This is a genomic window from Streptomyces sp. G-G2 (genome assembly GCF_030063135.1).
Taxonomy (GTDB): Bacteria; Actinomycetota; Actinomycetes; order Streptomycetales; family Streptomycetaceae; genus Streptomyces.
In genome coordinates this window covers 114,107-203,213 of record NZ_JASISO010000008.1, presented here as the reverse complement: position 1 = coordinate 203,213, position 89,107 = coordinate 114,107, and the positions used below count along the sequence as shown (strand labels likewise).

85 protein-coding genes, 2 tRNA genes and 1 pseudogene (1 of these 88 only partly in view) are annotated in these 89,107 nt (G+C 71.9%); 67 read left to right on the top strand and 21 right to left on the bottom strand.

From position 1 onward, the window contains the following. Positions 1 to 154: 154 nt before the first annotated feature. Complete coding sequence (locus QMF80_RS09595; RefSeq protein ID WP_283451573.1) at positions 155 to 685, bottom strand: DsbA family protein; 531 nt, start codon at positions 683 to 685, stop codon at positions 155 to 157. Between the two features lie 166 nt (positions 686 to 851). Here QMF80_RS09595 and QMF80_RS09590 point away from each other — a divergent pair, with 166 nt between their 5' ends. Both QMF80_RS09590 and QMF80_RS09585 read left to right on the top strand, forming a co-directional pair. Then, the gene (locus tag QMF80_RS09590; RefSeq protein WP_283451571.1) at positions 852 to 1,313 is read left to right on the top strand and encodes a hypothetical protein; all 462 of its coding nucleotides are present in this window, start codon (positions 852 to 854) and stop codon (positions 1,311 to 1,313) included. A gap of 69 nt (positions 1,314 to 1,382) precedes the next feature. Continuing rightward, positions 1,383 to 1,691 carry a hypothetical protein gene (locus QMF80_RS09585; RefSeq protein ID WP_283451589.1) on the top strand — a complete coding sequence of 103 codons (309 nt, stop codon included), beginning with the start codon at positions 1,383 to 1,385 and terminating at the stop codon, positions 1,689 to 1,691. Here the strand turns inward: QMF80_RS09585 and QMF80_RS09580 are convergent. Together QMF80_RS09580 and QMF80_RS09575 are read right to left on the bottom strand one after the other, a co-directional pair. Further along, complete coding sequence (locus tag QMF80_RS09580; protein WP_283451569.1) at positions 1,632 to 2,264, bottom strand: CGNR zinc finger domain-containing protein; 633 nt, start codon at positions 2,262 to 2,264, stop codon at positions 1,632 to 1,634. The genes QMF80_RS09585 and QMF80_RS09580 overlap by 60 nt on opposite strands. 232 nt (positions 2,265 to 2,496) lie before the next feature. After that, positions 2,497 to 2,910 carry an SsgA family sporulation/cell division regulator gene (locus QMF80_RS09575; protein WP_030011909.1) on the bottom strand — a complete coding sequence of 138 codons (414 nt, stop codon included), beginning with the start codon at positions 2,908 to 2,910 and terminating at the stop codon, positions 2,497 to 2,499. A 177-nt stretch (positions 2,911 to 3,087) separates the two neighbouring features. On the opposite strand from QMF80_RS09575, the gene QMF80_RS09570 reads away from it, so the two are divergent. Then, positions 3,088 to 3,543 (top strand): TIGR02611 family protein, encoded by a 456-nt coding sequence (locus tag QMF80_RS09570; protein WP_283451536.1) that lies wholly within the window; start codon positions 3,088 to 3,090, stop codon positions 3,541 to 3,543. A gap of 59 nt (positions 3,544 to 3,602) precedes the next feature. After that, positions 3,603 to 3,674 (top strand) — tRNA-Val (locus QMF80_RS09565). 57 nt (positions 3,675 to 3,731) lie between these two features. Here the strand turns inward: QMF80_RS09565 and QMF80_RS09560 are convergent. Continuing rightward, the gene (locus QMF80_RS09560; RefSeq protein ID WP_283451534.1) at positions 3,732 to 6,152 is read right to left on the bottom strand and encodes an SCO7613 C-terminal domain-containing membrane protein; all 2,421 of its coding nucleotides are present in this window, start codon (positions 6,150 to 6,152) and stop codon (positions 3,732 to 3,734) included. A 111-nt stretch (positions 6,153 to 6,263) separates the two neighbouring features. Between QMF80_RS09560 and QMF80_RS09555 the strand changes: the two genes are divergently transcribed. Together QMF80_RS09555 and QMF80_RS09550 are read left to right on the top strand one after the other, a co-directional pair. Beyond that, positions 6,264 to 6,722, top strand: a complete 459-nt coding sequence (locus QMF80_RS09555; protein WP_283451532.1) for an SRPBCC family protein — start codon at positions 6,264 to 6,266, stop codon at positions 6,720 to 6,722. Positions 6,723 to 6,761: 39 nt separating this feature from the next. Continuing rightward, positions 6,762 to 6,833 (top strand) — tRNA-Val (locus QMF80_RS09550). A 135-nt stretch (positions 6,834 to 6,968) separates the two neighbouring features. Here QMF80_RS09550 and QMF80_RS09545 read toward each other — a convergent pair. Next, a complete protein-coding gene (locus tag QMF80_RS09545; protein ID WP_283451530.1) occupies positions 6,969 to 7,694 on the bottom strand; it encodes a 3'-5' exonuclease in 726 nt (241 codons plus the stop codon). A 236-nt stretch (positions 7,695 to 7,930) separates the two neighbouring features. Between QMF80_RS09545 and QMF80_RS09540 the strand changes: the two genes are divergently transcribed. Continuing rightward, entirely contained in the window at positions 7,931 to 8,515 is a 585-nt protein-coding gene (locus tag QMF80_RS09540; protein WP_283451529.1) for a DUF4365 domain-containing protein, read from the top strand. Beyond that, positions 8,515 to 9,765, top strand: coding sequence for a hypothetical protein (locus QMF80_RS09535; protein ID WP_283451527.1), 1,251 nt, complete (start codon positions 8,515 to 8,517; stop codon positions 9,763 to 9,765). The genes QMF80_RS09540 and QMF80_RS09535 overlap by 1 nt, the downstream gene beginning before the upstream one ends. 9 nt (positions 9,766 to 9,774) lie before the next feature. Here QMF80_RS09535 and QMF80_RS09530 read toward each other — a convergent pair whose 3' ends face one another. Beyond that, a complete protein-coding gene (locus QMF80_RS09530; protein WP_283451525.1) occupies positions 9,775 to 10,317 on the bottom strand; it encodes a GNAT family N-acetyltransferase in 543 nt (180 codons plus the stop codon). A gap of 127 nt (positions 10,318 to 10,444) precedes the next feature. On the opposite strand from QMF80_RS09530, the gene thrS reads away from it, so the two are divergent. Continuing rightward, positions 10,445 to 12,424, top strand: a complete 1,980-nt coding sequence (thrS, locus tag QMF80_RS09525) for a threonine--tRNA ligase (protein WP_283451523.1) — start codon at positions 10,445 to 10,447, stop codon at positions 12,422 to 12,424. Positions 12,425 to 12,507: 83 nt separating this feature from the next. Then, positions 12,508 to 13,068, top strand: coding sequence for an HIT family protein (locus QMF80_RS09520; protein WP_283451521.1), 561 nt, complete (start codon positions 12,508 to 12,510; stop codon positions 13,066 to 13,068). 110 nt (positions 13,069 to 13,178) lie between these two features. Here the strand turns inward: QMF80_RS09520 and QMF80_RS09515 are convergent, their stop codons facing one another. Both QMF80_RS09515 and QMF80_RS09510 read right to left on the bottom strand, forming a co-directional pair. Beyond that, a complete protein-coding gene (locus QMF80_RS09515; RefSeq protein ID WP_502962809.1) occupies positions 13,179 to 14,834 on the bottom strand; it encodes an AbeC-like domain-containing protein in 1,656 nt (551 codons plus the stop codon). A gap of 181 nt (positions 14,835 to 15,015) precedes the next feature. Further along, positions 15,016 to 17,313, bottom strand: a complete 2,298-nt coding sequence (locus QMF80_RS09510; protein WP_283451518.1) for an elongation factor G-like protein EF-G2 — start codon at positions 17,311 to 17,313, stop codon at positions 15,016 to 15,018. Between the two features lie 295 nt (positions 17,314 to 17,608). Between QMF80_RS09510 and pgsA the strand changes: the two genes are divergently transcribed. From pgsA to QMF80_RS09435, 15 genes are all read left to right on the top strand, one after another. After that, positions 17,609 to 18,352: a phosphatidylinositol phosphate synthase gene (pgsA, locus tag QMF80_RS09505; RefSeq protein ID WP_283451516.1), complete on the top strand. Its 744-nt coding sequence runs from the start codon at positions 17,609 to 17,611 to the stop codon at positions 18,350 to 18,352. Beyond that, complete coding sequence (locus QMF80_RS09500) at positions 18,352 to 19,359, top strand: phosphatidylinositol mannoside acyltransferase (protein WP_283451514.1); 1,008 nt, start codon at positions 18,352 to 18,354, stop codon at positions 19,357 to 19,359. The genes pgsA and QMF80_RS09500 overlap by 1 nt, the downstream gene beginning before the upstream one ends. Beyond that, the gene (locus QMF80_RS09495; protein ID WP_283451512.1) at positions 19,356 to 20,537 is read left to right on the top strand and encodes a glycosyltransferase family 4 protein; all 1,182 of its coding nucleotides are present in this window, start codon (positions 19,356 to 19,358) and stop codon (positions 20,535 to 20,537) included. Before QMF80_RS09500 ends, QMF80_RS09495 begins: the two co-directional genes overlap by 4 nt. Positions 20,538 to 20,712: 175 nt before the next feature. Further along, complete coding sequence (locus QMF80_RS09490) at positions 20,713 to 21,252, top strand: LemA family protein (RefSeq protein WP_283451511.1); 540 nt, start codon at positions 20,713 to 20,715, stop codon at positions 21,250 to 21,252. 128 nt (positions 21,253 to 21,380) lie between these two features. Further along, positions 21,381 to 22,292: a pyridoxal 5'-phosphate synthase lyase subunit PdxS gene (pdxS, locus tag QMF80_RS09485; RefSeq protein WP_283451509.1), complete on the top strand. Its 912-nt coding sequence runs from the start codon at positions 21,381 to 21,383 to the stop codon at positions 22,290 to 22,292. 12 nt (positions 22,293 to 22,304) lie between these two features. Then, entirely contained in the window at positions 22,305 to 22,898 is a 594-nt protein-coding gene (gene pdxT, locus QMF80_RS09480) for a pyridoxal 5'-phosphate synthase glutaminase subunit PdxT (protein ID WP_283451507.1), read from the top strand. Positions 22,899 to 22,983: 85 nt separating this feature from the next. Next, positions 22,984 to 23,736, top strand: a complete 753-nt coding sequence (locus QMF80_RS09475; protein ID WP_283451505.1) for a YebC/PmpR family DNA-binding transcriptional regulator — start codon at positions 22,984 to 22,986, stop codon at positions 23,734 to 23,736. A 135-nt stretch (positions 23,737 to 23,871) separates the two neighbouring features. Continuing rightward, a complete protein-coding gene (ruvC, locus tag QMF80_RS09470) occupies positions 23,872 to 24,405 on the top strand; it encodes a crossover junction endodeoxyribonuclease RuvC (protein WP_283451503.1) in 534 nt (177 codons plus the stop codon). Continuing rightward, positions 24,402 to 25,037, top strand: a complete 636-nt coding sequence (ruvA, locus tag QMF80_RS09465; protein WP_283451502.1) for a Holliday junction branch migration protein RuvA — start codon at positions 24,402 to 24,404, stop codon at positions 25,035 to 25,037. Before ruvC ends, ruvA begins: the two co-directional genes overlap by 4 nt. Before the next feature lie 76 nt (positions 25,038 to 25,113). Beyond that, positions 25,114 to 26,202 carry a Holliday junction branch migration DNA helicase RuvB gene (ruvB, locus tag QMF80_RS09460; protein ID WP_283451501.1) on the top strand — a complete coding sequence of 363 codons (1,089 nt, stop codon included), beginning with the start codon at positions 25,114 to 25,116 and terminating at the stop codon, positions 26,200 to 26,202. A gap of 163 nt (positions 26,203 to 26,365) precedes the next feature. Beyond that, a complete protein-coding gene (gene yajC, locus QMF80_RS09455; RefSeq protein ID WP_283451500.1) occupies positions 26,366 to 26,845 on the top strand; it encodes a preprotein translocase subunit YajC in 480 nt (159 codons plus the stop codon). Positions 26,846 to 26,998: 153 nt separating this feature from the next. Next, positions 26,999 to 28,828: a protein translocase subunit SecD gene (gene secD / locus QMF80_RS09450; RefSeq protein WP_283451498.1), complete on the top strand. Its 1,830-nt coding sequence runs from the start codon at positions 26,999 to 27,001 to the stop codon at positions 28,826 to 28,828. Positions 28,829 to 28,831: 3 nt separating this feature from the next. Further along, positions 28,832 to 29,899, top strand: a complete 1,068-nt coding sequence (gene secF, locus QMF80_RS09445; protein WP_283451496.1) for a protein translocase subunit SecF — start codon at positions 28,832 to 28,834, stop codon at positions 29,897 to 29,899. Beyond that, the gene (locus tag QMF80_RS09440) at positions 29,896 to 30,465 is read left to right on the top strand and encodes an adenine phosphoribosyltransferase (protein WP_283451494.1); all 570 of its coding nucleotides are present in this window, start codon (positions 29,896 to 29,898) and stop codon (positions 30,463 to 30,465) included. The genes secF and QMF80_RS09440 overlap by 4 nt, the downstream gene beginning before the upstream one ends. 551 nt (positions 30,466 to 31,016) lie before the next feature. Beyond that, entirely contained in the window at positions 31,017 to 33,497 is a 2,481-nt protein-coding gene (locus QMF80_RS09435; RefSeq protein WP_283451492.1) for a RelA/SpoT family protein, read from the top strand. A 118-nt stretch (positions 33,498 to 33,615) separates the two neighbouring features. On the opposite strand, the gene QMF80_RS09430 is transcribed toward QMF80_RS09435, so the two are convergent. Together QMF80_RS09430 and QMF80_RS09425 are read right to left on the bottom strand one after the other, a co-directional pair. Further along, positions 33,616 to 34,845 carry a DUF349 domain-containing protein gene (locus tag QMF80_RS09430; RefSeq protein ID WP_283451490.1) on the bottom strand — a complete coding sequence of 410 codons (1,230 nt, stop codon included), beginning with the start codon at positions 34,843 to 34,845 and terminating at the stop codon, positions 33,616 to 33,618. 169 nt (positions 34,846 to 35,014) lie between these two features. Continuing rightward, complete coding sequence (locus tag QMF80_RS09425) at positions 35,015 to 35,803, bottom strand: peptidylprolyl isomerase (RefSeq protein ID WP_283451488.1); 789 nt, start codon at positions 35,801 to 35,803, stop codon at positions 35,015 to 35,017. 140 nt (positions 35,804 to 35,943) lie between these two features. On the opposite strand from QMF80_RS09425, the gene QMF80_RS09420 reads away from it, so the two are divergent. The 5 genes from QMF80_RS09420 to QMF80_RS09400 all read left to right on the top strand — a co-directional run bounded on the left by QMF80_RS09420 (position 35,944) and on the right by QMF80_RS09400 (position 40,965). After that, entirely contained in the window at positions 35,944 to 36,651 is a 708-nt protein-coding gene (locus tag QMF80_RS09420; RefSeq protein ID WP_283451486.1) for an MBL fold metallo-hydrolase, read from the top strand. 8 nt (positions 36,652 to 36,659) lie between these two features. Next, complete coding sequence (hisS, locus tag QMF80_RS09415; RefSeq protein WP_283451485.1) at positions 36,660 to 37,922, top strand: histidine--tRNA ligase; 1,263 nt, start codon at positions 36,660 to 36,662, stop codon at positions 37,920 to 37,922. Positions 37,923 to 38,058: 136 nt separating this feature from the next. Continuing rightward, complete coding sequence (locus tag QMF80_RS09410) at positions 38,059 to 38,667, top strand: vitamin K epoxide reductase family protein (protein ID WP_283451484.1); 609 nt, start codon at positions 38,059 to 38,061, stop codon at positions 38,665 to 38,667. 32 nt (positions 38,668 to 38,699) lie between these two features. Continuing rightward, positions 38,700 to 40,049 carry a replication-associated recombination protein A gene (locus QMF80_RS09405; protein WP_283451483.1) on the top strand — a complete coding sequence of 450 codons (1,350 nt, stop codon included), beginning with the start codon at positions 38,700 to 38,702 and terminating at the stop codon, positions 40,047 to 40,049. Positions 40,050 to 40,245: 196 nt separating this feature from the next. Then, positions 40,246 to 40,965: an HNH endonuclease family protein gene (locus QMF80_RS09400; protein WP_283451482.1), complete on the top strand. Its 720-nt coding sequence runs from the start codon at positions 40,246 to 40,248 to the stop codon at positions 40,963 to 40,965. Here QMF80_RS09400 and QMF80_RS09395 read toward each other — a convergent pair. After that, positions 40,959 to 41,900, bottom strand: coding sequence for a DUF2470 domain-containing protein (locus QMF80_RS09395; protein WP_283451481.1), 942 nt, complete (start codon positions 41,898 to 41,900; stop codon positions 40,959 to 40,961). The two genes, QMF80_RS09400 and QMF80_RS09395, sit on opposite strands and share 7 nt — an antisense overlap. A gap of 55 nt (positions 41,901 to 41,955) precedes the next feature. Here QMF80_RS09395 and rpsD point away from each other — a divergent pair, with 55 nt between their 5' ends. Beyond that, positions 41,956 to 42,567, top strand: a complete 612-nt coding sequence (gene rpsD / locus QMF80_RS09390; protein WP_283451479.1) for a 30S ribosomal protein S4 — start codon at positions 41,956 to 41,958, stop codon at positions 42,565 to 42,567. A 22-nt stretch (positions 42,568 to 42,589) separates the two neighbouring features. Here the strand turns inward: rpsD and QMF80_RS09385 are convergent, their stop codons facing one another. Beyond that, positions 42,590 to 44,776, bottom strand: coding sequence for an ATP-binding protein (locus QMF80_RS09385; RefSeq protein WP_283451476.1), 2,187 nt, complete (start codon positions 44,774 to 44,776; stop codon positions 42,590 to 42,592). Positions 44,777 to 44,911: 135 nt separating this feature from the next. Between QMF80_RS09385 and QMF80_RS09380 the strand changes: the two genes are divergently transcribed. The 14 genes from QMF80_RS09380 (at position 44,912) to nusB (ending at position 58,134) form a co-directional block, all read left to right on the top strand. Then, entirely contained in the window at positions 44,912 to 45,361 is a 450-nt protein-coding gene (locus QMF80_RS09380) for a DUF948 domain-containing protein (RefSeq protein WP_283451474.1), read from the top strand. 7 nt (positions 45,362 to 45,368) lie between these two features. Next, positions 45,369 to 45,722: a DUF6167 family protein gene (locus QMF80_RS09375; RefSeq protein ID WP_283451473.1), complete on the top strand. Its 354-nt coding sequence runs from the start codon at positions 45,369 to 45,371 to the stop codon at positions 45,720 to 45,722. Beyond that, on the top strand, positions 45,722 to 48,406 hold the full coding sequence (gene alaS / locus QMF80_RS09370; protein ID WP_283451470.1) for an alanine--tRNA ligase: 2,685 nt from the start codon (positions 45,722 to 45,724) through the stop codon (positions 48,404 to 48,406). Before QMF80_RS09375 ends, alaS begins: the two co-directional genes overlap by 1 nt. Positions 48,407 to 48,408: 2 nt before the next feature. Further along, positions 48,409 to 48,879 (top strand): Holliday junction resolvase RuvX, encoded by a 471-nt coding sequence (ruvX, locus tag QMF80_RS09365; RefSeq protein ID WP_283451468.1) that lies wholly within the window; start codon positions 48,409 to 48,411, stop codon positions 48,877 to 48,879. Between the two features lie 130 nt (positions 48,880 to 49,009). After that, positions 49,010 to 50,734, top strand: a complete 1,725-nt coding sequence (mltG, locus tag QMF80_RS09360) for an endolytic transglycosylase MltG (RefSeq protein WP_283451466.1) — start codon at positions 49,010 to 49,012, stop codon at positions 50,732 to 50,734. A gap of 6 nt (positions 50,735 to 50,740) precedes the next feature. After that, positions 50,741 to 51,565, top strand: a complete 825-nt coding sequence (locus QMF80_RS09355) for a shikimate dehydrogenase (RefSeq protein WP_283451464.1) — start codon at positions 50,741 to 50,743, stop codon at positions 51,563 to 51,565. A 179-nt stretch (positions 51,566 to 51,744) separates the two neighbouring features. After that, the gene (gene aroC / locus QMF80_RS09350) at positions 51,745 to 52,929 is read left to right on the top strand and encodes a chorismate synthase (RefSeq protein WP_283451463.1); all 1,185 of its coding nucleotides are present in this window, start codon (positions 51,745 to 51,747) and stop codon (positions 52,927 to 52,929) included. After that, positions 52,926 to 53,444: a shikimate kinase gene (locus tag QMF80_RS09345; protein ID WP_283451460.1), complete on the top strand. Its 519-nt coding sequence runs from the start codon at positions 52,926 to 52,928 to the stop codon at positions 53,442 to 53,444. Before aroC ends, QMF80_RS09345 begins: the two co-directional genes overlap by 4 nt. After that, complete coding sequence (gene aroB, locus QMF80_RS09340; RefSeq protein ID WP_283451457.1) at positions 53,441 to 54,532, top strand: 3-dehydroquinate synthase; 1,092 nt, start codon at positions 53,441 to 53,443, stop codon at positions 54,530 to 54,532. The genes QMF80_RS09345 and aroB overlap by 4 nt, the downstream gene beginning before the upstream one ends. Continuing rightward, the gene (aroQ, locus tag QMF80_RS09335) at positions 54,529 to 54,972 is read left to right on the top strand and encodes a type II 3-dehydroquinate dehydratase (RefSeq protein ID WP_283451456.1); all 444 of its coding nucleotides are present in this window, start codon (positions 54,529 to 54,531) and stop codon (positions 54,970 to 54,972) included. The genes aroB and aroQ overlap by 4 nt, the downstream gene beginning before the upstream one ends. A 50-nt stretch (positions 54,973 to 55,022) precedes the next feature. Next, on the top strand, positions 55,023 to 55,850 hold the full coding sequence (locus QMF80_RS09330) for an AAA family ATPase (RefSeq protein ID WP_283451454.1): 828 nt from the start codon (positions 55,023 to 55,025) through the stop codon (positions 55,848 to 55,850). 107 nt (positions 55,851 to 55,957) lie between these two features. Beyond that, positions 55,958 to 57,070: an aminopeptidase P family protein gene (locus QMF80_RS09325; protein WP_283451452.1), complete on the top strand. Its 1,113-nt coding sequence runs from the start codon at positions 55,958 to 55,960 to the stop codon at positions 57,068 to 57,070. A gap of 51 nt (positions 57,071 to 57,121) precedes the next feature. Continuing rightward, positions 57,122 to 57,688, top strand: coding sequence for an elongation factor P (gene efp, locus QMF80_RS09320; RefSeq protein ID WP_283451450.1), 567 nt, complete (start codon positions 57,122 to 57,124; stop codon positions 57,686 to 57,688). A 2-nt stretch (positions 57,689 to 57,690) separates the two neighbouring features. Next, positions 57,691 to 58,134 carry a transcription antitermination factor NusB gene (gene nusB, locus QMF80_RS09315; RefSeq protein WP_283451448.1) on the top strand — a complete coding sequence of 148 codons (444 nt, stop codon included), beginning with the start codon at positions 57,691 to 57,693 and terminating at the stop codon, positions 58,132 to 58,134. 202 nt (positions 58,135 to 58,336) lie between these two features. Here nusB and bldD read toward each other — a convergent pair whose 3' ends face one another. Continuing rightward, on the bottom strand, positions 58,337 to 58,837 hold the full coding sequence (bldD, locus tag QMF80_RS09310; protein WP_283451446.1) for a transcriptional regulator BldD: 501 nt from the start codon (positions 58,835 to 58,837) through the stop codon (positions 58,337 to 58,339). A gap of 269 nt (positions 58,838 to 59,106) precedes the next feature. Between bldD and pyrR the strand changes: the two genes are divergently transcribed. From pyrR to QMF80_RS09240, 14 genes are all read left to right on the top strand, one after another. Beyond that, positions 59,107 to 59,709, top strand: a complete 603-nt coding sequence (pyrR, locus tag QMF80_RS09305; protein ID WP_283451444.1) for a bifunctional pyr operon transcriptional regulator/uracil phosphoribosyltransferase PyrR — start codon at positions 59,107 to 59,109, stop codon at positions 59,707 to 59,709. Positions 59,710 to 59,829: 120 nt separating this feature from the next. After that, positions 59,830 to 60,807, top strand: coding sequence for an aspartate carbamoyltransferase catalytic subunit (locus QMF80_RS09300; RefSeq protein WP_283451442.1), 978 nt, complete (start codon positions 59,830 to 59,832; stop codon positions 60,805 to 60,807). A 2-nt stretch (positions 60,808 to 60,809) separates the two neighbouring features. Next, positions 60,810 to 62,096: a dihydroorotase gene (locus QMF80_RS09295; RefSeq protein WP_283451441.1), complete on the top strand. Its 1,287-nt coding sequence runs from the start codon at positions 60,810 to 60,812 to the stop codon at positions 62,094 to 62,096. After that, a complete protein-coding gene (locus QMF80_RS09290; protein WP_283451439.1) occupies positions 62,093 to 62,683 on the top strand; it encodes a PH-like domain-containing protein in 591 nt (196 codons plus the stop codon). The genes QMF80_RS09295 and QMF80_RS09290 overlap by 4 nt, the downstream gene beginning before the upstream one ends. Next, a complete protein-coding gene (gene carA, locus QMF80_RS09285) occupies positions 62,680 to 63,837 on the top strand; it encodes a glutamine-hydrolyzing carbamoyl-phosphate synthase small subunit (RefSeq protein WP_283451437.1) in 1,158 nt (385 codons plus the stop codon). Before QMF80_RS09290 ends, carA begins: the two co-directional genes overlap by 4 nt. After that, complete coding sequence (carB, locus tag QMF80_RS09280; RefSeq protein ID WP_283451435.1) at positions 63,830 to 67,147, top strand: carbamoyl-phosphate synthase large subunit; 3,318 nt, start codon at positions 63,830 to 63,832, stop codon at positions 67,145 to 67,147. Before carA ends, carB begins: the two co-directional genes overlap by 8 nt. 85 nt (positions 67,148 to 67,232) lie before the next feature. Beyond that, complete coding sequence (locus tag QMF80_RS09275) at positions 67,233 to 68,342, top strand: quinone-dependent dihydroorotate dehydrogenase (RefSeq protein WP_283451433.1); 1,110 nt, start codon at positions 67,233 to 67,235, stop codon at positions 68,340 to 68,342. Positions 68,343 to 68,344: 2 nt separating this feature from the next. Further along, positions 68,345 to 69,181 (top strand): orotidine-5'-phosphate decarboxylase, encoded by an 837-nt coding sequence (pyrF, locus tag QMF80_RS09270; protein ID WP_502962807.1) that lies wholly within the window; start codon positions 68,345 to 68,347, stop codon positions 69,179 to 69,181. A 417-nt stretch (positions 69,182 to 69,598) separates the two neighbouring features. Next, on the top strand, positions 69,599 to 69,922 hold the full coding sequence (locus QMF80_RS09265; protein ID WP_283451429.1) for an integration host factor: 324 nt from the start codon (positions 69,599 to 69,601) through the stop codon (positions 69,920 to 69,922). Positions 69,923 to 69,983: 61 nt separating this feature from the next. Then, positions 69,984 to 70,547 (top strand): guanylate kinase, encoded by a 564-nt coding sequence (gene gmk, locus QMF80_RS09260; protein WP_283451427.1) that lies wholly within the window; start codon positions 69,984 to 69,986, stop codon positions 70,545 to 70,547. Positions 70,548 to 70,585: 38 nt separating this feature from the next. Continuing rightward, positions 70,586 to 70,858 (top strand): DNA-directed RNA polymerase subunit omega, encoded by a 273-nt coding sequence (gene rpoZ / locus QMF80_RS09255; protein WP_283451425.1) that lies wholly within the window; start codon positions 70,586 to 70,588, stop codon positions 70,856 to 70,858. 119 nt (positions 70,859 to 70,977) lie between these two features. Next, positions 70,978 to 72,204, top strand: a complete 1,227-nt coding sequence (gene coaBC, locus QMF80_RS09250) for a bifunctional phosphopantothenoylcysteine decarboxylase/phosphopantothenate--cysteine ligase CoaBC (protein WP_283451423.1) — start codon at positions 70,978 to 70,980, stop codon at positions 72,202 to 72,204. A 197-nt stretch (positions 72,205 to 72,401) separates the two neighbouring features. After that, a complete protein-coding gene (gene metK, locus QMF80_RS09245; protein ID WP_283451421.1) occupies positions 72,402 to 73,610 on the top strand; it encodes a methionine adenosyltransferase in 1,209 nt (402 codons plus the stop codon). A 131-nt stretch (positions 73,611 to 73,741) separates the two neighbouring features. Further along, positions 73,742 to 75,871 carry a primosomal protein N' gene (locus QMF80_RS09240; protein WP_283451419.1) on the top strand — a complete coding sequence of 710 codons (2,130 nt, stop codon included), beginning with the start codon at positions 73,742 to 73,744 and terminating at the stop codon, positions 75,869 to 75,871. Between the two features lie 266 nt (positions 75,872 to 76,137). Here the strand turns inward: QMF80_RS09240 and QMF80_RS09235 are convergent, their stop codons facing one another. After that, positions 76,138 to 76,683, bottom strand: a complete 546-nt coding sequence (locus QMF80_RS09235) for a hypothetical protein (protein ID WP_283451417.1) — start codon at positions 76,681 to 76,683, stop codon at positions 76,138 to 76,140. 273 nt (positions 76,684 to 76,956) lie between these two features. On the opposite strand from QMF80_RS09235, the gene fmt reads away from it, so the two are divergent. Next, positions 76,957 to 77,901 (top strand): methionyl-tRNA formyltransferase, encoded by a 945-nt coding sequence (gene fmt, locus QMF80_RS09230; RefSeq protein WP_283451416.1) that lies wholly within the window; start codon positions 76,957 to 76,959, stop codon positions 77,899 to 77,901. A 77-nt stretch (positions 77,902 to 77,978) separates the two neighbouring features. Then, on the top strand, positions 77,979 to 79,436 hold the full coding sequence (locus tag QMF80_RS09225) for an RsmB/NOP family class I SAM-dependent RNA methyltransferase (RefSeq protein WP_283451414.1): 1,458 nt from the start codon (positions 77,979 to 77,981) through the stop codon (positions 79,434 to 79,436). A gap of 85 nt (positions 79,437 to 79,521) precedes the next feature. Here QMF80_RS09225 and QMF80_RS09220 read toward each other — a convergent pair whose 3' ends face one another. Then, positions 79,522 to 80,142, bottom strand: a complete 621-nt coding sequence (locus QMF80_RS09220) for a PadR family transcriptional regulator (protein ID WP_283451411.1) — start codon at positions 80,140 to 80,142, stop codon at positions 79,522 to 79,524. A 99-nt stretch (positions 80,143 to 80,241) separates the two neighbouring features. Between QMF80_RS09220 and QMF80_RS09215 the strand changes: the two genes are divergently transcribed. Continuing rightward, positions 80,242 to 80,724, top strand: coding sequence for a hypothetical protein (locus QMF80_RS09215; RefSeq protein WP_283451410.1), 483 nt, complete (start codon positions 80,242 to 80,244; stop codon positions 80,722 to 80,724). Beyond that, positions 80,721 to 81,929, top strand: a complete 1,209-nt coding sequence (locus QMF80_RS09210; protein ID WP_283451408.1) for an FAD-dependent oxidoreductase — start codon at positions 80,721 to 80,723, stop codon at positions 81,927 to 81,929. The genes QMF80_RS09215 and QMF80_RS09210 overlap by 4 nt, the downstream gene beginning before the upstream one ends. 43 nt (positions 81,930 to 81,972) lie before the next feature. Here the strand turns inward: QMF80_RS09210 and QMF80_RS09205 are convergent. Together QMF80_RS09205 and QMF80_RS09200 are read right to left on the bottom strand one after the other, a co-directional pair. After that, positions 81,973 to 82,948 (bottom strand): annotated as a pseudogene (locus QMF80_RS09205) (alpha/beta hydrolase). A 324-nt stretch (positions 82,949 to 83,272) separates the two neighbouring features. Beyond that, on the bottom strand, positions 83,273 to 84,067 hold the full coding sequence (locus tag QMF80_RS09200) for an alpha/beta fold hydrolase (protein ID WP_283451406.1): 795 nt from the start codon (positions 84,065 to 84,067) through the stop codon (positions 83,273 to 83,275). A gap of 316 nt (positions 84,068 to 84,383) precedes the next feature. Here QMF80_RS09200 and rpe point away from each other — a divergent pair, with 316 nt between their 5' ends. The 4 genes from rpe (at position 84,384) to QMF80_RS09180 (ending at position 87,188) form a co-directional block, all read left to right on the top strand. Further along, positions 84,384 to 85,070, top strand: coding sequence for a ribulose-phosphate 3-epimerase (gene rpe, locus QMF80_RS09195; protein ID WP_283451404.1), 687 nt, complete (start codon positions 84,384 to 84,386; stop codon positions 85,068 to 85,070). A 124-nt stretch (positions 85,071 to 85,194) separates the two neighbouring features. After that, a complete protein-coding gene (locus QMF80_RS09190; RefSeq protein ID WP_502962808.1) occupies positions 85,195 to 86,217 on the top strand; it encodes a sugar-binding transcriptional regulator in 1,023 nt (340 codons plus the stop codon). Between the two features lie 90 nt (positions 86,218 to 86,307). Continuing rightward, positions 86,308 to 86,793 (top strand): guanyl-specific ribonuclease, encoded by a 486-nt coding sequence (locus tag QMF80_RS09185; RefSeq protein WP_283451400.1) that lies wholly within the window; start codon positions 86,308 to 86,310, stop codon positions 86,791 to 86,793. Beyond that, positions 86,790 to 87,188 carry a barstar family protein gene (locus QMF80_RS09180; protein WP_283451398.1) on the top strand — a complete coding sequence of 133 codons (399 nt, stop codon included), beginning with the start codon at positions 86,790 to 86,792 and terminating at the stop codon, positions 87,186 to 87,188. Before QMF80_RS09185 ends, QMF80_RS09180 begins: the two co-directional genes overlap by 4 nt. Before the next feature lie 78 nt (positions 87,189 to 87,266). Here the strand turns inward: QMF80_RS09180 and QMF80_RS38030 are convergent, their stop codons facing one another. The 4 genes from QMF80_RS38030 to QMF80_RS09165 all read right to left on the bottom strand — a co-directional run. After that, positions 87,267 to 87,743 carry a group II truncated hemoglobin gene (locus QMF80_RS38030; protein ID WP_349372196.1) on the bottom strand — a complete coding sequence of 159 codons (477 nt, stop codon included), beginning with the start codon at positions 87,741 to 87,743 and terminating at the stop codon, positions 87,267 to 87,269. 5 nt (positions 87,744 to 87,748) lie between these two features. Next, positions 87,749 to 88,069, bottom strand: a complete 321-nt coding sequence (locus QMF80_RS38025) for a putative quinol monooxygenase (protein WP_349372195.1) — start codon at positions 88,067 to 88,069, stop codon at positions 87,749 to 87,751. A gap of 77 nt (positions 88,070 to 88,146) precedes the next feature. Further along, complete coding sequence (abmR, locus tag QMF80_RS09170; RefSeq protein ID WP_283451396.1) at positions 88,147 to 88,671, bottom strand: ATP-binding transcription factor AbmR; 525 nt, start codon at positions 88,669 to 88,671, stop codon at positions 88,147 to 88,149. A gap of 108 nt (positions 88,672 to 88,779) precedes the next feature. After that, a protein-coding gene (locus QMF80_RS09165; RefSeq protein ID WP_283451587.1) for an FAD-dependent oxidoreductase crosses the window boundary here: on the bottom strand, positions 88,780 to 89,107 show its 3' portion. It continues 1,337 nt past the right edge of the window; the window shows 328 of its 1,665 coding nt (coding positions 1,338–1,665); its start codon lies off the right edge, out of view; it ends in the stop codon at positions 88,780 to 88,782.

Sequence of the window (89,107 nt, the reverse complement as noted above, 5' to 3'; positions counted from 1 at the left end):
GCCTTCAACTCGTCATCGATCCGGGCATAGAGTGCTGTTGCGAGGGTGTTCACGTCGTTCTTCACACATCGACACTGGACGCCCTCGTGCCATGTCCGCAGGCCATCCCTTGGACTCATTCATCTAGTGCCGTGACCAGGCGTGCGGCCCGCGCTCAGGCGGGGTGCGCGAGGAGCCGGTCGGCGATCTCCGTGATCCGCTCGCGCAGCCCCTCCTGGCTCTTGCCGCCGTCCAGCCGCTCCCCGCCGATGACGTACGTCGGCGTACCGGTCACGCCGATCGCCTTGCCCTCGGCCTGGTCCGCGTCCACGATCAGGATGTGCCTGCCGTCGATCAGCGCGACCTCGAACTCCTCGACGTCCAGCGACAGTTCACGGGCCACGTCGAGCAGCAGCGCCTCACCCCGGCCGGTCAGCTCGGCCGTGCGCGCGAGCACCGCCTCGGCGTACGGCCAGCCCTGGCCCTGGGCCACGGCCTCCTCGGCGGCCTGCGCCGCGGCGAAGGCGTGCTTGTGCTTCTCCAGCGGGAAGTGGCGCAGCACGATGTCCAGCCGCTCGCCGTACGCGGCCCGCAGGGCGCGCACGTCGTCGAGGGCGCTGTGGCAGTCGGGACACTGCAGTTCGCACCAGACCTCAAGGGTCACGGGGGAAGGGGCGGGGGAGCCTGCGGGCTGGGAATCGGTCATACGGACAGTCTCCCAGCCCCCGTGCGGGCCCCCGACCGCGACCTGGGGAGGAGGGGCGACCCGGAGATCTCCCGGAGATCGGCCCCGTATCGGTCCGGCGCATGGCCGCGGCGGCCGGCCCCGGTGCACGATGGAGGGGACGTATCGCCCAGGGCTGGAGGAACCCATGCTTGCCGAGACCATATGTTCCGCGGTGTCCGCGGCGGGCCTGGGCATCGCGGCCCTGACCGCGTACCGCAAGCGCTTCCTGGCCGCGACGCGGATCGCCGCGTACGCGCTGGTCCCCGTGGCCCTGGTGATGACCGGCCTGATCGATTGGGTGTCCGGGATCGCGTTCAAGCCGACGGTCTGGGCCGGGTTCGGGCTGCTGGGCTTCGCCTGGCTGCTCTTCATGGTGACCCGCGCCGTCGAACGGCGGAGGCTGGGCCGGGACGGCGAGGAACCCGCCGAGGTGGCGGGAGCGGAGCGGCCGGGCCGTTCCCGGCAGCAGCCGGTGGTCGCGCCGACCGCGTCGGCGCCCTCGCTGGGGGCCGGTGCGGCCCCACAGGCGGCTCCCCGACGGGCCGCCGCGGCGCCCACCGAGGATTTCTCCGACATCGAGGCGATCCTGAAGAAACACGGGATCTGACGAACTCCCGCGTCATTGTTGGCGTGTTGAGGGGCGAATCGGCGCGTACTGCGTCATCATCGCCCCGACATGCCCGACACTTCGCCGGGTGAGCCGCCGGTTCCGGTCCCGGCCCTCGTTCCCGCTGCCGCGCCCGCTCCGGTGCCCGCCCCCACCCGATCCGCCGTGCCGTCCGTGCCCGCGCCCGCGCCGCGTGAGCCGCCCGTGCCGCTTGGGCCCGCGCCCGTGCCGCCCCCGCGGCGCGCGGTGGAACACGTACCGCCCGAAGAGGCGCGAGGGTGTCTCTTCGCGCTCTCCCAGCCGCCGCTGATGATCTTCCTAACGGTGATCGGCACCCTGCTGATGCTCGCCGCCGTGCACGACCTGTTCCTGCTCTGACCCCGGCTCCGGCGACTCCGCCCCGGCCTCCTTGCGGCGGGCCCGGTACGCCGCGACGTGCAGCCGGTTCCCGCAGGTGCGGCTGTCGCAGTAGCGCCGTGAACGGTTGCGCGAGAGGTCCACGAAGGCCCGTCGGCAGTCCGGCGCCTCGCACCGGCGCAGTCGCTCGTGCTCGCCGGAGACCACGATGAAGGCGAGCGCCATCCCGCCGTCCGCCGCCAAGTGGTCGCCGACCGAGGCGCCCGGCGCGAAGTAGTGCACGTGCCAGTCGTAGCCGTCGTGGTCGGTCAGCTGCGGGGTGGTGCCCGCCGTCGCGACCAGCTCGTTGATCAGTACGGAGGCCGCACGGGAGTTCGGCGCCGCGAAGATCTGCGCGAATTTGGCGCGGACCGCGCGCACCCCGGAGAGGTCGCGGGCGCTCAGCTCGCCGACATCACTGATGGCGAACTCGTGGACGAAGGCGCGCAGCGCGCCGATGTCCGCCAGCCCGTCGGCCGCGCCCGCCTCGGGCGCGCTGTTCACCACGGCGACGACGACGTCCAGTGCGCGCCGGGTGTCGTGGGGGATCTGCACGGGTGCTCCCTGGGGGCCGGGCCTGCTGCGGCGCGGAGATCACCCGCCGCTGGTCGCCGACTTTAGCGGGTCCCCTCAGAATCGGTCCCGGTCGAGCGCCGCGCCCCGGACGCGCAGCGGCGCCGTCCGCGCGGGTGGCTCCCGCGAGAACAGCGCCGGTACTGACGTATGTGGTTGTCCGACCCGCACCGTCGCCCCGAGTCGGACGGTGTCGAGCGGTGGTAGGCCTGGCTCAGCTTTCGGCCAGGATGTGGGAGAGCTCCTTGTCGAGGTCGAAGTGCCGGTGCTCGGTCCCGGGTGGGACCGCGGCGTCCGTCCGCTTGAGGAACGACTCGAGTGCTCGGGCGGGTGCTTCGAGCAGTGCTTCTCCCTCCGGTGAGCTCAGGGCGATGCATACGACGCCCTGACCGTGGCTGCGGGACGGCCAGACGCGGACGTCGCCGGTACCGGTGGGCCGGTGGAGGCCCTCCGCGAGGAGATCGCGGGCGAATACCCATTCGACCGTCTCCTCTGCGCCGGTGTGGAAGGTGGCGTGCACGGCGTAGGGGTCGGCCGTGTCATACCGCAGGCCCGCGGGTACAGGCAGTGAGGACTCGCTCGACACAACGAGGCGCAGGTGCAGCTCGCAGCTGACCGTGGTGTTCATAAGCGCCAGGGCCTTTCGCTCAGTGTGCGCTCGGGGATTCGCACGTCGGCGAAATCGACATGCCACCTACGGTGCCGTTGTAAACCCCTCTGACCGTTTTGCGGACCTCTGGGTCCCTCGGACGGCGGATCGAATCGACGATTCACCTGTGCATCCGGCTCGGGTAGATTCGACCCCATGAATACGGGGAGTAACCGCGAGAACCACGAGTCCGCGAACAGCGCGTCGCCGGAATCCGCCGATTCCACTCCGACGGAGGAGGAGCGCCACGTCTCGAAGGCGCCCGCCTTCATCCAGGCCCGCCGGAGCCTGCACCTGAGCTGGCAGGTCGGCGTCTTCGTCGTCGGCCTGGCCGTCATCGCCGCGGGCATCGCCATGCTCGTCCTGCCCGGCCCGGGCTGGGTCGCGATCTTCGCGGGCCTCTTCATCTGGGCCACCGAGTTCGCCTGGGCGCAGGTCGTGCTGCGCTGGACCAAGCGCAAGGTCACCGAGGCGGCCCAGAAGGCCCTCGATCCGAGGGTCCGCCGCCGCAACATCATCCTGACCAGCGTCGGCCTCGTCATCGCGGGCGCGCTGATCGGTTTCTACCTGTGGAAGTACGGGCTCATGCTGCCCTGGAACATCAAGAAGTAGCCGCCGTCCGGCGATGGTGAGGGGCACCGCTGACATGCGGTAATGTTTGCGGTGCGTCCGGGCGATTAGCTCAGTGGGAGAGCACTTCGTTCACACCGAAGGGGTCACTGGTTCGAACCCAGTATCGCCCACCCGGACCAGAGGCCCGGAGACTTCACCGTCTCCGGGCCTCTGTCGTTCCCCGGCACTCACCCCAGCTTCCCGAGGGCCGCCCGCAGCCGCCGCGCGTCCCGCAGCCGCTTCTCGTACGTGGCCCCCACCGCCAGCAGCAGGGCCCCCGCCAGGGCCGGCGGCAGCCACCGCGGCAGCGCGCCGACCAGCTGGAGGACGTACGGCGCCAGCTCGTGCAGCGCCACCAGCCCCAGCGTGACCCCGCCCAGCACCAGCGGGGCCTGGAGCCGCCCGCGCGCACCGCCCAGGGTCACCGCGAGCGCGCCCAGCCCCAGCAGCAGCGGGCGCGGACCGTACGGATCGGCCCAGACCGCGATCAGGCTCGGCAGCAGGGTCGCCGCCAGCCCCGGACCGTACGCCGCCCAGGAGCGGGCCACCGGGTCGCGGCGCCGCCGCAGCCACCCCACGACCAGCGCGGGCACCGTCACCGGCAGCGTGTACGCCTCCGGCAGGCTCACCCCGGACGCGGCCAGCCGCACCCAGGCCGCCGCCAGGAACAGCGCCCCGGCCGCCCAGCCGGCCCGGCGCCGGTCCGCCCGTACGGCCGCCTCCGCGCACACCACGCCCGCCAGGCCCAGCACCAGCGCCAGCGAGGGCGCGTGCCCCGCCCCCAGCGCCACGGCCAGGGCCAGGCCCCCGGCGACGGCTCCGGCCGCCTCCACCGGGACCCGCACCGCCCCCGCCCGGGGCCCCCCGGCCGCCGCGGCGGCCGGGACCAGCAGCAGGAGGAGCGGCCACTGGCGCACCGGCAGTTCCAGTACGGCCGCCAGCGCGAGCAGCAGCCCTGTCGCGTACCCGGCGCCCACCACGGCCGCCACCGCCCGCGCCGCCACCGGACGCCCGTACGCCGCACCCGCCGCACCCAGCGCGCCCAGCGCCGCCCCCACCGCGAAGGTCGCCGTACGCCCGTCCAGCGCGGCCACGGACACGCTCGCGGCCCCCACCGCCCCGCACGCCCCCGCCGCGATCCGGACCCCGGCGGCGGCCGACGGCAGCGCCAGGCCCACGGCCACCACCAGCGCGCCCGCCGTCACCAGCAGCTGGCCCCCGAGCACCGCGGCCACCGGCAGCCCGTACACCAGCGGGGCCGCGAACAGCGCGGCCCAGCTGAGCACCCCCGCGACCACCCGGGCCTCCCCACGGCCCGAGGCCCGCTCCAGCCACAGCGCCACCCCGGCCGCGATCAGCGCCAGCGCCAGCACCGGCGCCCCCGGCAGCCCCTCCGTCACCCGGGGGCTCCCCGCGTCCCACACCGCGCCCAGCACGGGCCCCGGCGCCGTGAACACGGGCAGCGTCATGATGACCGCGACCACCCCCACGACCCCCGCCACCAGCACCGCGGCCCCCGCCAGTCCCCGGCGCACCAGCGCCGGCAGAGCGCTCAACCGCGGCGCCGCCAGCAGCGGCAACGACACCAGTACGCAGCCCACCAGGGTCCACGCGGAACCCCGGGGGACCACCAGCGTCTGCGCGGCCAGCGTCCACACCAGGCCCCCGGCCCCGGCCAGCAGCGGCGCGAGCGGCTGCGGCCGGATCCGGCAGGCCACCACCACCGGGAGGGCACCGGCGGCCACCAGCAGCGCGCCCGCCGCCAGCCGGCCCGCCGACGTGTGCGCGCCGGCCGCCAGCGCCAGCCCGACGCCGACGGCGCCCAGCCCCGCGAAGGTCCCCAGCACCCCGGCCACGATCCGCACCGCGGGCCACACCCGGGGCCGCCGCGCCCCCGCGGGCCCCGCCCACAGCCCGAGCGCCGCGTCCAGCGCCGCCACCAGCAGCAGCGTCCAGCCGCCCGCCGCCGCACCGAGGTGCCCGGCCAGCGCGGCGCACGGCAGGGTCCACTGCGCGGCCGTCAGCGCGAGCGGCAGCGGCAGCCGCAGCTTCCGCAAGGTCATCCCGTACCCCGCCCACAGCAGGGCGAGCCCACCGGAGGCGCCCGCCGCGTACCAGGCGACCGGCACGTCCCCGAGGGCCACCGCGTACAGCGCGTACACGTCCAGCACCGTCAGCAGCAGCCCCACCGCCGCCACCGACTCGGCGGTCGAGACCAGACCCCGGCGCAGCAGCGGCGCGGGCACCGCCAGCGCCGCGCTCGTCAGGACGGCCAGCACCAACGAGCGCCCACCGATGCCCAGCGCCCCCCAGCTGACCAGGGTGAAGGCGAGCGCGGCCACCGAGAGCAGCACCGCGCCCAGGATCAGCAGCACGTTCTGCGCGCCCGGCGCCGAGGTCTCCCGGGCGGGCGGCGGCGGACCCCAGCCGGGCCCGGCGGGCGCAGCGAGCGGCCCGGGCACGGTGCGCACGGGCGCCGCCGCCGGCGTGCTCAGCAGCCGCAGCAGCCAGTCCCGGCGCGCGAGCAACAGGAGGCGCCTGGCGTCGAGCTGGGCCAGTTCCCGTTCGATGAGTGCCAGCTCCGAGGCGGGTGGCAGCGGATTGTCCATGCTGCGCAGTGTGGCGCCGCTCACGCCCCGGGGACATGGGTGCGCCTACTCATCCGGGTGCTCATCGCCGACTGAGTACCGCGCCGCGCGCCGGGAGTTCACACTGGGCGCATGGACTGGACCCACTACCGCTTCCGCAGTGTCTGGGACCTCGCGGCCCCGCCCGTGCGGGTCTACGCCGTGCTGGAACGCGCCGAGGAGTACCCGTGCTGGTGGCCTCAGGTCCGCGGCGTGCGGACCGCGGGCCCGCGCACCGGGACCGCCACCTTCCGGTCCCTCCTGCCGTACGAGCTGGAGGTCACCGTCACCGAGCTGCTGCGCGACCCGGCCACCGGAGTGCTGGAGGTGGCCCTGAGCGGCGACCTCGAAGGCTGGGCGCGGTGGACCGTACGGCCGCGCCGTGGCGGGACCCGGGCCCTGTACGAGCAGGAGGTCGAGGTCCGGCGGGCGCTGATGCGGCGGCTCGCGGTGCCCGGGCGGCCGGTGTTCCGGCTCAACCACGCCCTGATGATGCGGTCCGGGCGGCGCGGGCTCGACGCCTTCCTGGCGGGGCGGCCGGAAGCGGTTTGAACGCACGGCCCGGGGGCCTGTATTGTTCAGTGCGTTCCCGGGCGATTAGCTCAGCGGGAGAGCACTTCGTTCACACCGAAGGGGTCACTGGTTCGATCCCAGTATCGCCCACCGGGACAGGCCGGTCCGTCGAAAGACGGACCGGCCTTCCGCATTTCCCGGGTCGGCTTTCCGGGCCTATCCCGGCCTTGTTTCCCGGCCTTGTTTCCGGGCCTGTTTTCCGGGCCTGTTTTCCGGCTCGCGCGGCTATGCCGCCGCGGGCAGATCCGGACGCAGCGGCCAGTGCGGATTCACCGGCTCCGGAGTGCCGTTGCGCGTGAACCAGGCCTGCAGCCCCCGCGCCTGTGCCGCGTGCCACACCATCTGCAAGGTGTGCAGCTCGGCCGGGGACAACCGCTCCAGCCGCCCCGCGAACCGGCGCCCCACCGCCCGGACCAGTTCCAGGGAGGCCATCGCGTCCGCCGCCGCGTCGTGCGCCGCCTCCAGCTCTATCCCGTAGTGCGCGCACAGGTCCGTCAGCGTACGGCGGCCCTTGCGGTAGCGGTCCAGATGTTTGTCCAGCACCCGCGGATCCAGCACGGTCAGCGGCCGCTCGTCCAGATAGCGGTTCAGCGAGGACGCCCGGTGACGGCGCAACTCCCGGTCCAGCAAGGTCAGATCGAAGGGCGCGTTCATCACCACCACCGGCCGCCCCGCAGCCTGCTGCTCCGCGAGGGCCTGGGCTATCTCGTCCACGACCGGCGCGGGCCAGCGCCCGTTGCGCTGGAGGTGGTCGTCGGTCAGACCGTGCACTTCCGTCGCGCCGGGGGGAACCGGAATCCCCGGGTTGACCAGCCACCTGGTGGAGCGGGCCCGGCCGCCCGCACACTCCTGCACGACGAGCGCGGCGGACACGATCCGGTCCCGCTCGACGTCCACCCCGGTGGTCTCGGTGTCAAATGCGGCCAGCGGGCCCTCGTACCAGCGCGTCATGGCGAACTCCTCGTCCCCGATCGGCAGATGGGCTCCTACGCCTGTGGCGCGCGACCCCTGCCCGCATCGGTGATACCCGCGCTGTTTGCCGTGTACGCCGTTTGCGGGCAGTCGGGTGCGGAGACAACTTCCTTGGGGGACCGCACGGATGAGCGACCGTCATGGGCGCACCACCGTCACACCACCGCTGCCCCCGCCCCACGAGCACGTCGCAGAGCCCGAAAGGCACGGGAGCCATGGCGCTCGCGCATCCCGAACCGGGCGGGGCGCCGTACGGGCGGACCGACCCGGGAACCCTGACCGGACCGCTGCGCGGCACACTCGCCACCACCGCCTGCATGGAGACCCTCCAGGTGGGCTACCTCCACGCCGTCGCGGCCGCGGCGGGCTGCTCCCTCTCCCAGCCCTTCCCGGACAACGGCATCGACTGGCACGTCAGCCACGGATCGCCCGAGCACTCCATCGACGACGAGGTCACCGTCAAGGTGCAGCTGAAGGCCACCTACCAGACCTCGCCGGATCCGCCCGGGCCCACCTTCGCCTTCACCCTCGACAACGAGCACCTGGTCAAGCTCGCCCGGACCCCGGTCGCGGTGCACAAGATCCTCGTCGTGATGCTCGTACCGCGTGAGCGCGCGGACTGGCTGAGCGCCGGGCCCGACCGGCTCGACCTGCGGCACTGCTGCTACTGGACCAACCTGGCCGGGCACCCCGTGACCGGCAGGCGCCGGACCACCGTACGGATACCGACCGCGCGGATCTTCGACGACCGGGCGCTGTGCGAGATCATGACCCGGGTCGGGTCGGGAGGGACACCCTGATGAACTGGCCGCACCTGGAGCCCCTGGCAGCACCGGAGTTCACGGATCCCGCCCAGGTGGAGGCACCCGACCCCGCGCGGGTCGACCCCGCCGTCCTCGGGGCCCTGCTGCGGCGGCACGGCTGGCTGCGCCGGGGCGGCGCCGCCGGACGGTACGGGCGGTGGACCCCGCCCGGGCTCGCCGGGACCAGCCTGCTCGTCCCCGAGAACCGGGCCTTCCCGGACTGCGCCGACCTGGTCGAAGAGGCCCTGGCCGCGCTCTCGCGCAGCGGGCTCCCCTCGGCGCGCGAGGTGCTGTACGGGCTGAGCGTGCCCAGTGACGAGATCCGCTGGATCCGCGAGATACCCGAGGCGCAGGGGCTGTACGGACCCGGGGGCGAGGCTTCCTGGGCGGCCCAGGAACAGCTCCGCACGGCGGCCCGGCACCTGCTGCTGGCCGGGGCCCTGGCCGACCGGGCCCGGGCCGGATACCACGGCGCCCGCCACCGCGCGCAGGCCGAACGCGCCCTGGACGGCGTGCTGGTGGGCCCGGCACCCGGCGGCCGCAGGCTCACCGCCTACGTTCCTGTCGACGGCGGGCGCGGACCGGTGACCCGGCTGCACCACGCGCTGCACGCGGCCCGCGAAGCCGTCGACTACCAGCGGGCCACCGGGGGCATGGAGGCCTTCGACGCCGCCGTCGAGGCGGGCGTCAGCCGGGAACTGGCGGACGCGCTGATCGCTCTGGTCCGCGGCTCGGGAGGCGCCCGCATCGCGCTGGCCTGGGCCCCGGCGGCCGGGGTCCCGGCGGGCTGCGCGGCCCGGCCGGAGCCCGTGGAGTTCTCCCCGGGGGACCTGCCCGTGCTGCGCGAGGCGGCGGCCCGCTACACCCGCGACGAGCCCGCCGTGGCGGTCCGCGTCGCGGGGGCCGTGGTGCGGATGCGGCGCTCGGACCCCGGCGGCGGGGGCACGGTCCGGCTGCGCGTGCTCTCGGGCGCGGAGGTCCCGTACGTCCGGGCCGACCTCGACGAGGAGGCGTACCGGGTCGCGGGCCACGCCCACCTCGTGGGCCTGCCGATCCGGCTCAGCGGCAGGCTCCAGCGGCGAGGCGGGTTCCGGCGGCTGACGGACGCGGCGGACGTCACCCCGGTCCGGCTGGACGAGGTGGAGCGGGACCGGCTGATGAAGTCCCTGTACGCGGACCTCCCGGTGGCCGAGGAGCTGCCCTTCGAGGACGCCGAGGAGGACGGGGAGGGGAAGGGGGGCGGCTGAGCCGGGACGCTACGGCCGGGGTCCCGACCGGCCGGGGCGGACGAAGGAGGCCATCCGCAGGCCGGGGACGGGCGAGAAATCCGCGCCCCGGACGAAACCCAGCCGCTCGTACAGGGTCACGGCGGGCCCGTTCGCCGCACCGGTGGCGACCTCGGTCTCGCGGCCGGGGAACACCTCGTGCGACAGGTGGCGCAGCAGGGCGGAGGCGACGCCCCGGCGGAACCAGTCGGGGTCCACGCACAGCCGGTCGATCGAGACCCGGCACCGCTCGTCCTCCTCTACCCAGGCGAGGAACCCGGCCACCTGACCGGACCCGGAGACCGCCCCGAGCCAGTTCAGCGGCCTGCCGCGCATCTCCGCCAGGCTCTCGCGCAGCGCCGGGATGGCGTCGAAGCCGATGAGGCCGGCCTCGATCGCGTAGGCGGCCCGGCCGATCCGGTGCACGGAGGCGGCGGTCGCGTCGTCGGCCAGGTTCAGAGGGTGGACGAGAAGGGGGACGCGGGAGCCGGTGGGGGGTCCGGATACGGGTCCGGATACAGGTGTGCCAGTCACGCGCCCCACGGTACGTCCGCCCCCGGGCCGGGAGCCGCGAAGTAACCGTTTAGCGGCTGAGCGGTCCGGCTCGGTACGATTCAGGCGCGCAGTGTTCGCTCGCGCACCCCTGAGTCAGGAGAGACCGGTGTCAGACGTCCGTGTGATCATCCAACGCGATTCCGAGCGGGACGAGCGCGTGGTGGCCACGGGCACTACGGCGGCCGACCTCTTCCCCGGCGAACGCACCGTCGTCGCCGCCCGGATCGCGGGCGAGCTGAAGGACCTGGCGTACGAGGTCAAGGACGGCGAGACCGTCGAGCCGGTGGAGATCTCCTCCGAGGACGGTCTCAACATCCTGCGCCACTCGACCGCGCACGTCATGGCGCAGGCCGTACAGGAACTCTTCCCCGAGGCCAAGCTGGGCATCGGGCCGCCGGTCCGGGACGGCTTCTACTACGACTTCGACGTCGAGAAGCCCTTCACCCCCGACGACCTCAAGGCCGTCGAGAAGAAGATGCAGGAGATCCAGAAGCGCGGTCAGCGCTTCTCGCGCCGCGTCGTCACCGACGAGGCGGCGCGCGAGGAGCTCGCGAACGAGCCGTACAAGCTCGAACTGATCGGGCTCAAGGGCTCGGCGGCGACCTCGGACGACGGCGCGGACGTCGAGGTGGGCGGCGGCGAACTGACCATCTACGACAACTTCGACGCCAAGACCGGCGACCTGTGCTGGTCCGACCTGTGCCGTGGCCCGCACCTGCCGACCACCCGCAACATCCCGGCGTTCAAGCTGATGCGCAACGCGGCCGCCTACTGGCGCGGCAGCGAGAAGAACCCGATGCTCCAGCGCATCTACGGCACCGCGTGGCCGTCGAAGGACGAGCTCAAGGCCCACCTCGACTTCCTCGCCGAAGCCGAGAAGCGCGACCACCGCAAGCTCGGTGTCGAGCTGGACCTCTTCTCCGTCCAGGACGAGATCGGCTCCGGCCTCGCCGTCTTCCACCCGCGCGGCGGTACCATCCGCCGGGTCATGGAGGACTACTCGCGCAAGCGGCACGAGGAAGAGGGCTACGAGTTCGTCTACACCCCGCACGCCACCAAGGGCGCCCTCTTCGAGAAGAGCGGTCACCTGGACTGGTACGCGGACGGCATGTACCCCCCCATGCAGCTCGACGGTGGTATCGACTACTACCTCAAGCCCATGAACTGCCCGATGCACAACCTGATCTTCGACGCGCGCGGCCGCTCCTACCGTGAACTGCCGCTGCGGCTCTTCGAGTTCGGCACGGTGTACCGGTACGAGAAGTCGGGCGTGGTGCACGGCCTGACCCGCTCGCGCGGGTTCACCCAGGACGACGCGCACATCTACTGCACGAAGGAGCAGATGGCGGAGGAGCTGGACCGGACCCTCACCTTCGTCCTGAACCTGCTGCGCGACTACGGTCTGAACGACTTCTACCTGGAGCTGTCGACCAAGGACCCGGAGAAGTTCGTCGGCTCGGACGAGGTCTGGGAAGAGGCGACCGAGACCCTGCGCCAGGTCGCCGAGAAGCAGGGCCTGCCGCTGGTCCCGGACCCGGGCGGCGCCGCGTTCTACGGCCCGAAGATCTCGGTCCAGTGCCGCGACGCCATCGGCCGTACCTGGCAGATGTCGACCGTGCAGCTCGACTTCAACCTCCCGGAGCGCTTCAACCTGGAGTACACCGGCCCCGACGGCACCAAGCAGCAGCCGGTCATGATCCACCGCGCGCTGTTCGGTTCCATCGAGCGGTTCTTCGCCGTGCTGCTGGAGCACTACGCGGGTGTCATGCCGCCGTGGCTGGCCCCGGTCCAGGCGGTCGGCATCCCGATCGGCGACGCGCACATCGAGTACCTGCAGGAGTTCGCCGCCGAGGCGAAGAAGAAGGGCCTGCGGGTCGAGGTGGACGCCTCGTCCGACCGGATGCAGAAGAAGATCAGGAACCAGCAGAAGCTCAAGGTTCCGTTCATGATCATCGTCGGCGACGAGGACATGGCGGCGGGCACCGTCTCCTTCCGCTACCGCGACGGCTCGCAGGAGAACGGCGTCGCCAAGGCCGAGGCCCTGGCGAAGCTGGTCAAGGTCGTCGAGGACCGCGTCCAGGTCTGACCCTTCCCCCGTTCACGCGGGGTTCGGCCCCCGGGAAGTGATCACTTCCCGGGGGCCTTCCTCGTTCGTCACGGCAAGGTCATATGCTGCATCCCATGACGAGTGAGCCGGAGCAGCAGATCGGTGTGGGCACGCAGGACGCGTTCCAGCGACTGTGGACGCCCCACCGGATGGCGTACATCCAGGGAGAGAACAAGCCGACCGGTCCGGAGGCCGGGGACGGCTGTCCCTTCTGCGGGATTCCGGAGATGTCCGACGCGGACGGGCTGATCGTGGCCCGCGGCAAACACGTCTACGCGGTCCTGAACCTCTACCCGTACAACGGCGGACACCTCATGGTCGTCCCCTACCGGCACGTCGCGGACTACACCGAGCTGGACGGTCCCGAAACGGTGGAGCTGGCCGACCTCACCAAGCGGGCCATGGTCGCGCTGCGCAAGGCGTCCGGGGCGCACGGCTTCAACATCGGGATGAACCAGGGCGCCGCCGCCGGCGCCGGGATCGCCGCGCACCTGCACCAGCACATCGTGCCCCGCTGGGGCGGCGACACGAACTTCATGCCGGTGGTCGGGCACACCAAGGTGCTGCCGCAACTCCTCGCCGACACCCGGCAGATGCTCGCCGACTCCTGGCCGGTCGACTAACCGTACGGGCCCCGGCCCACGGCTCTGCCGTACTGCTCGGTCGTACTGCTCGGTGTACGGCTCTGTCGTACGGGCCGCCGCGCGGTCCGCGGCCCGTACGGCTGCCGGGCCTACACGTCGTACGCGTCGGCCTTGCGCGGCGAGGGGTCCTGGACCATGCCGCTGACGATCATCGAGCGGTTGACGAACCGCTCCGTGTCGACGCCGTTCTCGTCCAGCACCCGCATCGCGGCCGCGTGCACCGCCCGCAGCACGGGGGTGGCGGTGCGCATCGCGTCGTCGGCCATGAAGCGGTGCCGCCACATCGAACCGGCCCACACGTGCCGGACCCCGAAGGGCTCGGGCAGGACCAGCTTGCCGCCGAGGAAGTCGAGCAGCGGCGGGTACCAGCTGAAGGGCGCCCGGACCGCGAGCCGGACCACCTCGGAGGCGTCCACCAGGGCGTGGGTGCGTTCGGTGGTCTCCCAGAAGCGGACGGCCTTGGCGACCTCGGTCGTCTTGCGCGCGGACTTGGTGGTGAACAGGCCGTGCACGGGTCCGAGGGAGTGGGCGGTGACGTCGATGCGCAGGGTCTTGTAGAGCACGGTGACGGTGACCATCATCGTGATCACCAACTGGCCGTCCCACAGGGGCCACTGGACGCCGAGGTAGTGCCGGTTGCCCGCGCCGAACTGCTGCTCGTTGCAGATCCGGGTGATCTCGTGCTGTTTGATGAGGAAGGTGTCGACGTCCTGGCCGGTGGGGCGGGACACCTCCTTGGCACCCTCGCCGACCGGGGTGACGATCCAGTGGGTGATCGAGGGCGGCGGGAAGCCGCCGGTGTGCAGGGGGCCGCGTTCGAGCATGCGCAGCTGGTCGTGGATCGCGCGTATGACGTCCCAGCTGCGGAAGGGGTGGATGTCGATGCCCTCGGTCTTCGGGGCGAGGTCCTCGGCGAGCTGCCAGCTGCCCCACCGGGTGCCCATGCCGAGGATGCCCTTGGGACCGGCGTAGAAGACGGAGTTGCTGCGGCCCTCGGCCGTGAGTTTGGCGAGCTGTTGGCGCAGGTCCTCGCGGGACTTCTCGTCTGGGTTGCCGGGCACCGCCTCGGGGATCTTGGCGCCGACGGAGACGCCGCCGAGCAGGCCGTCCCAGCGGGCCCGCATGTCGGCCGCGGCGGCCTCGCAGAGGCGGCTGGCCAGGAACCACCCCGCGACGGGCGCGAGGATCATCGCGCGCAGGTAGAGGCCCCAGAACCCGGTGAGCGGCAGCCGGAACATCAGCACGGCCACCCCTATGCCGATGCCGACGAGGAGCGCCGTGCCCGCCCAGGAGGCGCGCTTGCCCCCGCTGCCCGCGAGGGTCTTGCGGATCTGGAACATGCCGAGCCACAGGAGCAGCCCGGGCAGGAAGAGCAGTCCGCAGACCAACATGATCAGGCGGAGCTTGCGGTCGCGTTCCTTGCGCAGGCGGGAGGCGGCGAGGCAGTGCTCGACGACGGTCTGCGGGTCGGCGCCGAAGGCCTGGATGAGGGGTTTGCGGCTCGCGCCGAGCATCCGGGCCTCGACGGCGCGGCAGAAGGCCTCGCCGAAGTTGGGTTCGAAGAGGGAGAGCTTGCCCTTCTTCACCGCGGATTCGTAGTGCTCGTTGTTGGCTTTGAGTATCTCGTCGGGCTTGCCGTCGCGGTACGCGGCGGAGGCGAGCGCGTTGGTGGCAGCCGTCTGGCCGCCACCGCCCTGGAGGGGGATCTGCGCCCCCGGCCTGAAGTCGAAACCGTCGTCCGCCACCGCTGCCCCCATCGCTGTGCCTTCGTGCCGTGCCCGGCCGTGCCCCACCCGGGGCTACTGCTCTGTGTCATGCCCCGGTCCGCCGAGCCTGAAAGAGCCTAGCGACGCTCGTCTCCCCATGGTCATGGGACAGGGAAATACCGCCCACCGCAAGCGGGTTGGGTGGGCGGCAGTCCGTACGCTATGTCAAGTGGCTTCCCTTCTGAGCCTGTTCCCGCAGCTTGACCGCGACCTGCGGCGGCATCGCCTCGTGACGGGCGTACGTACGGGTGAAGCCGCCGGTGCCGTGGGAGACCGAGCGCAGCTCCACGGCGTAGCGGGCGATCTCCAGCTCGGGGATCTCGGCGCGGACCACGCTGCGCCCGGGGCCCGCCTGTTCGGTGCCGACGACCCGGCCGCGACGTCCGGCGAGGTCGCTCATGACGGGTCCCACGTAGGCGTCGGGGACCAGGACGGTGAGTTCCGCCACGGGTTCGAGGAGATGGATCGGGCCCGCGGCGGCCGCCTCGCGCAGGGCGAGGGCGCCCGCGGTCTGGAAGGCGGCGTCCGAGGAGTCCACGGAGTGCGCCTTGCCGTCGCGCAGCGTGATCCGTACGTCGACCAGTGGGTATCCGGTGGCGGCGACGCCGCGGGCGGCCTGGGCCCGTACGCCCTTCTCGACGGACGGGATGAACTGGCGCGGGACGGCGCCGCCGACCACCTTGTCCACGAACTCGATGCCGCTGCCCGGCGGGAGCGGTTCGACGTCGATCTCGCAGATGGCGTACTGGCCGTGGCCGCCCGACTGTTTCACGTGGCGGCCGCGGGCGCTGGAACGGGCGCCGAAGGTCTCGCGCAGGCTGACCTTGTGGGGGACCGCGTCGACCTGGACGCCGTAGCGGCTGCGCAGCCGTTCGAGGGCGACCTCCTGGTGGGCCTCGCCCAGACACCACAGGACGAGCTGGTGGGTGTGCGGGTTCAGCTCCAGCCGCATGGTGGGGTCCTCGGCGACGAGCCGGGCCAGCCCCTGGGAGAGCTTGTCCTCGTCGGCCTTGCCGTGGGCCTCGATGGCGAGCGGGAGCAGCGGGTCGGGCATCGCCCAGGGCTCCATGAGCAGGGGGCGGCCCTTGGCGGAGAGGGTGTCGCCGGTCTCGGCGTGCGTGAGTTTGGCCACGCAGGCGAGGTCTCCGGCGATGCACTGGCCCAGGGTGCGCTGCTGTTTGCCGAAGGGGGCGGTGAGGGTGCCGACGCGTTCGTCGGCCTCGTGGAGGGCCCGGGGCCGTGCCGCGTCGGGGCCGGGGTGGCCGCAGACGTGCAGGGTGTCCTCGGGGCGCAGGGTGCCGGAGAAGACGCGGACGAGGGAGACCCGGCCGACGTAGGGGTCGGAGGAGGTCTTGACGACCTCGGCGACGAGCGGGCCCGCCGGGTCGCAGGTGACGGCGGGGCGCGGGGCGCCGTCGGGGGTGGTGACGGTGAGGGCGGGGCGTTCGAGGGGGCTGGGGAAGCCGCCGGTGATCAGCTCCAGGAGTTCGACCGTACCGAGGCCCTGGCGGGCGCCGTCGGCGGCGGGGGCGGCCATCAGGACGGGGTGGAAGCTGCCGCGGGCGACGGCGCGTTCGAGGTCGTCGACGAGGGTCTTGACGTCGATGTCCTCGCCGCCGAGGTAGCGGTCCATGAGGGTCTCGTCCTCGCTCTCGGCGATGATCCCCTCGATCAGGCGGGCCCGGGCCCCGGTGATGAGCGACAGCTCGGCGGGGTCGGGGTCGCGTTCGACGCGCTCGCCCGAGCCGTAGTCGTACACCCGCTGGGAGAGCAGGCCGAGGAGGCCGGTGACGGGGGCGTGGCCGTCGGGCCCGGCGGGTCCGTGGAGCGGCAGGTACAGGGGGATGACGGCGTCGGGGTCGTCGGCGCCGAAGGTCTCGCCGCAGACCGCGGCCATCCGGCCGTAGTCGGCGCGGGTCCCTTCGAGGTGGGTGACGACGATGGCGCGGGGCATGCCGACGGCCGCGCATTCGTCCCAGACGGTCCGGGTGGCGCCGGAGAGGCCGGGCGGCGCGTCGGAGCCGTACGTGCCGTACGGGCCGCCGTGTGCGGCGTCAGGGGCGTCGCCGGGCTCCGCTGCCTGGCCCGCTTCGGCCGCCGAGACGACGAAGAGGGCCGCGTCCGCGGCGCGCAGACCGGCCCTGAGCTCTCCGACGAAGTCGGCGTATCCGGGGGTGTCCAATACGTTGATCTTGATGCCGTCCCAGGCGACGGGGACGAGGGAGAGCTGGACCGAGCGCCGTCGCCGGTGTTCGATCTCGTCGTAGTCGGAGACGGTCGCGCCGTCCTCGACCCGTCCGGCCCGGCCCACGGCCCCGGCGGTCAGGGCGAGGGCTTCGACCAGGGTGGTCTTGCCGGCTCCGCTGTGGCCGACCAGCACCACGTTGCGTATCGAGGAGGGGCGGTCGGCCGTCAGTGCCCTGCCCGCGGCTCCGGCTTGGTGTGCTTTGTCACCCATGATTCTCGTGCCTCCCGGTGTGACGGTGAGGTGGGATCCTTCGAGCTTTGCACCGGTGTCACACCGCGTCCATACGTCGCACCCCTGCGGGGCCGCCGCACCCGGCCGGAGCGGCCGCCGGAGCGGCTGGCGAACCGGCCGCCGGGGGTCCGCCGGCGGGTCCGCGCGAGGGGAAGCGGGTGACGCCGGGGGGCCTACCGGTGGGTGCGCGGCGGTGCGGGCCCCCGGCGCTGGCTACGATGGGCCAGCCGGTGGCCGTGGTGGCCGTGCGGCCCAGCGACCCCCTGGGAAGGCCATGCTGAACAAGTACGCGCGTGCATTCTTTACGCGTGTCCTCACACCGTTCGCCGCGTTTCTGCTCCGTCGGGGGGTGAGCCCGGACGCGGTCACCCTGATCGGCACGGCCGGAGTGGTGGCCGGAGCGCTGGTCTTCTTCCCGCGCGGAGAGTTCTTCTGGGGCACGATCACGATCACCCTCTTCGTGTTCTCCGACCTGGTCGACGGGAACATGGCGCGGCAGGCCGGAGTCTCCAGCCGGTGGGGCGCGTTCCTGGACTCGACGCTGGACCGGGTGGCGGACGCCGCGATCTTCGGCGGCCTGGCGCTCTGGTACGCCGGATCGGGCCACGACAACATGCTGTGCGCGGTGGCGATCTTCTGCCTGGCGAGCGGCCAGGTGGTCTCGTACACCAAGGCCCGGGGCGAGGCGATCGGGCTGCCGGTGGCCGTGAACGGGCTCATCGAGCGCGCGGAGCGCCTGGTGATCACGCTGGTCGCGGCCGGCCTGTCGGGTCTGGAGACCTTCGGCGTGCCCTCGTGGATCGGGGTGCTGCTGCCGGTGGCGCTGTGGGTGGTGGCCGCCGGTTCGCTGGTGACGCTGATCCAGCGGGTGGTGACCGTGCGCCGGGAGGCCGCGGAGGCCGACGCGGCGGCTGCGGTGTCGGCGGCCGAGCTGTCGGCGGCCGAGCTGTCCGAGGCCGAGGTGTCCGAGGCCGAGCTGTCCGAAAAACCCGGCGTGACCGAGGGCGGAGCGACCTGATGGGCGCGTTGACGGACAAGCTGACGGACGGGGCCTTCGGGCTCGGCTGGGCCGGGGTGAAGAAGCTCCCGGAGCCCGTGGCGGCCACGCTCGGCCGCGTGATCGCGGACCGGGTCTGGAAGCGGCGCGGGAAGAGCGTGCTGCGGCTGGAGGCGAACCTGGCCCGGGTGGTGCCCGGGGCGGGGCCGGAGCGGCTGCGGGAGCTGTCCCGGGCGGGCATGCGCTCGTACATGCGGTACTGGATGGAATCCTTCCGGCTGCCCGCGATGAACAAGGAACGTTTCCGCCGGGAAGTCGAGATGCGGGACGAGCACGTTCTGCTCGACGGCATGGCCGCCGGGCGCGGTGTGATCATCGCCCTGCCGCACCTGGCCAACTGGGACCTCGCCGGGGCCTGGGTCACCAGCCACCACGGCATCGCCTTCACCACGGTCGCGGAGCGGCTCAAGCCGGAGAGCCTGTACGACCGGTTCGTGGCCTACCGCGAGAGCCTGGGCATGGAGGTGCTGCCGCACAGCGGCGGCGCCGCCTTCGGGACCCTCGCCCGCCGGCTGCGCTCGGGCGGGCTGGTCTGCCTGGTCGCCGACCGCGACCTGTCCGCCTCCGGGGTCGAGGTGGACTTCTTCGGGTCCACCGCGCGGATGCCCGCCGGGCCCGCGCTGCTCGCGCAGCAGACGGGCGCGCTGCTGGTGCCGGCGACGCTCTGGTACGAGGACAGCCCGATGATGCGGGGCCACTTCCACCCGCCGGTCGAGGTGCCCGAGCGGGGCACCCGTACGGAGAAGACCGCGGCGATGACACAGGCGGTGGCCGACGCGTTCGCCGCCGGGATCGCCGAGCACCCCGAGGACTGGCACATGCTTCAGCGCCTGTGGCTGGAGGACCTGGAACCCCGGGAGCCGGGGGCGTCGCCGTCCGCGGAGCGGGAGCCCAGGCCGTCCGGGGACCGTCCTGAGCCGTCGTCGTCGCCGTCGCCCTCCGCGGACCGCCGGGAGGGCGCCGAGTGAAGATCGGGATCGTGTGCCCGTACTCCTGGGACGTCCCGGGCGGGGTCCAGTTCCACATCCGCGACCTGGCGGAACACCTGATCGGCCGGGGCCACCAGGTGTCGGTGCTCGCCCCCGCGGACGATGACACCCCCCTGCCCCCGTACGTCGTCTCGGCGGGGCGCGCGGTGCCGGTGCCCTACAACGGCTCGGTGGCCCGGCTGAACTTCGGCTTCCTCTCGGCCGCGCGGGTACGCCGCTGGCTGCACGACGGAACCTTCGACGTCATCCACATCCACGAGCCGACCTCCCCGTCGCTGGGCCTGCTGGCCTGCTGGGCGGCCCAGGGCCCGATCGTGGCCACCTTCCACACCTCCAACCCGCGCTCCCGGGCGATGATCGCCGCCTACCCGATCCTGCAGCCCGCGCTGGAGAAGATCAGCGCGCGGATCGCGGTGAGCGAGTACGCCCGGCGCACGCTGGTGGAACACCTCGGCGGGGACGCCGTCGTCATCCCCAACGGCGTCGACGTGGACTTCTTCGCCTCCGCCGAACCGAAGGCCGAGTGGGGCGGCGGCACGCTCGGCTTCATCGGCCGGATCGACGAGCCGCGCAAGGGGCTGCCGGTGCTGATGGCCGCCTTCCCGAAGATCGTGGAGGCGTGCCCGGACGTACGGCTGCTGGTCGCGGGGCGCGGTGACGAGGAGGAGGCGGTGGCCACGCTGCCGCCCGCGCTGCGGGAGCGGGTGGAGTTCCTGGGCATGGTCTCCGACGAGGACAAGGCGCGGCTGCTGCGGAGCGTCGACGTGTACGTCGCCCCCAACACCGGCGGTGAGAGCTTCGGGATCATCCTGGTCGAGGCGCTGTCGGCCGGGGCGGCGGTGCTGGCCTCCGACCTGGACGCCTTCGCGCAGGTCCTGGACCAGGGGACGGCGGGCGACCTCTTCGCGAACGAGGACGCCGACGCGCTGGCGGCGGGCGCCGTCACCCTGCTGCGGGACCCGGACCGGCGGGCCGGGCTGAGCGAGCGCGGGTCCGCGCACGTGCGGCGCTTCGACTGGTCGACGGTGGGGGCGGACATCCTGGCCGTGTACGAGACGGTGGCCGACGGGGCCGCGTCCGTGGCCACCGACGAGCGGGTCGGCCTGCGGGCCCGCCTCGGCCTCACCCGGGGCGCGACCCCGTCGTCCTTCTCCTGACCCCACCCGCCGGGCCTCCGGACGGGGGGTACCGGACATCTGCGCCGCAGCGGCCGGACGTGCCGGGGCCGGCGTCACGGCACCGGCCCACCGCGCCCGCCGGACGCGGCGGGGCGCGGCGGGGCCCGCCGGGGTCGGGCCGCGGGCCGCCCGCGGGCCGGTAGAGTCGCCGCCCGTGATCGAAACCCTCGTATGGATCGCCCTGGCGCTCGGCGCCATCGGGGTCTACCTCAGCTGGACCGCCGGCCGTCTCGACCGGCTGCACTCGCGGATGGACGCCGCCCGCGCCGCGCTCGACGCGCAGCTCGTGCGCCGGGCCTCGGTGGTATTGGAGGTGGCCACCTCCGGCGTGCTGGACCCCGCGTCCTCCCTCGTGCTCTACGAGGCCGCCCACGCCGCCCGCCAGGCGGAGGAGGAGCACCGGGAAGTGGCCGAAAGTGAACTGAGCCAGGCCCTGCGCGCGGTCTTCGAGGACGCCGATCAGGTCGAGGCGGTCAAGGAGGCCCCCGGCGGCGAGGTCGCCGCGGAGGAGCTGGCGGCGGCCGTGCGCCGGGTGCCGATGGCCAGGCGGTTCCACAACGACGCCGTCCGCGCGGCCCGCGCCCTGCGCCGCCACCGCAAGGTCCGCTGGTTCCGGCTGGCCGGTCACGCACCCTTCCCGCTGGCCTTCGAGATGGACGACGAACCCCCGGTCTTCCTGGCCGACCGGCCCTAGATCCAGTCGCCGACGGACCGGCCCGCGCCACCACCAGGGGCCACCGGCTGCACATTGGCCCTTGCAGTGGACTGGTCCGGGGATGTTTGCTCGGTCCAGTACCCGTCTTTCTCGAATGAGGTCACACCGTGAGCACGCTTTCCCACACCCCGCAGACCCCTGAGACCGGCACCGCACGCGTGAAGCGCGGTATGGCCGAGCAGCTCAAGGGCGGCGTGATCATGGACGTGGTCAACGCCGAGCAGGCGAAGATCGCCGAGGACGCCGGCGCCGTGGCCGTCATGGCCCTGGAGCGGGTTCCGGCCGATATCCGCAAGGACGGCGGGGTCGCCCGCATGTCCGACCCGAACATGATCGAAGAGATCATCGCGGCCGTCTCCATCCCGGTCATGGCGAAGTCGCGCATCGGCCACTTCGTCGAGGCCCAGGTGCTCCAGTCCCTCGGCGTCGACTACATCGACGAGTCCGAGGTCCTGACCCCGGCCGACGAGGTCAACCACAGCGACAAGTTCGCCTTCACGACCCCCTTCGTCTGTGGCGCCACCAACCTGGGCGAGGCCCTGCGCCGCATCGCCGAGGGCGCGGCCATGATCCGTTCGAAGGGCGAGGCCGGTACCGGCAACGTCGTCGAGGCCGTCCGTCACCTGCGCCAGATCAAGAACGAGATCGCCCGCCTGCGCGGCTTCGACAACAACGAGCTGTACGCCGCCGCCAAGGACCTGCGCGCCCCGTACGAGCTGGTCAAGGAGGTTGCCGAGCTGGGCAAGCTCCCCGTGGTGCTGTTCTCCGCCGGTGGCGTGGCCACCCCCGCCGACGCCGCGCTGATGCGCCAGCTCGGTGCCGAGGGCGTCTTCGTCGGCTCCGGCATCTTCAAGTCGGGCGACCCGGCCAAGCGCGCCGCCGCCATCGTGAAGGCCACCACCTTCTACGACGACCCGAAGATCATCGCGGACGCCTCGCGCAACCTGGGCGAGGCCATGGTCGGCATCAACTGCGACACCCTCCCCGAGTCCGAGCGCTACGCCAACCGCGGCTGGTAGGGCATTCCACTCATGAACAACCCCCCGGTCATCGGCGTCCTGGCACTCCAGGGCGACGTACGGGAGCACCTGATCGCCCTGGCCTCGGCGGACGCCGTGGCCAGGCCGGTCCGGCGCCCCGAAGAACTCGCCGAGGTCGACGCCCTGGTGATCCCCGGCGGCGAGTCGACGACCATGTCGAAGCTCGCCGTGCTCTTCGGCATGCTGGAGCCGCTGCGCGAGCGCGTACGGGCCGGGATGCCGGTCTACGGCACCTGCGCGGGCATGATCATGCTCGCCGACAAGCTGCTCGGGGGCCGTGAGGACCAGGAGACGCTCGGCGGCATCGACATGATCGTCCGGCGCAACGCCTTCGGCCGTCAGAACGAGTCCTTCGAGGCCTCCATCGAGTTCGCGGGCATAGCGGACGGCCCGGTCGAGGGCGTCTTCATCCGCGCCCCCTGGGTCGAGTCGGTCGGCGCGGCGGCCGAGGTGCTGGCCACGTACGACGGCCACACCGTCGCCGTGCGCCAGGGCAACGTGCTGGCCACCTCCTTCCACCCGGAGCTGACGGGCGACCACCGCGTCCACGCGTACTTCGTCGACATGGTGCGCGCGGGGTCCTGAACCCGCAGGGTCCTGAACCGGTCCCGGGAGGAGTCCCGGTAGGATCTGTGGCGAACACCGTTGGTTACGCGAAGGAGACAGGCAGATGTCCGGCCACTCTAAATGGGCTACGACGAAGCACAAGAAGGCCGTGATCGATGCCAAGCGCGGCAAGCTCTTCGCGAAGCTGATCAAGAACATCGAGGTCGCGGCGCGTACCGGCGGGGCCGACCTCGACGGCAACCCGACGCTCTTCGACGCCGTCCAGAAGGCCAAGAAGAGCTCCGTCCCGAACAAGAACATCGACTCCGCGCTCAAGCGCGGTGCCGGTCTCGAAGCGGGCGGCGCCGACTATGAAACGATCATGTACGAAGGCTACGGCCCCAACGGTGTCGCGGTGCTCATCGAGTGCCTCACCGACAACCGCAACCGTGCCGCCTCGGACGTGCGCGTCGCCATGACCCGCAACGGTGGCTCCATGGCCGACCCGGGTTCGGTGTCCTACCTGTTCAACCGCAAGGGCGTCGTCCTGCTGCCCAAGGGCGAGCTGAGCGAGGACGACGTGCTCGACGCCGTGCTCGACGCGGGCGCCGAGGAAGTCAACGACCTCGGCGAGCAGTTCGAGATCATCAGCGAGGCCACCGACCTGGTCGCGGTCCGTACGGCGCTCCAGACGGCCGGCATCGACTACGACTCGGCCGACTCCAACTTCCTGCCGACCATGCAGGTCGAGCTGGACGAAGAGGGCGCCCGCAAGATCTTCAAGCTGATCGACGCACTGGAGGACAGCGACGACGTGCAGAACGTCTTCGCCAACTTCGACGTCAGCGACGAGGTCATGGAGAAGGTCGACGCCTGATCGGCGCCGATCCACACGCTCGTACGACGGGCCGCCGGGGACACCCCCGGCGGCCCGTCGGTGTGTGCGCACCCGATGTCAGTGCGGCCCTATAGCCTGCACGAACGGACGAACGTACCGACGGAGGAGGGGCCAGTGCGCGTGCTCGGAGTGGACCCCGGCCTGACCCGGTGCGGGGTCGGCGTGGTCGAGGGGGTCGCGGGCCGTCCGCTCACCATGCTCGGAGTGGGCGTCGTACGCACCCCCGCGGACGCCGACATCGGCCTCCGGCTGGTCGCCATCGAGGCCGGGCTGGAGGCCTGGCTCGACGAGCACCGGCCCGAAGTCGTCGCGGTGGAGCGGGTCTTCAGCCAGCACAACGTGAGCACCGTCATGGGCACCGCCCAGGCCAGCGCGGTGGCGATGCTCTGCGCCGCGCGCCGCGGACTGCCCGTCGTCCTGCACACCCCCAGCGAGGTCAAGGCCGCCGTCACCGGCAGCGGCCGCGCCGACAAGGCGCAGGTCGGCGCGATGGTGACCCGCCTGCTGCGGCTCGCCGCACCCCCCAAGCCCGCCGACGCGGCCGACGCCCTCGCCCTCGCCATCTGCCACATCTGGCGCGCCCCCGCCCAGAACCGTCTCCAGCAGGCCGTAGCCCTGCACGCCGCCTCGAAAGGCCGTACCCGATGATCGCCTTCGTCAGCGGCCCGGTCGCCGCGCTCGCCACCACCACGGCCGTCATCGAGGTCGGCGGCGTGGGCATGGCCTTGCACTGCACTCCGCACACCATCGCCGGACTGCGCCTCGGGCAGGAGGCCAAGCTCGCCACCTCCCTGGTCGTGCGCGAGGACTCCCTCACCCTCTACGGCTTCGCCGACGACGACGAGCGGCAGGTCTTCGAGCTGCTCCAGGGCGCGAGCGGGGTCGGCCCGCGCCTCGCCCAGGCCATGCTCGGCGTGCACCGCCCCGACGCGCTGCGCCTCGCCGTCGCCACCGGCGACGAGAAGTCGCTGACCGCGGTCCCCGGCATCGGCAAGAAGGGCGCCCAGAAGCTGCTCCTAGAGCTCAAGGACAAGCTGGGCCAGCCCCTGGGCACCGGAGCCCTGGTCGGCGCCCAGCGGGCCGCCGCGGCCGCAGGACCGGCCCCCTGGACCGAACAGCTCCAGGCCGCCCTCATCGGCCTCGGCTACGCCTCCCGCGAGGCGGAGGAGGCGGTCTCCGCGGTCACCCCGCAGGCCGAAGCGGCGATCGCCGCCGGGGGTCCCGCCCCCGTGCCCCAGCTGCTGCGCGCCGCTCTGCAGACCCTGAACCGCGCCCGCTGACCCCGCGCCCGCTGACCCCGCGGCCGCGGCCGTGGGCGCCGTACGCACCGCACAGACCAGAAGGCAGACTGACACCGTGAACTGGGACCAGAGCGAGCCCCCCGAGAGCGCCGTGGACGCCGAGGCGGACCGGCTGGTCGCGGCCGCCGCCGACGGCGAGGACAGCGCGGTCGAGGCGGCCCTGCGGCCCAAGGACCTCGGGGAGTTCGTCGGCCAGGAGAAGGTGCGCGCGCAGCTCGACCTGGTGCTCAAGGCGGCCCGCCAGCGCGGCGCCACCGCCGACCACGTGCTGCTCTCCGGCGCGCCCGGCCTCGGCAAGACCACCCTCTCGATGATCATCGCCGCCGAGATGGGCGCGCCGATCCGGATCACCTCCGGCCCCGCCATCCAGCACGCGGGCGACCTCGCCGCGATCCTCTCCTCGCTCCAGGAGGGCGAGGTCCTCTTCCTCGACGAGATCCACCGGATGTCGCGGCCCGCCGAGGAAATGCTCTACATGGCCATGGAGGACTTCCGCGTCGACGTGATCGTCGGCAAGGGACCCGGCGCGACGGCGATCCCGCTGGAGCTGCCGCCCTTCACCCTCGTCGGGGCGACCACCCGGGCCGGTCTGCTGCCGCCCCCGCTGCGGGACCGCTTCGGATTCACCGGCCACATGGAGTTCTATGCCCCCGAGGAGCTGGAGCGCGTCATCCACCGCTCCGCGCGGCTCCTCGACGTGGAGATCGACACCGCGGGCGCCGCCGAGATCGCGGGCCGCTCCCGCGGCACCCCGCGCATCGCGAACCGCCTGCTGCGCCGGGTCCGCGACTACGCCCAGGTCCGGGAGGACGGCGTGATCAACCGCGCGGTCTCCGCCACCGCCCTGAAGGTGTACGAGGTGGACGAGCGCGGACTGGACCGGCTGGACCGGGCCGTCCTGGAGGCCCTGCTCAAGCTCTTCGGCGGTGGTCCGGTGGGCCTGTCCACCCTCGCGGTGGCGGTGGGGGAGGAGCGGGAGACCGTGGAGGAGGTCGCCGAACCGTTCCTGGTACGCGAGGGACTGCTGGCGCGGACGCCCAGGGGACGGGTGGCGACACCTGCCGCGTGGGCTCACCTCGGGCTCGTACCGCCGGTCCGTCCCACGACCGGTTCGGGCGGACAAGCGGGGTTGTTCGGGGGCTGACGGCGCGGAGGTTCGACCGGTCAGGAACTGCGGTGCCATGCTGGGCGTTGTTCCATCGGTGTGGACTCGCCTAGACTCCGCCGATGCTGGCCGTAACGGCCGGCATGCCCACCCCCCGTAGAAAAGGCCGCTCACCTGCGGTCGTGCGAAGGATCTTCGTCCCGTGAACAGTAGCCTCTTGACCTTCCTCCCGTTCGTCGTGCTCATCGGGGCGATGTTCCTGATGACGCGCTCCGCCAAGAAGAAGCAGCAGGCGGCGGTGACCATGCGCGACCAGATGGGCCCCGGCACCGGCGTGCGCACCATCGGCGGCGTGTACGCCACGGTGAAGGAGATCGGCGACGACACCGTCACCCTGGAAATCGCCCCCGGCGTGCACGCGATCTTCGCGAAGAACTCCATCGGCGCCGTCCTGGAGGACGAGGAGTACAACCGCATCGTCCACGGCACCGGTGATGATCTGAACATCGACACGCCGGTCGTCCCCGACGACGCCTCCTCGCTGCTCAAGGACGAGCCCGCGGAGGCCGACAAGGCCGACGCCCCCAAGCTCGACCTCGGCAAGAAGGACGAGTCGGCCGCCGAGGAGCCCAAGGACGGCAAGACCGACGGCACGACCGACGGCGAGCCCGGCGTCAAGTAGCGCTCGGCGGGGGACCGCACGGCACCTGATCGGAGGCCGCGGCGGTCCCCTTCAGTGACCCGAATCTGCGGGGGGCAGGGGTCCCCACACACATTTCGTGGCCGTCTGCGCGCTGACCCGGTGCGAGGCGGTTGGACAGGGAGATACGACAAGGTGGCAGCACCGAAGAAGGGCCGGAGGCCCACGGGGGCTCAGGGGAGGCCGGGGCGCGCCCTGGCCCTCATCCTGATCGCGATGGTGGCGCTCACCGCGGGGATGTTCCTGACCGGACAGACGACTCCCCGCCTCGGCATCGACCTCGCGGGCGGTACGAGCATCACGCTCAAGGCCAAGAGCGAACCCGGCAAGCCGGACTCGATCAACCCGACCAACATGAACACCGCGGTCGGCATCATCGAGCGCCGTGTCAACGGTCTCGGCGTCTCGGAGGCCGAGGTCCAGACGCAGGGCCGCGACCACATCATCGTGAACATCCCCAAGGGGACGAACGAGAAGCAGGCGCGCGACCAGGTCGGTACGACCGCCCAGCTGTACTTCCGGCCCGTCCTGGCCTTCGCGGACGGCAAGCCGATCGCTCCCCAGCCCACCGCCTCAACGGGCGCCTCCGGCAACCCGTCGCCCACGCCTTCGGCGGGTACCTCCGGTGCCCCGAAGGGCGACGGCGGCAAGAGCGCCTCGCCCAACCCGTCGTCCAGCGCCACTTCCCAGGGCCGTGCCGTACCCGAGGCCCTGATGGCCACCGGCAGCCCCACTCCCTCGCCCTCGGCGAGCGAGTCGAAGAAGGCAGACGACACCAAGGCGCCCACTCCGGCCCCCTCGGGCGCGGACGCGGCCGTCGCCGACCTCCAGGCGAAGTTCGTCGCCCTCGACTGCACCGACGACAAGCAGCGCGCGGCCGTCGGCCTGGGCGTCAAGCCCGGCGACCCGACGCTCGCCTGCGGCAAGCGCGGCGGAACCTGGGGCAAGTGGGTCCTCGGCCCGGCCGGGGTCGACGGCCAGGACGTCAAGGACGCGAAGGGTGTCATCGACACCCAGCGCGGTCAGTGGATCGTCACCATGCAGTTCACCGACAAGGGCGCCGACAAGTTCGCCAAGATCACCGGTGAGCTGGCCACCAAGCAGTCCCCGCAGAACCAGTTCGCGATCGTCCTCGACAACGAGGTCATCTCGGACCCGTACGTCAGCCAGGCCCTGACCGGCGGCAGCGCCGAGATCTCCGGCGGCTTCACCCAGCAGAGCGCGCAGGACCTGGGCAACATGCTCTCGTACGGCGCCCTGCCGCTGTCCTTCCAGGAGGACAGCGTCACCACCGTCACCGCCGCGCTCGGCGGCGAGCAGCTGAAGGCCGGCCTCATCGCCGGCGCCATCGGCCTCGCCCTCGTCGTGATCTACCTGCTGGCGTACTACCGGGGCCTCGCGTTCATCGCGATCATCAGCCTCGTCGTCTCCGGCATCCTCACCTACACGATCATGGCGCTGCTCGGAAAGGGCATCGGGTTCGCGCTGAACCTGCCCGCCGTCTGCGGTGCGATCGTCGCCATCGGCATCACCGCGGACTCGTTCATCGTGTACTTCGAACGCATCCGCGACGAGATCCGCGAGGGCCGCACCCTGCGCCCCGCCGTGGAGCGCGCCTGGCCGCGGGCCCGACGCACCATCCTGGTCTCCGACTTCGTGTCGTTCCTGGCCGCGGCGGTCCTGTTCATCGTCACCGTCGGCAAGGTGCAGGGCTTCGCCTTCACCCTGGGTCTGACGACCCTGCTCGACGTGGTCGTGGTGTTCCTCTTCACGAAGCCGGTCATGACCCTGCTGGCCCGCACGACGTTCTTCTCCAGCGGCCACCCGTGGTCCGGGCTCGACCCGAAGCGGCTCGGCGCCAAGCCGCCGCTGCGCCGGTCCCGTCGTACCGGCTCCGGTACCGGTTCCGATTCCGGTGCGGGTGCCTCCGCAGTCTCCGCCCCCGTCGACGCAAAGGAGGCGTGAGAGATGTCGAAGCTGGGAGATCTCGGCGCCAAGCTGTACCGCGGTGAGGTCGGATACGACTTCGTCGGCAAGCGCTTTCTCTGGTACGGCGTTTCCATCCTGATCACCATCACGGCGATCGTGGCCCTGGCCGTACAGGGCCTCAACATGGGCATCGAGTTCAAGGGCGGTGCCGTCTTCACCACTCCGAAGACGGCCGTCTCGGTCGCCAAGGCCACCGCGGACGCCGAGAAGGCCTCCAGTCACGACGCGACGGTCCAGAAGCTCGGCACCGGCGGCCTGCGCATCCAGGTCTCCGGCCTGGACACCGGCGACGCGGCGAGCGTCAAGAAGCAGCTCGCCGCCGACCTCAAGGTCGCCGAGGCCGACATCAACGCCGACCTGGTCGGCCCCAGCTGGGGCGAGCAGATCGCGAACAAGGCCTGGACCGGCCTCGGTGTCTTCATGGTCCTCGTGGTGATCTACCTCGCGATCGCCTTCGAGTGGCGGATGGCCATCGCCGCCCTCATCGCCCTGATCCACGACCTCACCATCACCGTCGGCGTGTACGCGCTCGTCGGCTTCGAGGTCACTCCGGGCACCGTGATCGGTCTGCTGACCATCCTCGGTTACTCCCTCTACGACACCGTCGTCGTCTTCGACGGTCTCAAGGAGGGGTCGAAGGACATCACCAAGCAGACCCGCTGGACCTTCAGCGAGGTCGCCAACCGCAGCATCAACGGCACCCTCGTCCGGTCGATCAACACCACCATCGTGGCGCTGCTCCCGGTCGGCGCGCTGCTGTTCATCGGCGGCGGCTTCCTCGACGCGGGCATGCTCAACGACATCTCGCTCTCGCTGTTCGTCGGCCTCGCGGCCGGCGCGTACTCCTCGATCTTCATCGCGACCCCGCTGGTCGTCGACTTCAAGGAGCGCGAGCCCGCGATGAAGGCGCTCAAGAAGCGGGTGCTCGCCAAGCGGGCGGCCGCCGAGGCCAAGGGGGAGTCGCCGGACGACTTCACCGAGGCCGAGGAGGGTGGCGGGGTCGTGGCCCAGGGCCGCAACGGGCGCGCCTCGGGGCGTCGCCGATGAGCACCGCCGCCGCGGCGTACGCGCTGCCCGACGGGGTCCAGGAGCTGCTGCTCAGCCGGATCAAGGACGTACCGGACTACCCGAAGCCGGGCGTGATGTTCAAGGACATCACCCCGCTGCTGGCGGACCCGAAGGCGTTCTCCGCGCTGACGGAGGCGCTGGCGGAGCTGTGCGAGGCCCGGGGTGCGACGAAGATCGTCGGGCTGGAGGCGCGCGGGTTCATCCTGGCGGCTCCGGCAGCCGTCCGGTCGGGCATCGGCTTCGTGCCGATGCGCAAGGCGGGCAAGCTGCCGGGGGCGACGCTGGCGCAGTCCTACGAGCTGGAGTACGGCACCGCCGAGATCGAGGTCCACGCGGAGGACCTGGCGCCGGGTGACCGGGTCATGGTCATCGATGACGTGCTGGCCACCGGGGGTACGGCAGAGGCCTCGCTGGAACTGATCCGGCGGGCCGGGGCCGAGGTCGCCGGGGTCGCGGTGCTGATGGAACTGTCGTTCCTGCCGGGGAGGGCGCGGCTGGAGCCGGTCCTCGCCGGGGCGCCGCTGGATGCCCTGATCGTGGTCTGACGGTCCTTCCCCTCCCTTCCCTTCCCTACGCCGAAGCGGCGGGCCCCCCTCCCCGGGGGACCCGCCGCTTCGCCGTTCCCCGGCCGCCCGGCCGAAGCCGCGGGGCCGGGCCGGGGCTGGGGCGCGGGTGCGGTTGCGGCCCCCCGGGTCCGCGCCTCAGGCGGCGCCTCAAACGCCGGCGGGGCTGGGTGTGGCGCGGGCGTGCTGGTTCCCCGGCGGGGCTGGGTGTGGCGCGGGCGTGCTGGTTCCCCGGCGGGGCTGGGTGTGGCGCGGGCGTGCTGGTTCCCCGGCGGGGCTGGGTGTGGTGTGCCCGCAGGGTCAGGGCTGCCTGCGGCCGGTGCCCTCTCCAGCCTCGCCGGCCTTTGAGGCGCCGCCGGGGGCGGCGGGGGGCGACGGGCCATCCGGGGCCGCGCGAGCCACCGCACCCGGTCGGGGTTCCGCGGACACGTCGGCGGGTCCGGAGGGTGGGCGGGGCGGACGGTGGGGCGGAAGCCTCGCTACCATGGGTTATCCGGACCTGACCGGGCCCCGGATCCGCATGAGGAGCACTCTTGCCAGACGAGGTCCAGCCACTCTCCGCCGCGCAGCCCGACCCGCAGGGCGAGCCCGAGCAGCCTGCGGCGGACGCCGCGACGCCCCCTCCGGCCCCGGCCGCGTCTCCGGCCCCGGCCGTGTCCCCGGCTCGAGCCCCGGCCACCCCGGCACGGCCCGCGCCCGCGAAGCCCGGCGGCGGGTCCTCCAACCGGGTGCGCGCCCGGCTCGCCCGGCTGGGCGGCCAGAAGTCCAACCCGTACAACCCGGTCCTGGAACCCCTGCTGCGCATAGTCCGCAGCAACGACCCGAAGATCGAGAGCGCCACCCTCCGCCAGATCGAGCAGGCCTACCAGGTCGCCGAGCGCTGGCACCGGGGCCAGAAGCGCAAGAGCGGCGACCCGTACATCACGCACCCGCTCGCGGTCACGACCATCCTCGCCGAACTGGGCATGGACCCCGCCACCCTGATGGCCGGTCTGCTCCACGACACCGTGGAGGACACGGAGTACGGCCTGGAGCAGCTCAGACGCGACTTCGGCGACGCCGTAGCCCTCCTCGTCGACGGGGTCACCAAGCTCGACCGGGTCAAGTTCGGCGAGGCCGCCCAGGCCGAGACCGTACGCAAGATGGTCGTGGCGATGGCCAAGGACCCCCGAGTCCTGGTCATCAAGCTCGCCGACCGCCTGCACAACATGCGCACCATGCGCTACCTCAAGCGGGAAAAGCAGGAGAAGAAGGCCCGCGAGACGCTGGAGATCTACGCTCCGCTGGCCCACCGCCTGGGCATGAACACCATCAAGTGGGAACTGGAGGACCTCGCCTTCGCGATCCTCTACCCCAAGATGTACGACGAGATCGTCCGCCTCGTCGCCGAGCGCGCGCCCAAGCGGGACGAGTACCTCACCGTCGTCACCGACGAGGTGCAGAGCGACCTGCGCGCCGCCCGGATCAAGGCCACCGTCACCGGCCGTCCCAAGCACTACTACAGCGTCTACCAGAAGATGATCGTCCGAGGACGCGACTTCGCGGAGATCTACGACCTGGTCGGCATCCGGGTGCTCGTGGACACCGTCCGGGACTGCTACGCCGCCCTCGGCACCGTGCACGCGCGATGGAACCCGGTCCCCGGCCGGTTCAAGGACTACATCGCGATGCCGAAGTTCAACATGTACCAGTCGCTGCACACGACGGTCATCGGCCCCAGCGGCAAGCCCGTCGAGCTCCAGATCCGTACGTTCGACATGCACCGCCGCGCCGAGTACGGCATCGCCGCGCACTGGAAGTACAAGCAGCAGACCGTCGCGGGCACCTCCAAGGTCCGCACCGACGTCCCGCAGGCCGCCAAGGGCAGCGCCGGCCACGACACGGTCAACGACATGGCCTGGCTGCGCCAGCTCCTGGACTGGCAGAAGGAGACCGAGGACCCGAGCGAGTTCCTGGACTCGCTGCGCTTCGACCTCTCGCGCAACGAGGTCTTCGTCTTCACGCCCAAGGGCGACGTCATCGCCCTGCCCGCGGGGGCCACTTCCGTGGACTTCGCGTACGCCGTCCACACCGAGGTCGGCCACCGCACCATAGGGGCACGGGTCAACGGGCGGCTCGTACCGCTCGAATCCACCCTGGACAACGGCGACCTGGTCGAGGTCTTCACCTCCAAGGCCGAGGGCGCGGGCCCCTCCCGCGACTGGCTCGGCTTCGTCAAGTCCCCGCGCGCCCGCAACAAGATCCGCGCCTGGTTCTCCAAGGAGCGCCGCGACGAGGCCATCGAGCACGGCAAGGACGCCATCGCGCGGGCCATGCGCAAGCAGAACCTGCCGATCCAGCGCATCCTGACCGGCGACTCGCTCGTCACCCTCGCCCACGAGATGCGCTACCCCGACATCTCCTCCCTGTACGCGGCGATCGGCGAGGGCCACGTCACCGCGCAGGGCGTCGTACAGAAGCTGGTCCAGGCCCTCGGCGGCGAGGACGCGGCCAACGAGGACATCGAGGAGAGCGCCCCGCCCTCGCGCAGCCGGGCCACGCGCCGCAAGAACGCCGACCCGGGCGTGGTGGTCAAGGGCGTCGACGACGTCTGGGTGAAGCTCGCCCGCTGCTGCACCCCGGTCCCCGGCGACCCGATCATCGGATTCGTCACCCGTGGCAGCGGCGTATCGGTGCACCGCGCCGACTGCGTCAACGTGGACTCGCTCTCGCAGCAGCCCGAACGGATCCTCGCGGTCGAATGGGCCCCGACCCAGTCGTCCGTCTTCCTGGTCGCCATCCAGGTCGAGGCGCTGGACCGGTCCCGGCTGCTGTCGGACGTCACCCGCGTCCTCTCGGACCAGCACGTGAACATCCTGTCGGCCGCCGTCCAGACCTCCCGCGACCGCGTCGCCACCTCGCGGTTCACCTTCGAGATGGGCGACCCCAAGCACCTGGGCCACGTCCTGAAGGCCGTACGCGGGGTGGAAGGCGTCTACGACGTCTACCGCGTCACCTCGGCCCGCCGCCCGTAACCCGGCGACGGGAGCACGGGAGCACGGCGAAGGGAACCCGGCGACGGGAGCACGGCGAAGGGCCCCGGTACGGAACTCCGTACCGGGGCCCCTCCCCGTACCTGGCGGGCGAACCCGGTCAGCCGCCGAACTCCTCCAGGCCCTTGACGGCCTGGTCCAGCAGCGCCTGACGGCCTTCCAGCTCACGCGCCAGCTTGTCGGCCTTCGCGTTGTTGCCCGCGGCGCGCGCCACGTCGATCTGGCCGCGCAGCTTGTCCACCGCCGCCTGCAGCTGACCGGTCAGACCCGCCGCGCGCGCACGCGCCTCCGGGTTCGTCCGGCGCCACTCGGTCTCCTCGGACTCCTGCAGGGCCCGCTCGACCGTGTGCATCCGGCCCTCGACCTTCGGCCGCGCGTCACGCGGTACGTGGCCGACGGCCTCCCAGCGCTCGTTCAGGGAACGGAACGCGGCGCGGGCCGCCTTCAGGTCCGTGATCGGCAGGAGCTTCTCGGCCTCGTCGGCCAGCTCCTCCTTGAGCTTGAGGTTCTCGTCCTGCTCGGCGTCGCGCTCGGCGAAGACCTCGCCGCGCGCCGCGAAGAACACGTCCTGCGCACCGCGGAAACGGTTCCACAGGTCGTCCTCGGACTCGCGCTGCGCCCGCCCGACGGCCTTCCAGTCCGACATCAGATCGCGGTAGCGCGCCGCCGTCGGACCCCAGTCGGTCGACTTCGACAGCGACTCGGCCTCCGCGACCAGCTTCTCCTTGGCCTTGCGCGCGTCCTCGCGCTGCGCGTCCAGGGACGCGAAGTGCGCCTTGCGGCGCTTGGAGAAGGCGGAACGGGCGTGCGAGAAGCGGTGCCACAGCTCGTCGTCCGACTTGCGGTCGAGGCGCGGCAGCGCCTTCCAGGTGTCCACGAGCGCCCGCAGCCGCTCGCCCGCGCTGCGCCACTGGTCGCTCTGCGCCAGTTCCTCGGCCTCGACGACCAGCTTGTCCTTGGCCAGACGGGCCTCGTCGGTCTGCTTTGCCTTCTGGACCTTGCGCTCCTCGCGACGCGATTCCACGGTCGCGACGAGCTTGTCCAGCCGGACCCGCAGCGCGGCGAGGTCACCCACCGCGTGGTGCTCGTCCAGCTGCGTCCGCAGGTGGCCGATCGCCGTCGTCGCGTCCTTGGAGGACAGATCGGTGGTGCGTACCCGCCGTTCGAGGAGGCCGATCTCGACCACCAGGCCCTCGTACTTGCGCTCGAAGTAGGCCAGGGCCTCCTCGGGGGTGCCCGCCTGCCAGGAGCCGACGACCTGCTCGCCATCGGCCGTACGCACGTACACGGTGCCCGTCTCGTCGACGCGGCCCCACGGATCGCTGCTCACAGCGCCTCCTCCACATGATGCCTGCGGGGGTATCAGCCCCCGTGGCATCGTCCACAGTTTCCTAGGGCGGGCAGCGCCCGCCCCGCACAACGCCAACATAGGCGACCGTCGGCCCGGCTGTCCGCATCCAGCACGACGGAATCTCGCCGGTCCGGGCGGCCGCTCCGCCCTAGTTCTTGGTGACCGCGGCCTTCTCGATGGTGACCGGCTTCTTCGGCGCCGGAGCCTTGTCGCCGTCGGCCACACCGCCCTTGGCCACCTCTTCCACGATCTTCAGACCCGCCGCGTCCATCGTGCCGAAGGGGGTGTAGGTCGGTGCCAGCGGACTGTCCTTGTAGACCAGGAAGAACTGGCTGCCGCCGGAGCGGGGCTGGCCGGTATTGGCCATCGCGACCGTGCCCGCCGGGTAGACGACCTGGCCCTGCTCGTTCGCCTTGCCGAGCGCGTCGAGGTTCTCGTCGGCGATGGTGTAGCCGGGGCCGCCCATACCGGTGCCCTCGGGGTCGCCGCACTGGAGGACGAAGATCCCCTCGGTGGTCAGGCGGTGGCACTTGGTGTTGTCGAAGAAGCCCTTGTCGGCGAGCGACTTGAACGAGTTCACGGTCTGCGGGGTCTTCGCCGCATCCATGCCGATCTTGATCTCACCCTCGTTGGTCTTGAGGGAGAAGCTGTACTTCGCCTTCGCGTCGATGGCCATGGCCGGTGACGGGGAGGTCTTCGGCGTGGGAGCGGCGGACGGCGAGGCCGAAGGGTTCGCGGCCGCGTCCGTCTTGTCCTTCTTGCTGTCGAAGACGCCGCCCACCGTCAGGCCGACCAGCACCGCGACCACCGCGGCCGCCGCGGCGCCGATCACGGCCATCCGCTTGCGGGCCTGCTGGCGGGCCGTGGCCCTGCGGGCCTGCTGACGCTCGAACTTCTCCCTGGCGAGCTGGCGCCGCCGCTGATCGCTCGTGACCACCGGGTCTCGTCTCCTTGGGGCTGTGGGACTGTGGGCCGTAAGGAACCACTGTGGCCGTACCGTATATGGGTTCGCTGTGTGATGAGCGTCGCCGGTAGGCTCTGATCTGCATCAACCCCACCTGACGATTGAGGACGAACGTGCTGATTGCCGGGTTCCCCGCCGGGGCCTGGGGGACCAACTGCTATGTGGTCGCCCCCGCCGCGGGTGAGGAGTGCGTCATCATCGACCCGGGCCACCAGGCCGCCCAGGGTGTCGAGGAGACGCTGAAGAAGCATCGGCTCAAGCCCGTCGCGGTCGTCCTCACCCACGGCCACATCGACCACGTGGCCTCGGTGGTCCCCGTGTGCGGAGCGCACGACGTGCCCGCCTGGATCCACCCGCGGGACCGCTACATGATGAGCGACCCGGAGAAGGCCCTCGGCCGCTCCATCGGGATGCCGCTCATGGGCGAGCTGACCGTGGGCGAGCCGGACGACGTCCGCGAGCTGACCGACGGCGCCCGGCTGGGCCTGGCCGGTCTGGAGTTCACCGTCGCGCACGCGCCGGGGCATACGAAGGGATCGGTGACCTTCCAGGTCCCCGAGGCGGCCGACGTCCCGTCGGTGTTCTTCTCGGGCGACCTGCTCTTCGCCGGTTCCATCGGACGCACCGACCTGCCCGGCGGCTCCCACGCCGAGATGCTCGAATCGCTGGCCCGCGTGTGCCTGCCGCTCGACGACTCGACGCTGGTGCTCTCCGGCCACGGTCCCCAGACCAGCATCGGCCGCGAGCGAGCGACCAACCCCTACCTCAGGGAAGTCGCCGCGGGCCACGGAGCGCACCCCGCTCCACGACGAGGAATGTGACGAGTTTCGTGAGTACTTTCCAGGCCCCCAAGGGCACGTACGACCTGCTGCCGCCCCGGTCCGCCAGCTTCCTGGCGGTGCGCGAGGCGATCTCGGCGCCCCTGCGGAACTCCGGCTACGGGTACGTCGAGACCCCCGGCTTCGAGAACGTCGAGCTGTTCTCCCGCGGTGTGGGCGAGTCCACCGACATCGTCAGCAAGGAGATGTACACCCTCACGACCAAGGGCGGCGACGAGCTCGCCCTGCGCCCCGAGGGCACCGCGTCCGTACTGCGCGCGGCCCTCCAGGGCAACCTGCACAAGCTCGGCGGCCTGCCCGTCAAGCTCTGGTACTCCGGCTCGTACTACCGCTACGAGCGGGCGCAGAAGGGCCGCTACCGCCACTTCTCGCAGGTCGGCGCCGAGGCGATCGGAGCCGAGGACCCGGCGCTGGACGCCGAGCTGATCATCCTCGCCGACCAGGCGTACCGCTCGCTGGGCCTGCGGAACTTCCGGATCCTGCTGAACTCGCTGGGCGACAAGGAGTGCCGTCCGGTGTACCGGGAGGCCCTCCAGGACTTCCTGCGCGGGCTGGACCTCGACGAGGACACCGTGCGCCGGGCGGAGATCAACCCGCTGCGCGTCCTCGACGACAAGCGGGACGACGTACAGAAGCAGCTGGTCGGCGCGCCGATGCTGCGCGACTACCTGTGCGACGCGTGCAAGGCGTACCACGAGGAGGTGCGCGCCCTGATCACGGCGGCGGGCGTGGCCTTCGAGGACGACGAGAAGCTCGTCCGCGGTCTGGACTACTACACCCGGACCACCTTCGAGTTCGTCCACGACGGCCTGGGGTCCCAGTCCGCGGTGGGCGGCGGCGGCCGCTACGACGGCCTGTCCGAGATGATCGGCGGCCCCGCGCTGCCGTCCGTCGGCTGGGCGCTGGGCGTGGACCGTACGGTGCTGGCGCTGGAGGCCGAGGGCGTGACCCTCGACATCCCCGCCGCCACCTCGGTCTTCGCGGTGGCGCTGGGCGAGGAGGCGCGCCGGGTGCTCTTCGCCACGGTGACGGAACTGCGCCGGGCGGGCGTCGCGGCCGACTTCTCCTTCGGGGGCAAGGGCCTCAAGGGCGCCATGAAGGACGCCAACCGGTCCGGGGCGCGGTTCACCGTCGTCGCGGGCGAGCGCGACCTCGCCGAGGGCGTCGTCCAGCTCAAGGACATGGAGTCCGGGGAGCAGACCCCGGTCGCCGTGGCCGACGTGGTCGAAACGGTGCGCGCCAAGCTGGCCTGACGGGACGGCGGCCCGGCCCCGGACGCGGGGCCGGGCCGTACCTACTTATGCGCACTGAACGGTGGACGGCGGCCCCCGTACGGCACAATGGCCCCTGCTTGTCGACCTTGCTTGCGCACATGTGGGAGAGCGGCGTATGACGACCACCACCGGTACAGAGGCCCCGCGGACCCTCGGCGGCAGCCGCGCGCTCGCATGGCTGCTGGTGATCACGGGAGCCGCGGGCCTGCTCGCCGCCTGGGTGATCACCATCGACAAGTTCAAGCTGCTGGAGGACCCGGACTTCGTTCCGGGCTGCAGCCTGAACCCGGTCGTCTCCTGCGGCAACATCATGACGAGCGACCAGGCGACCGCCTTCGGCTTCCCGAACCCGATGCTCGGCCTGGTCGCCTACGGGATCGTCGTCTGCGTCGGCATGAGCCTGCTGGCCGGAGCCCGCTTCCGCCCCTGGTACTGGCTGGGCCTCAACGCGGGCGCCCTGTTCGGCGTCGGTTTCTGCACCTGGCTGATGTACCAGTCGCTGTACCGCATCAACTCGCTGTGCCTGTGGTGCTGCCTGGCCTGGGTCGCGACGATCTTCCTCTTCTGGTACGTCACCGCGCACACCGTGCGCGAGGGGCTGCTGCCCGCGCCGGGCTGGCTCAAGGGTTTCTTCGGCGAGTTCGCGTGGGTGCTGCCCGTGCTGCACGTCGGGATCATCGGCATGCTGATCCTGACGCGCTGGTGGGACTTCTGGACCTCGTGAGGACTGTCGGTGGCCTCGCTTAGGCTTTCGGTGTGGAACCAGACCTCTTCACCGCAGCCGCCGAGGACCGCCAGGAGAAAGACCCGTCGAGTTCTCCGCTCGCCGTCCGGATGCGCCCGCGCACCCTGGACGAGGTCGTGGGCCAGCAGCACCTGCTGAAGCCCGGCTCGCCGCTGCGGAGGCTGGTGAACGACGGAGCGGGCGGCCCGGCCGGTGCCTCCTCGGTGATCCTGTGGGGTCCTCCCGGCACCGGGAAGACCACCTTGGCGTACGTCGTCAGCCAGGCCACCCAGAAGCGGTTCGTGGAACTCTCCGCGATCACCGCCGGGGTCAAGGAAGTCCGCGCCGTCATTGAAGGCGCCCGCCGCGCGGCCGGGGGATACGGCAGGGAGACCGTCCTCTTCCTCGATGAGATCCACCGCTTCAGCAAGGCCCAGCAGGACTCCCTGCTGCCCGCCGTCGAGAACCGCTGGGTCACCCTCATCGCGGCCACCACCGAGAACCCGTACTTCTCGATCATCTCCCCGCTGCTCTCGCGCTCCCTGCTGCTCACCCTGGAACCGCTCACCGACGAGGACCTCAGCGCCCTGCTGCGTCGGGCCCTCACCGAGGAGCGCGGCCTGGGCGGGGCGGTCACCCTGCCCGCCGACGCCGAGGCGCACCTGCTGCGGATCGCGGGCGGTGACGCGCGGCGCGCGCTGACCGCGCTGGAGGCGGGGGCCGGATCGGCCATCGCCAAGGGCGACGCCGAGATCACCCTCCAGACGGTGGAGGAGGCGGTCGACCGGGCGGCGGTCACATACGACCGGGACGGCGACCAGCACTACGACGTGGCCAGCGCCCTCATCAAGTCCATCCGCGGCTCGGACGTGGACGCGGCGCTGCACTACCTGGCCCGGATGATCGACGCGGGGGAGGACCCCCGCTTCATCGCGCGCCGCCTGATGATCTCGGCGAGCGAGGACATCGGGCTCGCGGACCCGACGGCCCTGCCGATCGCCGTCGCGGCGGCCCAGGCGGTGGCGATGATCGGCTTCCCGGAGGCGGCCCTGACCCTGTCGCACGCGACGATCGCGCTGGCGCTGGCACCCAAGTCGAATACGGCGACGACGGCCATCGGGGCCGCGTTGGCCGATGTACGCGCGGGGCTGACGGGGTCGGTCCCGGCGCACCTGCGGGACGGGCACTACAAGGGGGCGGCGAAGCTGGGGCACGCGGTGGGGTACGTGTACCCGCACGACGTGCCGGGCGCGATCGCGGCGCAGCAGTACGCGCCGGACGAGATCCACGGGAAGCGGTACTACGAGCCGACGCGGTACGGGGCCGAGGCGCGGTACGCGGACGTGGTCGAGAAGGTCCGGGAGCGGCTGCGCGGCAGCTGACCCGCCGGGGGCTGCGGGGCTCCGCCCCGGACCCCGGCCCTCCGGGTGCGCCTCAAACGCCGGCGAGGCTGAGTGTGCAGCGGGCCTGGCGGGCAGCCCCAGCCCGCCCGGCGGTTGAGGGCAAAACCAGCCCGCCCGGCGGTTGAGGGCGTTGGCTCGGGGCGCGGGGGGTTCGTGGCGGGGCTAGGGTCGGCGCATGGGACTGCGCAAGGTCGGGCCCCTTGCCGCCGCGGCGCTGGCGATCGCGGGGTGTCATCACGCGGACCGGGAGACGGGCGCGCAGGCCAGCGCGGCGGCGTTGGTCGCGCGGGTTCCGCTCGCGAGCCCCGGGTTCCCGCCCGCTCCGGCCACGGCCAGGTCGCAGCTGGCGGGCCTCACCGTCGGGTGGGGCAGGAACTGGCAGACGTACAAGCGGGAGAACTTCGGGCGGTACTGGTCCGACGACACCGACGCCGTCGGCGGACGCAACGGCTGCGACACCCGCGACGACGTCCTGCGCCGCGATCTGAGCGAGCTGCGCGAGGGCGACCGGAATCCCTGCGTCGTGGTGTCCGGGGTGCTGCACGATCCGTACACCGGCAAGGAGCTCCCGTACTCCTACCGGCGCGCCTCGCAGATCCAGACCGACCACGTCGTCGCCCTCGGGGCGGCCTGGCGCGCGGGCGCGTACGCCTGGACCCCGCAGCGCCGGCTGGAGTACGCCAACGACCTGGACGTGCTGCTCGCGGCGGACAAGCGGACCAACTACGACAAGAGCAGCAAGACGGCGGACACGTGGCGCCCGCCCCGCCGGGAGTACTGGTGCGCGTACGCGCGCCGCTACACCGGCATCAAGTACAAGTACCGGCTGTCCGTCACCCCGCCCGAGAAGGCCGCGCTCCAGGAGCTGCTGGCGGTGTGCCCGCAGGGTCAGTGACCGGCCGCGGCGAAGAGGGTGTGCATCGCCCGGCGCAGCCCGCAGATGTCGCGGACCGGCGCCGGGAAGTCGAAGCGGGCGTCGAAGGGGCCGCCCGTACCCCCGGTGAAGCGGACCCGCAGGCCGAGCCGGTCCAGGGCGAGGGGGACCGCGTCCAGAGCGCCGTCGCCGCGCCGGTCGCCGTCGACGCCCCGCGGCCCCAGGAGTCCGCACAGTTCGCGGACCCGGTCCGCGTGGTCGGCGTACAGGTGCTGGAGCAGCTCGCTCTCGTGGGCCACCATCGGGTCCGGCTCGGCGCCGGCCAGCTCGTCGGGGTCCACCGGGCCCGAGCCCCACAGGTCGTCGACGGTGATCTCACCGACCTCCAGCCGCAGCAGCATCCAGGCGGGGCGCCCGTACCGGCCGGGCGCGGGATCGGGTTCGAGGGCCTCGCCCATGCCGAGCAGTTCGCCCACCGGATGGCGCTCGGCGAGCAGCGCGGCGCAGGCGGCGCGGTCGTCCCCGCGCACCGGGGTGAGCCAGCCCGCCAGCCGTGTCCGCCCTCGGATACGATGGGGCACGGACACCGGCGCCACATCCGTGATCTCGATCACGGCGGTGAGGTCGTCGTCCTGGGCGTGAGCGGCGGCCCTGGCAGCCGCGGATTCCCCTGATACCAGGAGAAGCACGTCCCCGTCCGGTGTGACGGTCCGAGCGACCGGAACGCCCGTCCCGAACTCCGCGGGTTCATGTGTGTCGTGAGCACCCGGCAAGGTGAGGGATACTGAGGCGTTGGACTCTACGAGGGTTCGTACGCGTTCGGCTCCGGTGAGCTGTCGAGCGCCTTCCCTGGGACGCGGTTGACTCTGCCAATCGTCGTCGAAAGCAGATTCTGTTTCGTCTGAATCTGAACTTCGACGCGCACTGGGCAGAGGGATCCCAAGTGGTCGAGACATTACGTCCTCCTCGCTAAGGTAAGCCTCACCTAACTTACATGGAGGTAGGTTCCACGTGAACCAGAAGCGACCCAAGGTCAAGAAGTCGCGTGCCCTCGGCATTGCGCTGACCCCGAAGGCCGTCAAGTACTTCGAGGCCCGCCCCTACCCGCCGGGCGAGCACGGCCGTGGCCGCAAGCAGAACTCGGACTACAAGGTGCGTCTGCTCGAGAAGCAGCGTCTGCGCGCCCAGTACGACATCTCCGAGCGCCAGATGGCCCGCGCGTACGACCGCGCGAAGAAGGCCGAAGGCAAGACGGGCGAGGCGCTTGTCGTCGAGCTCGAGCGTCGCCTCGACGCCCTGGTCCTGCGTTCGGGCATCGCCCGCACCATCTACCAGGCGCGCCAGATGGTCGTTCACGGCCACATCGAGGTCAACGGTGGCAAGGTCGACAAGCCGTCGTTCCGTGTCCGCCCGGACGACGTCATCACGGTCCGCGAGCGCAGCCGCGACAAGCACCCCTTCCAGGTTGCTCGTGAGGGTGGCTACGCCGGCGAGGGTGAGGCCCCCCGCTACCTGCAGATCAACCTGAAGGCCCTGGCCTTCCGTCTCGACCGTGACCCGAACCGCAAGGAAATCCCGGTCATCTGCGACGAGCAGCTCGTCGTCGAGTACTACGCCCGCTGATTTCCCTCAGCGAGCGCGGTCCTCACAGGCTGTTCGTCTCGACGGAAGCCCGTCCGCTCCCCTTCGGGGGAGGGGGCGGGCTTTCCGCCGTTCCGCGCGGCCGCGGTACGCCGCCCTCCGCCCGCCGCTCCGGACCCCGCAGGGCCCGCTCCACCAGCGCCTCCAGCGTCAGGTCCCGCCCGTGCCGGGCCGCGGCCTCGTACCGCTCCGCGCCCAGCAGCTCGCCCGCCCGCTCCTGGCACATCAGGCGCGGCGCGTTGAAGTAGGCCGAGCCGAACAGCCGCAGGCCCACCGAGTCCCACAGCTGCTCCGCCGCGCCCTGGAGCACCGCGGCCTCCGCCGGTTCCCCGTCGGTCACCGTCACCAGCGCCAGCAGTTCCAGCGCCAGCACCAGCCCGAGCAGATCGTGGAACGCGTGGTTGATCGCCACGCACTCGGTCAGCAGCCGCCGGGCCTCGGCCGCACCGCCCGCGTCCAGGGCCGCGTAGGCCAGGACGAACAGGGCGTACGCCTTCGCCCAGCGCTCCCCGCGGTCCTCGCAGATCTCCCGGGCCTCCTCGCAGAGCGCCCGCGCGCCCGCCGCGTCCCCCTGGAACGCCATCGACATCGCCAGCTCCACCTGGCACATCAGCACGTTGCTGTTCAGCTCCCCGGCCTCCCGGTAGTGCGTCAGCGCCGCCCCCAGCAGCTCCCCGGCCCGCACCATGTCGTCCGAGAGCAGTGCCAGACAGCCCAGCCGGTGCACGGCGTAGGCCGTGGCCACCGGGTTGCCGGACAGCGCGGCCGCGTCCCGGCACTCGTGCAGCGCGCTCATCGAGGCCACCGTGTCGCCCTGGAGCGCCGCCACGTACCCGAGCACCCACAGGGCCTTCAGGCGCGCCGACCCGTACTGCGGCCCCGCGCGCCCGACCGGCTCCAGCGACCGGTCCAGCCAGAGACGGCCCTCGGTGAGCCGCCCGCAGCCCGCCCAGTAGAACCACAGGGTCCCCGCCAGGTACTGGCCCAGGTGGATCTCCTCCGGATCCTCCAGGCAGCACTCCAGTGCGAGCCGCAGGTTCGGCAGCTCCGCCTCCACCAGCGCCGCCACCTCGTGCTGGCGCGAGCTGAACCAGTCCAGCTCGCACCAGGTCGCCAGGCCCGTGTACCAGTCGCGGTGGCGCTGGCGCAGCCGCGCCGCGTCGCCGAGCGACTCCAGCCAGCCCGCCCCGTACATCCGTACGGTCTCCAGCATCCGGTAGCGGACCCCGGCCGGGGTCTCCTCGCGCACCAGCAGCGACTGCCCCAGCAGCTCGCCGACCAGGTCCAGCACGCTCTCCACCGGCAGGTCCGGGCCCGCGCACACGTATTCCGCCGCGTCCAGGTCGAACCGGCCCGCGAACACCGACAGCCGGGCCCACAGCAGCCGCTCCCCGGGCGTGCACAGCTCGTGGCTCCAGCCGATCGCCGTCCGCAGCGCCCGGTGCCGGGGCAGCGCCCCGCGCGCCCCGCCGGTCAGTAGTGCGAAGCGGTCCTCCAGCCGGGCCAGTACCTGCGCCGGGGACAGCGCCCGCAGCCGCCCCGCCGCCAGTTCCAGGGCCAGCGGAATTCCGTCCAGGCGCGCGCACAGCTCGGCCACCACCGCCCGGTCCGCCCTGGTCGGGGCGAAGGCCGGATCGGCCGCGGCGGCCCGTTCGGTGAGCAGGGTCACCGCGTCGGCGGTCTCCAGCGGGGCCAGCGGGAAGGACTGCTCCCCGGCCAGCGCCAGCGGCCGCCGCCCGGCCGCGAGCACGCGCAGCCCGGGGGCGCGGCGCAGCAGTTCGAGGAGCAGCTCCGCACACTCCTCGACCAGTTGTTCGAAGCCGTCCAGGACGAGGAGCAGCTCCCGCCCGGCCAGGTGCTCGGCCAGTACGGTCCGGGGCGGGCGGACGGTGTGGTCGGTGAGCCCGAGGGCCTCGGCGAGCGCCAGCTCCAGCAGCGCCGGATCGCGTACGGCCGACAGCTCGGCCAGCCAGACACCGTCGCAGTAGCGTTCCTGCGCCCTCCTGGCCGCCGCGAGCACCAGCCGGGACTTGCCCACGCCGCCCACGCCGGTCACCGTCACCAGCCGCGCACCCGCCAGCAGCCGCTCCAGCTCCGCGAGTTCGGGGCCCCGCCCGACGAACCCGTTCAGCTCCGAGGGAAGATTGCCGGACACCGGCGTGGCGGGGAGAGAGTCGTCGGGTCGTCGCATGGGACACGGAGGGTACTGGTCCGGACGCGCTGCGTACAAGGCGCTCCCGGGAACCACGGAATTCGGGTAGGGCCGCGGATCTCCGGCGCGATAGGGTCGGGGGACGAGTTTTCAACACGCAGAGAGCGGTGCAAAGTGTCCGGTGCAGAGGTGGCCGGGATCCTCGTGGCCGTCTTCTGGGCGATCCTGGTCTCGTTCCTCGCGCTCGCGCTGGCGCGGCTGGCCCAGACGCTCAAGGCGACCACCAGGCTGGTGGCCGAAGTGACCGAACAGGCCGTCCCGTTGCTGGCGGACGCCTCCACGACCGTCCGCTCCGCGCGCACCCAGCTCGACCGGGTCGACGCCATCGCCAGCGACGTCCAGGAAGTCACCTCCAACGCCTCCGCGCTGTCGAGCACCGTGGCCTCCGCCTTCGGCGGCCCGCTCGTCAAGGTCGCGGCCTTCGGCTACGGAGTGCGCAAGGCGCTCGGGCGCAAGGACGCGGCGGGAGCCGCCGCGAACGCCGCGCCCCGGCCGACACCCAGGCGTACCGTGATCGTCGGGCGGACCGTGCCTGCGGCCCGGCGCCGGAAGCAGAAGGACTGAGACCGCGATGTTCCGCCGTACCTTCTGGTTCACCGCAGGCGCAGCCGCCGGCGTGTGGGCCACCACCAAGGTCAACCGCAAGATCAAGCAGCTGACCCCGGAGAGCCTCGCCGCCCAGGCCGCCGACAAGGCGCTCGAGGCGGGCCACCGGCTCAAGGGGTTCGCCCTCGACGTCAAAGCGGGAATGACGCAGCGCGAGGGCGAGCTGAACGACGCCCTGGGTCTGCACCAGGACCCCGACCGGCCCGACAACGTCACCGCCCTCTCCGGGCCGCGGCGGCTGCGCGCCCTCGGAACCGACCCGGGCGCCGAGAACCACCACCCCACGAAGTTTTCGTACAACCGGAATGAGGACCACTGATGGAGTCGGCTGAAATCCGCCGCCGCTGGCTGAGCTTCTTCGAGGAGCGCGGTCACACCGTTGTCCCTTCGGCGTCGCTCATCGCGGACGACCCGACTCTGCTGCTGGTGCCCGCGGGCATGGTTCCGTTCAAGCCGTACTTCCTGGGCGAGGTCAAGCCGCCCGCGCCGAGGCTCACCAGCGTCCAGAAGTGCGTGCGTACGCCGGACATCGAAGAGGTCGGCAAGACCACCCGCCACGGCACGTTCTTCCAGATGTGCGGCAACTTCTCCTTCGGCGACTACTTCAAGGAAGGCGCCATCACGTACGCCTGGGAGCTGCTCACCGGCTCCCTCGCCGACGGCGGCTTCGGCCTGGAGCCGGAGAAGCTCTGGATCACCGTCTACCTCGACGACGACGAGGCCGAGCGGATCTGGCGCGAGAAGATCGGCGTACCGGCCGAGCGCATCCAGCGCCTGGGCAAGAAGGACAACTTCTGGTCCATGGGCGTCCCGGGCCCCTGCGGTCCGTGTTCCGAGATCAACTACGACCGCGGCCCCGAGTTCGGTGTCGAGGGCGGCCCCGCCGTCAACGACGAGCGGTACGTGGAGATCTGGAACCTGGTCTTCATGCAGTACGAGCGGGGCGCCGGGGAGAGCAAGGAAGACTTCCCGATCCTCGGTGACCTGCCGTCGCAGAACATCGACACCGGTCTCGGCCTCGAACGCCTCGCGATGATCCTGCAGGGCGTACAGAACATGTACGAGACCGACACCCTGCGCGTGGTCATGGACAAGGCCACCGAGCTGACCGGCGTGCGCTACGGCGCCGCGCAGGACACCGACGTCTCGCTGCGCGTGGTCGCCGACCACATCCGCACCTCCGCCATGCTCATCGGCGACGGGGTCACCCCCGGCAACGAAGGCCGCGGCTACGTGCTGCGCCGCATCATGCGCCGCGCCATTCGCAACATGCGCCTCATGGGCGCCACGGGCCCCGTCGCACTGGAGCTCATCGGCGTCGTCGTCGACACCATGGGCCTGCAGTACCCGGAGCTGGTCACCGACCGCAAGCGGATCGAGACCGTCGTTCTCGCCGAAGAGGCCGCCTTCCTCAAGGCCCTCAAGGGCGGCACGAACATCCTCGACAGCGCCATCACGGAGACCAAGGCCGCGGGCGGCTCGGTCCTCGCGGGCGACAAGGCGTTCCTGCTCCACGACACCTGGGGCTTCCCGATCGACCTCACCCTCGAAATGGCCTCCGAGCAGGGCCTTTCGGTGGACGAGCCGGGCTTCCGCCGCCTGATGCAGGAGCAGCGCGACAAGGCCAAGGCCGACGCCCGCGCCAAGAAGACCGGTCACGCCGACCTGTCCGCCTACCGCGAGGTGGCCGACACCTCGGGCGCGACCGAGTTCACCGGCTACGCCACCACCGAGAACGAGTCCACCATCGTCGGCCTCCTCGTCGACGGCGTCTCCTCCCCGGCCGCCTCCGAGGGCGACGAGGTCGAGATCGTCCTGGACCGCAGCCCCTTCTATGCCGAGGGCGGCGGCCAGCTCGCCGACCAGGGCCGGATCAAGCTGCACTCCGGCGCGGTCGTCGAGATCCGCGACGTACAGAAGCCGGTCCCCGGCGTGCACGTGCACAAGGGTGTCGTCCAGGTCGGCGAGGTGACGGTCGGCGCCTCCGCCTACGCCGTCATCGACGTCAAGCGCCGCCGGGCCATCGCCCGCGCGCACTCGGCCACCCACCTGACCCACCAGGCGCTGCGCGACGCCCTCGGCCCGACGGCCGCCCAGGCCGGTTCCGAGAACTCCCCGGGCCGCTTCCGCTTCGACTTCGGCTCGCCGAACGCCGTTCCCGGCGCCGTGCTCACCGACGTGGAGCAGAAGATCAACGACGTGCTCTCGCGCGAGCTGGACGTCACCGCCGAGGTCATGAGCATCGACGAGGCGAAGAAGCAGGGCGCCATCGCCGAGTTCGGCGAGAAGTACGGCGAGCGCGTGCGCGTCGTCACCATCGGCGACTTCTCCAAGGAGCTGTGCGGCGGCACCCACGTGGGCAACACCGCCCAGCTCGGCCTGGTCAAGCTGCTCGGCGAATCCTCCATCGGCTCCGGCGTGCGCCGCGTCGAGGCCCTCGTCGGCGTGGACGCCTACAACTTCCTCGCCCGGGAGCACACGGTCGTCGCCCAGCTCCAGGAGCTGGTCAAGGGCCGCCCCGAGGAGCTGCCGGAGAAAATCGCCTCCATGCTCGGCAAGCTGAAGGACGCCGAGAAGGAGATCGAGAAGTTCCGCGCCGAGAAGGTGCTCCAGGCCGCCGCCGGTCTCGCCGCCGGGGCCCAGGACGTCCGCGGCGTCGCCCTGGTCACCGGCCAGGTGCCGGACGGCACCGGCGCCGACGACCTGCGCAGGCTGGTCCTCGACGTCCGTGGCCGGCTCGGTCAGCTTCCCGGGCAGGGCGACCGGCCGGTCGTCGTGGCCCTCTTCACCGTCGCGAGCGGTCGCCCGCTCACCGTCATCGCCACCAACGAGGCCGCCCGCGAGCGCGGCCTCAAGGCCGGTGACCTGGTGCGTACGGCCGCCAAGACCCTCGGCGGCGGTGGCGGCGGCAAGCCGGACGTCGCCCAGGGCGGCGGCCAGGACCCGACGGCCATCGGCGACGCCGTCGCCGCGGTCGAGCGCCTCGTCGGCGAGACGGCCTGACGATGACGCTGCGCCGTGGCCGACGCCTCGCGATCGACGTCGGTGACGCCCGGATCGGGGTCGCCTCGTGCGACCCCGACGGGGTGCTCGCCACACCGGTCGAAACCGTGCCGGGACGTGACATCCCGGCCGCGCACAAGCGGCTGCGCCAGCTCGTAGCGGAGTACGAACCCCTTGAAGTCGTGGTCGGCCTCCCCCGCTCGCTCAGCGGGCGGGAGGGGCCCGCCGCGGCCAAGTGCCGGGCCTTCGCCATGGAACTCGCCAAGGGGATCAAACCCGTGACGGTCCGCCTCGTGGACGAGCGGATGACCACGGTCACCGCGGCCCAGGGGCTGCGGGCGGCGGGGCGCAACGCCAAGAAGGGCCGTTCGGTCATCGACCAGGCGGCCGCTGTGGTCATCCTTCAGAACGCTCTGGAGACCGAACGGGTATCAGGTAATCCGCCCGGTGAGTGCGTCGAAGTGGTTGTCTGATCGCGATACGGTAACGTTCCGCGCGATGTGGCGGCATTCGAACAGCCGTCTCCCACCACTTCAAAGGCGGAACCGGGTGCCGCGGCCCACCAACAAGCCGCTGCCTCCGTCTCGCGGCTCTAGGGGACCGATGACTGATTATGGCCGGGGCTCTGGCCCCGAACCGTGGCACCCCGAGGACCCCCTGTACGGGGACGGGTACGCGCACCAGACCCAGCAGGGTCAGGTGCCCTATGCCGACCAGCAGCAGTATCCGCAGGAGCCGCAGGAGCCGCAGTACCAGCAGTACCCCCAGCAGCAGTACCAGGGGTACGCGCCCGAACAGCAGCAGCAGCCGCAGCCGCAGCCGCAGCAGCCGCAGCACCACCAGCAGCACCCGCAGCAGCAGTACCCCCAGGCCCAGCACCAGGCCCCGCACCAGCCCCAGCAGCCGGTGTACGCCGACCAGGGCGCCCAGAACTGGGACACCGGCCAGGGCCAGCAGGCCGTGCCTTACGGCGTGGACCCGTACGCCCAGCAGCCGGTGGCCTACCCGGGCGAGGCCCCGGACCCCTACGCCACGGCCGAGGCCTACCCGCCCCCGCAGCCCCCGGGCCGCCGCCACCTCATCCCGGAACCGGGCACCGAGTGGCAGGACGAGAACGCCGAACCGCAGGACGCCGAGGACGAATCCCTCCTCGCGGCCGACGGTGACGACGGCGACGAGCCGTCGTCGGGCCGCCGGGCGGGTCGCGGCAAGGGCGGCAAGACCAAGGGCAGGAAGCGCACCGGTTCGGCCTGCCTGATCGCCGCGCTGGTCATCGTGGGCGCGGTCGGCGGCGTCGGCTACTACGGGTTCTCCTACGTCAAGGCGAAACTCGGCATGGCCGACGACTACGCGGGCGAGGGAACCACCTCGATCGACGTCGAGATCCCCAAGGGCGCGACCCTCGGCCGGATGGGCTCCATCCTGCAGAAGGCGGGTGTGGTCGCCAGCGCCGAGGCGTTCGTGAACGCCGCGCAGAACAACCCCAAGGGCGGCGGGATCCAGCCGGGTCTCTACCCGCTGCGCAAGCAGATGTCGGCCAAGTCCGTGGTCGATCTGATGGTCGACCCCTCCAAGCTCAACGTCATCATCGTCGCCGAGGGCCTGCGCAACGAGCAGGTCTACGGAGCCATCGACAAGAAGCTCAAGCTCCAGGAGGGCACCACCCAGGAGGTGGCCAAGCGGGAGCTGAAGACGCTCGGCCTGCCCGCCTGGGCCGAGGGCGGCGAACTCAAGCTCAAGGACCCGCTGGAAGGGTTCCTCTACCCGGCGCGCTACGACCTCAGCACCGGGATCACCCCGCAGGACCTGCTCAAGAAGATGGTCAAGAACGCCACGGAGAAGTACGCGGCGCTCAACATCGAGGCCAAGGCCAGGGAAGTCGGCCTCAAGTCCCCCCTGGAGCTGATCACGGTAGCGAGCCTGGTCCAGGCCGAGGGCAAGAACCACGAGGACTACCGCAAGATGGCTGCCGTCATCTACAACCGCCTCAAGCCGACGAACACCGCCACCAACCAGAAGCTCGAGTTCGACTCGACGATCAACTACATCAAGGGGACGAGCAACATCAACGTCTCCGTCGCCGAGACCCGGGCCATCGAGGACCCCTACAACACCTACCGCAACAGGGGCCTGCCGCCCGGGGCCATCAGCAACCCCGGCTCCGACGCCCTCAAGGCGGTCCTGAACCCGGACAAGGACGCGTGGATGTTCTTCGTCTCGGTCGACGGGGACACGACCACCTTCACCAAGACCCTCGCCGAGCACAACAAGCTCGTCGCGGAATTCAACGAACGACAAGCGCAGAAGAAGCAGCAGAACGGCGGGTAGCGGGACATGTCACGGATACGGGCCGCGGTGCTGGGTTCGCCCATCGAGCACTCCCTCTCACCGGTGCTGCACCGCGCCGCCTACCAGGAGCTGGGCCTCGCCGACTGGTCGTACGACCGCTTCGAGATCGACGAGGCCGCGCTCCCGGGGTTCGTCGCGGGGCTCGGCGCCGAATGGGCCGGGCTGTCGCTGACCATGCCGCTCAAGCGGGCGGTCATGCCGCTGCTCGACGAGGTCAGCGCGACGGCCGCCTCCGTCGAGGCGGTCAACACGGTCGTCCTCACCGGGGACGGCCGCCGGGTCGGCGACAACACCGACATCCCCGGGATCGTCGCCGCCCTGCGCGAACGCGGGGTGGAGAAGGTCCCGGCGGCCGCCGTCCTCGGCGCCGGGGCCACCGCCTCCTCCGCGCTGGCCGCGCTCTCGCGCATCTGCTCCGGCGAGGTCACGGCGTACGTGCGCTCCGCGGCGCGGGCGGACGAGATGCGGCGGTGGGGCGAGCGGCTCGGCGTACCCGTCCGCACGGCCGACTGGTCGGCTGCCGCCGAGGCGCTGCACGCGCCGCTGGTGATCGCGACCACCCCGGCCGGGGCCACCGACGCGCTCGCCGCGGCCGTGCCCGAGCGGCCGGGTACCCTCTTCGACGTGCTGTACGACCCCTGGCCCACCGCGCTGGCCGCGGCCTGGACCGGACGCGGCGGGAAACTGGTCGGCGGCCTCGACCTCCTCGTCCACCAGGCCGTCCTCCAGGTGGAACAGATGACGGGCCGCACCCCGGGGCCGCTGGCCGCGATGCGCGCGGCCGGAGAACGGGCCCTCGCCGCGCGCTAGGACGGGGCCCGGCCGGTCCGGATCCGCCTGGACGGGCGCCGAGACCTGCCACAGTGGCGTCCGATAGCTGGACCGGGGGCCGGGACTTCGGCCCGGACATGGGAGGATCAAGTCGGCGGGTCCGGGCAGCGCACCCGGTCGCGCCGTAGCTGTGCCAGGCGCGAGCATGAGGAGCATCGTTGAGCAGGTTGCGTTGGCTGACCGCCGGGGAGTCGCACGGACCGGCGCTGGTAGCGACGCTGGAGGGGCTTCCCGCCGGCGTTCCGGTCACCACCGAACTGGTGGCCGGCCACCTGGCGCGCCGCAGGCTCGGCTATGGCCGTGGCGCCCGGATGAAGTTCGAGCAGGACGTGGTGACCTTCCTCGGCGGTGTCCGCCACGGTCTGTCCCTCGGCTCCCCCGTCGCGGTCATGGTGGGCAACTCCGAGTGGCCCAAGTGGGAGAAGGTCATGTCGGCCGACCCGGTCGACCCGGCCGAGCTGGAGGGCTCCGGGCGCAACGCCCCGCTGACCCGCCCCCGCCCGGGCCACGCCGACCTCGCCGGCATGCAGAAGTACGGCTTCGACGAGGCCCGCCCGATCCTGGAGCGCGCCAGCGCCCGTGAGACGGCCGCCCGCGTCGCCCTCGGCGCCATCGCCCGGTCCTTCATCAAGGAGACCGCGGGCATCGAGATCGTCTCCCACGTGGTGGAGCTGGCCTCCGCCAAGGCCCCGTACGGCGTCTACCCGACCCCCGCGGACGTCGACAAGCTCGACGCCGACCCGGTGCGCTGCCTCGACGCCGACGCGTCGAAGGCGATGGTCGCCGAGATCGACCAGGCCCACAAGGACGGCGACACCCTCGGCGGCGTCGTCGAGGTGCTGGCGTACGGCGTCCCCGTCGGCCTCGGTTCCCACGTGCACTGGGACCGCCGCCTGGACGCGCGGCTCGCCGCCGCCCTCATGGGCATCCAGGCGATCAAGGGCGTGGAGGTCGGCGACGGCTTCGGCCTGGCCCGCGTCCCGGGCTCCCAGGCGCACGACGAGATCGTCTCCACCCCCGAGGGCATCAGGCGCACCTCCGGCCGCTCCGGCGGCACCGAGGGCGGTCTGACGACCGGTGAGCTGCTGCGCGTACGGGCCGCCATGAAGCCGATCGCGACGGTGCCCCGCGCCCTCGCGACCGTCGACGTGGCCACCGGCGAGGCGACGGTCGCCCACCACCAGCGCTCCGACGTGTGCGCCGTCCCCGCGGCGGGCATCGTCGCCGAGGCGATGGTCGCCCTGGTGCTGGCCGACGCCGTCGTCGAGAAGTTCGGCGGCGACTCGGTGAACGAGACCCGGCGCAACGTCCGCTCGTACCTCGACAACCTGCAGATCCGGTGACCGGCGGCCCCCTGGTCGTCCTCGTCGGGCCCATGGGGTCCGGCAAGTCCACGGTGGGGGAGCTGCTCGCCGAGCGGCTCGGCGCGCCCTACCGGGACACCGACGCCGACATCGTCGCCGCGCAGGGCCGGGAGATCTCCGACCTGTTCGTCGACGAGGGCGAGCCGTACTTCCGCGCGCTGGAGCGCGCGGCCGTGGCCGAGGCCCTCGCTGGGCACACCGGGATCCTCGCCCTCGGCGGCGGCGCGATCCTCGACGACGGCACCCGGGCCCTGCTGGCCGGGCTGCCCGTCGTCTACCTCTCGATGGACATCGACGAGGCGGTCCGCCGGGTCGGCCTCGGCGCGGCCAGGCCGCTGCTCGCGGTCAACCCGCGGCGCCAGTGGCGTGAGCTGATGGACGCCCGCCGCCACCTGTACACCGAAGTCGCGCGCGTCGTGGTGGCCACCGACGACCGCACCCCCGAAGAGGTCGCCCAGGCGGTCCTCGACGCTCTGGAGTTGAAGGACGTATGACAGACCAGGTGACGCGGATCCAGGTCGGCGCCAGTGCCGGACACGACGCGTACGACGTGCTGGTCGGCCGGCAGCTGCTCGGCGAGCTGGGCACCCTGATCGGCACCAGGGCGCGGCGCGTCGCCGTCATCCACCCCGAGGCGCTGGCCTCGACGGGCGAGGCGCTGCGCGACGACCTGGCGGCCCAGGGCTTCGAGGCGGTCGCCATCCAGGTGCCGAACGCCGAGGAGGCCAAGACCATCGAGGTGGCGGCGTACTGCTGGAAGGCCCTGGGGCAGTCCGGCTTCACCCGCACCGACGTGATCGTCGGTGTCGGCGGCGGCGCCACCACCGACCTCGCGGGCTTCGTCGCGGCCTCCTGGCTGCGCGGGGTGCGCTGGATCGCCGTGCCGACGACCGTCCTCGCGATGGTCGACGCGGCCGTGGGCGGCAAGACGGGCATCAACACCGCCGAGGGCAAGAACCTCGTCGGCGCCTTCCACCCGCCCGCCGGGGTGCTGTGCGACCTCGCGGCGCTGGACTCGCTGCCGGTCAACGACTACGTCAGTGGTCTTGCCGAGGTCATCAAGGCCGGATTCATCTCCGACCCGGTGATCCTCGACCTGATCGAGGGCGACCCGCAGGCGGCGCGGACCCCCGGGGGCCCGCACACCGCCGAGCTGATCGTGCGCTCCATCCAGGTCAAGGCCGACGTGGTCTCCAGCGACCTCAAGGAGTCGGGCCTGCGGGAGATCCTCAACTACGGTCACACCCTCGCCCACGCGATCGAGAAGAACGAGCGCTACAAGTGGCGCCACGGCGCCGCCGTGTCGATCGGCATGGTCTTCGCCGCCGAACTGGGCCGCCTCGCCGGACGGCTCGACGACGCGACCGCCGAGCGGCACAAGACGGTCCTCGCCTCGGTCGGCCTCCCGCTGACCTACCGCGGCGACCAGTGGCCCAAGCTGCTGGAGACCATGAAGGTCGACAAGAAGTCCCGCGGCGACCTGCTGCGCTTCATCGTGCTGGACGGACTGGCCAAGCCGACCGTCCTGGAGGGCCCGGACCCGGCCGTGCTGATGGCGGCCTACGGCGAGGTGTCCGCGTGAGCCGCAAGGTGCTCGTGCTGAACGGCCCGAACCTGGGCCGGCTGGGCTCGCGGGAACCCGACGTGTACGGTGCCACCTCGTACGCGGGGCTCGTCGAGAGCTGCCAGAGCCTGGGCAGGCAGCTCGGCTTCGAGGTAGAGGTCCGCGAGACCAACGACGAGGGTCAGCTGGTGCGCTGGCTGCACGAGGCCGCGGACGGGAAGATCCCGGTGGTCATCAACCCCGGTGCCTTCACGCACTACTCGTACGCGATGCGGGACGCGGCGGCGCAGCGCACCGCGCCGCTGATCGAGGTGCACATCTCCAACCCGTACGCCCGCGAGGAATTCCGGCACACTTCGGTCATCGCCTCGGTGGCGACCGGGACCGTGGCGGGCTTCGGGCTGGGTTCCTACCGGCTGGCGCTGCACGCGCTGGCGGAGGAACTGCCCGCAGGCTGAGATAACGTTCTCGCATCAGTCGTCGCCTGAACGAGACGGAGTGGCAGCGGATGCAGCAGGGAGTGGGGGCCTGGGGCGGCCCGGGACAGCATCCGGCCGGTCCGTCGCGGCAGCACGCGGGTCCGCCGCATCCGCAGGCCCGCCCCGCTCCGCCGCGGCCCGCGGGACCGCCCGTCCCGCTGCCGCACGGAGGCCCGCCGCAACCGGCCTACGTGCCACCGCCCGGCGGTCGCCCGACGGCCCCGGTGACGCCCGTACCCGACGCCACCGGCCACGTCCCGCTGCCCGCGGCCGCGCCCCGGCCCGCGCCCGGCACCGGCGCGGCCACCCTGGCCGTCCTGCTCATCGGGCCCGCGGGTGCGGGCAAGACCACCGTGGCCCGGCACTGGGCGGGCTCCCGCCCGGTGCCCACCGCGCACGTCAGCCTGGACGACGTCCGCGAATGGGTCTGCTCCGGCTTCGCCGACCCGCAGGCGGGCTGGAACGACCACTCCGAGGCCCAGTACCGCCTCGCCCGCCGCACCTGCGGCTTCGCCGCCCGCAACTATCTGGCCAACGGCATCTCCTGCATCCTCGACGACGCGGTCTTCCCCGACCGGCCCGTGGTGGGCCTGGGCGGCTGGAAGCGGCACGTGGGGCCCGGGCTGCTGCCCGTGGTGCTGCTGCCCGGGCTGGAGGTCGTCCTGGAGCGCAACGCGGCCCGCTCCGGCAACCGGCGCCTCTCCGACGAGGAAGTGGCCCGGATCCACGGCCGGATGGCCGGGTGGTACGGCTCCGGGCTGCCCATCATCGACAACTCCCAGCTCGACGTGGAGGGCACCGCCCGCGCCCTGGACGAGGTCCTCGCCCGGGCCATATCCGCCCCCGGCGGCTGGTGACCCCGGTCCGGACCCCGGTCCGGACCCCGGTCCGTCCGGGCCGCCCCGCGCCCCGTCCGGACGCGCTCGCCAGGCCGGACGCGCCCGGCGCTCGTACGCTCGAAGACATGTCAGACGTGTACGCGGCCCGTCGGGCCCTGCTTCGCGACCGCTGTGCCGCAGCGGGCACCTCGGCCGCTCTCATCACGCGTCCGGCCAACGTCCGCTACCTCGCCGGGGCCTTCCCCGAGGGCGCGGTACTGCTGATCGGGCCGGCCGAGGACGTGCTCTTCTGCGCCACCTCGCCCTCCGGTGAAGCGGACGAGGGACGGCTCGACGAACACCTGCGGCTGTCCCTCCTGTCCGGCCCCGGCAGTGATCCCGCCGTCGCCGCGGCCGACCTCGCCCGGAGTGCGGACGTACGCGTGGACTCGCTCGCCGTGGAGGAACACCACCTCACGGTCGCCCGGCACCGCGCGCTCGGCTCGGTGGCGCCCCGGCTGCGGCTGACCGACCTGGGGAACGCCGTGGAGCAGCAGCGGGTGATCAAGGACGAGGAGGAGATCGCCTGTCTTCGGATCGCCGCCGAGATCGCGGACCAGGCCCTCGGTGAACTCCTGGAGTCCATCCTCGTCGGGCGCACCGAACGCCACCTCGCCCTGGAGCTGGAGCGGCGGCTGGTCGACCACGGCGCCGACGGCCCGGCCTTCCCCACCTCCGTCGGCGCCGGCCCGCACTCCGGACGGGCCCGGCACCGGCCCTCCGACCGACGGGTGGAGGAGGGCGATTTCCTCTCCGTCTGCCTGGGCGCGAACTACCGGGGCTACCGCTGTGAGATCGGCCGTACCTTCGTCATCGGCACCACCCCCGCGGACTGGCAGATCGAGCTGTACGACCTCGTCTTCGCCGCCCAGCGGGCGGGCCGTGAGGCCCTGGTACCCGGGGCCGCGTACCGCGACGTGGACCACGCGGCGCGCTCCGTACTGGACTCCGCGGGGCACGGTGAGGGCCTCGCTCCGTGGACCGGACACGGCGTCGGTCTCGAAATCGACGAGGACCCGCAGCTTGCACCCACAGCAATGGGTAAACTGGACGCTTGCGTGCCGGTCACCGTCGAACCGGGGGTTCACCTCCCGGGCCGGGGCGGCGTCCGGATCGATGACACGCTCGTCGTACGCCCTGAGGCGGACGGCGGACCCGAGCTACTCACCATCACGACCAAGGAGCTGCTCGCGCTCTAGCTCTGCTGTGCGCGCCACCCGTGGTCCACCAGTCCAGGAGATTTCGCAACCGTGGCTTCCACGAACGACCTCAAGAACGGCATGGTGCTCAAGCTCGACGGGGGCCAGCTCTGGTCCGTCGTCGAGTTTCAGCACGTCAAGCCCGGTAAGGGCCCGGCCTTCGTGCGCACCAAGCTCAAGAGCGTGATGTCCGGCAAGGTCGTCGACAAGACGTTCAACGCCGGCACCAAGGTCGAGACGGCCACCATTGACCGCCGTGACATGCAGTTCTCGTACATGGACGGCGACTACTTCGTCTTCATGGACATGTCGACGTTCGACCAGCTGATGGTCGACCGCAAGGCCGTCGGCGACGCCGCCAACTTCCTCATCGAGGGCTTCACCGCCTCCGTCGCGCAGCACGAGGGCGAGGTGCTCTACGTCGAGCTCCCCGCGGCCGTCGAGCTCGTGATCGAGCACACCGACCCGGGTGTCCAGGGCGACCGCTCCACCGGCGGCACCAAGCCGGCGACCCTGCAGACCGGTCACGAGATCCAGGTCCCGCTCTTCGTCACCACCGGCGAGAAGGTCAAGGTCGACACCCGCACCAGCGACTACCTCGGCCGGGTGAACAGCTAACCGTGGGAGCCCGGAGCAACGCCCGCAAGCGTGCTTTCCAGATCCTCTTCGAGGCCGACCAGCGCGACGTGCCCGTGCGCGAGGTCCTCGCGGACTGGGTCCGTCACTCTCGGAACGACACCGACGGGCGGCAGCCCGCGGTCAGCGAGTACACGATGACCCTCGTCGAGGGGTACGCCGACAAGGTGGACCGCATCGACGACCTGATCGTCACCTACGCCGTGGACTGGGACCTCGACCGCATGCCGGTCGTGGACCGGAACATCGTGCGGCTGGGTGCCTACGAGCTGATCTGGGTCGACGAGACCCCGGACGCCGTGGCGATCGACGAGGCCGTGCAGCTCGCCAAAGAGTTCTCCACCGACGAGTCCCCGTCGTTCGTGAACGGGCTGCTGGCCCGGTTCAAGGACCTCAAGCCGAAGCTGCGGCGGGACGAGCGCGACTAGTGCCGCGTCCGGTACGGCCGGAACGGTTCGGTACCCGAAGGGCCCGCAGCGCATCGCGCGCTGCGGGCCCTTCGGGTGTTCGTGGGACGTTGTGAACCGGTGCCCGGTACGCGAAAACCGGTGGGGGCCGGGAAGTCAATGGCTTCCCGGCCCCCACCGGTAACGTTTCTGCTGGGCTTCGCCCCGGATCTCAGAGCGTCGCTCAGATCTCCTCGTGCGTCACGGCGCGGCGCGCGTCCGCGTCCAGTACGCCCCAGCTGATGAGCTGCTCGGTCAGGACCGAGGGGGACTGGTCGTAGATGACGGCGAGGGTGCGCAGGTCGTCCTGGCGGATCGAGAGCACCTTGCCGTTGTAGTCGCCGCGCTGGCTCTGGATCGTCGCCGCGTAGCGCTGGAGCGGGCCCGCCTTCTCGGCCGGCACGTGGGCCAGGCGCTCCAGGTCCAGGCGCAGCTTCGGCGGCGGCTCGGCCGCTCCGCCCGGCGTGGTGCCCGGCAGCAGTTCCTGCACCGGCACTCCGTAGAAGTCCGCCAGCTCGGCGAGGCGCTGGACGGTCACGGCGCGGTCTCCGCGCTCGTACGACCCGACCACCACGGCCTTCCACCGGCCCTGGGACTTCTCCTCGACACCGTGGAGGGAAAGGCCCTGCTGGGTGCGGATGGCACGGAGCTTGGCCCCGAGCTGCTTGGCGTATTCGCTGGACATAACGCTCCCGGACGCTGTGACGCTGTGATCATATGGACAACGTGCGGCTGCGCCGCGCGGCTGGTAACTCACTGTGAGGTTACGCAGCGTTACTTGGATGCGTCAAGCCGAATGGTCTCCGTCCTCCTCCCAGGGGGGTCCGCAGGGCCCCGGTCCGGCGGCCCCGTAAGGCCCTGGTACCGTGGAATCCGTACGACCCGGCCGTCTCAAGCGGTCGGCCAGACGTCCTTTAAGGTCCGTCCCGTGAGGCGGAGAAGGAGGTCCTCTTCATGGACGCCCAGCACACCCCGCACGCCCAACCCGCCCCGCAGACAGCCGATGCCGCCCGCCCCGTTCTGGAGGCGCAGGACATCGCGCGGGTGCTGACCCGCATCGCCCACGAGATCGTCGAACGCGCCAAGGGTGCCGACGACGTGGTGCTCCTCGGCATTCCGACCCGCGGTGTCTTCCTCGCCCGCAGGCTCGCCGCCAAGCTCGAAGAGATCACCGCGACCAAGGTCCCGGTCGGCTCCCTCGACATCACCATGTACCGCGACGACCTCCGGATGAAGCCCGCCCGCGCCATCGGCCGCACCGAGATCCCCGGTGAGGGCATCGACGGCCGCCTCGTCGTCCTCGTCGACGACGTGCTCTTCTCCGGCCGCACCATCCGGGCCGCCCTCGACGCCCTCGGCGACATCGGCCGCCCCCGCGCCGTACAGCTCGCGGTCCTCGTCGACCGGGGCCACCGCGAGCTGCCGATCCGCGCCGACTACGTCGGGAAGAACCTCCCCACCTCGCTGCGGGAGACCGTCATGGTCCAGCTCCAGGAGGAGGACGGCCGCGACGCCGTACTGCTCGGCCAGCGGACCGCCCCGGCAGGCGGGCAGTAGCCCGAACGAGTGAGGACCCCCCGCGGGGTCCGCGCCGAAGCCCGCCCGGATCCCGGGCCGACGCCTGCCCGTCATCCAGCCTGCCCGACTGCCTGCCCTCCCGACTTACGGAGCACCCAGATGAAGCGTCACCTCATCTCGGCCGCCGATCTCTCGCGCGACGACGCCGTCCTCATCCTCGACACCGCCGAGGAGATGGCCCGGGTCGCCGACCGGCCGATCAAGAAGCTGCCCACCCTGCGCGGACTGACCATCTGCAACCTCTTCTTCGAGGACTCCACCCGCACCCGGATCTCCTTCGAGGCCGCCGAGAAGCGCCTCTCCGCCGACGTCATCAACTTCGTCGCCAAGGGGTCCAGCGTCTCCAAGGGCGAGTCCCTCAAGGACACCGCCCAGACCCTGGCCGCCATGGGCATCGACGCCGTGGTCATCCGGCACAGCGCCTCCGGCGCCCCCTACCGCCTCGCCACCTCGGGCTGGATCGACGTACCGGTCATCAACGCCGGTGACGGCACCCACCAGCACCCGACCCAGGCCCTGCTGGACGCCTTCACCATGCGCCGCCGCCTGGTCGGCCCCGACGCGCTCGGCCAGGACCTCGCGGGCAAGCGGATCACCCTCGTCGGCGACGTCCTGCACAGCCGGGTCGCCCGCTCCAACGTGGACCTGCTGCACACCCTGGGCGCCGAGGTCACCCTGGTGGCCCCGCCCACCCTGGTCCCGATCGGCGTCGAGACCTGGCCCTGCGAGGTCTCGTACAGCCTCGACGAGGTGCTGCCGAAGTCCGACGCGGTCATGATGCTGCGTGTGCAGCGAGAGCGGATGAACGCCGCCTTCTTCCCGACCGAGCGCGAGTACTCACGGCGCTACGGCCTCGACGGCGAGCGCATGGCGAAGATGCCCGCCCACGGCATCGTGATGCACCCCGGCCCCATGGTCCGCGGCATGGAGATCACCGCCGAGGTCGCCGACTCCGACCGCTGCACCGTCGTCGAGCAGGTCGCCAACGGCGTGTCCATCCGCATGGCGGTCCTGTACCTGCTTCTGGGCGGCAACGAGTCCGCCGTCAGCCACGCCCGTACCGAGGAGAGCAAGTAAAGATGAGCAAGATCCTTATCCGTGGGGCGAAGGTACTCGGTGGCGAGGCTCAGGACGTCCTGATCGACGGCGAGACCATCGCCGCCGTCGGCAGCGGCATCGAAGCCGGCGACGCGACCGTGATCGAGGCCGACGGCCAGGTCCTGCTGCCCGGCCTGGTCGACCTGCACACCCACCTGCGCGAGCCCGGCCGCGAGGACTCCGAGACCGTCCTCACCGGAACCCGCGCCGCCGCCAGCGGCGGCTACACCGCCGTCTTCGCGATGGCGAACACCTTCCCGGTCGCCGACACCGCCGGTGTCGTCGAGCAGGTCTGGCGTCTCGGCAAGGAATCCGGCTACTGCGACGTGCAGCCCATCGGCGCCGTCACCGTCGGCCTGGAGGGCAAGAAGCTCGCCGAGCTGGGCGCCATGCACGACTCCGCCGCCCGCGTCACCGTCTTCTCCGACGACGGCAAGTGCGTCGACGACGCCGTGATCATGCGGCGCGCCCTGGAGTACGTGAAGGCCTTCGGCGGCGTCGTCGCCCAGCACGCCCAGGAGCCCCGCCTCACCGAGGGCGCCCAGATGAACGAGGGCGTCGTCTCCGCCGAGCTGGGCCTGGGCGGCTGGCCCGCCGTCGCCGAGGAGTCGGTCATCGCCCGTGACGTGCTCCTCGCCGAGCACGTCGGATCCCGGGTGCACATCTGCCACCTCTCCACCGCGGGCTCCGTCGAGATCGTCCGCTGGGCCAAGTCCCGCGGCATCGACGTCACCGCCGAGGTCACCCCGCACCACCTCCTCCTCACCGACGAGCTGGTCCGCTCGTACAACCCCGTCTACAAGGTCAACCCGCCGCTGCGCACCGAGCGCGACGTGATGGCCCTGCGCGAGGCGCTCGCCGACGGCACGATCGACATCGTCGCCACCGACCACGCCCCGCACCCGCACGAGGACAAGGACTGCGAGTGGGCCGCCGCCGCCATGGGCATGGTGGGCCTGGAGACCGCGCTCTCCGTCGTCCAGCAGACGATGGTGGAGACCGGACTGCTCGACTGGGCGGGCGTCGCCGACCGGATGTCCTTCAGCCCCGCGCGCATCGGCGGCCTGGACCACCACGGCCGCGCCGTCTCGGCAGGTGAACCCGCGAACCTGACCTTGGTCGATACCTCGTACCGTGGTGTCGTGGACCCCGCACATTTCGCCTCCCGCAGCCGCAACACGCCCTACCAGGGCCGTGAGCTTCCGGGACGCGTCACTCACACCTTCCTGCGGGGCCGGGCAACGGTCGTGGACGGGAAACTGGCGTGACACCTGCAGTAATCCAACTGGCCGCACAGGCCGCCGGACGACAGTCGGCGGAGGTGACCGACTGGGACGCCCGCATCGCGTGGGTCCTCGGTCTGCTCGTCTTCATCGCGTTCGTGTACTGGCTGATGCGGCAGGGCTGGAAGTGGCGCGGCGCGCTGCAGAACGATCTGCCCGCGCTGCCCACGGCTCCAAGCGGCCTCCCCGAACACCGGCTGGCCCTGACCGGCCGCTACCACGGCTCCACGACCGCCGGGCAGTGGCTCGACCGGATCGTCGCCCACGGCCTCGGCATCCGCAGCCGGGTCGAGCTGACGCTCACCGACACGGGCCTCGACGTGGTCCGTCCGGGTGCCACCGACTTCTTCGTACCGGCCGCGCGGCTGCGCGGCGCCCGCCTCGACAAGGGGATCGCGGGCAAGGTACTGACCGAGGGCGGTCTGCTCGTCGTCACCTGGGCGCACGGCGACAAGCTGATCGACTCCGGATTCCGCTCCGACCGGTCGGCCGAACACGCCGCCTGGGTCGACGCGGTCACCGCACTTGTTCCACAGAACTCATCCATCCCGACGGAAGGCGCCGCACGATGACGACCTCCACCAGGGGAGCAGCCAAAGCTCCCGCCGTACTCGTCCTGGAGGACGGCCGCATCTTCCGCGGGCGCGCCTACGGGGCCGTGGGGGAGACCTTCGGCGAAGCCGTGTTCTCCACCGGCATGACCGGCTACCAGGAGACGCTGACCGACCCGTCGTACCACCGCCAGGTCGTTGTGATGACCGCCCCGCACGTGGGCAACACCGGCGTCAACGACGACGACCCCGAGTCCTCGCGGATCTGGGTCGCCGGATACGTCGTACGCGACCCCGCCCGCGTCCCCTCCAACTGGCGCTCCCGGCGCTCGCTGGACGAGGAGCTCGTCACGCAGGGCGTCGTCGGCATCTCCGGCATCGACACCCGCGCCCTGACCCGCCACCTGCGCGAGCGCGGCGCCATGCGCGTCGGCATCTTCTCCGGCGCCTCGATCGCCGACGACGCGGCGCTGCTCGCCCGCGTCCAGGACGCCCCGCGGATGAAGGGCGCGAACCTCTCCGCCGAGGTCGCCACCAAGGAGACGTACGTCGTCCCCGCCATCGGTGAGAAGAAGTTCACCGTGGCCGCCGTCGACCTCGGCATCAAGGGCATGACCCCGCACCGGATGGCCGAGCGCGGCATCGAGGTGCACGTGCTGCCCGCCACCGCCACCATCGAGGACGTGTACGCGGTCAACCCCGACGGCGTGTTCTTCTCCAACGGCCCGGGCGACCCGGCCACCGCCGACGGCCCCGTCGCCGTCATGCAGGGCGTGCTGGAGCGCAAGACCCCGCTCTTCGGCATCTGCTTCGGCAACCAGATCCTGGGCCGCGCGCTGGGCTTCGGCACCTACAAGCTGAAGTACGGCCACCGCGGCATCAACCAGCCGGTGCAGGACCGCACCACCGGCAAGGTCGAGATCACCGCGCACAACCACGGCTTCGCCGTGGACGCGCCCCTCGACAAGGTCTCGGACACCGCCTACGGGCGCGCCGAGGTCTCCCACGTCTGCCTGAACGATCAGGTCGTCGAAGGCCTGCGGCTGCTCGACCAGCCCGCCTTCTCCGTCCAGTACCACCCCGAGGCGGCCGCGGGCCCGCACGACGCCGCGTACCTCTTCGACCGCTTCGTTTCTTTGATGAGCACCGCCCAGATGGAGGCCGAGCGTGCCTAAGCGCACCGATATCCAGTCCGTCCTGGTCATCGGCTCCGGCCCGATCGTCATCGGCCAGGCCGCCGAATTCGACTACTCCGGAACCCAGGCCTGCCGCATCCTCAAGGCCGAGGGCCTGCGCGTCATCCTGGTGAACTCCAACCCGGCGACGATCATGACCGACCCGGAGATCGCCGACGCCACCTACGTCGAGCCGATCACCCCCGAGTTCGTCGAGAAGATCATCGCCAAGGAGCGCCCCGACGCGCTGCTCCCGACCCTCGGCGGCCAGACCGCGCTCAACACCGCGATCTCCATGCACGAGCAGGGCGTCCTGGAGAAGTACGGCGTCGAGCTGATCGGCGCCAACGTCGAGGCCATCAACAAGGGCGAGGACCGCGAACTCTTCAAGGGCGTCGTCGAGGCCGTCAAGGCCAAGATCGGCTACGGCGAGTCCGCCCGCTCGGTCATCTGCCACACGATGGACGACGTCATCGGCGGGGTCGACACCCTCGGCGGCTACCCCGTCGTCGTCCGCCCCTCCTTCACCATGGGCGGCGCCGGTTCCGGCTTCGCCCACGACGAGGACGAGCTGCGCCGCATCGCGGGCCAGGGCCTCATGCTCTCCCCGACCACCGAGGTGCTCCTGGAGGAGTCCATCCTCGGCTGGAAGGAGTACGAGCTGGAGCTGATGCGCGACACGAAGGACAATGTCGTCGTGGTCTGCTCCATCGAGAACTTCGACCCGATGGGCGTCCACACCGGCGACTCGATCACCGTCGCCCCGTCGATGACCCTGACCGACCGCGAGTACCAGCGGCTGCGCGACATCGGCATCGCGATCATCCGCGAGGTCGGCGTCGACACCGGCGGCTGCAACATCCAGTTCGCCATCGACCCCACCGACGGCCGGATCATCGTCATCGAGATGAACCCGCGCGTCTCCCGCTCCTCGGCGCTCGCGTCGAAGGCCACCGGCTTCCCGATCGCCAAGATCGCCGCCAAGCTGGCCATCGGCTACACGCTCGACGAGGTCCCCAACGACATCACCGAGAAGACCCCGGCCTCCTTCGAGCCGTCCCTCGACTACGTCGTCGTCAAGGCCCCGCGCTTCGCTTTCGAGAAGTTCCCGCACGCCGACTCCACCCTCACCACCACCATGAAGTCGGTGGGCGAGGCCATGGCGATCGGCCGCAACTTCACCGAGGCCCTCCAGAAGGCCCTGCGCTCGCTGGAGAAAAAGGGTTCGCAGTTCAGCTTCGTCGGCGACCCGACCGCGTCCATGTCGAAGGAAGAGCTGCTGCACGCCGCGGCCCGCCCGACCGACGGCCGCATCAACACCGTCATGCAGGCCATCCGGGCGGGCGCCACCCAGGAGGAGGTCTTCGAGTCCACGAAGATCGACCCCTGGTTCGTCGACCAGATGTTCCTCATCAAGGAGATCGCCGACGGCCTGGCCGCCGCCGACAAGCTCGACCCCGAGCTGCTCGCCGAGGCCAAGCGCCACGGCTTCTCCGACGTCCAGATCGCCGAGATCCGCGGCCTGCGCGAGGACGTCGTCCGCGAGGTCCGGCACGCCCTCGGCGTCCGCCCGGTCTACAAGACGGTCGACACCTGCGCCGCCGAGTTCGCCGCGAAGACCCCGTACTTCTACTCGTCCTACGACGAGGAGTCCGAGGTCGCCCCGCGCACCAAGCCCGCGGTGATCATCCTGGGCTCCGGCCCGAACCGCATCGGCCAGGGCATCGAGTTCGACTACTCCTGCGTCCACGCCTCCTTCGCGCTCAGCGACGCGGGCTACGAGACCGTGATGGTCAACTGCAACCCCGAGACCGTCTCGACGGACTACGACACCTCCGACCGCCTGTACTTCGAGCCGCTGACGCTCGAAGACGTGCTGGAGATCGTGCACGCCGAGTCCCTCGCGGGCCCGATCGCCGGTGTCATCGTCCAGCTCGGCGGCCAGACCCCGCTCGGTCTGGCCCAGGCGCTGAAGGACAACGGCGTCCCCGTCGTCGGCACCCCGCCCGAGGCGATCCACGCCGCCGAGGACCGCGGCGCCTTCGGCCAGGTCCTCGCGGACGCGGGCCTGCCGGCCCCCAAGCACGGCACCGCCACCACCTTCGTCGGAGCCAAGGCCATCGCCGACGAGATCGGCTACCCGGTCCTCGTACGCCCCTCGTACGTGCTCGGCGGCCGTGGCATGGAGATCGTCTACGACGAGACCCGGCTGGAGTCCTACATCGCCGAGTCCACCGAGATCAGCCCCACCCGGCCGGTCCTGGTCGACCGCTTCCTCGACGACGCCATCGAGATCGACGTCGACGCCCTCTACGACGGCACCGAGCTGTACCTCGGCGGCGTCATGGAGCACATCGAGGAAGCCGGCATCCACTCCGGCGACTCGGCCTGCGCCCTGCCCCCGATCACCCTCGGCGGCTACGACATCAAGCGCCTGCGGGTCTCCACCGAGGCCATCGCCAAGGGCGTCGGGGTCCGCGGCCTGATCAACATCCAGTTCGCGATGGCGGGTGACATCCTCTACGTCCTGGAGGCCAACCCGCGCGCCTCCCGCACCGTCCCCTTCACCTCGAAGGCGACCGCGGTCCCGCTCGCGAAGGCCGCCGCGCGCATCTCGCTCGGCGCCACCATCGCCGAACTGCGCGCCGAGGGCCTGCTGCCGAGGAACGGCGACGGCGGCACCCTGCCGCTCGACGCGCCGATCTCCGTCAAGGAGGCCGTCATGCCGTGGTCGCGCTTCCGCGACATCCACGGCCGCGGCGTGGACACCGTCCTCGGCCCGGAGATGCGCTCCACCGGCGAGGTCATGGGCATCGACTCCGTCTTCGGCACGGCCTACGCCAAGTCGCAGGCGGGCGCCTACGGCCCGCTGCCCACCAAGGGCCGCGCCTTCATCTCTGTCGCCAACCGCGACAAGCGCTCGATGATCTTCCCGGCCCGCGAGCTGGTCGCCCACGGCTTCGAGCTGATGGCCACCTCCGGCACCGCCGAGGTGCTCCGCCGCAACGGCATCAACGCCACCGTGGTGCGCAAGCTCAGCGAGGGCGAGGGCCCGAACGGCGAGAGGACCGTCGTCCAGCTCATCCACGACGGTGAGGTCGACCTCATCGTCAACACCCCGTACGGCACCGGCGGCCGCCTCGACGGCTACGAGATCCGTACGGCGGCCGTGGCGCGCGGCGTCCCGTGCCTGACCACGGTCCAGGCGCTCGCCGCCGCCGTCCAGGGCATCGACGCACTCAACCGCGGTGACGTGGGCGTCCGCTCGCTCCAGGAGCACGCGGAGCAGCTGACCGCCGCCCGCGACTAGCAGCCCGTCCAGGGGAGGGGGACACCGAATTCGCGCGAGCGACGGGTGTCCCCCTCTTCATGAGCGCACGAGGATTCGACTGACGATGTACAAGCTCTTCTTCAACCTGGTCTTCAAGCGGATGGACCCCGAGCGGGCCCACTACACGGCCTTCCGGTGGATCCGCCTCGCCGCCCGTACGCCGGTCCTGCGCACCTTCGTCGCGGCCGCCCTCGCCCCCCGCTACAAGGAGCTGCGCACCGAGGCGCTCGGTTTGCGGATGCACGGTCCCTTCGGCCTCGCCGCGGGCTTCGACAAGAACGCCGTCGCCATCGACGGCATGTCGATGCTCGGCTTCGACCACGTCGAGATCGGCACGGTCACCGCCGAGCCGCAGCCCGGCAACCCCAAGAAGCGCCTCTTCCGGCTCGTCCCGGACCGCGCCCTGATCAACCGCATGGGCTTCAACAACGAGGGCTCCGCGGTCGTCGCCGAACGCCTCGCGACCCGCCGCCCGGTCTTCAGCACGGTCGTCGGCGTGAACATCGGCAAGACGAAGCTCGTACCCGAGGAGGAAGCCGTAGGGGACTACGTCGCCTCCACCGAGCGCCTCGCCCGCCACGCCGACTACCTCGTCGTGAACGTCTCCTCGCCGAACACCCCCGGCCTGCGCAACCTCCAGGCCACGGAGTCGCTCCGGCCGCTCCTGACGGCCGTACGGGACGCCGCGGACCGCACCGTGACCGGCCGCCGCGTGCCCCTCCTGGTCAAGATCGCCCCCGACCTCGCCGACGAGGACGTGGACGCGGTCGCCGACCTCGCCCTGGAACTGGGCCTGGACGGCATCATCGCCACCAACACCACCATCGCCCGCGAGGGCCTCGGCCTGAAGTCCGCGCCCGAGCTGGTCGAGGAGACCGGCGGACTGTCCGGCGCCCCGGTCAAGGAACGCTCCCTGGAGGTCCTGCGCCGCCTGTACGCCCGCGTGGGCGACCGGATGGTCCTGGTGGGCGTCGGCGGCATCGAGAACGCCGAGGACGCCTGGCAGCGCATCCTGGCCGGTGCCACGCTGGTGCAGGGCTACAGCGCCTTCATCTACGAGGGCCCCGGCTACGCCCGCGCCCTCCACAAGGGCCTGGCCGCGCGCCTGGCCAACAGCCCGTACGCGACCCTCGCCGAGGCCGTCGGCGCCGAAACCCGAAAGGCAGCCCAGTGACCGTGACCCCCTTCGGAACCCGCCTGCGCGAGGCCATGGACTCCCGCGGCCCGCTGTGCGTCGGCATCGACCCGCACGCCGCCCTGCTGGCCTCCTGGGGCCTGGAGGACGACATCGCGGGCCTGGAGCGGTTCTCCCGGACCGTGGTGGAGGCCCTGGCCGACCAGGTGGCCGTCTTCAAGCCGCAGGCCGCCTTCTTCGAACGCTTCGGCTCCCGGGGCATCGCGGTGCTGGAGCGGACCGTCGCGGACGCGCGCGCCGCGGGCACGCTGGTCGTCATGGACGCCAAGCGCGGGGACATCGGCTCGACGATGGCGGCCTACGCGCAGACCTTCCTCGACCCGGCCTCGCCGCTCTTCTCCGACGCGCTGACCGTCTCCCCGTACCTCGGCTACGGCTCGCTGCGGCCCGCCGTGGACCTGGCCCGGGAATCGGGCGCGGGCCTGTTCGTGCTGGCCCTCACCTCCAACCCGGAGGGCGCCGAGGTCCAGCGCGCGGTCCGCGAGGACGGCCGGAGCATCGGCGCGACCATGCTGGCGCACCTCGCCGCCGAGAACGCGGGCGCCGAACCGATGGGCTCCTTCGGAGCCGTCGTCGGCGCCACCCTGGGCGACCTGTCCTCCTTCGACCTGGACATCAACGGCCCGCTGCTCGCCCCCGGCATCGGCGCTCAGGGCGCCACCGCCGCCGACCTCCCGGCGGTCTTCGGCGCCGCCGTGCGCAACGTCGTACCGAACGTCTCGCGCGGTGTCCTGCGACACGGCCCGGACGCGGCCGCGCTGCGCGCCTCGGCGCGCGACTTCGCCGACGAGATCCGCAAGGCGGTCTCCTCGGCCTGATCCCGGCCCACCCGTCCCCGCGGCGGCCGCGGCCCCCCCCCCGGGGAGCGCGGGCGCCGCGGCCGTACCGGGCCCGCCGTCCGCGCGCCGCCGTTCGTGCCCCCACCGCCGGGCGACCACCCCGCACCCGCACCGCGCCGACCGCCGCGGGGCCCGTTCCGCGGACCACCCGTCTCATTCGTACGGCATCCGCCGGACAAAACCGGGGTGTTTTGTCCGTGATGTACGGTTCAGTGGAGGCTGACCAGGACTTTTCGTCCGTTCTCGCTGACTGGAGCGGCCTTGGCCGCTAGTCTCCGACCAGAGTGAGCGAACGGCGGACCTGCTGGACCGTCGTTCGTGGGGCTCGCCTGGTGAGGTCCCTTGTGTTCCCCACCGGTCCGTATCCGACAGTTCGACATCCGAGGTGACGTAGGCGTGGCTCTTCCGCCCCTTACCCCTGAACAGCGCGCAGCCGCGCTCGAAAAGGCCGCCGCGGCTCGCCGGGAGCGGGCCGAGGTGAAGAATCGACTCAAGCACTCCGGTGCGTCCCTGCACGAGGTCATCGCGCAGGGACAGAAGAACGACGTCATCGGCAAGATGAAGGTCTCCGCTCTTCTGGAGTCCCTGCCCGGCGTGGGCAAGGTCCGCGCCAAGCAGCTCATGGAGCGCCTCGGCATCTCCGAGTCCCGACGTGTTCGGGGTCTCGGTTCCAACCAGATCGCTTCCCTGGAGCGCGAGTTCGGCGGTAGTGACGCCTGACGCGTCACCCGAAGTTCTCCCGGTGTTCTCAGGCAGTGCTGAGAGCCTGGATAATCGCTTTATGGCAGCAGAGGTTCGTCCGCGGCTGACCGTGCTCTCCGGCCCCTCAGGGGTCGGCAAGAGCACGGTCGTCGCGCATATGCGCAAGGTTCACCCCGAGGTATGGCTCTCGGTGTCGGCCACCACCCGCAAGCCGCGGCCCGGTGAGCGTCACGGAGTCCATTACTTCTTCGTCACCGACGACGAGTTCGACAAGCTGATCGCCAATGGCGAGCTGCTGGAGTGGGCCGAGTTCGCGGGCAACCGCTACGGCACACCGCGCGGCGCGGTGCTGGAACGCCTTGACAACGGCGAGCCGGTCCTGCTGGAGATCGACCTTCAGGGCGCCCGGCTCGTCCGCGAGTCGATGGCCGAGGCCCAGCTGGTCTTCCTGGCTCCGCCCAGCTGGGAGGAGCTCGTCCGCAGGCTCACCGGCCGCGGAACCGAGTCGGCCGAGGTCATCGAGCGGCGCCTGGCCGTCGCGAAGATCGAACTCGCGGCCGAATCCGAGTTCGACACCACCCTTGTCAATACCTCCGTCGAGGATGTAGCTCGCGAGCTGCTAGCCTTGATGGAAGTTGTTTGATCGTTGTTCGATCAATACCCATCTTCGGAAGGTAGAGCGTGTCCTCTTCCATGTCTGCGCCCGAGGGCATCATCAACCCGCCGATCGACGAGCTGCTCGAGGCCACCGACTCGAAGTACAGCCTCGTCATCTACGCGGCCAAGCGTGCCCGTCAGATCAACGCGTACTACTCGCAGCTCGGTGAGGGCCTCCTGGAGTACGTGGGCCCGCTCGTCGACACCCACGTCCACGAGAAGCCCCTCTCGATCGCGCTGCGCGAGATCAACGCGGGTCTGCTGACCTCCGAGGCCATCGAGGCCCCGGCCACCTAGGCGGAACGCGACATCTGATTTTTGCCCCACAGGCCCGGTAGACCGACTGCCGGGCCTGTGGTGTGTCATGTCACGGGTGCGTCGACGATGACGCGACGACGACGGACGAGGGAGAAGCAGTGGACAAGCCGAAGGTCGTACTCGGAGTCAGCGGTGGGATCGCCGCGTACAAGGCCTGCGAGCTGCTGCGCCGCCTGACCGAGTCCGGACACGAGGTCCGGGTGGTGCCGACCGAGGCCTCCTTGCACTTCGTGGGCGAGGCCACCTGGGCCGCCCTGTCCGGGAACCCCGCCTCGACCCGCGTGTGGGAGAGCGTCCACGAGGTGCCCCACGTACGGATCGGCCAGCACGCCGACCTCGTCGTGGTCGCCCCGGCCACCGCCGACATGCTCGCCAAGGCCGCCCACGGCCTCGCCGACGACCTGCTCACGAACACCCTGCTCACCGCCCGCTGCCCGGTGGTCTTCGCGCCCGCCATGCACACGGAGATGTGGGAGCATCCCGCCACCCGGGAGAACGTGGCCACGCTGCGCCGCCGCGGGGCCGTCGTCATCGAGCCCGCCGTCGGCCGCCTCACCGGCAAGGACACCGGCAAGGGACGACTGCCCGATCCGGAGGAGATCTTCGAGGTCTGCCGCAGGGTCCTGGCCCGCGGGACGGCCGGGCCCGATCTGGCCGGGCGGCACGTGGTGATCAGCGCGGGCGGTACCCGCGAGCCCCTGGACCCGGTCCGCTTCCTCGGCAACCGCTCCTCGGGCAAGCAGGGGTACGCCCTCGCGCGCACCGCCGTCGCCCGCGGGGCCCGGGTGACCCTGGTCGCGGCCAACGCCGCCCTCGCCGACCCGGCCGGGGTGGACGTCGTACGGGTGGGGACGGCCCTGCAGCTGCGGGAGGCCGTGCTCAAGGCGGCCGCCGACGCGGACGTCGTGGTCATGGCGGCCGCGGTGGCCGACTTCCGGCCCGCCGTCTACGTCGAGGGAAAGATCAAGAAGCAGGACGGCCAGGACCCCGAACCGGTCGCCCTGGTGCGCAATCCCGACGTCCTGGCGGAGCTTTCCGGACAGCGTTCCTCGCCGGGCCAGATCGTCGTGGGCTTCGCCGCCGAGACCGACGACGTCCTCGCGAACGGGCGGGCCAAGCTCCGGCGCAAGGGCTGCGACCTGCTCGTGGTCAATGAGGTCGGCGAGAGCAAGACCTTCGGTTCGGAGGAGAACGAGGCCGTGATCCTGGCCTCCAACGGGGAAGAAACCCCTGTGCCCTACGGTCCCAAGGAAGTCCTGTCCGATGTCATCTGGGACCAGGTCGCGTCCCGGCTCGCGCCCCCCGCCGAGCTTCGACGCGCCTGAGGAACCGGACCTTTTCTCCGGCTGCCCGATGGGACAAGATGGAGTGCCGCAGGTCACACGGCTTCCACAAGGCGAGACGGGTGGTCCGCCCGCCGGTGGCGACCGATAAACTGCACGAGGAGCACAGCCAGGCGCAGCCCCCGGTAGTGTCTCCGCCAATTGATCAGCCAGCAGCCGCTGCAACCCCAGGGAGCGATGTGTCCCGCCGCCTCTTCACCTCGGAGTCCGTCACCGAGGGCCACCCCGACAAGATCGCTGACCAGATCAGCGACACCATCCTCGACGCCCTGCTCCGCGAGGACCCCACCTCGCGCGTCGCGGTGGAGACCCTCATCACCACCGGTCTCGTGCACATCGCGGGCGAGGTGACGACGAAGGCCTACGCCCCGATCGCGCAGCTCGTCCGCGACAAGATCCTCGAGATCGGCTACGACTCCTCGAAGAAGGGCTTCGACGGCGCCTCCTGTGGCGTCTCGGTGTCCATCGGCGCGCAGTCCCCGGACATCGCGCAGGGTGTCGACACGGCGTACGAGAAGCGTGTCGAGGGCGACGAGGACGAGCTGGACAAGCAGGGCGCGGGCGACCAGGGCCTGATGTTCGGCTACGCGTGCGACGAGACGCCCGAGCTGATGCCGCTGCCGATCCACATCGCGCACAAGCTCTCGCGCCGCCTGTCCGAGGTCCGCAAGAACGGGACCATCCCGTACCTGCGCCCCGACGGCAAGACCCAGGTCACCATCGAGTACGACGGTGACAAGGCCGTCCGCCTCGACACGGTGGTCGTGTCCTCCCAGCACGCCTCGGACATCGACCTCGACTCGCTGCTCGCCCCCGACATCCGCGAGTTCGTCGTCGAGCACGTCCTCAAGCAGCTCGTCGAGGACGGCATCAAGCTGGACACCGAGGGCTACCGCCTGCTGGTCAACCCGACCGGGCGCTTCGAGATCGGCGGCCCGATGGGCGACGCCGGTCTCACCGGCCGCAAGATCATCATCGACACCTACGGCGGCATGGCCCGTCACGGTGGCGGCGCCTTCTCCGGCAAGGACCCGTCCAAGGTCGACCGTTCGGCCGCCTACGCCATGCGCTGGGTCGCCAAGAACGTCGTCGCCGCCGGTCTGGCCTCGCGCTGCGAGGTCCAGGTCGCCTACGCGATCGGCAAGGCCGAGCCCGTCGGTCTCTTCGTCGAGACCTTCGGCACGCACAAGGTGGACGTGCAGAAGATCGAGGACGCGATCGGCCAGGTCTTCGACCTGCGTCCGGCCGCGATCATCCGCGACCTCGACCTGCTGCGCCCGATCTACGCCCAGACCGCCGCCTACGGCCACTTCGGCCGCGAGCTGCCGGACTTCACCTGGGAGCGCACCGACCGCGTCGAGGCGCTGCGCGCCGCCGCCGGTCTGTAGGGGTCGAGCCCTCACACGTGCCCCGCGAACGGCCCCGGACCCCACGGTCCGGGGCCGTTCGCCGTTGCCTGCCCGCTGCCCGCTGCCCGCCGCCGCCGTCCCGGGCGGGGATTTCCGGTGTTGTCGGTGCCATGGGCGAGAATTCCGGTGTGAGCAGCCAGAACGAACCCGAGACCGGCGGAGCGCCGGAACAGCTCGCGCTGATGAGGGAGATGGTCGCCGAGGCGAAGGCCAAGGCCCCCAAGGCCAAGCCGCGCACCTGGCGCGGCGCCTCCCTGGCCGACGAGCTGCCCGTTGCCCGGATCCTGGTCAACAAGGGCGTGCTCCACCTCGACCAGCTCTGGGACTACGCCGTCCCGGAGGACCTCGCGGAGGCCGCGCAGCCCGGGGTCCGCGTCCGGGTCCGCTTCGGCGCGGGCTCCCACCAGGTGCACGGGGGCCGCCGCGAGGGCGGCGGCCTCATCGACGGCTTCATCGTCGAGCGGCGCGCCGACACCGACTACAACGGCCCGCTCGCGGCCCTGGCCCAGGTCGTCTCGCCCGAGGCCGTACTCGGCCCGCGGATGCTGGCCCTGGCGCGGGCCGTCGCCGACCGGTACGCGGGCAGCCTGGCCGACGTACTCCAGCTCGCCCTGCCCCCGCGCAACGCCCGCGCCGAGGCCAAGCCCTCGCCCGAACCGCTGCCGGTGCCGGGCGTGCCCGAACCCGGCGGCTGGCAGCGCTATCCCGCCGGGCCCGCCTTCCTGCGGTCCCTCGCGGGCGGCGCCGCCCCGCGCGCCGTGTGGACCGCGCTGCCCGGACCCGGCTGGGCCGACGAACTGGCCCGCGCCATGGCCGCCACCCTCGCCTCCGGGCGCGGCGCCCTGGCCGTCCTGCCCGACGGGCGCACCGCGGCCCGGGTGGACGCGGCCCTGACCGCCCTGCTGGGCGAGGGCCACCACGCGCTGCTGACCGCGGAATCCGGCCCCGAGAAGCGCTACCGGCAGTGGCTCGCCGTGCACCGCGGCTCGGTACGGGCCGTGATCGGGACCCGGGCGGCGATGTTCGCCCCGGTACGGGACCTGGGCCTCGTGGCGGTCTGGGACGACGGCGACTCCAGCCACAGCGACGACCACGCCCCCTTCCCGCACGTACGGGAAGTGCTCGAACTGCGCGCGGTCACCGACGGCTGCGGCTTCCTCGTCGGCTCCACCAGCTGCACCGTGGAGGCCGCCCAGCTGGTGGAGTCGGGCTGGGCCCGGCCACTGGCCGCCGAACGGGAACGCGTACGGGAATGCGCCCCCCGGATCCGGACCGTGGGCGACGAACTGCTCGCCCGGGACGGGGCCGCGCGGGCCGCGCGGCTGCCGACCCTGGCCTGGGAGACCGTGCGGGAAGGGCTCAAAACGGGCCCGGTCCTCGTCCAGGTGCCCCGGCGCGGGTACGTGCCGCGGCTCGCGTGCGAACGGTGCCGGACCCCGGCCCGCTGCCGCGCGTGCGCGGGGCCGCTGGAGGCCGCCGACGAGCGGGAGCTGCACTGCGGGTGGTGCGGGCGCGAGGAGGCCTCGTGGCACTGCGAGGAGTGCGGATCCGTCCGGCTGCGGGCCCAGGTGGTCGGCGCCCGGCGGACCGCCGAGGAGCTGGGGCGGGCGTTCCCGGCGGTCCCGGTGCGGACCTCGGGGCGCGACCACGTACTGGACTCGGTGCCCGACCGGCCCGCGCTGATCGTGTGCACGCCGGGCGCGGAACCGGTGGCCGAGGGAGCCGGGTACGCGGCCGGGCTGCTGCTCGACGGCTGGGCCATGCTGTCGCGGCCCGACCTGCGGGCCGGGGAGGAGGCGCTGCGGCGCTGGATCGCGGCGGCCTCGCTGGTCCGGGGCGAGGGGCAGGTGGTCGTGGTCGCCGAGCCGACGCTGCGGCCGGTGCAGGCGCTGGTGCGGTGGGATCCCGTGGGGCACGCGCAGCGGGAGCTCGCGGAGCGGGCGCAGCTGGGCTTCCCGCCGGTCTCGCGGATGGCCGCGGTGGCGGGGCGGCGGGAGGCGCTGGACGCGTTCCTGGCGGGGGCCGGGCTGCCGGGGGACGCGGAGATCCTGGGGCCGGTGCCGTTGGTGGGGCGGCGGGGGGAACCGTCGCCGGGGGACCGGGCCCTGGTCCGTGTGCCGCCGGGCAGCGGGGCGGCCCTGGCCGCGGCGCTCAAAGCGGCCCAGGCCGCGCGCACGGCCCGGGGCGTCGCGGTCGCGGACACGATCCGCGTCCGCATCGACCCGCTGGACATCGGCTGACGGTGCCGTGTCCGCTCGCGCGGCCGTTCCGGCCTGCCCGGCGTTCGGGCCCGCCGGAGGCGGCGTGCCGCCTGCGGCTCGGTGGGCCCTCCGGGGGCGCCTCAATCGCCGGCGGGGCTGGATGTGGGCGGCCTTGGGCCCGCCGGGGGTGGCGCGGGGGCTTCTCAGCCCGCCCGGCGATGGAGGGCCGCAGGCGGGGCTGGGGCGCCGGAGGTGGTGGGGGGCTCTGTCAGCCCGCCCGGCGATTGAGGGCTGCGCGGGGTGGGTCAGCCGTTGCGGGGACCCGGGAAGGCCGGGGGGCGGAGGGACGCGGCGGCGGCGGCGGGCTCCTCGCGCTGCGGCTGCGGAGGGACCGAGCGGGCCGCCGGAATGGTCGGCATGGTCGGCATGGGGGACATCGGCGGCATCCCGAGGGTCCGCGTGGCCGAGCCCTCGGCCAACGGCTCCGCCGCCTCGGCGGCCTGCGCCCGCCGGGCCCCGTACCGCCGGTGCACGGCTTGCTTGGTGACCCCGAGCGCGGAGCCGACCGCGTCCCACGAGAATCCGAGTGAGCGGTCGAAGTCCACCGCGGCGGTGACCAGCGTCTCGACGCTGTCCCGCAGTTCCTGTGCGAGGCGGACGGTGGGCGCGGGAGCCCGCCCGTAGACGACGAAGCCCGTGGAGGGGCCGGAGCGGCGCGGCCGGTACACATTGCCCAGCTGGGCGGTGAGCGTACGCAGCGCGTCCACCTGCCGGCGGACCCGCTCGATGTCCCGCACCAAGAGGTGCAGGCTGGCCCGCGCTTGGGCGTCGTGGGTGGCGTGGTCGGCCATGAAGAAGCCTCTCGAACCGGTGCTGAGGAGCGGATCGGGCCGCATACACCGTTCACACGCGGCCCGCTTCGGGTCAATCTCTCTTGACCAACGCGTCATGTGGCGCGTTGGTCACGCTGTGGGGGCGTGTCGGCATATGCGAGGGGCGCGCGCGTGTGCGTACGCCCCCCGTGTGGGTGGCGCCCCGGTGCCGGGCGACCACCGGTGGGGGGTTTCCCGGGCGCCCCATAGACTGGTGCGCTGCTGACAGCCGAGATAGCGAGGTAGACACCGGTGAAGCTCGTCTTCGCAGGCACCCCCGAGGTCGCCGTACCCGCCCTGGACGCCCTGATCGCCTCCGGGCGCCATGAGGTGGCCGCCGTCATCACCCGCCCCGACGCGCCCGCGGGCCGCGGCAGGCGGCTGGTCGCGAGCCCGGTGGCCGAGCGCGCGGAGGAGGCCGGGATCGAGGTCCTCAAGCCGGTCCGCCCGCGCGACGAGGAGTTCCAGGCCCGGCTCCGGGAGATCGGCCCGGACTGCTGCCCGGTCGTCGCCTACGGCGCCCTGATCCCCAAGAGCGCCATCGAGATCCCCCGCAACGGCTGGGTCAACCTGCACTTCTCGCTGCTGCCCGCCTGGCGCGGAGCCGCGCCGGTACAGCACGCGGTCATGGCCGGGGACGAGGTCACCGGCGCGTCCACCTTCCAGATCGTGGAGGGGCTGGACGCGGGCCCCGTCTTCGGCATCCTCACCGAGGACGTCCGCCCCACCGACACCAGCGGTGACCTGCTGACCCGCCTCGCCTTCGCCGGAGCGGGCCTGCTGGCCGCCACCATGGACGGCATCGAGGACGGCACCCTGCGCGCCGTCGAGCAGTCGCCCGAGGGCGTCTCCCTCGCGCCCAAGATCTCCGTCGAGGACGCGCGGGTCGACTGGAGCGCCCCGGCGCTGCGCGCCGACCGGGTCGTACGCGGCTGCACGCCCGCGCCGGGCGCGTGGACGGTGTTCCGCGGAGAACGGCTCAAGCTCATCTCGATGGCCCTGGTCACCGACCGGACGGACCTCACGCCCGGGGAACTGGCCGTCGGCAAGAACAACGTCCACGTCGGGACCGGCTCGCACGCCGTCGAACTGCTCTGGGTGCAGCCGCAGGGCAAGAAGCCCATGAAGGCGGCGGACTGGGCGCGCGGGGTGCGGATCGCTCCAGGCGAGCGGCTGGGCGGGGCCGACGTAGGCTGATCCGTACAGCCGGTACCGCACCTCGCCGCACCTCACCTCACCTCCATTTCTTCTCGTACTTCCGGAGCACCTTTCACGTGAGCGAACAGCCCCGCCGTCCCGCAGCCGCGGGCGGCAAGCAGGCCAAGCCCTACCGCCGGCCCAAGAAGGACCCCGTCCGGATGCTCGCCTTCGAGGCGCTGCGGGCGGTGGACGAGCGCGCCGCGTACGCGAACCTGGTGCTGCCCCCGCTGCTCCGCAAGGCCCGCAAGGACGAGAGCTTCGACGCCCGGGACGCGGCGCTGGCCACCGAGCTGGTCTACGGCACGCTGCGCCGCCAGGGCACCTACGACGCCGTCATCGGCGCGTGCATCGACCGGCCGCTGCGCGAGGTGGACCCGCCGGTCCTGGACGTGCTCGCGCTCGGCGCGCACCAGCTGCTCGGCACCCGGATCCCCTCGCACGCCGCCGTCTCGGCGAGCGTGGAGCTGGCCCGGGTCGTGCTCGGTGACGGACGCGCCAAGTTCGTGAACGCCGTCCTGCGCAAGATCGCCGCGAAGGACATGGAGGCGTGGCTGGAGCAGGTCGCCCCGCCGTACGACGTGGACGCCGAGGACCACCTCGCGATCGTCCACTCGCACCCGCGCTGGGTCGTCTCCGCGCTGTGGGACTCGCTCGGCGGCGGGCGCGCGGGCATCGAGGACCTCCTCGAAGCCGACAACGAGCGCCCCGAGGTCACCCTCGTCGCCCGTCCCGGCCGGTCCACGGCCGAGGAGCTGCTCGCAGCGGTCGGCGAGGACTCGGCGCTGCCGGGCCGCTGGTCGCCGTACGCCGTCCGGATGGCCGAGGGCGGCGAGCCGGGCGCGCTGGAAGCGGTCCGCGAGGGCCGCGCGGGCGTCCAGGACGAGGGCAGCCAGCTGGTCGCGCTGGCGCTGGCGAACGTACCCGTCGAAGGCCGGGATGCCCGCTGGCTCGACGGCTGCGCCGGACCGGGCGGCAAGGCGGCGCTGCTCGCCGCGCTCGCGGCGCAGCGCGGTGCCTTCCTGCTGGCCTCCGAGAAGCAGCCGCACCGGGCCCGCCTGGTGGAGAAGTCACTGGCCGGGAACCCCGGCCCCTACCAGGTCATCACGGCGGACGGCACCCGCCCGCCGTGGCTGCCGGGTTCCTTCGACCGGGTGCTCATGGACGTGCCGTGCACCGGCCTCGGCGCCCTGCGCCGTCGCCCCGAGGCCCGCTGGCGCCGCCGCCCGGAGGACCTGGAGGGCTTCGCCCCGCTCCAGCGCGGGCTGCTGCGCGAGGCCCTGTCCGCGGTGCGGATCGGTGGCGTGGTGGGTTACGCGACCTGCTCCCCGCACCTGGCGGAGACCCGGGTCGTGGTCGAGGACGTCCTCAAGGGCCGGGGCGCGGGCCACGAGCCGATCGCGGCCGAACTGATCGACGCCAGGCCCTACATGGAGGGCGTACCGGCCCTCGGTGACGGGCCGGACGTCCAGCTGTGGCCGCACCTGCACGGCACGGACGCGATGTACCTGGCCCTGCTGCGGCGCACCGCCTGAGCCTGCGCGCGGTGGAGGTCCGCATTCTCCATCCGCATGCTCCGTACGACATGTGAGCCGGTCCCTGGTCCAGCCAGGGGCCGGCTCACTGCTGTACCGGCCCGGGCCCCGGCGCGAGGGCGTCCAGCTGCTCCTTCGACCACGAGAGCCGGTCCGCTCGCAGGTCTTCGACCACCGCCCGGACCCACTCCAGCTCCGCGGCCGTCACGGCCCGCAGGTACTCGGTCTCGATGCGCGTGATGCGCGGCAGCCCCTGGTCCGCCTCCGCGGCCATGGCCGCTTCCAGCCCGTCGAGCTTCTCCGCGAGGGCGTCGGCCCGGCGCGCCAGTACGTCCGCCACCTCCTGCGCCGTGAGCAGCAGGAGATTCGAGAGGGCGGCCGGGAACTCCGGGAACTCCTGCTTGGGCGCGGAGAGCATCTCCTCCAGCCAGGTACGGGCGGTCTCGCGCCCGGCGCCCGTCACTTCGTAGACGGTCCGCTCGGGGTACTGCTGATCGCGCCCGGTCTCGCGGACCGCGATCAGCCCGTCCCCGTCGAGCCGCTCGATCGTGCGGTAGAGGCTCGCCCGCTGCCTGACGTTGACGACCTGCTCCTTGCCCCAGTCCTTGACGAGCCGCTGAATGCCGTACGGGTGCAGCGGCTTGTAGTGCAGCAGGGCCAGGACGGTCAGGGCGAGGGGGGAGCTACGGGGAGCGGAGGGGGTCATGGACTCGATTTTAGCCCCAGGACAACTAGTTGACGAGAGACTAGTTGCAGTGCGACTATCGAGTCATCAACGCGGAGCCACCCGAGAGGAACCACCGAGATGTCCCTCACCGAGCGCATCCACTCCGACCACGGCCTCGTCAAGCGACTGGGCAACTGGACCGAGGCCGACCACTTCGAGGTCAAGGCGCGCCACGGCGCCGCGGTCCTCGACCTCCGTTCCCCCGACCTCCCCGACGACGTCGAGATCCACCTCGACATGGACCGGGCGATGGTCAAGCTGCTCGTCGACGACGGCACCACCATCGACCACTGGAACCTGAAGTGGTCCGCCCGCGGCAAGATCAAGGACTCCACGTCCCCGTCCACCCGCCTCACGGCGGCGTCCACCCGCGACACGGCGGTCGGCCGCCGTGTCCGTCTGACCGGCTCCGCGACGAACAGCGAGATCCGGATCCACCGCGGCGGCATCGCGATCCTGTCCGCGATGTTCTCCCGCGCGTACGTCGAGGACGTGCGCCGCGCACACCGCGTCGGCGGCGTACCGACGATCGACGACCCCGCACGGGGGCACCAGTCATGACACACACCGGCAAAGCCCGCTCCGCCCTCGTCATCGGCGGCGGCATCGCGGGCCCGGTCGCCGCGATGGCCCTGCGCCGGGCGGGCATCGAGGCCACCGTCCACGAGGCGTACGACTCCACGGCCGATGGTGCCGGAGGCGGCATGACCATCGCGCCGAACGGCCAGAACGCCCTCGACGCGATCGGCGCGGGCGACATCGTCCGCGCGATCGGCACCCCGGTCACCGCCATGGGGCTACGGAGCTGGACGGGCAAGGACCTCGCGCGGTTCGCCCCGCCCTCCCGGCTCCCGTCCCAGCGGTTCGTCTGGCGCGCCGACCTCTACCGCGCGATCCACGACGAGGCGGAGCGCCGCTCCGTCCCCATCCACCACGGCAAGCGGCTGACCGGCACGACGGACACCGGCTCCGGCGTCACCGCGCACTTCGCGGACGGTACGCAGGCGAGCGCCGACATCCTCATCGGCGCCGACGGCATCCGCTCCACGGTCCGCTCCCTGATCGACCCGGCCGCACCAGAGCCGAACTACGCCGGCCTGGTCTGCTTCGGAGCGCGGATGGAAAGGTCGGGGGCGCCCTCCACCAACGGCGTCATGTACATGTGCTTCGGCAAGCGCGCGTTCTTCGGCTACCAGGTCTTCGAGGACTCCTCGGCGGTGTGGTTCGTGAACCTGCCCCACCGCCTCCCGATGACGGTCGCCGAGGCCAAGGCGATCGGCGCGGAGGCGTGGATGCGCACCCTGCTGACCGCCTTCGCCGACGACCGCACTCCTGCCCTCGAAATGATCAGCCGTACCGACGTCGGCCAGCTCCTCATCACCGGCCCGATGGAGAACATGCCGGGGGTCGCGACCTGGACCCGCGGTCGCACGATGCTGATCGGCGACGCGGCCCACGCCGCCTCGTCCAGCTCCGGGCAGGGCGCCTCGATCGCCGTCGAAGGCGCCGTCGAACTGGCGCGCTGCCTGCGGGACCTGCCCTACGAGCAGGCTTTCGCGGCGTACGAACACCTGCGCCGCCCCCGCGTCGAACGCATCATCAAGCTCGGCGCGCGCACGAACAGCAACAAGACCGCCGGACCGGTCGGCCGCGCACTGCGCGACCTCGTGATGCCGGCGGCCATGAAGCTGATCAACCCGGAGAAGACGGCCTGGCAGTTCGACCACCACATCGACTGGGACGCGAGGGTGGTTCCGCTCACCTGAACTCCAGCTCGTCCTCGGCGGGAACCGGCGGTCGTTCTCGCTGTCAGCTCGACGGGGTGAGGATGCGGCGCAGCCAGCGGGAGCGGGCGTCGTGGGCGGCCCGGCTGAGGGCCGCTCGCGGGGCGACGGTGTCGAAGCCGTGGAAGGCCCCCGGCCACACGTGGAGTTCGGCGTCGCCCCCGGCCCGCCAGATCGCGTCGGCGTAGGCGACGGCCTCGTCCCGGAAGGTCTCGGCGGAGCCGGCCTCGACGTAGGCCGGGGGCAGGCCGGACAGATCCGTGGCGCGGGTGGGGGCCGCGTAGGGCGGGAGGTCGGCGGCGCCGTACCGGTCGCCGAGCAGCGCCTGCCACGCGGTCGCGTTGGAGGTCCGGTCCCAGGTGTCGTGCCCCGCCATCTGGTGGGCTGGAGAAGGTGTCGCCGCGGTCGTCGAGCATCGGGCTCAGGAGCAGCTGCCCGATCGGGACCGGTCCGCCGCGGTCACGGATCAACAGCGCGAGCGCCGCCGCGAGTCCGCCGCCCGCGCTCTTCCCGCCGAGGACGACGCGGTCCGCGTCGATGCCCAGGGCGGCCGCGTGCCCGGCCGCCCACAGGAGCCCGGCACGGCAGTCCTCGACGGGTCCGGGGTACCGCGCCCCGGGGGCCAGGCGGTACTCGACCGAGATGGCGGCGAGGCCCAGGGGGAGGGCCCACTCTCGCAGCAGCCGCGGCAGTACCGACCACGCGTTGCCCATGACCATGCCGCCGCCGTGCATGTAGTACAGGAGCGGCAGGGGGCCGGTGACACCGGCGGGGCGGGCGTGGACGAGGGCGACGTGGGGGCTGGTGGGTACCCGTAGCTGCTCGACCTCGAATCGGCCATCGGCGCGGAGGTCCTGGAGCGTGGGCCTCGGGCGGGACGCGCTGTCCTGCTCCTGCCGGGCGGCAAGGTTCTCCGGGATGAGCGGCTCTGCCGGCTTGCCGCCCAAAGCCGCCAGCGCCGCGCTCAGTTCGGGGTCCGTGTGCGCACGCTCGGGGGGCATGCGGCGTAGTCAATCACTGCGGGCGAGTGCGCGGGTGGGAAAGCGGGAGGGTGGGGCGGGCCTTCGCGGGGGCGGGGTCGGGTCGCGGCTGCGCCGCGGGGCTCTGACGTCGCGCGTCCGGGGCCGGGGCCGGGTGGGTGCCCGGGGCGGGACCGGGGCCCGGGAGACGGCGAAGGACCACAGACCTCAGACCAGACCACAGACCACAGACCACAGACACGCGGACAGGTCGCTACACGGCCGCGGACCGGTTGTGGCCCGGCAGGGACCGCCCCGACCGCCGCGCACTGCGACGGTTGGGGCGGGTTGTGGTGCCGGGTGTCCTCAGTGGGTGGGGGAGGCGAGGAAGGGGAGGACGGTCGGGATCAGGGCGGGGGAGTCGAGGATGTCGTAGTGGGAGGCGCCCGCCAGGACGGCGAGGCGGGAGGTGGGGCGCTGGGAATTGTCCCAGCCCGCGTCCTTCAGGCCGCCGCCGAGGAGGGCGTAGAACTCGGCGACGTGCGCGGGGCGGATGGAGTCGGCGTCGCCGTAGACCAGGAGGACCGGCATGGCGAGGGCGGCGGCCTCCTCGGTCCAGTCGAAGTCCGTCTGGAGCAGCTCGGCGGTCTTGCCCACGAGGACGGTCCAGTTCGCGGGGACCGGAGCGACCTCGGCGTAGTGGGTGTAGGGCGGGGACCCCTTCATCATCTCGGCGGCCGCCGCGCTCATCTGGTCCATCCCCGCCACGACCTCGGGGAACCAGCCGTCCCGCTTGAACGGGACCGAGATCAGGACCAGCCGGCGGACGGCGTCCGGGTGCTGGAAGGCGATCCGCAGGGCGACTTCGGCGCCCAGCGAGTACCCCAGCACGTCCGCCCGGTCCAGACCGAGGTGCTTGAGCAGTGCGGCGACATCGTCCGCGAGCAGCTCGGGGCGCAGCGGGCGGTCCGTGTCGTGCGACCGGCCGTGCCCCTGCAGGTCCACCAGGACGACCCTGCGGTCTTTCGTCAGGGACGGGAGGAGGGACGTGAACATGTCCCCGGACCCCAGTCCGCCGTGGAGCAGCACCAGCGCCTCACCGGCACCGGACCCGTGCTCCTCGAAGTACAGCGACTGCCCGTTGACCTCTGCGTAGCTCATTGCTTCATCCTTCCCGATGGTCACTGCTCATACAGACCGGACAGCGAGCAAAAACTCATCGGTCGCGCCGAGACTCATCTCCCCACGACCGCCCACCTGTCGCAGCCCCCTCACCCCAACCGGTCCGCAGCGGCCGAGACGGCCGTGAGGGACAGTCGAACTGGCGGGCAGCCCACGGGAACCGCCCCGACCCCGCCCCGCGAAGTCACAGCTCCCCCCACCCCCGCCGAGCCGGAGCCCACCCCGGCCCCGCCCCCGCCCGCGACCTTTCGGGGTCCGGTCGGGAACCGGCCTCGGGCATGGCACGCTTGGGGGCATGGCCGTTCAGATCAATCCCAGCATCCTGTCCGCGGACTTCTCCCGGCTCGCCGAGGAGGCGAGGGCCGTCGAGGGCGCCGACTGGCTGCACGTCGACGTCATGGACAACCACTTCGTCCCGAACCTGACGCTCGGCGTGCCGATCGTGGAGTCGCTCAGCCGCGCCACGGACATTCCGCTGGACCTGCACCTGATGATCGAGGACCCGGACCGCTGGGCGCCGCAGTACGTCGAGGCGGGCGCGGGATCGGTCACTTTCCACGCCGAGGCGGCCGCGGCACCGGTACGGCTGGCCCGGGAGATCCGGGCCAAGGGCGCACGGGCGTCCATGGCGCTCAAGCCCGCGACGCCCATCGAGCAGTACGAGGACATCCTTCCCGAACTGGACATGGTGCTGATCATGACGGTCGAGCCCGGCTTCGGCGGCCAGCCGTTCCTCGACATCATGCTGCCCAAGATCCGCCGCACCCGGGAGCTGATCGCCAAGCACGGTCTGGAGATGTGGCTCCAGGTGGACGGCGGGGTCTCGGCCTCGACCATCGAGCGCTGTGCCGAGGCGGGCGCCGATGTCTTCGTGGCGGGCAGCGCGGTCTACGGAGCGGTCGATCCGGCCGCCGCGGTCCGCACCCTGCGGGAGCAGGCCGACCTGGCGATCTCCGCGGCGCCCTGGGCTTGCGACCACTGAGCCAAGCCTTGGTGAACAGCTCGGTGAACGGTAGCTGTCCGGGCTGATCAACGGCCGTCGGATCTGACAGGATGAACGGCGAGTCGAGAATGTGAACAGCAGTGAGGAGAACGCGGTGTCTGCAATGTCGGCGGGACGGTCAGCCCTGCGGATGGGACCCGCGGAGCTGGTTCAGGCGGCGGCCATGGCCCGCCGCTTCTACTTGGAGGGCAAGTCCAAGATCCAGATCGCCGAGGAGTTCGGCGTGAGCCGCTTCAAGGTGGCCCGGGTCCTGGAGACCGCTCTGGAGCGCGATCTCGTACGCATCGAGATCCGCGTCCCGGCCGAGCTGGACGCGGAGCGCTCCGACGCGCTGCGTTCCCGGTACGGGCTGCGTCACGCGGTGGTCGTGGAGTCCCCGGCCGACGCGACCGAGGACGCACCCGACCCGGAGAACCTGGGCGCGGTCGCCGCCGATCTGCTGGGCGAGCTGGTCAATGAGGGCGACGTACTGGGCCTGGCCTGGGGGCGCTCCACCATTCACATGGCCGCCTCACTGCACCGGCTGCCTCCGTGCACCGTGGTCCAGCTGACCGGGGTGTACGACGCCGGGACGGCGGAGCGGGGGTCCGTGGAGGCCGTACGCCGTGCCGCTCAGGTATCCGGCGGGGACGCGCACCCCATCTACGCGCCGATGCTGCTGCCCGACCCGGCCACGGCGGCCGCGCTGCGCGGCCAGACCGGGATCGCGAGGGCCTTCGAGTACTTCGACAAGGTGACCGTCGCGGCGGTGTCCATCGGGTCGTGGGAGCCGGGCATCTCCACCGTGCACGACATGCTGACGGACGAGGAGCGGGCGCACTACGCCTCGCTCGGTGTCGCCGCCGAGATGTCGGCCCACCTCTTCGACGCCGAGGGCCGCCGGGTCGGCCGGGACCTCGGTGAGCGCTGCATCACGGTCGAGGCCGACCGGCTGCGGCGGATCCCGGAGGTCGTGGCGATCGCGGGCGGCCTGCGCAAGGCCTCGGCGATCGGAGCGGTCCTGCGGTCCGGGCTGGTCACGAGCCTGGTGACGGACACGGCGGTCGCGGACTTCCTGCTGACCGAGTCCGAGCCGGGGCTGCGGCCCGCGCTGGAGCGCGCCGACCCGGACGATCTGGTCGGCTGAGCCGACGGCCGCGGGTCGGAAGCCGGGACCGGGGGTCCGGAGATGGCGCCGCGATTCGCGGGCGAATCGGATATTTGGCACTATCAGCGCATGATCTTCAGGAGCGTGCCCCGACGGCTGCCCCCGGGGTTGCCCCGTCAGCTGCTGCGTCTGCTGGGGGCCCTGTTCCTCTGCGTCGCCCTGGTGGGCGTGGCGGGCTGCGGCGGCAAGCAGGACCCGGCCCCGCCGAGCGGTTCCCCGAGCAGTTCTCCGGGCGGCGCTTCGAGCGCTGCCCCGCCGGCCCCCGGGTGGGCGAAGGGGATGAAGACCGTCCGGGCGGCGGCGCTCCCCGCGCAGGCGTGGGACACCCTCGCGCTCATCGACCAGGGCGGACCGTACCCGTACCGGCAGGACGACGGCGTCTTCGGGAACTTCGAGAAGGTACTGCCGAAGCAGAACCGCGGGTACTACCACGAGTTCACCGTGAAGACCCCGGGCTCGCGGGACCGCGGGGCGCGCCGGATCATCACCGGTCAGGGCCGCGAGTTCTTCTACACGGAAGACCACTACAAGACCTTCAAGGCGGTTCTCCGATGACCCTGGATCCGCAGGCCCTCGCCCCGGCCGTGGCGGCCGCCGAGCAGGCGGGCTGGACCGTCGTACGCCTCGACCTGGACGGCGTACGGAGCAAGGCCGAGCTGATGCGGCGGTGCGGGGAGGCGCTGCGGCTGCCGGAGTGGTTCGGCGGGAACTGGGACGCGCTGGCGGACTGCCTGATCGACCTGTCCTGGCTGGCGTCGGCGCCGGGGCGGCTGCTGGCGGTGACCTCGTGGCGCGGTTACGCGACGGCCCGCCCGGGGGACTGGGAGACGTTCCGGGACGTCCTGGAGCAGGCCGTGGACTTCTGGCGGACCTCCACCGAGGGGGCGCTGACCGTGCTGCTCGCGGAGCCCGAGCCGAAGCCCCGGCCGAAGCCGGGGCCGCGGCGCTGACGTCCGCACCGACGCACCGACGCGCCGACGGGGCCCGCCGGGCCTCCCGGCCTTCGGCCCGTCGGGTCCCGGCCGGGGTCAGTCGGCCTGGGCCCCCTTCGGGACCCACGGCGGGGTCTGGCCCCAGGACCAGACCGGGATCTTCGCCGCGTCCACCGGGGGCGGGTTCGGCCCGGAGTAGATGAGTGCCATCCGGGTCCCCCACTCGATGTAGTAGACGAACACCGCCCGGAACTCGGGGTCGGTGGGCAGGCCGACCTCGTCCGCGGTGTCGAGCAGCAGGTCCACCCAGCGGCGGCGCTGGGTCTCGGTGATCCCGCGGCCCAGGTGTTTGGTGGCCATGTGCTGGTGGCCGCCGTGGTGGGCGCTGTACTCGGCCGGGCCGCCGAAGACCTCGGCCAGCCAGACCGCGACGTGCTGGGGGTGCTCCGCGTCCATGCCCGCGAAGACCGGGGCGAGGATCTCGTCCCGCAGGGCGTGCGAGTAGAAGACGCCGGTGAGGCGGTCCATCGCCTCCGCGCCGCCCATCCACTCGTAGATCGTGGGCGTGCTCATGGCTCTCAGGCGGCCTTTCCCGTACCCACGACGTCGGTGACGGCGTAGTGCTTCATTTCCTCGATGGACCCCACGTACGGGCGGATGGCGGTGAAGAACGCCGGGAAGTGCTCGCCCTTGCGGAAGCCGTTCAGGTGGGCGTCGACCGAGGTCCAGCGGATGCGCAGGATGTAGCGCTCGCCCTCCTCCTCGCTGTGCGCCAGTTCGTAGTCGATGCACTCGGGCGAGGCGGCGAGGGACTCGGCGGCCCGCCGGTAGGAGTCCTCGAAGGCCGGCTGGTCGTCCAATGCGATCCGGTAGCGGATGTATTCGACGGTCGTCGTCATGGTGTGCGTGCCTCTCCCTGGGTTCGGGTGTTCGCGGCTACCCTTCCGCGATCATTGGTTCCCGGCCGGGCTTTCCGCTATTCGGACCCGGACTTCCTGGAGTCGCCGGAGTCGGGCTTCGCCGCCTCCGCCTGGTCGGGGCCCTGTGCCCGGACCTGCTGGACCTTCTCGAGCGAGTCACGCAGGTCGCCGAGCCAGGCGTCGGTGTTCTTCCCGACGAGGCGGACGCACCAGGCGAGGGCGTCGGCGCGGCTGCGGGCCACGCCGCCCGCGACCAGGGTGTCCAGCAGGGTGCGCTCGGACTGGCGCAGCCGGGTCATCACGGGGACGGCGAGGTGGGTGAAGAGGGTCCGCTCACCCTCGCTCTCCACCCCCCAGGCCACCTTGCGCTGATAGAGCTCCTCGGCCTCGCGCGCCACCTCGATGCGCTGCTCGCGGGTGCGCTCGCGGAACTCCCGTACCGATTCGGTGGCGGGGATCCGGCCGATGACGGTGATCTCCTCGCGGTCGACCACGACCTCGGCGAGTTCTTCGTAGACGTCGATGGGCAGGCGGTCGGCGAACCAGGTGCGGAGCTGCTCGCGATGTTCGGCTGTAATCATGTAATCAACGTTGCATCCGCTCACCCCTTGATCGCAAGGGCTGGGATTGCGCTCTCAGCTGTACGGGCTCCGGCCCGGCCCCGTTCCCGCGTCAGGGCGCCGGGCGCGTCAGCCCATCGAGCGGTAGCGGTGGATCAGGGACACCGCCATCGCCCCCTCACCCACTCCCGAAGCCACCCGCTTGACCGAGTGGGCCCGTACGTCACCCGCCGAGAACACCCCGGGCACGCTGGTCTCCAGCGGGTACGGGGCCCGTTCCAGGCTCCACTCGGCGGGCAGTTCGCCCCCGTTGGAGATCAGGTCCGACCCGGTCAGCACGAAGCCGTACTCGTCCCGCTCGACCACCCCGGCCAGCCAGCCGGTGTGCGGGCGGGCGCCGATGAAGGTGAACATGAAGCGGGCCGGTACCTCGGTGTCCTCGCCGGTGTCGGCGTGG

Coding starts and splice junctions, on each gene's coding strand:
- QMF80_RS09220 (WP_283451411.1), bottom strand. CDS start 80,142: ATGACCCCCTCCGCTCCCCGTAGCTCCCCCCTCGCCCTGACCGTCCTG.
- QMF80_RS09535 (WP_283451527.1), top strand. CDS start 8,515: ATGAACTGGCCGCACCTGGAGCCCCTGGCAGCACCGGAGTTCACGGAT.
- mltG (WP_283451466.1), top strand. CDS start 49,010: ATGACTGATTATGGCCGGGGCTCTGGCCCCGAACCGTGGCACCCCGAG.
- carA (WP_283451437.1), top strand. CDS start 62,680: ATGACGACCTCCACCAGGGGAGCAGCCAAAGCTCCCGCCGTACTCGTC.
- QMF80_RS09300 (WP_283451442.1), top strand. CDS start 59,830: ATGAAGCGTCACCTCATCTCGGCCGCCGATCTCTCGCGCGACGACGCC.
- bldD (WP_283451446.1), bottom strand. CDS start 58,837: ATGTCCAGCGAATACGCCAAGCAGCTCGGGGCCAAGCTCCGTGCCATC.
- QMF80_RS09400 (WP_283451482.1), top strand. CDS start 40,246: ATGGGACTGCGCAAGGTCGGGCCCCTTGCCGCCGCGGCGCTGGCGATC.
- QMF80_RS09325 (WP_283451452.1), top strand. CDS start 55,958: ATGTCAGACGTGTACGCGGCCCGTCGGGCCCTGCTTCGCGACCGCTGT.
- aroB (WP_283451457.1), top strand. CDS start 53,441: ATGACAGACCAGGTGACGCGGATCCAGGTCGGCGCCAGTGCCGGACAC.
- QMF80_RS38025 (WP_349372195.1), bottom strand. CDS start 88,069: ATGACGACGACCGTCGAATACATCCGCTACCGGATCGCATTGGACGAC.
- QMF80_RS09215 (WP_283451410.1), top strand. CDS start 80,242: ATGTCCCTCACCGAGCGCATCCACTCCGACCACGGCCTCGTCAAGCGA.
- alaS (WP_283451470.1), top strand. CDS start 45,722: ATGGAGTCGGCTGAAATCCGCCGCCGCTGGCTGAGCTTCTTCGAGGAG.
- pyrR (WP_283451444.1), top strand. CDS start 59,107: ATGGACGCCCAGCACACCCCGCACGCCCAACCCGCCCCGCAGACAGCC.
- QMF80_RS09570 (WP_283451536.1), top strand. CDS start 3,088: ATGAATACGGGGAGTAACCGCGAGAACCACGAGTCCGCGAACAGCGCG.
- QMF80_RS09475 (WP_283451505.1), top strand. CDS start 22,984: ATGTCCGGCCACTCTAAATGGGCTACGACGAAGCACAAGAAGGCCGTG.
- QMF80_RS09275 (WP_283451433.1), top strand. CDS start 67,233: ATGTACAAGCTCTTCTTCAACCTGGTCTTCAAGCGGATGGACCCCGAG.
- QMF80_RS09540 (WP_283451529.1), top strand. CDS start 7,931: ATGGCGCTCGCGCATCCCGAACCGGGCGGGGCGCCGTACGGGCGGACC.
- QMF80_RS09585 (WP_283451589.1), top strand. CDS start 1,383: ATGCCCGACACTTCGCCGGGTGAGCCGCCGGTTCCGGTCCCGGCCCTC.
- QMF80_RS09295 (WP_283451441.1), top strand. CDS start 60,810: ATGAGCAAGATCCTTATCCGTGGGGCGAAGGTACTCGGTGGCGAGGCT.
- secF (WP_283451496.1), top strand. CDS start 28,832: ATGTCGAAGCTGGGAGATCTCGGCGCCAAGCTGTACCGCGGTGAGGTC.
- rpe (WP_283451404.1), top strand. CDS start 84,384: ATGGCCGTTCAGATCAATCCCAGCATCCTGTCCGCGGACTTCTCCCGG.
- QMF80_RS09185 (WP_283451400.1), top strand. CDS start 86,308: ATGATCTTCAGGAGCGTGCCCCGACGGCTGCCCCCGGGGTTGCCCCGT.
- QMF80_RS09560 (WP_283451534.1), bottom strand. CDS start 6,152: ATGGACAATCCGCTGCCACCCGCCTCGGAGCTGGCACTCATCGAACGG.
- QMF80_RS09440 (WP_283451494.1), top strand. CDS start 29,896: ATGAGCACCGCCGCCGCGGCGTACGCGCTGCCCGACGGGGTCCAGGAG.
- QMF80_RS38030 (WP_349372196.1), bottom strand. CDS start 87,743: ATGAGCACGCCCACGATCTACGAGTGGATGGGCGGCGCGGAGGCGATG.
- QMF80_RS09385 (WP_283451476.1), bottom strand. CDS start 44,776: ATGCGACGACCCGACGACTCTCTCCCCGCCACGCCGGTGTCCGGCAAT.
- QMF80_RS09200 (WP_283451406.1), bottom strand. CDS start 84,067: ATGAGCTACGCAGAGGTCAACGGGCAGTCGCTGTACTTCGAGGAGCAC.
- QMF80_RS09355 (WP_283451464.1), top strand. CDS start 50,741: ATGTCACGGATACGGGCCGCGGTGCTGGGTTCGCCCATCGAGCACTCC.
- QMF80_RS09240 (WP_283451419.1), top strand. CDS start 73,742: ATGGGCGAGAATTCCGGTGTGAGCAGCCAGAACGAACCCGAGACCGGC.
- QMF80_RS09410 (WP_283451484.1), top strand. CDS start 38,059: ATGACGACCACCACCGGTACAGAGGCCCCGCGGACCCTCGGCGGCAGC.
- gmk (WP_283451427.1), top strand. CDS start 69,984: ATGGCAGCAGAGGTTCGTCCGCGGCTGACCGTGCTCTCCGGCCCCTCA.
- QMF80_RS09330 (WP_283451454.1), top strand. CDS start 55,023: ATGCAGCAGGGAGTGGGGGCCTGGGGCGGCCCGGGACAGCATCCGGCC.
- QMF80_RS09595 (WP_283451573.1), bottom strand. CDS start 685: ATGACCGATTCCCAGCCCGCAGGCTCCCCCGCCCCTTCCCCCGTGACC.
- ruvA (WP_283451502.1), top strand. CDS start 24,402: ATGATCGCCTTCGTCAGCGGCCCGGTCGCCGCGCTCGCCACCACCACG.
- QMF80_RS09190 (WP_502962808.1), top strand. CDS start 85,195: ATGTCGGCGGGACGGTCAGCCCTGCGGATGGGACCCGCGGAGCTGGTT.
- QMF80_RS09375 (WP_283451473.1), top strand. CDS start 45,369: ATGTTCCGCCGTACCTTCTGGTTCACCGCAGGCGCAGCCGCCGGCGTG.
- pdxT (WP_283451507.1), top strand. CDS start 22,305: ATGAACAACCCCCCGGTCATCGGCGTCCTGGCACTCCAGGGCGACGTA.
- QMF80_RS09575 (WP_030011909.1), bottom strand. CDS start 2,910: ATGAACACCACGGTCAGCTGCGAGCTGCACCTGCGCCTCGTTGTGTCG.
- pgsA (WP_283451516.1), top strand. CDS start 17,609: ATGCTGAACAAGTACGCGCGTGCATTCTTTACGCGTGTCCTCACACCG.
- ruvX (WP_283451468.1), top strand. CDS start 48,409: ATGACGCTGCGCCGTGGCCGACGCCTCGCGATCGACGTCGGTGACGCC.
- QMF80_RS09555 (WP_283451532.1), top strand. CDS start 6,264: ATGGACTGGACCCACTACCGCTTCCGCAGTGTCTGGGACCTCGCGGCC.
- QMF80_RS09210 (WP_283451408.1), top strand. CDS start 80,721: ATGACACACACCGGCAAAGCCCGCTCCGCCCTCGTCATCGGCGGCGGC.
- QMF80_RS09180 (WP_283451398.1), top strand. CDS start 86,790: ATGACCCTGGATCCGCAGGCCCTCGCCCCGGCCGTGGCGGCCGCCGAG.
- abmR (WP_283451396.1), bottom strand. CDS start 88,671: ATGATTACAGCCGAACATCGCGAGCAGCTCCGCACCTGGTTCGCCGAC.
- QMF80_RS09510 (WP_283451518.1), bottom strand. CDS start 17,313: ATGGGTGACAAAGCACACCAAGCCGGAGCCGCGGGCAGGGCACTGACG.
- QMF80_RS09235 (WP_283451417.1), bottom strand. CDS start 76,683: ATGGCCGACCACGCCACCCACGACGCCCAAGCGCGGGCCAGCCTGCAC.
- QMF80_RS09520 (WP_283451521.1), top strand. CDS start 12,508: ATGCTGCATCCCATGACGAGTGAGCCGGAGCAGCAGATCGGTGTGGGC.
- QMF80_RS09395 (WP_283451481.1), bottom strand. CDS start 41,900: ATGTCTCGACCACTTGGGATCCCTCTGCCCAGTGCGCGTCGAAGTTCA.
- QMF80_RS09500 (WP_283451514.1), top strand. CDS start 18,352: ATGGGCGCGTTGACGGACAAGCTGACGGACGGGGCCTTCGGGCTCGGC.
- QMF80_RS09590 (WP_283451571.1), top strand. CDS start 852: ATGCTTGCCGAGACCATATGTTCCGCGGTGTCCGCGGCGGGCCTGGGC.
- QMF80_RS09545 (WP_283451530.1), bottom strand. CDS start 7,694: ATGACGCGCTGGTACGAGGGCCCGCTGGCCGCATTTGACACCGAGACC.